This window comes from Wolbachia endosymbiont of Brugia pahangi (assembly GCF_012030695.1).
Lineage (GTDB): Bacteria > Pseudomonadota > Alphaproteobacteria > Rickettsiales > Anaplasmataceae > Wolbachia.
Window position 1 is genome coordinate 576,715 of sequence record NZ_CP050521.1, and the last position, 115,343, is coordinate 692,057.

A 115,343-nucleotide genomic window follows, 5' to 3' on the forward strand; every position below is an offset into this window, starting at 1 on the left:
ACCTAACCTGCTAAATTTTGTTTCTATATACGAATCGTTATACTTGTTACGTTCCATAATAAGTGGTAGACATCTTGTGACCTCTATACCATTATTTTTCAACTCTGATAGCTTTCTACCATTATTTGTAAGTAGCTGGATTTTTTTGATGCCTAATTTCTTGAGCATTTCAGCTGCAACAGCAAAACTCCTCTCATCATCTTCAAAACCCAATATTCTATTTGCATCCACAGTATCAAGGTTATATTTTCTTTGCATATCATATGCCCTTAACTTGTTAGTTAAACCAATGCCTCTACCATCTTGCATCAGGTATAGTATAATACCATTCCCAGAGTCAGTCATTATTTGAATTGCTTGATGTAACTGACTTCTGCAATCGCATGATAAGCTATCTAATAAGTCGCCTGTATAGCATGAAGAATGAACTCTTACTAATGGTTCACTATTTTTACCTGGATTGCCAATAATAATTGCGTAATGTTCTTTTCTGCCATTACAGGTCCTATAAGATATGATATTTACTTTTTGAGTCTGTTTTAAAAATAATGGTGTTTTGCATACTTCATATATATCCTGATTTTGTTGAAAGTTATTTATAAATAGCACGTCTAGTGCAATTACATCACTTTTTTCACACCAGCCTCGCATTTCATGTTCATCTTTGAAGTTCACGTCAACCACTAATGCGTATGGCAACAATTCTGAAGATTTTAGCAAAGTAATAGCGCATTCATCTATTGCCTTTGAACGTTGTAATTCCTTCGTATGATCTTCTTTTGAACAGTTTACTAAATGAAATAGTTCATCAAAATTGTTTATCAATAAGCGTTTGCTACTATGCTCCACGTTTTGAGATATGCACGTTACCTTACTTGAAGGTAGAATAACATATACCTTACCTGAAATAAGCTCGTACTGATTAAACAAGTCTTTTTCTAAAGTCTCGGCAGCAGCAACCAATAGATAATTACTTTTATCATATATTATAATTGGTAGGCCGCGCCTAATTTCGCTGATGGCCCTTTCTACTTTATTTTTATTTCGGTTTCCTATAAACATTTCACCTACATTAAACAACGACGAAAATATGGTGCGGCCGAGAAGACTTGAACTTCCAAGGCCTTATGAGCCACAGCGACCTCAACGCTGCGTGTCTACCAATTTCACCACGACCGCATTTTATTCTAGTTTTTATATAATCATTTTAAATTACTTAATCATTTTAGAATTTTTCATCTAAAGTGTCAATCTGATACTAGAATAATTTAAGAATTGCCTGTATAATTCAGTTTGTGAATTTTGTGATCATAAATTTCAATTATTTAAGATGATTTTATCACTAATTTTTAATTTGAGCTTCTATACAAATGAATATTAATATCTTTGTTTTTTTAGCTTTATCTTTTGTAACCAGCTTTAATTCTATCCAGGCACAAATATTATACACGTGGTCTCAGGTTATTCCAGACAATAAATTAAGCGTACGTGCAATCATAGACAGTAATACTTGTCCTGTTGCTTATGTTGATGGCAAAGGAGTAGAGATGTTAAATCGCAGCTCAATTAATAATGGTGATCATACTGAAACAATTTGTGAAATGATAGTAGAAACGGGTGCTCAAAACATTAGTATTGACGGTATACAAGTTCCTATATTACCAGAAAAGATTAGCAGAATTGCTTTTATTGGTGATACAGGCTGCAGAATAAATGCGTTATTTCAACAGGAATGTAATTCAGTAGATAGCTGGCCTTTTAAAAAAAATTTAGATTCTATTGCTCTTCATGAGCCAGACTTAATTGTCCACGTTGGCGATTATCATTATAGAAAAACGAAATGTAGAAATGCACAGAAGTGTGGCAATATTTATGGGTACAATAAAGAAGCTTGGTACGCCGATTGGTTTGAGCCTGCGAAAGACATTTTATTACAATCCTCCTTTCTTTTTGTTAGAGGAAACCATGAGAATTGTGATAGAGCTTATGAAGGATGGTTTAGGTACCTAGATTCACACCCTTTCTCGTCTGAAAAATGTGAAAACTTTGTTCCTGGCTGGTTTTTAGATATTGGACCGATGAAGTTTTTTATCTTTGACTCTTCGTCTGGTGAAGATATTTTTACAACTCAAAGTACAATTGATGCTTTTGAGAAACAATTTGATAAATTAACACAAGATAGTTCTGATAAGCCTACGTGGTTTTTAACTCACAGACCGCTTTGGAGATCTCCAAAAAAGGAATTTCTGACATTAAAAAGCCATGGCAATCTTACACAGATTGAAGCTTTTGGGGATAAATTTCCCAACAATGTCGCTACCATAGTTTCTGGACATATTCATATAGCTCAGATTTTATTAATGAACAATGTGCCAGACCAGATTATAGTTGGAAATGGTGGTGCGTTATTACACGCTCAAGATCAGGAACCTGTTTACCAAAACATAGAGTTTAGTTACTCAAATGGTAAAAACTACTTAGCACATGAAGTTAAAAACTTTTTTGGCTTCGGTTTTTCAATATTAAACTTAGATAATCATGAATTTACTTTCTATGATCAAAATAATGAGGAAATGTATTCTGCAAAGCTAACTGAAGACTTTAAGCTTGAGATAAATTGAGTGAAGCTACAACCTCAAGAACTCTACTTAAACATTTTTCTTAATTGATTGATTTCATCAGCGAATTCTGAGTCAGTTTTTATGAAATTTTCTATTTGTTTCACTGCATGTATAACAGTAGCGTGATCTCTGCCACCAAAGCTCCTTCCAATATCTGGCAGGCTTTTATGTGTAAATTTCTTAGCAAAGTACATAGCTATTTGCCTTGGTCTTACAAGACCGCGGAGTCTTCTATTGGAATGCATATCTGTAACCTTTATATTAAAAAACTCAGCTATTTTCTTTTGTATTTCTGCTATTGTAATTGACCTATGATTTGATCTAAGAAGGTCCATTAGAGTTTCACTAGCCGATTCTACTGTCATACTCCTTCCAATCAGTGAAGTATGAGCAACTTTATTTAATGCCCCTTCTAATTCTCTTATATTAGATCTTATGTTCCTTGCTAAGAATTCTAGGACATCCTGTGGAACATACATATTCATTTGCTCCACTTTGGCTTGCAGTATACCAAGTCTTAATTCGAAAGTTGTTTCATTAATGTCTGCTACTAATCCCCAACCTAGCCGTGATTTTATTCTTTCTTCTACTCCATCAAGATCACTAGGAGATCTATCAGCTGATATAACCAATTGTTTATTTTGATCTATCAATGCATTAAAAGTGTGAAAAAATTCTTCTTGTGTACTATCTTTACCACTGATAAATTGCACATCATCTACCATCAGTACATCTACCGATCTAAACTGTTCTTTAAATAACATAATGTCTTTGCTTCGTAGTGCTGTAATATATTGATACATGAATTTCTCTGCTGATAAATATACCACTTTTCTTTTTGCTGATGGAGAATTAACTATGTGCCAAGCTATAGCATGCATTAAATGTGTTTTACCAAGCCCCACTCCGCCATATAGAAACAGAGGATTGCTACCAGGTATTGGATCTATGGACTCTGCTACACGCTTTGCGGCTGTAAATGCTAATTCATTTGGCTTTCCCACTACGAAGTTATCAAAGGTAAATCTTGGATCTAGTGGCGAACCAAGATTATTAACACTTTCCTCTTTATTTTTTGATATGATGCTAGAACTTGAATTCTTTTCTTCGGTTACTTGAATATCAATAGAACATATACTTTTATCTTCATTCTGCCATAATAATAATATTTTTTCCATGTAGTGAACTGTAATCCACTCTTTTATAAATCTTGTTGGCACAGATAACAAAACTTCCCCATTGCTACTACTAACAAATTTAAGTGAACTTAACCAACTGTTATATGTTGCTTCCCCATAAAGGTTATAAAGGAGATTTTGGATTTTTTCCCAAGCAATATTATGATCTGTTGCTGTAACAATTTGATCGAAAAACATAGCAGAAACCTTAGGATTAATTAAGCTCATACATTACACCAAGACAAAAGCAATACTAGAAAAATATAAGATAATCAATAGTCTACTGCGAAAAGCTAATACTACTTAATACACACTAAAAATTATGGTGATTTTTAATGAGTTGTAAAGGGTATAAAAGCACTAAAATTGATCATTTTTATTTCAATAAATAAAACGTCGCTCGTGTCAAGAATTAGCAATATGTTAAAAAAAATATAATGTATTATGTATAAATGAGATATCAAATTTATTGATAAAAAAGTAAAGTATTCATATAAATATAGCTAACTTAATGCGAATTTACTGAAACAAATCTATGATTACATTAAATAATTTGAATTGTTGTACTAAATTTGGCATTGAATTAGAATTTTATACTGAAGGAATAGAGAGAGAGCATTTATTTCTTAATAGTGTTAAAAATAAAATAGCTTTGCTTGGTTTTTCCTGCAAGAAAGAGAGTTCTACACATCAATATGAGATAAAAAGTGGTTGTTATAATGATTCTAATAACTTAATCAAGCATTTTGACTTAGCAAAAGAATTACTTACTGAAACAGCACAAAAACTTGGCGGGAATACTTCTTTCAAAGCAAAGCCCTATTTAGATAGAGCAGGCAGTGCATTAAATGTGCATGTTAATTTAGTGGATTCAAACAACAGTAATTTATTTTACTGTAATGAACAAAAGTACAGTGATTACTTGATTTATGGTATTGGTGGGTTATGTGCTATGATGAAAGAACATATGTCATTCTTCGCTCCAAGTGACGATTCATATTTAAGGTTTCAATATCCAGATATTCACACACCAACTACAATTAGTTGGGGCGTGAACAATAGAACTGCCGCAATAAGGATTCCCTGTCTCGGCAGCAAGTGCCGTCTAGAACACCGTGTTCCCGGGGCAGATTGTAACCTTGAAAAAGTACTTATAGCAATAATTGAAGGTATTACTTTTGGTATAGAAAACAAAATTGCCCCACCAAATAGAGTATATGGTATCGCATCTGACCCTCAATATAAGATGGAGAATTTAGTATAAGCTCCAACCACCAGATATACATCTAACAACAACGGAAGTTGCACTGCTTACTTTTATCATACCCCTGGCTCACGTCCATTACAGCTATTATTAACTTGGTTGATATAATCAAGCTTATATTATTATTTGGTACGTAAGTGATGCCTCCAAATCTTTTATAACTTCACTTATTGAATTTGGTAATTCTTTATCCTGTAAAGTAGTTTCATCTCGTCGATTAACTTGAGCTGCAGCTTACTGTACCACACTGTCATTAGGTGTTGATGTACTACTATTCAATAGAAGAAAAGTGGTAGGGTTACTGTTAGTATTCCCTCTAGTAGGTATCATACCAGGCAATGATGCAGGATTGTGCTTCTTATCTATTAAACTTTTTCCACATTGAGATCCTAGGAATTTCCCTGCAGCGTAAAAAAGACCTTAAATGTACAACTCCTCATTTCGTTCTATTAATTCTTTATTTTTCTCTAGCGATAGTTCAGAATTTTCTCCATTAGGTTTCTCACCACCAAACTTTGCTATTTTAGTTATGCCTTCACTACTCACACCCATAACCATGGTAAAAATTAAAACCACCCTCCCAGACTCATCTTTTATGGACCACTTGCTTGTCATTTCATAGCACGCACCTTCTTCAAATTCATAATATCTTTTTTTATCTTCTTAACGAGCGCGTATGTCATACTTTTTATTGCAATAAATCTTCAACTCGCCAACATTTTTCTCTTACTGTAAAATATCACTGATTCTTATTGGCTCATTTCCATTATGGTTAATAAGATTAACGTTTAAGGCTCTACTAGCATTATCAGTTTCTTCACAGTAGACTTGAAAAGCTACTTCTTTTTCTTCAAAATACCTATTTGCAATACTTTTTCCCTCCTGTATTAATTTTATTTATACCTCTTCCAAAGTTTTCACTAAAAGGTTCACCTTCTTCATCCACTGCTTTTTCCATATGAGTTTGTTTAAAGTCTGTATCAGTTATTAGGCTATAAACACACCATCTAGAGCTTTTTCAAAAATTCGACAATACAACATCGAAGCTCGTTCTTTCTCTTAAAAATCCTAAAAAACATATTTTGTTTCCCAGATTTCATAGTCTAAAACTTGTCATTATTTTTTTAATTGAGAATGGACATAACCAGGTATGCTGCTAAAATTTTTAGCAAAATTATTTAATTTTTATGAAAGTTGTTATTTTCTATGATTAGGCAGCAAAGCTCTAGAGCGCAAGATTTTTACTGGAAGAACTTTCTTTTACTTTTTTGATCTTTTCTTCAAGACATGTAAATGTAGGCAGCACAATAGAATTGACGTATTCGCCTAGTTCTTTCTCATTATGAAAAACAAGATTCTTGCAATACATATAAATCGTCTACTAAAGAACAGACATCTGTAAAGATATATTCTTTTCTAATCCTACAGCTCGTCCAGTATCTATAGGCTGATTATTTATTTCTTCTGCTTTTGTTGCTTTATTTTCTTTAAAGAAACTCTTAAAATAACTATTAATTGCATTCAGCATATCACACTTCCTATCTATACATTACTCTAACAATATGTTTCCCCTTTAAAAACAACCAAGCTATTAAAGCCTTGCTTTACACTAACTTTGATGATGAAGTATTGAAAATAACTGCAAGTGTTGGACTTGAATTTAACTTCTTTGCTTTTCATTATACGCTGAATTTATCCTTACCATACATTCATAATACAATGCCGTTTTGTGTAATAAACTCACATTTAAAGTTATGCGAGTGTCTTTTTGTAAATTAAGTGTTTTTTATTAGGTAACAGTCAATAAGATACAAGAACGCTCTCAGAAAATTTAAAATCTTTAAGTTTAATGACATCCTCTCTTTTTGGACCGGCCGAAATCAGATGAATCGGTATACCTATTAATTCTTCTACTCTTTTTACATATTTTATCAAGTTAACAGGTAACTTCTCAGCTAACTTTTCACCCTGAGTATTTTCTTTCCAGCCAGGAAATTCTTCATATATTGGTTCTAATTCTTCTTGTATTGAACGTGATGCGGGTAAATAATCATATATTTTTCCACTGTACTGATAACCAGTACATATTTTAATTTTATCAAAAGAATCGAGGACATCTAATTTAGTTAATATAATACTTGAAACTCCAGAGAGTTGTACTGCCTGGCGTACTAAAACTGCATCAAACCACCCACAGCGTCTTTTTCTATTACTTACTGTTCCAAGCTCCTTGCCTATAGTGAATAAGCTATTTCCTACTTCATTTCTTTGCTCAGTAGGGAATGGGCCATTGCCTACTCTTGTTGTGTAAGCTTTTGCTACACCAATAACATAAGCATTGGAGGATAATCCTGAGCCTGTCATTACTTGTGATGCTATGGTATTACTTGAAGTAACGAAAGGGTACGTTCCATGGTCAATGTCTAAAAATGTCCCTTGGGCGCCTTCAAATATTATTTTCTTACCTTCTTTCACAAAGTCATCCAATATTTTCCACACTGGTTTTCTATATGGAATGATCTTTTCTGCAATCTCTTCAATTTCCCTTAACATTTCTTCTTTCTTTATCACCCGATAGCTTAGGCCTTTCCTGATAGCATTATGGTAATTCAAAAGAGTATCTAACCTTTTGTTGAGCTCATCTGCGTTTTCTAAGTCACAAAGGCGTATAGCCCTTCTTCCAACTTTATCTTCATAACATGGCCCTATTCCTTTGTTTGTCGTGCCAATTTTGTGATTTCCATTTAGATCTTCAAACAGCTTTTCTTTTTCCTTGTGCACGCTGAGTATTAATGGGCAGCTTTCCGATACCATCAAATTGTTAGGATTGATATCCATTCCTTTAACTCTCAATGACTCTATTTCTGAAATTAGAGCATATGGATCAAGGGCAACGCCGTTTCCTATTATAGATATTTTGCCTGTCCTTAAAACAGCGGAAGGTAGCAAATTTAACTTATAAACCTCATCATCTACTACTATAGTATGTCCTGCATTATTTCCTCCCTGGAATCTTACAACTGTGTCCGCATTTTCGGAAAGATAATCTACTATTTTACCTTTGCCTTCATCGCCCCATTGTAGACCAACAATTACAATATTATTCATAAATATCTTCTGAATTAACATATAAATATTAATGTAGTACTCTACAAATGACAAGGAGTAATGTTCTGAGCTTCTAGATTTTTGTAATTCTTTAAACAATTGTTTAAATAATTTTAGTGACACTTAGCCCACATCTGTATGAATATTGTGATTTTAGAAATTCAAGTAGCTCACAGAAACACAAAAAACTACCTGACAAACCTCGCTAGCCCCCTTATCCCGATACTGGGGGTGTTAAGTTACCTTCAATCTGTGCAGATTAAAATAATAAAGTGTTATATAGTTAGCATCTTATGTTTAATTTTTTGCACTATATGTACCTTATGTCTTCACAATATTTCTAATTTTTTACCTATATAAGTTGAAACTCGCTTATAAAGCGTTTAGGACAGTATAATATGCTAACTTGCAGGATTAGAGAGTAAATACTATCTACCACAATATATCTTTTGCCTTTTTTTTGCCTAGTAAATTTCTAAAACATTTATGACTAAAGGTTAGTTGCAATAAAAAACAACTAAGTCGCGATTATTAAGTATTTAAAACATAAAAAAACGCTAGTGTTTTTAAATAGATATTAACTAGGGCTTCTTTTGTCTTTTTCTTACTTGGTGGATTTCTTAAATATTTGTAGCTGAAGATTTACTGACAACAGCTGCTTGTTAGCGTAATCTAGAGATACCGCAAATGAATCGCAGTATGACGAGGGAGAGCAGACAAATTGTCATACCAGATTTACATGACACCATTGTAGGGCAAACCAGTGCCAGCTATTTGATAAGAAATTTGGGACAAGGGGCATTGAGAACTTTATAACCACTCTCCTATCCTTTCTAGTTGTTTATAGCTGTTAAACCTTAAGAATTTATCAAAATATGGAGATGCAATAAAAGGAGTAGTATTTTTTAAATAATTAGATAAAAAATCCGGTAAATCACTCTGAAATTCCTGTACTTTCTGTCTGTAATTTTTTAGAGAAATAACTTTTATTTTATCATAGTCAAGTTTCCAATAAGCAAGTTCTGAAACTTCTTTTCCGGTTGTGTATTCTACCGCTAAAGCTTGTAAAATTAATTGCGGAAAAAATCCTGACATAACTTCCTCATTGGATGGCGGCGAACCAAGCTTATAGTCTATAATTACCGCTTGTCCATTTGGCAGATACTCAACTCTATCGCATCTTGCTGTCAGAGAAACTTCTTGCAGCTCCCAAGTAGCTTTAGCATTATGCACAGGAACGCGATAGGAAAAGCTCTTCTCCAACTCAACATGATTGCTTCTAGCCTTATCAAATTCAACAAAAGATTGAATTATCCCTTGCAGCCTTACCCACCACATATTTGAAAAATTAAACCTACTAGTTGAGAACACCTCCTGTGCAATGCTCATTGGCGATTTTCTGTTGCGTAAATATCTTTCAAGAATGCTGTGCACCATATTGCCAAATTCTAATATCGACGGCTTGAAATTTAAGTCTTTTAATTGCTTAAGGTTTAGTATATATTCAATGTAAAATGAGTAAGGATCGCGGATTAGTTTCTCTACCGCACTACAAGGCATCACTTGCATTTTTTCTTCTCTGATTTTAGTTTGAGGTTTCGGCATAGGTTGAATACACGGAGTAACATATTCAGGCATATTTAATACTCTTAGCCAATCGCGATAAGGATATTTTGACTTCTGTAATAGAATTTCCAGACGACGCAATAGAATCGTCTTTCTATTGCTCAGCAAGTTTATAATATAAACTTTACTCGCACAAAACAAATTGCGTAAATTATACAAAAAATACCCCTGCTCCTCTCGCACGGAAGGAAGACTGAATCTTTTTCTTGTCAGTGCATTCAAAAATGGACTTTGAAAACTCGGTATATCATTGAATCCAGCAAGTATTACAACTTTATTGTGATATAAACTAAATTTACTTAAGTCACTTACTGCAAGAAAAAACTCTTTTCTTAAAAACAAGGTCAGAATCTGGCTATATAACTCCAAGGAGCATTCAATTGCAACGCCCTCACACGCATTTAAGAAATCATGGGTAAAATTACCCATTTCATTACTCAATTCTAAAAAATCCACACTAGACAGTATACTAACACACCGCAAATGAGCTGTTACTACATCAGAAATAGGACAATTCGTAGAATTGAGTAAAGGATTAAGTATAGTTTCTAACTTATTGATAATGATTAATATATCTTCTTTATATCTTAACTTTTTATGGATATTAATAACTTTTACAATGTCATCAAGGCCGCTTGTATTAAAGCTACGTAATATCTCTATTTCAAACTCAGATAAAATTTTACTGTACTCTTCTTGAGCGTAACCAAAAGTCACTAGCCTATGCTTAAGGAGCGAAAGCAATGCTACACTGTTCCAATTCGAAGTCAAAACTTCGATACTATAGAGCAAGAGCGTTACATAAGGGTAATTTTCTGATGCGGAACATGTTATGCGAGCTGCAAGCAATTTATCAAAGACAACTAAAGAAACGTTTTCATAACCTTCATTCTCTATAATTAATGACATCACTTGTGATTCTTCTTCCCTAGAATCACAAGTGATAACTTCAATATTTTCGATGTACCCATTACTAACCTTGCTTAGGTCAGCGGTGGTATCAAAGATGTAATCCAGATATTCTGCAGTCATCCCAGTCCTCTGGTCACAGATTCTAGCACCATGTGCTGGAGGGAGTGCTTCTGGTAGGAAACTTATATCCTCTCTGCTTACACTTAAATAATCCAGCAGATTTTTTAGGCAGTATTGATAGTGTCTTTTATCAAGCGATTTCCAATCTTTCTCTTTAATTTTCAAATTAAGATTAGGCAAAATTATCTTCCCAAACGGCAATTCATATATAGCCTTAATCAATAACTTATAGATTTCACCCTTTCCAATTCCAACAAAGATTATATGTTGATCTTCCTGCAAAGAGATTACCATATTGTTTATATAGTCACTCTTATATTTTAATATATCCATTACTCCTAGATTTTTTAAAGTTTTACTCCAAGCTTCAACGAGCAAGTTTATGAAATTCTCTATTTTCTTTGAATGGTCATTGAGTTGATAATCATCCGTTATTTGAATACATTGAACCTTATCAAGTAAGGATGGCAAGCTATAAGCTAAATCTATGGGAAAATAGTCGTTATTTTTTTTATTCCATTCCAATATGAATTGAATCAATAGTAGTATCCTTTTTGTTGGTTTGATAAATTTAATCCTATCAAGATTTAATATTAAATCTTTCTCATCAATATTCTCTAGTGAAACTATCTCTGGCAAAATTATACATTTTTTAGAATCATAATTCTTGAACGCACTCAGCATTGCTATCACATCGCTTCTGCAAGGAAGTATTATTTTTATCTTGGAAATTTTTTCTTTCTCATATTCAAAAAATATGTGCTGGACCAGCGTATCGAAAAAGGATTCATCCACACTAACAGTAAAAATTCTTCCCACGAAAGATAGCAATTAACACGATGCTTTATTGTATAGCAAAATATAAATGTGCTCACAATTTCTTATGTTATTATACGTTAAAATCTTTTAACATTATATGACAAACATCAGAATAGAAGTTTTAAATAAATGCGAACAAGTTGGTAACAGATGGTTAGTCAACGTTTATTCGATCTACATAAGTAAAGAATTACCATCAAAACTATATAAAGAAATTTGTAAGCTATTTTATAATGAAACCATACAGGACTGCCGTTATTACTCCTACAGTAAAAACTTCGAAGAAATTCGATATGATTTCATAGAACCACAAGCTGAGTGGGGCTTAGAAGTAAGCTTCTTACCTGGCATGACCGATAATATCGGTAACACAGCAAGGCAAATTGTTAGAGAGTACCTAATAAGTAAGGGCTATGTCGACCCATCTGTCATCCTAGTATCAAGCACTGGGATCCAGAAAGGGAGGGCACAGATTCCAGCGTCAAACGCTGGAATGATATCAATTGAGATAAAAGCAAGAAGTTCAAAATTGATTCTAGGGCAAGGAAATTTGCCAACTGAAGACAACATAGAATTCAACCCAATCACTGAGTATTGCACACTTATTTATAAAGAAAACGGCAATTGCTATTGTAGGCATTATGGTAAATTAAAAGATATCATCCTAGTGCCCAGACATTGGGATCCAGAAAACTTAACTGCAACCAAGCAATTGTATAATGAAAACTGGATTTCAGTGTCAAGCACTGGAATGACACCATCTTCTATACCAACTATCTGTAAATTACAAGATTCACATACTAAAGCACTTTGCACGGAAGTCGTAGCTAAGTCTATTGACCTCAATGTAAGTGATCAAGAGCTTGAAAAAATCAGTAGAGATGGAATCGATGGTAATGGCACCTTAGGACTTTCTCTCGCAGCAATGAAAGCCATAAAGGATTATTTCAACAAACTCGGTAGAAACCCATACGATATTGAACTTGAGTCTCTAGCACAGACCTGGTCTGAACACTGCAAGCACAACATTTTCTGCTCTCCCATTGATGAAATAAAAGACGGCTTATATGCGCATTATATTAAGCGTGCAACGCGTGAGATAAACTCCAACATATGCATGTCAGTCTTCTCTGATAATGCAGGAGGAATAATCTTTGATGACAATTACTTGATTGTAGATAAAGTTGAAACTCACAATAGCCCTTCAGCTCTTGATCCATTTGGTGGAGCAATGACTGGAGTGCTTGGAGTTAATCGTGATATAGTGGGTTTTGGCAAAGGTGCGGAGCCTATAATGAATACCTACTATTTTTGCTTTGCCAAAGAAGCAAAAGGTAAATTTTATAGGGACAAGGAGCGTACTGATGAGATTTTACTACCAAAATATATCATGAAAGAAGTGATTCACGGCGTCAATGTTGCTGGTAATTGCTCTGGCATTCCAACACAACTTGGATCGGTATATTTCGATAACAGATTTTGTGGAAAGCCATTAGTCTTTGTTGGAAGTGTAGGAATTATCCCACGCAATATAAACAACGCACCTTCACACATCAAAAAGCCCCAAAATGGCGATAAAATTGTAATTATCGGTGGAAGAGTTGGAAGAGATGGAATTCATGGTGCAACGTTTTCTTCAGAGGCATTATCAGGAAACAGCCCCTCAACAGTCGTGCAAATCGGAGATCCCATAACACAAAAAAAATTATCCAATGCCGTCATAGAAGCAAGAGACCTCGGTCTTTACAATGCAATAACAGACAACGGAGCAGGTGGCCTATCATCGTCCATTGGTGAAATGGGAAAGGATGGATTTGAGGTTGATTTAAGCAAGGTTCTACTCAAAAGTGATGGTATGGCTCCATGGGAAATATGGATATCAGAATCACAAGAGAGAATGACCTTAGCAGTGCCAGAAGAAAATCTGCCTATGTTTAAGCAAATCATGAAAAAACATGACGTGGAGGTCAGCGTAATCGGAGAGTTCAATAGTACAGGTATGTCAACAGTTCGAATCCCCTCTGCCTCACCAATAATGAATATCGAAACTGAGTTTCTGCATAATGGTAACCCTAAGATGCACTTAAAAACAAAACCATGGTTTAAGGAGACTACTGCTACCTTAGCGTCACGTGCTGGAATAACACTAAGCCAAGAAGTCGAACTAAAAGAAATGCTGAGCAGACCAAACATATGCAGCAAAGAGTTCATAGTGGTGCAATATGACCATGAAGTTCAAGGGTCGTCAGTGTTGAAACCATTGCAGGGCAAGGGAAGAGTGTGCAGCGAAGCTGTTGTCTTAAGGCCAATTCTTTCTTCAAATAAAGGCGTTGTGAAATCTCAAGGATTTGGCTCAAGTTATGGAGAAATCGACATTTATCATATGGCAGCATGTGCAATTGACACTGCTATACGTAATTATGTAGCTGCAGGAGGAAATATAGAACATCTAGCGTTGCTCGACAATTTTTGCTGGTGTGATGCTTACAATCCAGAAAGGCTGTGGCAACTAAAGAGAGCTGCAGAAGCTTGCTATGATTATGCAATCGCATTTAAAACACCATTCATATCAGGAAAAGATAGTATGTTTAATGACTTTAAGGGATATGATGAAAATGGCAAGAAAGTGATAATCTCTGCACCACCTTCATTACTCATCTCAGCAATTGGGATTATAGAAAATATTGAAAATGCAGTATCGCTTGACGTGAAAATGCCAGGAGACTTGATATATATGCTTGGTATAACCCATGATGAGCTTGGTAGATCTGAATATCAATTATATAGTGGAATGGACAATAACAATGTACCAAAAGTTGATGCAAAGAACGCCAGAAAGTTATACAAGTGTTTCAACCAGGCAATAAAAGAAAGCATCGTTGCTTCCGCAATTGCACTAAACCTGGGAGGGCTGGCTATTGCTTTAGTAAAATCGCTAATTGCAGGAGATCTCGGTGCCGAAATTGATTTTCCATTAGTGCCAGTAGGGAAAACACAAAACACAGATACAATAAACAAAATAATAATGTTTTCTGAATCACAAAGTAGAATTTTAGTTACTATCGCACCACAAAACCAGAAGAGGTTTGAAGAATTGTTTAAAGATACAGTTTATTCATGTATTGGTAGAGTAACAGAGGAGAAAGTTCTAAGTATCAGGGATATCTTAAAAGTAGATTTAAAAGACTTAAGATCATGGTATACTAATATAAATATTTTTGATTATGATAAATAATTCTTTCACTATGTGTAATATTTACTTAGAATAAATGTATATTGTTACATTTGGGTAGGTAATTATGTTTATTTTATCAATTCTTTTGTTTATTATTCTTTCTTTACTCAACAGTTCAAATAAATTGATAATATGTGCTGCCTTAGTCATAGGAGCTGCTTTAGTTGTAAATTCAATAGTTGAGTTTTATGGTAAGAGAAAAGCTATGTACAGCCTAATAACGTATACAGTGTTATGTTGTGTTCTTAAATGGCAAAATTTTAGCTTGATGATATTCATTTCATATATTGCAATTTTAGTATCCCTCTTCTCAAGTATAATCATTTTTGAAAAATTGAAATCCAAGTTCGGGTTCCATATAACAAATTTCATCACCTTAATTACAGTATCAGTAATTGATAGTACCGTTACGTATTTTGGGCTATTATACAAATTTTCTGCAGATAAGTGTCTATTAATATATATCAGAGACTTAACTCTTAAATTTTCCTACGCATCAATATTAAGCATCTGCTTATTTATAGCAGCACATTTATTTTATCTAGCAAAAAGAAAATATATTAAGCTTTATACCTAACCTGTTTCCTAACAGTAGCTTCATGTTCCTAAAGTTGATTAGTTCATACTAGCAAGGTGCAGCTACTGCAAGTTTAAATCAGCTATAATAATTTTACAATACCAGGGTCTTTTGTTTGCTTTGGTGGTAGGGTATTTCACAGCAAACTAACTGAAATATATTAACTTTATGCACAATATTAGCTTTAAACCAGTAAAGTAGATTTCAACATATGCGTTTTCTTTGTTCTAACTATGTTCCTTTTCTATCCTTATGTTGTGTTTTGCTTTTTTCATTACTTTCAGCAAAAGGCCATACAAATGATACGTCGATAACAGAATTTGTTCCTACAACCACAAAGAAAAAAAAGATAGTTGAGCAACTCAGTACTGCTACTATGAAACAAACAGTACAACTTAGGCAAATCATTGAAATGCAAGAAGAAGTCACTATTGACAAAAGTGAAGAATCTACTCAGGTTCCAAGAAGAAAAAAAGCGTAGATGAAAAATCGAGAGATATTGCAAAGCCTAGAGAAACAAAAAGTGAAATAAAAAGCGAAAAAAGCATCGACAATAAAAAGAATGAGTTAGTCATAGCAAAAATTTATTGACTCTATTAAGAAACAAGCTTACAAAATGCTGGAACTTTCCTGAAAGCATAGCTTACAAAGAGAATTTTAGTATAAAAATTAACTTATTATTATCCAATCAAGGCGAAATAATCATGGCTGATGTAGCAGACAGTAGTTCCTATAAAAATAATCCACTTTTTAGGTCAATAAGCGATAACGCAATGCGTGCAGCATATAAATGCAGCCCTATAACCGACTTGCCCATTGAATACTACCACATTTGGCATGAAGTAATACTAGACTTTATTTTAAACGGGTAAAATCTTGTAACACACATATCATCGAAGCAGTAACACTGTTTTCTTTTATAGCGTCACGCACTGGGCATAGTTCATCATACCGCGATTCATTCGCGGTATCTCTAGATCTTGCTGACAAGCAGCTGAATGATGGTAGCTACAAAATAGCTACTCCGCTGAATGGATACGTAATTCAGCACTTTCTTCCTGTCATGAAAATAGCTGACACATGACTACATAAATGTCGTGATTTAACCGTCTAAAGGGGAAGAGTGTAATTCTGTATCTCTTTATTTGTTACCTCAGTGCTTCCTTCTCCTGTCATTCCAGTACCCTCTTCTTGTCATACTAGTGCGTGACACTATTTTCGTTTGTTCTTAAATTGCTTCAGCTACAAATACTAAGAAATTTAACAAATAGAAAAGAAGGTAAAAGAAACCCCTGTGGTTGGCTAGTTATCCATATGTACCTCAAATATTGGCGTTTTCTATTCTAAACGCTCTGTGATTCGGCTATTTTTATCTAACCTAATGTTAAGAGACTTATCTAAGCAGGAAAAAAGGCAAAAAACTCTAAGATAGCTAGTATTCAAGTACTCCCTTATCAATTTGACATTTTCTACTATTTTAAACGCTATATAAGCATATTTCATGCTTATATAGGTAAAAACCCAGATTTACAAAGACATAAGGTACACATAGTACAAAAAATTAAATATAATACACCTAATACCCTAAATTTTTTGTCATTAACCTGCACAGATTATGAAGATAAATAAATAGCTTTAATACTATGATAAGAAGACTATTAAACCTGTCAAGCAAACTTTTGCATTTCTATGAGCTATCTGGTCTATATCAAATCACAATATTCGTACAGTTGTGTGTCATACACTGGAATAACATCAGTAGTGCACAGTAAAATTTCATTTTTTATAAAGAAACTCCACAGCAGCAAATTTTCAATCAACAACAGCCAAAGACCTCTCTAAAACGTCAATTTCTTCTACACTTGTAACTTTATCATCCTGATCGAATGAAATTTGCAGAGATTTACTACTATATTTTCTCTTTCCTAAGAAATTAATCTGTTTAATTTTATATGAGATATAGTACCAGATATGTTCATCGAATTTAGATATCAATGTCGGTGATCCTAAAGTGTGAATCACTTTTTCTTTATCATCACCTACTTTTATCTTGTTCCACAATTCAATACTAATGCCTGGAGCTCCGTGATTGTGAATAGTGTGACAGCTTACTAAAAACAACAAAACAAGAAATATTAGTACTCGCATCTCTATTAATAAATAGCTTAAAGTTACAATACACTAATAAATTATCTGTCGTCAAATTTTGTAAAAGTTAAATTGACTGATTTTTGATATCGCTTAATATAATTATTTACTTCAGAAAATAATAGGTGTTCTATGTCATTGTTAGAAGCAGATCCAATATATAAACCTTTTAATTACCCTTGGGCGTATGATGCTTGGTTACAGCAGCAAAGAATACATTGGATACCCGAAGAAGTTCCGCTTGCTGATGACGTGAAGGATTGGAAAATTAAACTTTTGAATGTGGAAAAAAATTTACTGACTCAGATTTTTAGGTTCTTCACTCAAGCAGACATTGAAGTAAACAACTGCTACATGAGGCATTATTCAAACATATTTAAACCAACAGAAATATGTATGATGCTCGCAAGCTTTTCCAACATGGAAACTATACACATTGCAGCTTATTCTTATCTTTTAGACACAATTGGTATGCCAGAAAGTGAATATCAAGCATTTTTAAAATATGATGCTATGAGAAAGAAGTATGAATATATGCTAGAATTTGAGGAAAGTAAAAAACACGATAAAAAGCATGTGGCCAAAACTCTGGCAGTATTTGGTGCATTCACCGAAGGATTGCAGTTATTTGCATCATTTGCAATTTTGCTCAATTTCCAACGCTTTGGAAAAATGAAAGGCATGGGACAAATAATCGCCTGGTCAGCACGTGATGAAACCTTGCATACCAACTCAATTATCAATTTATTCAATACGTTTATTAAAGAGAATAATGAAATTTGGAATGATGAGTTCAAAGAGGGACTATATTCTGCATGTCGCACTATCGTTGGACTTGAAGATGAATTCATAAAGCTTGCCTTTGACCTAGGAGACGTTGAAGGACTATCTGCAGAAGAAGTACGTAATTACATACGCTATATAGCAAACAGACGGTTAATGCAATTGGGCCTGAAGCCCATATATGATATTAATGACAACCCTCTTCCTTGGCTTGATGAAATACTAAATGGTGTTGAACATACGAATTTCTTTGAAAATAGAGTAACAGAATATAGCCGTGCAGCAACCCAAGGCACATGGGAGGAAGCTTTTACTGAAGACGATACCAATAATAAAGAGCGCTAATTAGTCTTTTTGCATTACCTACTATAATCTGATTAGCTTGACACTTGCACTTGGAACTTACGCAAATAGCACTAAACTGAGAACTAACAGTTCTATAAAATAAACTGATGAAATACTGTTTATAGCATGCAAAATACTTATATAAATTTTAGAATACAAGATAAACCTAAAAAACTGTAAATATAAAAAAGGAGCAAAGTGTTTAGTTCGAATTATTTAATGATAGTGGGAATAGCAGAAATAATAGAAGCTATAGTAAGCATCTTAATAGGTCTCTAAGTACCTTGATCAGTCTTTCACCTTTTGATAAAGGTGGATCGTTGATAGCATTTCTGTAGTAACGTTAATTGCAGCTCTCATAACAAACTCACTCACCCCAAGGTCCACATAATCGCAATTAAGCGAACCATAAAAGTCGTTATGTGCCTAGGTGGCTTATCTATTGGAAGTACCGTAACTGGAATTGGCCTTGTTGTGCTGCCCCAATAACTAAAATAGATTCCCTGTTATCTTTACCAATTACAGCAAATTCTTTATTAGCTATAGTGGTTACAGCACTATTATTCCTAATTGTAGCTGCAATTGGAATAGCTATTGCATCAAATAAAATTAAGAAATTAATGAAGTCATTAGAGAAAGAGCCTAGATCTTCCTAAAAAAACAAAAGAGGAATCACAAAATCTATCAAACACGTTAAAAGAGATTAGCATATGTGAAGCAACAACCAGCGGTGTTACTAATTCACCACAGTAACCGCACCGTGGCAGTGTTTGTACTTTTTTCCTGAGTTACAAGGGCATTTATCGTTTCTTGAGACCTTGGGAAGATTGTCTTTTCTAGTAGGGTGCAACCTACCACCTACTTCTTGGTTATCTACCAACTTAAAGTGCGCTAGACGATGAATGGTAAGCTCCTTCCCCTTTTCAAGCATACACTCAAATATCAAGAAAGCCTCGCGTTTAAATTCATTCAGTGGGTCCTTCTGCCCCATAGCGCGTAAACTTATGCTTTGCCTTAAGCTCTCCAGAATTGAAAGGTGTTCCCTCCATAAATGATCAAGTGTCATGATCATTACTTGCTTTACTATAGTATTCCACAAATCTGTAGTCTGCTGGCCATTGAAATATTTTTCTTTCTCAGTAAAGAATTCTTTTACCTTGCCATTTATATAATCCAAAGCTTCCTGTTTGTTCAAAAACTTCGCCAAGTCTTTTTTATCAAGTGTTATTCCATACCTTATATGAAATTCTTTGGCTATATCTTCAACATAATCTTCGTAATAACCACCTTGTACTATACTTTCCATCACACTCTTATTTACTTCACTATACACTTCAAACAGATCATTAATTTCATTGCCTAAAATGTGGTTTCTCTGTTCAAAAATAACTTTGCGTTGGTTATTGATTACATCATCAAACTTAAGTAGGGATTTTCGCACATCGTAGTTTCTAGCTTCAACTTTCTTCTGCGCTTTCTCCAGTGCTTTATTGATCCATGGGTGATGAATAGCTTCGTTGTTCTTTAGCCCCACTCTTTTTAAAAAGCTTCTCATTCTATCAGAGCCAAATATTCTCATTAAATCATCTTCAAGCGATAAAAAGAACTTAGAAAGTCCAGGATCACCTTGACGTCCAGAACGGCCACGTAATTGATCATCTATCCTCCTGCTTTCATGCCTTTCGGTTCCAATAACACATAAACCGCCAGCTTTCATAGCAATTTCTTTATCTCTTTTTACTCTTTCGATTATTTCTTGGTACTTTTTTTCTCTTTCATCAGCATTTTTGATCTTTTTCAGCTCCACTTTTGCTATCATTTCAGCATTTCCGCCAAGCTGAATATCAGTTCCACGTCCTGCCATGTTAGTTGCTATAGTAATATTACCTGGTACTCCAGCTTGTGCTATTATGTATGCTTCCTGTTCGTGATAACGAGCGTTCAATACTGAATGCCTAAGAAAATGATTTCGCAAAAGTGCAGAAAGTTTTTCAGAGTTTTCAATGCTTACCGTACCAACGAGGACCGGTTGAAGGCGTTTGTGGCATTCTTTTATAAACTTCAACACAGCATTAAATTTTTCTTTTTCTGTACCATAAATTTCATCATCAACATCTATTCTTTTTACAGTCACGTTAGTGGGAATTTTCACTACATTTAGTCTATATATATCGCGAAGCTCTTCTGCCTCTGTTGCCGCTGTTCCCGTCATACCAGAAAGCTTATTGTACATACGAAAGTAATTCTGAAACGTGACCGATGCTAAAGTTTGGTTTTCATACTGAATTTCAAGATTCTCCTTCGCTTCAAGTGCCTGGTGAAGACCATCAGAATATCTCCTGCCTTCCATCATACGCCCAGTAAACTCATCAATAATTACCACCTTGCCATCCTTTACTATATAATCTTTATCAGCAGTGAACAGCTTATGCGCACGCAATGCTTGGTCTATATAATGAGTCATTATCATGTTGCCAGCATCATAGAGCGAGGATTTTTCAGAAATGAGATTATATGACCTGAGTAGTTCCTCTACTTGTGAAATACCATCTTCAGTGAGGAATACTGCCCTACCCTTTTCGTCTACTTCATAATCAGAGTCAACTAATTTAGTAACTATTTTATCTATGTGCTTATATATTTGATTGTTTTCCTCAACCGGGCCAGAAATAATAAGTGGAGTACGCGCCTCATCAATTAATATGGAATCCACTTCATCTACTATCGCATAATTGAAGCCTCTCTGAACCATATCTTCTCGAGAAAATTTCATATTGTCCCGCAAGTAATCAAAGGCAAGTTCATTGTTTGTTGAATATACGATATCTGCACTATAAGCCTCTTTCCTTTCTTCATCCGTCAAATCATTCGTGATAAATGCAACAGAAACTCCAAGAGAGTTATACAATTTACTCATCCATTCTGTATCTCGTTTTGCAAGGTAGTCGTTAACAGTCACGACATGCACGCCTTTTCCTTCTAAGGAATTTAGGTATGCAGCTAAGGTTGCAACGAGTGTCTTTCCCTCTCCTGTTTTCATTTCTGATACCATGCCATTATGAAGGACCATCCCACCAATTAGTTGAACGTCGAAGTGTCTCATATTAAGAAACCTGCGAGAGGCTTCACGCACAACCGCAAATGCAGGTACAAGAAGATCATTTAATGTTTTTCCATTTTTCAATTCCCGTTTGAATTCCTCGGTTTTATCAGCAAGCTCCTCGTCGGATAAACTCTGCATTTTTGTCTCTAGTGCATTAATTTGTTCAACAATCTTTCTGAAGGATTTTATTATCTTTTTATTTATTGACCCAAACGTCCTTTTAAAAAAAAACGACAATACAAAAATGAAAAATATAAGAATAGTTGTTAAAATTACAGTAAAACCTGACATAAACTTAAGTAACGTCTATTTAATATGAGATTATATTACCAAACGTAGCCCGCAGCAATGATATATTAGATTTAGGTAGTGTCGATATTTATTTCAGCTAGAGATATATACTAGTGAGATGAACAAATGATAAAATGCCATAGCTAGTTTGTTATAACGAGTGGTAACTCTACGGAAATGCTTGATTTTGTTAAACATTCTCTCAATTAAATTCCTCTCTTTATATAACTCTTTATCATATTCTCTTGGTATTTTCTATTGGAACGTGATGGAGTAACAGATTCAACATTCACAGCTTTCGCTGCCTCAACCACGTAATTTGCATCGTAGCTTCTATCAGCAATAAGTGCTTCCATATATCTGTCATCTATCAGATCTAAAGCTTTTGAATAATTAGATCCCTGGCCAGCAGTAACGAAAAACTTCAGTAGATTACCAAGAGCATCACAAGCAGCGCGTAATTTACTTGAAAAGCCTCCTCTGTATCGCCCCAGCTTTTGTTCTTATCTACTAGTTTCCACATTTTTTCCTGTAACAGCAGCATATTGATGTGCTCTGATTACTGTTGAGCCTATCATGAGCCATTCCGGTCTTTATTAACAGCTAATGTATTGAAAATCATCTGCCAAATACCAGTTTTTCCCATCTTATAAAACATTTATGTATACTCGACCATTTTCCAACCCAGCTGGTAATGTTCTCCATGTTGCTCCTGTTCTACCTATCCACATTACCGCAATTATGAATTTCCTGTTATTTTTGTGTACTTCTTCCTTTACCCCCTTTCTTACCTAGCAGACTGTCTTTATATCTTCTTCTATTGCCTCATCCTTTAAATATTATAGTATTCTCTTTACCTCATAACTAAAGGTTCCATTATATCACTATTCTTAATGTCGACAAGACCTAAGAAATCTTTTCAAATTAAGAGTTACAAGCAATCCCTATTCTCAAAGGCCTTCTATCAAAACACTAAAGATTCTATTGCATTATTTTAGGTATCTGGTAATCTTTAATTTTTTATAGGACGGAGTTACTTGTAGGTTTAGTAGGATATCAACATAGAAAATAAACAGTTTGAAGTACTTGTTAATCCTACATTTAAGAAAAGAGCTGGCATGTCAAGAGGTGATAAAGGTCGTAAGTATGAAGTAAAATTATCAATGCTGTACCTACTCCACGGGCTAAGTGGTGAAATTGACTTTTGGTTAGCATAAAACATAGGAGGTTTTAGAGCCTTGATGATATTTCTTTTGAGTATAAAAATTAGGAAAATAAATTGAGAATTGTCCTGGTTCAAGCTAAGCACTGCAATAACACATAGTGCCCCAAAAAATATTACCTTTAAAGGTTTGTTTACTGATAGAAACGATAGAAAGCGGCAGAAAGAGGATTTCGGATTAAATAAATATTTTTTTGAATCTTACTTAAGACTAAGTAAAACACTGAATTTCAAGACAGTAATACTACACTTGTCATTCATACTAATGTCAACGTGAATTTAAAAAAAGGTCAAGCAAAGTAATATAGCATAGAGATATCAGAGAAGTATTTGGAAGAGTATAACAGATAATAATATTTTAAGCATCTATGAAGGTCAAAAAGGAACATGCTACAAAATAAAAAATCATACTAAAATGAAAAAATAATTCAGTTGTGATATTGATAATAAAATAGAAGATTTTCTACTTAGAATAAGGTTTGTAGTTAATCAACCTAACCACTCAAAATTAGATGATATCATTAAGAAAGAAATAGGGAATATATACAAAATATCAGACAAGAAAGACATTGATATGGTTTTTACTTTGCACGCGGGAAGATAGAAAATGGTGGGAATAATAGGATAGCTAAGTTTCTTATCTAACAAGAAAAGATGATTATTTTAAGGAAGCTATAAAACATCTTTATAGTCTCAAACCTAGAGAGAGTCTATTTGAACAGTGGAACATTCCACCTAAAATAGATAGTAGAAATTTCATTGAACGAGAATACCTCAATGAAAAAATATTAGATCATCTAAAAACGGAAAATGAGCCTGTCATATTAACTGCTCTGTACAGTCTAGGTGGAATAGGTAAAACACAGTCAGTGCTAAACTTTATTCAAAAACATGAAAAGAATACAAGAGAGTATGTTAGTTTAATACAAAAGACAAAAATCAGCTAACCAGTGAGTACGTTAAGTTGGAAGAACATTAAACATTATTAACGATGAGGACAAAGTTCCTACTACACAGCGAGCTTATTATGTGAAAAACTGGCTAGAAGATTCTAAACGTGAAGTCTAGTTGTTGATTTATGATAATGTACCAAATTATGAAGTCATTTCTAAATTAAGGCCTACAAAAGGCAGTAAAATAATAGTTACGTTCCGTAATACTGAATGGTCATAAGGAAGATAGGTGTAGACGTTTTTACTCCTCCAAATCAGAATCATACGTTAAGAAAATTCTAGGTCGTGTTTCAGAAAGTGCTAGGCCAAAAATAGGCACATTAAGCAGAAAAATTAAGTAGATTACCTTTGGCTTTGGCCCAGGCCTGCACTTACATCAAAGAAAATAAAATGACCATCTTACGTTACTTAGAAATTTATGCAGAAAGGAAGCTTTATTTATTATCTTATAAAACACTGCCTAAGGATTCTAGCCATAAGCCTGTGTTTATTACTTAAATATTACAATGAATTATTACAATGAATGCAATTTGTAATGAACCTAAACTAGTAAGCAAGTTGTTAGTAGCCTGTGCATATTTAGACAATGATATTCTCAAAAATTTGCCAAGAATATTTCCTGGAATTGTAGAGAGTAATTCTGAAAAAACCTTTTGAAAAGAAGTATTAGGTATATTATTGAGATATTCGATGCTAGTATCCAATGAACAGAGAGAGTATTTTTATTCGCTGTTTAGTACAAGATACAATTAGGCTAAAGTCAGAGGAAAGTAGAAAAATTAAAAGAGATATAAAAACTGTTTTTCAATTAAAGAAAGCTTCCCTGAAGACAGGATAAATTAGAAGATTATACTTAGAAACAACAATTATTGCCGCATTTAGAAACGTTCTTATCACATATAGATAATTGGCTAGAAGAAAATCTTTTAAAAAACAGACAATGGAGAAGGATTATCTTGTGTATTTGTTAATATTGATAAGTCATGGATATTTTAGCTTAGGTAACCCCAAAAAACAACAGGAGTTGCCTGAACGGGCTTTACCTATTTTTGAAAAACATTATGGAACTGATCATTTTAAAGTTGCTATTATACTTGCAAACCTAGGTATTGTTCATGGAGCTTTAGGTAAACACAAGAAAAGGAGTTACTTGAGTAGGCTTTATCTATCTTTAAGAAACATTATGACTCTGATCATTCAGAAGTTGTTAAATTGCTAGTAGAACTGGATGAAGTTTAGGGTTTTAGCAATACTAGGTGTAACCGTTCACGGAGATAAGGGATTTACAAAGTGATTGTAAAAGTGTAAAGACATGAGAAGCTAAGTATGGAGTGGGTATGATAACAGGGCTGCAGAAAAGATTGTGGCGTACAAATCAAAAAACGCTAATCTCAAAGAAGAAATAAAGGCTCTGATTATAGAAAATGATGGCTTAAAAGCAAAAATAATTGAGCTAGAAGATAAACTGGGCTGAACTCAAAAAGTTCATCTCTACCACCATCGCAAGATATATATCGCAAAAAAACAAAAAAGAAAAGTGATAAAAAACCAGGAGGTCAGCCAGGGCATAAGGTATATAAGTGAGATTTGATGGTAGCAAATATAGTAGTAGACTATACAATTTTATCAGGTTTGTGTGTGTGGAAATAAGGTTGTTTTAGAAGATGAAATTGTCCATTAAAAGGTAAGAATTACCAGAAATCAAACTAATCGTAACTGAGTACAGGTTGCAAAGAAACTATTACAGAGCTTGTGATAGGAAGGGTTCAGCTAGTTTAACCATGGGGGTTTCAAGATGTCTTCTAGGGTTCAATGCTAAAACAACAATTAGCAGCCTAAGTGGCTTTTTTATTAACTCGAAAAGAAAAGTACAACAAATTTTAAGCAGTATATTTAACCTCAATATAAGTCTTAGTTTAGTATCAAAGACTGAGCACAGAGTATCAAAAGATGCGCATCTGAATATGAGAAAATGAAGGAAGAATTGAAAGAAACCTGCATATAGATGAAACATAGCACAGAAATCAAGGAGAAAGAGGCTGGGTTGGGTAATAACAACAAAGCGCTCTGACACTTCTAAAGATGACCGAGTCTCGTGGCAAGAAGGTGTTGCAAAGTTTACTGCCAGAATACAATGGCATAGTTGTAAGTAACAATACGCTGTGTACAATTATTTTAGTCTTGAAAATAGATAGATATGTTGGACACATTTGACAAGAGATTTTGAAAGATTTGCGTATAGTAAAAATATTGAAGTGAGCAAAATTGGCCAGGCGCTCAAGTCACTCAACAACAGAGTATTTGTGGTACAAAAGCAAAAAAATAAAATTTGGTAGATGATTTAAGATTTTATCAACTAATGTAAAAATTTTGAAAAAGGGTAGAACATCTTTTGTGTAAAATGACTAGGGTTATAAATGGTACTCAAACTTTGAGGATGGCTGCCAAGATGTTAAGATCTGAGGATATGGAAGTTTTTACGAAAACTTGAAGTGATAGATACAACCAATAACCTTGCAGAACGGTAAATGAGGCGCTATGTAATCTATTGTAAGAACAGCTTTTTCACTTGGTCAGAACGTGGAGAAAGATTCATAAAAGATGTTGTCGATATTTTAACTTCGCGTCTAAATGGCCAAAATTCCTTTCAAAAGTTACAGAATCTAGTAACTGTTACTGCTTAATTCTTTATTCATTTCCACAATTTGTAAACGGTTACTTCTTTTTAAGACTTCTGATTATAACTTCTGAAACACTTTGCTCTTCTCATTGATCTCTACTTTTATTTCCTTTTCTGCTTTTCCATCTCCATCTTTTATCTCCGTACTGTTAGGGTATAAATGGACACCAATCATTCCTACTTTGGTAACAAAAAATATTTCAATACCACACCGTAGACTAATTTCTTTTTTCTCCTTTTAGTTTTTTTTCAACTCTTATTATACTCTCCTCAACATAAAATATATAGTGTTTTAAGCTTAACTCTTCTACTTTTGGGCTATTTCAACTTTTACAACCTTAATAATGACATCTTGTGGATATTTTATATAAAAATAGCAGTTATCTATGTCTACCACTAAACCATCTTCTTGAATTTGTGTATCCTTATTTACTATATCTTCATATGCTGGATTCTTTAAGTCGCTTTTAACCTTCTCACATTGTACAGAGAGACCATTAACAAAGTCTTTATCATAAGTTACATGCCCCAACTCACCACCATAGAAGTCATCTCTTTTCATTTTCCCACCTTTTGATAATAAACTACTAATAATGTTTTTCACAACTCCTAAACTTTTATCCTCTATTACCTTACCTGTATTGCTATTATCTTGATTTTCACCACTGTAGTAAATATCCTGATCTCTCAATGCACGTGCTTTACTGCTAGGGCATAGATTTTTACTATTAGTAACATCTATTAATACCTCAAATATTATAAGTCTGTTACAGTTCTACTATACCTATAACATAAATTAGCCTTATTCCTTAAGCATTCACATCTAATTATTGTGTACAACACCTGGCAGCAAGCCCCAATCTTCAAAATTGGAATCAGCACCTATCACCTAATCATTTCATCTGACTAACTAGTTATTTGATTAACGTACCTCCGGCCCTAGCTCTTAGAACCATCAAGTATATTTCCTCGAACACTCCCTTCAATTTTTGTACTGCATTCGCTCGTACTATCTGGCATTTCTTGACCATAACTTCTGTCTGTACAATTATTGCCTTCTGGCTGTCCTGAATAAGTACTACCGGAAGTATGTTGATTACTATTCTCACCTGAAAAGTGATTAAGTTCTAAGCCTGATTATTATTACCGGAAATACAATCTGAAACTATATATTCCTCACTATTTTGTGTTCCTACTTTCTTTCTCTTAGATGGCTCTTCAATTGATGGTGCTCGTTATTTCCTTAAAAGCAAGTTTCCCGGAATTCGATTGTCATTTGCTGGCAACTTTAAGCTTGGCAAGCAGCTACATAATTAGCCCGCTCCTTATTCATTAGTTCACCTCCACCATTCATACTATATAACCATTACTCACTAGCTTCCAAGTATTCACCATAATATGGGCAGGCCAACAAAAAAACCATGTTCCTCTACCACAGATATTTATTTCCTCATCCTACATACCTTAGTTACTATAATAGCTTTACACCTTGATTAACTTTGACAGATATGGCTTAAGATATTTACCAGTAATACTTTCTGGTATATCTATTATTTCTTCTGGAGTTCCAGTGGCAACTACTTTCCCGCCTTTCATTCCACCTTCTGGACCGATGTCTATTATATAATCCGCAGTTTTTATAACGTGCAAGTTGTGCTCGATAACTATAACAGTATTTCCTAAATCAACTAACTTATGGAGTATCTTTAGTAAATTATTCACATCCTCAAAATGCAATCCTGTCGTTGGTTCATCAAGAATGTATAATGTCCTCCCAGTAGACCGTTTCGATAGCTCTCTGGATAGTTTTATCCGTTGTGCTTCACCTCCAGACAGTGTTGTCGACGGCTGCCCAAGTTTTATATAGCCAAGTCCCACTTCCTGCAAAGAGACCAATTTTTCTTTCACCATTGGAAGGTTGTCAAAAAAATCACACGCTTGATCTATTGTCATATCAAGCACATCAGAAACTGATTTTCCTTTGTAAGTAACTTCTAGTGTTTCTCGGTTATACCGCCGACCTTTACACTGCTCACATTTTACATAAACGTCCGGCAAAAAATGCATTTCTACCCTTAAATGCCCATCACCTTTACACGCTTCGCACCTTCCTCCCTTGGTGTTAAACGAAAATCGGCCTATGTTGTAACCTCGTGCTTTTGACTCTGGGAGACCCGCAAACCAATTTCTCACATGAGTGAAAATGCCGACATATGTTGCTGGATTCGATGCCGGAGTTCTACCAATTGGCGATTGGTCTATTTCTATAATTTTATCTATATATTCAAGGCCTTCTATCTTATCGCATTGGCCATACTTCGCGGATGAATCATACATTTTGCGCGCTAAATATTTATATAATGTTTCTACAACTAAACTTGATTTCCCCCCCCCTGATATCCCAGTTACACAAATAAGATTCCCTATAGGAAACTCAACATCTATATTTTTTAAGTTATTCTCACATGCGTTTACCACTTTTATGTACTGAGTTGCTCGCTTTCTTCTTTTTGGAATTGAGATTGTTTTCTTTCCACTTAAATATTGCCCTGTTATGCTTTTCGAGCTTCTTTGCACCTGATCTGGTGTTCCTTCTGCAACAATTTTCCCTCCATTCACGCCAGCTCCAGGACCAATATCAATTGCATAATCAGCAGCCATTATTGTATCTTCATCATGCTCAACAACGATCACGGTGTTTCCCATATCTCTCAGGTTTTTAAGTGTGGCAATTAATCGATCATTATCACATTGATGAAGGCCTATTGATGGTTCGTCAAGCACATATAGAACACCTGTTAACCCTGAACCAATTTGTGAAGCAAGCCTGATTCTTTGACTCTCACCACCAGAAAGAGTACTAGACTCACGATCAAGTGTAAGATAATTCAACCCTACATTCTTTAAAAAAGTTAGTCTCTTAATTATTTCATTTAATATTTTATTTGAGATTTGCTTCTGTTGTTCTGTAAGCTTGCTCGGCAAATTCTCAAACCATTTAAGGAATTCATCGATGCTAAGCCTAGATATCTCACCTATATGTCTACCATCAATCTTCACTGTTAGTGCTTCTTTTCTTATTCTAAAACCAACACATTCCTTACAGTTAGCAACAGAGCAATATCGTTCAATAAGCGTTTCATCATAATCTATCTGGTTTTCCAAGATACCTACCAAACCTCGAAACTTCGTTTCTTTAGAACCAAAAAGTATTACATTCTTCACTTTTTGATCTATGTTCTTCCAAGGAATATCAAGGCTAAATTTGCGGGTTTCAGCCAGTGATAGGATCGCACTTTTTAGAAATCCATAGCTTGCATGCACTTGACGAGACATTGATCCCACTGGCCTTAAAGCGCCTTCAGATATTGAAAGTGTTTCATCTGGCACTATCAACTTTATATCAATATCCAGCTTTTTACCAAGCCCATTACATGAATAACATGCACCGTAGGGACTGTTAAAGGAGAATAATCTTGGTTCTAATTCCTCAAGAGTAAAACCAGATTCCGGACATGCAAAATTTTCTGAGAAAGTTAAAATTTGACCATCTTTATACTCAGAATTATGATTATCAGGCAAGCTCATTATTTCCGCATACATTAAGCCATGGCCAAGCCTCAATGCTGATTCTATACTACTTGGCAGCCGGTTCCCTATATTGTCTGATACCAATATCCTGTCTGCAACAACGAAAATATTGTGTTTCTTGTTTTCATCGAGCTTAGGTAAATCATCTATATTATGTACTTCACCGTCTATTTTTAATCTCACATAGCCTTGCTTTTTTATTTCCAATATCTCTTTAAGATGCTCTCCCTTTCTGCCACGTACAATGGGAGCAAGTATATATATTTTAGTTTCCAAAGGCAGCGCCATTATAGTATCTACAATTTGAGATACAGTTTGCTTTGCTATTGGTAATCCTGTTGCAGGTGAATAAGGTATTCCTATTCGAGCATACATTAAGCGCAAGTAATCGTAAATTTCAGTAACAGTTCCAACTGTTGATCTTGGATTTTTTGAAATTGACTTCTGATTAATAGATATTGCAGGAGAGAGGCCTGTAATCGATTCAACATCTGGTTTATCTTGAATGTTAAGAAATTGACGTGCGTAAGCCGACAGGCTTTCAACATACCTACGCTGGCCTTCTGCATAAATTGTGTCAAACGCAAGGCTAGATTTACCAGAGCCACTTAGCCCAGTTACAACAACTAGCTTATTTTTTGGTATATTGACATCTACACCTTGTAGATTATGCTCTCTTGCACCCTTAATTCTTATAAAATCGTCCATACATCGCATACCTTCAATTATTATAGCCTATAAATACATGAACTTGCAGTAACTTTCTACTAATTTTTAACTATTATGGAAAATAATAAGAACACAAGCTTACAAGAAGGACATCATTCAAATAGCTCTAAAAATAAGGAATCGTTTGACAAACTTTGCCAACCCCCTTATCAAGTGCTGAAGCTGATTATTTATCCTCTCTGTACAAATTAAACGACAAAAAAGCTTAGCGTATTTAGTGTTTTATGTTTAGTTTTTCGTACTATGTACACCTCGTATTTTTTACATTTTTGTCTACATTACCAACTAGTGCTGTAAATCGCGCTTGCTGAGCGCTTAAACATAAAAAAACCACCAGCTGATAATAAGGTCATTTAGCGTAATTCTTACTGAGGTTAATCTTACCTTTCTTTCTACTTTCTTTGAATCCAACACATTCTACAGTATTATCTTTTATACTTTTACTAATCTAGTTTGCAATTTGCTCAGCAATTTTATCTATAATATTTTTAGAATCATACTTATGCTCATGCCTATGTTCATATCTATTATTAAACTTATGCCTATACCTTATTGTTCTTCTTCATTAGCAACTACAGTAGAAAAGTGTTTGTACTATGCCTCATTATTGTCAATATTGATATATTTATTTATATTCTCAGTACCTATAAATAGCTCATTATCTGGTGTTAACTTATCCAGATTTTTATAAAATTCGTCTGTTGTATGTGTATAAAAACTGCTACTTACATTTTGATTAGGGGAAGGTTAAGTTGAAAGCAAACCTTTAAGATCATTTGGCATATGGCATATTTAACTTAATAGCGTAATAAAGTATAAAAGGGTATTCCAATTGGTCAATAGGAAATCATTTATGGAAGCGAAATCACGGTACCTGCTCAGCAGAGCAGCAAAAAGTGGTTGAACAAGCGAATTGTTAGAATAAAATGGGCTAAATAAGGTGTAATGTGGTTAAATTTTCACACTTTACATAATTTGAGGCGAAAAATCGATCATTTGAAGTCTTTTCTCTTTCCTCCTCAATCATACCACTGAACAGACATATTTATTTAGTATAAGATTAGCCACTTTCTATAATTACCGAGTTAGTTTAGCAAGCAAACCTTTCTAGATACCAGTGTTACGTACTAGCATGACACCCTACTGGTCGAGATTGCCTTAAAACTACAATGTTTATACAGCTGTGGGTTTATGGCAAGTTCACTGTCTATAATCAGCTCCTTGCCCTATTGTACTAGCATTATAAAACTAATAAAAAGGAAAGTACTGACTCCCATAAGGAGAAGCACTCGGAAAAGAATTCCCAACATCAGGATTTTGAAAGTAAGAAGGTGGTGTATTATAGCTGTTTACAGCTTCCTTAGCCTTCTCAATATTATCTGACTTCTTTTCATGTTTCATATGAAAAGCCAAGCTACCAACAAAACATACAAGAAAATTAACGCCAAGGGTAACTAATCCAAATTCTGGTAAAACTGGGCAAAATACACAAGCTATTAAAGCCGCTAAAGAAATTGCACTAACTATAAACTCAATATTTCTGAACATTTTAAGTTTGTTATCTAGGTAATCTATTTTTTCTTCTTTTCTTGCCGCTTTTTTGCTACTGTGGTACCAAAAGCACATACTAACATGGAAAGCCACTACTGCAGCTACTATACCTAAAGCTAACAACTTTCTACTGTCTTCCGAGTCTTTTTTCTTATTTTCTCTGCTTTGGTTAGTGGTATTGCCATAGATAACTATAGTGTGACCACGCCTAACAAGTAAAGAATCGATACAACATCGCAATAGTAAATAACCCAAGAAATCTAAACTTCTATTGTATACATGTATATGTGTAGCAGATTGCCCGTTACTCTCTTCATTACATTGATCACTTTCCCGTTCCACCACTGCTTAAATCCGAGCACACAAATCCTTTATATAATCTTTCAAAATTCTCCTCATTTCAATCTGTTGCGTTTCATACATCACAAAATTGTAAAAACCCTTTAACGTTACTGTACCACCAAAATTTTAATAGGCCAATGCATACCCTTCTAAAACACTCCTGCTCGCTGGCATAGACACTTTTCCAAACTAAAATTAAATTAATAAATACTTACTATAATAAAGCAATGCTTCCTTATCAACTCAAACATAACTTAATATCCTGTCAATATTCTTTCCACCAGCTCTTTTACTGTCGGTATGTAGCCATTCTCATAAAACGGATCTTGCTTGAATCTGTAAACACTGTGCCCAGAAAACATGAGCTCATTTTCAATATTGCCGTCATGTATAATGTTTTGCAGTGTCTTTTGTATACAAAAACTCCGCGGATCTGGCTTTCGCCCTGTTGAATAGTCACCATGATCTTTCCAATTACTAAATAAACAATGGCTTAAACACCCCATGCAATTGATTTGATCTCGCCTGATCTCTGCAAATTTGTCTGGTGTTACAAAAATAACAGTTGTATCTGGAGTTCTCATTGCTTCTGTATATCCTGCTTTATTCCATGTATCTGCCAGTTCCTTGTCTTTTGAAGTAAGGTAAATATTTCTACCTCTTGCACCAATCGCAAATTCACTATCGAACTCTTCGCTGGCATTTTCTGAGAATTTTATTTGACGTGAATTCCGTTCCTGTAACTCACGTATGAAGTTATTTCTTACTGCAGATGAGTAAAACCCTGTTGGACTGAATTTATTTAAAAACACATCACCTTCTTCCAAAGTCAACAGCTTCTTTTTCCACTCTGCAGAAATTGGGCTTTCTTTCGTTAAAAGCAGACGAGTGCCAAACTGAAAAGCTATTGGTCCGATTTGCAGATTGTCAAACCAATGTTCCCAATCTTTTAAACGCCACACTCCCCCCGCCATAACAATTGGTGTTTCTGAAAGACCGATCTCGTTCATAAAAGACCTAAGTTCCACAACTCTCTCAAATGGAGCTTGTGGTAACTCCGGGTTCTCACTATTACTTAATCCATTATGCCCTCCAGCAAGCCACGGATCCTCATATACTACTCCACCGAGCAAAAAAGAAGATATTTTTTGATAAGCACGTTTCCACAATGCTTTAAAAGCACGTACCGATGAGATAATAGGGTAATAATAAACCTGATATTTGGCTGCAATTTCTCCAAGCCTGTAAGGCATACCAGCACCACAGGTAATACCATGGACTAAGCCCTTTGCTTTTTCTAATATACCATGAAGTACACGTTCTGCCGCTCCCATCTCCCAAAGCACATTCATATGTACTCTTCCACGACCTTTTGATATTTCATTTGCTATTCTTGCCTGACTAACTCCAGCCCCAATACTATACTCAATCAATTCTTCATGTTTTTCATTTCTTGTTTTACCTTTGTAAACCAATGGCACTAACTCACCGTTATCATCAATAAGCTTGGCATTTGCACCAGAAAACGTTCCAACAGCATCTGCTGCAGCAAATGCTCCGCTCGATCCCCCATCACTAACTGCAATACCTTTACCGCCCTCGATGATTGGCCACACTTCCTTTCCTGAAATTATCATTTTTTTTATCTTATTTTTCAAAGCTTCCTCGTAATCTTTTATTCTATTTTATTTAATTACTAAAAAAATAATAGCTGTTTATTTTCTTTCGATACTATCAGAACTACGCAGCAAATTTGGGTTTTAAGTAGACACACAAAAAAAAGCAGCTACTGTAGGTATAGCTTCATAATGTGTTTTTTGTTATATGATTATAGGTCTAACAGGAGGAATTGGAGTAGGGAAGAGTTTTATAGCCAATTGCTTTAAAGAATTCGGTGCTGCTGTGTTTGATGCTGATTTTATTGTACACCAGCTTTACAGAGTGGACAAAAACATAATAAACTACGCAGAGAAAAATTTCCCTGGAGCGATAGTAAATGGTGAAATAGATAAAACAGTATTGTCCAAATATTTCTTAGATTATGATGAAAATTGGAAGCAATTCCAATCCTTAGTCCATTCAGCTGTGCAAAATGAACTAGAAATTTTTATTGCTCAGGATAAAGAGATCAATAGGAAGCTCTTAGTTCTAGACGTTCCACTTTTACTGGAAACGAGATTTCATTTATATTGCGACTTTATTATTTTCATCTATGCAGATAGTGCCGCACAAGCTCAAAGGCTCAGTGAACGTAATATAGATAAAGAAAAGCTAGATCTAATTTCCAGTATTCAACTACCTGTCAAAGAAAAAAGGCAGATGAGTGACTTTACCATTGATACCAGTGCAAGTAAAGAACATGTTCTCTCTCAAGTAAAAGATATAGTAGACTCGTTAAGCCTCAGCAGTTGATTTCAATCCACAACTTGCTTTTATTAAATCACTCTGAATTTTGACTGTATTATTTGTAGATTTTACCACTGAAATTTCAAACTTTGAATTTGCATTCAAAAATGACTTAACTGACCTGCCAAAAAAATCATACCTCCATCCCTTAAATAGTTTGTCTACCTGCCCAGACATTGACCCAACTAATTCATCTTTTGATGAAACCAATTTTCTTGATATATTATTTTCTTTACATTTGCTTTCTAAAATAATTGAGAGCATATCGAATACAGATCTATCATAACTATTTGATAGAGTATAATCTTGCTGCACAAAATTTTTCTCATTCTCATTAAAAACATCTATAAATTCTAATAAATCCTCCTCTCTTATATTTTTTGTGTTCCTCCTAAGATCATCCAAAATTTCATCAACGTGTTCCACTTTTTTTTCAATAAAACCAGCTACTACGGCATTGTTCACTATCTTATTACGATTTATATTATAACGCTGTGCTAAGGTCTCTTGCCATTCACTAACCGCTTTAATAATTATCATCAATTTTGGATTTGCCTCATAATTAAACTTAATCCTCTTCCATGCATCTTTTGGACTATGTAAATATTTATTTATATCAACCACTGATTCCATCTCCTCGTGAAACCAGCCCATTCTACCACTTTCTTCAAGTCTATCGCACAATATTTGGTGTAAGTCATATAGGTGTACCACGTCACTTATTGCGTAGTCTAACTGATCCTTAGACAATGGCCTTCTTAACCAGTCTGAATTTTTAGCTTTAATTTTATCTAATACTACCCCTTGATATTGCTCTACTACTTTTGAGTAACCAATAAAGTCGTGATAATAATGACAAAACATAGCAGCAACTTGGGTATCAAAAATGGGAGCAGGAATACACTTAAACACAGTGAATAAGGATTCTATATCCTGCCGACAACTATGAAATACTTTAGTTATTTCCCGATTGAGCATGATTTTCTTAATAAATGATAAATCAACCTCTGGCGCTAATGCATCTACAATAAAACTTTTCTCTCCATAAGAAATCTGAATTAACGACAATCTTGGATAGTAAGTTAAGTGATTTCTAATGAACTCCGTGTCAGCTGCTATAAACTTCGGCTTTTTTGCTATTAACTCTTCACATATATCTTCCAGCTCTGATGTTGTATTAATTAACATATATTTTTTATTAAGTAGTTCTATTTTACTACTTATATTAAATTTTGCAATTAACGACTTTCTTAATTAAGCTTTTAGTTCTTTAAACACTTCACTTGCTCTATTTAAAATAGAATCAGGAAAACCAGCAAGTTTTGCCACATGTATTCCATATGACTCATCTGCAACGCCCTCAACTACTTCATGTAGAAAGATCACCTCCTCTTTCCATTCTTTTATTCTCACACAAAAACACTTGACACTTTTCAAGTATTTGCTTACTTTAGTTAACTCATGATAATGAGTTGCAAAGATAGCGCGGCACTTATTTACATTGTGAATATGTTCAATTACCGCCTGAGCAATAGATAAGCCATCATACACTCCTGTTCCTCTACCAATTTCATCAAGTATTACCAAGGAACGGTCTGTTGCTTGGTTGACTATGGTTGCTGTTTCAATCATCTCCACCATGAAGGTGGAATAACCAGCCGTTATATTATCCGTTGCGCCAACCCTGCTGAATATCTTATCAATCACTCCAATATGTGCACTATCTGCTGGCACAAATGAACCCATGTGAGCTAAAATTGCAATGAGAGCGTTTTGCCTCAAGAAAGTGCTTTTTCCAGCCATATTAGGGCCAGTAATTAGATGTATACCAGACAAATTGATGCTATTTGCAATGAACTTATCGTTAACTTCAACAACTGGGTGTCTTCCATTGCAAATATTGAATTCCTTGCTATCGTTAATGATGGGTTTCGTGTAATCATTTTGCACTGCAAGCTCTGCAAACGCGGTTCTGATATCAAGTTTTGCCAAAGCATTTGCAGTAAGAGCAATCCTTTCAGATTCTTTAGCAATTTCACTACACAGTTCACCAAAGATTTTTATCTCTAAGCTGATTACAGCATCACGCGCCGTAAGAATTTTATTTTCTAATTCTTTCAATTCATTAGTAGTATAGCGCATGCTGTTTGCTAAGCTTTGCCTGTGAATAAATATGTCCGAAGTTATTTTATGATTCGCTGACACTTCAATGTAATAACCTAGTATATTGTTGTGCAATATTTTCAGCGCAGCAATACCAGTCAGATCACGGTAAGATTCACGAAGTCTGGTTATTAGCTTGTTGCTATTACTTAACACATATGATAACTCAGATAGCTCTTGATTATATTTTGGATTAATAAATCCTCCTTCTTTCACGGAATTGAGATTATTATCGAGTATAGCACTGTTTAGAAGCTCGAATAGGTCTTTATGGTTGCCAAGGCTTTTATATATTGTGCTAAGTTCATTTTCATCTGATTTTACTGTTATTTCAGCGTGCAACGCTGGCTGGATCCCAGTGTCAAGCACTGGGATAACATATTGTTGTAAGAGAGATTCATTTTTACCAGATTCAATTTTATACAAGAACTCAGATAATTCTAAAGTTTTCCCAAGGCCCACTTTCAATAAATTAATGTCTTTTGGTGAACCACGCTCCAGCATTAAACGTGACAAAGACCTCTCAATATCTGGAATGTTAGATAGTATTTCCCGTATTCTCTTGCGTGATTCATAGTTATTTACAAAAAATTCAACGGTGCTGAGCCTCAAATTAATTGCCTTAGAACAAGCGAGCGGTGATGCAAGCATTTGTTTTAGCAAACGCCCACCAGAAGCTGTTACTGTGTGATCGATAACTGAGATTAGCGAGCCTTTTTTTTCACCAAACTGAGTTAAAAATAACTCAAGATTTCTTCTTGCTGAAGCATCTACAAGCATGAAATTTTGCTGCTTATAGGGTTCTGGTAACTCAAGTCTTGGAACAGAGCCTCTTTGCGTTACTTTTACATATTCAAGCAGTGCACCACACGCCATAATCTCCACTTTGCTGAAACTTCCTATAACCCCAAGTTCTCTAACCTTATAAAATTCGCACAGCGTTCTATTAGATTTATTATACTCAAAAAAGCTCTGTGCATGCTGCGTAATCGATATTTTATAATTTTTTAAAATTGATCTGATTTTTTCATCCTCAGCTAGTTCATCAGAAATTAGTAATTCTTTTGGTGATATACGCAATAAATCACTATCCAGAGCTTTTAAATTCGTTAAGGTATGAAAAAATTTTCCTGTTGATAATTCAAGCCAGCCAATAGCATACTCCCCATTTTGTTTAACTATGGACGCAAGATAATTGTTGTTTTTATCCTCTAATAGCGAATCTTCAACAATTGTTCCTGGAGTTACAATTCGCACTACATCACGTTTTACTATAGATTTATAGCCCCTCCTTTTTGCTTCATCAGCAGTTTCTAACTGATCGCAGATTGCTACTTTGAATCCTAAATCTATTAACTTATGAAGGTAAGATTCACTACTATGAGCTGGCACTCCACACATTGGTACCTCTTGCCCATACGAATTACCTCTCTTAGTTAGTACTATATTCAGCAACTTCGCAGCTTTAATAGCATCATCAAAAAACAACTCATAAAAATCTCCCAGCCTATAAAATAACAGATGATCCTGATATTGAGCTTTTAGGTTCAAATATTGCTCCATCACAGGAGTATTTTTTTCTCTTACGAAGTTCATAACATTTTTAAATACGTTGCGTTAGCAATAGCTTCAACTTTATTATATGGACAACATAGAATTTACATAGGAATACTTTATACTATGCAAAGGCAATACTACTATTTTTTTAGAAAATTGTGCATATGCAATGGATCTGTGGTAGCCTCTTCTATAAGCCACAACTTATAACTAAAATTATATAGAATTTTGGCTTTTTGAAAAGCCCAAACTGCCATTTGCGGAAGGTATACATGTAATCTTTTTGCCAAAATTGAATCACAGCGTAAAAATAGCAACCAGAGAAAAAAAACAGAAACCCTTGCCTATTTCTATCTTTGGGCAAAATTGAAAATAAAGAGGTTTTTTATTTTCATACACACAAATAAAATTAAGCCTTATTTTCATTTTTGACTTTTTGAAAATAACATAGACTATAAAAACATTCTGCTAGGTTGGCGAATGAATATCAAAGAATTACATCAGGTAAAGTTATCAATGCATTAGCTGGCTACCGAGCATTTGTATCTAACCCCTTGCTATCAAATTTTGAATGGGATAATGCCTTAGTCAACAGCCTTTCCAGAGCAGACCATATTTTGGGTATGTCATCCAGGAAAGGAGCTAAATTGCCTAATCCTCATCTTCTCATGTGACCTTTTTATAGCACGTGAAGCAGTTATTTCAAGTAGAATTGAGGGAGCTTAAGTAACTCTGGGTGAAATTTTAGTTCAAGAAGCAGACACTAATGTAGATTGTAATCCCTATAATCTACAAGAAGTGCACAACTATATATTAGCACCAGTATGGATTGAAACGTTCACAATCTCTTCCACTGCTGCTTTAGCCGATTAAAGAAATTCATGAAAAACTTATGCAAGGTATAAGAGGTTTTTATGCAACCCCAGGGGAATTTTGCCAGGTATAAAATTGGATTGGAAGTCTAGGGTGTATAATAAACACAGCAAAACATGTGCTACCAATATCAAATGAATTTATAGGTTGTTTGGATTCCTTTGAAAAGTTTCTGTACGATAGGACACTATCCCACTCATATACATAGCTTTATACCATTATCAATTTTAAGCGATTCATTCATTCTTAGACGGTAACGGGGACATTGGACGTCTATTGATAACATTACTCCTCATCGAAAGAAAATTATCATCATCGCCTTTGTTATATTTAAGTGCATCTTTCGAAGCAACAAGAAGTGAGTACTATAAACAGCTTTACAATATAAGCAGCAAAGGCACGTGGCACGATTAGCTTTCTTATCAAATGGTGTGGCATTGCAATCATTGGACGTATTATCAAGAGCAGAGCGAATTAACAATCTAATTACAGATTGGCAAAATCATAAAACAGAAGGAGTTACTAGTGATATTGTAAGATACCTAGCTGTAAACCCTTATTTTACTATAAAGAAAGTAGTTGAAAACTTAGGTGTTGCATTTACAATAGCCTAAAGAGCAACAATGAAACTTGAGGATTTAGGTATTGTTTCACAAACTTCTAAGGGAAAGAGAGATTAGGTTTATTATGTAACTGATATTTTAAATATTTTAGAAGAGTTAATTTAGGATTATAGGAAATTTTGACAGTACATACCCCTATGCCTAACACACATCTCAGTGATTATAATATCCAATTTTTGATCATGTTCTTCTACTAGTAAATCTTTACAATATTGTTCTTCGTAAGCTACGCCTATAAATACTTTCCCAAGTGGTCGTAACTCTTTTATCACAGCATCATACCAACCACCACCAAAACCCAATCTATTGAGGTGATCATCAAAAGCAACAACAGGAGTGATAATCGTATCAGGGATTATGTCTTCACTTGTTTTATTCCATTCCTTAAATCTCAGTAGCTTATTTTTATCAGAAACTGCCACTTTATAACCTAGACCGAGCAAATTATACATCAAAGGTATAACATTTATTTCCCCGTCAATTGGAATGTAAGCAGCAACTGTTTTGCCTTTAACGTAACTTAAGTTCTGATTAAAGAAATTAATAAGGGAATTCGTTGCATAACTGGAATAACCCTCATCAATATTTTTTCTTATAGCTCTATATTGCTCTCTTATCTCTTTTTTTTGTTGTTTAATATCTTTGAGCATAATCTATCCATTTTGTAGTGAGTTTTTCTTGTAAATTGTTTTGTTTCAAGCGCTCACTTAAAAAATCAAAATCAATAAACTCCATAGCCTGGTCTTGGTTATTGCAACTATACACATAACTCTCTTCTCCTGTTTTTATATTTACATGTCGCTGCACACACTGAGCGCAGATTTCCTTCATCATACATTGCATAGGAGAATTGATCGATGATATTGCTAAGTGGCCTGATTTCAGATATGGCTTTAAAATTGTTTTTCTCGCTTTATTTACAGCCTTCATCATTTTATCTGAACCGATAGTGATAATTTTATCTATGACATTTAAATTAATCGCAGCATCACTTAATATTTCCTGTTGGTAAGAGATTATCGCATCAACTACATTACCATGAAAGGATTTGTCCTGATCTCTGCTTGTTTCTATCAAACCTTCTTCACATGCCCAAACTACCGCACTTGATGCATGTTCTATTAGTGTCCGTTTAAATACGTCATTTAATTTCCTATAGCCAGCAAAGTACAAAACCTTATTATTATTTTCAATACATGCTTTCCCTATTGAAAATAACACTGCATTTCCAACTCCACCACCAATTAGCATTACATTCTTCATGTACTATTCTAACCACAGAAGCTTATTCTGTTCAAATTTTCTGAAGTTTTATAGAAAAACTGATTTTGAAGGGGGATGGTAAATAAAATGCTTGTGCTTTACCCATGCTAAAGTAAAATTAAACTTTACTCAGTAGTTTTTATGCTCGATAAAATGTACGAAGAGTGCGGAGTATTTGGTATAAGCTGCAATAAAGATTCTGCCTTTGACTCTATACTAGGTCTTCATGCTTTGCAGCACAGGGGTCAAGAATCTTTTGGCGTAGTAACAAGTAACAACGATAAGCTGCATTCTTATCATTTTCAAGGTCAGGTGAGTAGTGTACTTGACAATATAGATGAAATAAAAAAATCCTTGCCTGGAAATTATGCAATAGGTCACGTTCGATACTCAACAAGTGGCAATAAATCTGGAGTGCAGCCTATCCTTGGCAAAAGTAACAAGTTTGGAGATTTTGCCATAGCACATAATGGTAACTTAATTAATATTTCTCCAATACGCGAGCAGTTGATTAAACAGGGACGCGTTTTTCAATCAGATATTGATACAGAGGTGGTAGCTCGTTTGGTAGAAGCCAATACGAAAAATAGCTTTCTAGAGAGTTTCATATATGCATTAAAGCAAATACAAGGCGCTTATTCTTTTGTAGCAATCAACCGAGAAGTAGTTGTTGGAATACGTGATTCAGCAGGAATCAGACCTCTTGTTTTAGGAAAACTGAACAGTTCTTACGTGCTCGCATCTGAGACTTGCGCCCTTGATATAGTAAATGCAGAGTTTATTAGAGAAATAGAACCAGGTGAATTAGTTACTATCGATCAAAATGGTAATCTAGCTTCAGCATTTCCTCTTTCTCAGCAAAAGTCAAGTTTCTGTATCTTTGAATACATTTATTTTTCAAGGCCAGACAGCATAATAGAAGATAGGTCCATATATGATATAAGAAAAGAGATAGGAAGAACACTTGCAGAAGAGAGTCCACCGAAAAACAATGTGGATATGGTTGTACCAATACCTGATTCTGGAATACCTGCAGCCATCGGATACACAAAATATTCAGGATTACCTATAGAACTCGGAATAATCCGTAATCATTACATTGGAAGAACTTTTATACAACCAACCGCTGAAGTACGTAAAGTTAGAATAAAATTAAAATTTAATGCTAATAAAGACATTTTAAAGGGTAAGAACATAATTTTAATAGACGATAGTATAGTACGTGGTAGTACACTAAAAAGCATAATAGTTATGCTAAAAGATGCAGGAGTAAAAGAAATTCACCTAAAAATCTCAAGTCCACCAATTAAGTATTCTTGTTTTTACGGAATTGACACACCAGAGTGCAAGGATCTAATTGCCGCAAGTAAGTCTGTAAGGGAAATAGAAGCAATTATAGGGGTAAATAGTTTAACCTTCTTAAGCATTGATGGATTATATCAGGCTGTTAACGGAGAGAAACGTAATAACACAGCACCGCAATACTGCGATGCCTGTTTCACTGGTGATTATCCGATTGGTAAGTAATCTAAGCAAGGTCACTGGAACTTGGTTTAGAAAATTTTAAACCGCCAAAACTTTTCTTTGCCTTTACTGATCCCAATTCTTGGAGTGCAAACATAATCCAGGTTGATGTGGGATTCGTAAACACAAAACTCGTGGCTTATAGTGAGATCTAGTTTGTTATGTTCTCTTGTAATATTTAATCTTTTGCACAATATTCCCGGCCCGCTTAAATTTGCTTTAAGCGGTTCAATAAGCTTTAACCCTCGTATTAGAACTGCTGCTGGGAACCCTTCTGTTTCTGTTACAATGTTTAAGCAATAGTACATCCCATATATAAAGTACACATATGAAAACCCCGGTATACCAAACATTACTGAGGTTCGATCAGTATAACCTCGTGCTGCATGACAAGCTGGGTCATCCATTCCTATATATGCTTCAACTTCAGTTATCACTCCACTGAAATTGGAAAATTTTAGTATTTTTCCTAACAACTCCCCAGCTACAACCAAAGTTGGCCGCTCGTAGAAGTTTCTTGGTAGTATTTCATTGTTCATTATAAAAGTATAAGTCACTTGCATCTACAAGCAACTTATACTATTTTTGCTTTTTCTTACTTACTTACTTGAGCAGAGAGAACTTGTTGTGCTTGCGATGTGCTCACATCTGCCAGTCGCGACAAAATTTCTGTTGTTTCAGAACCTTTTTGTTGTAACTGTGGCAATTGTAGTGCTAACGCTTCGTGTAAAGATTTTGCCTCATATTGTCTTCCTACCCTTATCTCTTTATGCGCTTTTAACTGCTCTTCAGTTATTCCATTACCCTCGATAAGTCTTATAGAGCCGTCATCTTTCATGAGGATTTTAATTTTACATTCCTTGCCTTCACAATACCATCTCAAATCCATCTCATATGACCCATTAGCCACTTCATAAATCCTTGTCCCATGTTCATCGATCCGGCAACGAATTCCTCTTGTATTACTTTTATCAGGAAAGCAAAATGTAATTGCTTTTACGTTATATTCTTTGCATACACTACCACTTAGAAGATCTGCCATGTTTATTTCTTTTACATTATCATTCAGCACTATTCTTATAGCAGGCTTAACACTATTATCTTCATTTTTACTTTCTTTGAGCTTTACAAGTTTCATAGTATCACTTTTTATTTTTTGAGATATCTCTTCTTTAATTTGTTCAGCAACTTTGCCTATAATCTCCTTACCATTGTACTTGTTCTCCTCAGCAGTATATCTATACATACCATTACTATTCTTACGAACATGAGGTTTTGTTCTTACTTTATTAGTAATATTAGTAGAAGGGTTGTTTTGTAATTTAAAGAACTTATCCCATTCTTCCTTACTATTAAGAGTAACATATTTGTCTTTATCCGGTGTTGACCCAGATAAGTCTTGAGTATTCAAAGCTGGATTATTACTAGCAGAGCTGTTGTAAATATTTTGATCAGCAACTAATATAGTTTCAGTACTATTACTAGCTAACATATATGCCTCCATTATTGTTAACACATGACACCAGCATATAATTACTATATCAATTAGTCAACACTTAATTATGGTAGAAAAGTTATTTAATATTGAAGGCTCAAATATTCCTTCCCCTGATCAGTTAAAACACGTCCTCTTGGTGTGCGCTTTACAAAGCTAATTTTGATTAAATAAGGTTCTACTGTTTCCTCAATATTGCCAGAGTCCTCAGATAGCGCAATAGATATGGTATCAACTCCAACAGATCCTGAAGTATTGAATAAAAATCTTAGATAATCCACATCTAATTTATTTAATCCCATTTTATCTATGCCCAATTTTGACAGCGCAGAGTCAGCAATTTTGTGAGTAATTTTTTTATTATCTTTCACTTCAACAAAGTCCCTTATTCTTCTGAGCAACCTCAAAGCAATTCTTGGAGTGCCACGTGCACGGCAGGCAATTTCCTGTATGGCATCCTCTTCGATTTCTGCAGAAAAAACTTTTGTGCCTCTCTTTATAATGTCAACCAGCTCCTCAAAAGAATAAAACTCAAGACGCAAAGGAATACCAAAACGATCCCTCAGCGGTGCAGAAAGTAGTCCAAGTCGTGTTGTTGCACCGACCAACGTAAATGGTGGTAGATCTATCCTTAAAGTACGGGTAGATGGACCTTCACCTACTAATAGGTCTAGGCAAAAATCTTCCATAGCAGTATATAAAACTTCTTCAATGCTGCGATTTAATCTGTGGATTTCGTCAATGAATAAGACATCTTTTGCATTTAAAGTAGTGAGCACTGCAGCTAAATCTCCAGCTTTATTTAATAGTGGACCAGAAGTTGCGCGGAAGCTAACCCTTAACTCTTTAGAGATAATTTGCGCTAAAGTTGTTTTGCCAAGTCCTGGAGGACCATGCAGTAAAACATGATCTAAAGCTTCAGTTCTCGTCTTCGCAGCGTTTATAAACACTTTTAGATTTTGTATTAAGTCTTTTTGCCCGAAAAAATCATCAAGTTGCTCAGGTCTAATGTTTAAATTACGTACATCTTCAGCATATTCTTTACTGCATGATATCGATTTCATAATTTGAAAGCTCCTTAAGCGCTGTGCGAATAATATCCTTAGTATCCAGATTCGGTTTGTACTTTTTTATGGTATCATAAACTTTCGTTTTTTCATATCCAAGATTGATCAATGCTGAAACGGCATCCTCGTTAATTGGATAGAAATTATTGTTATTTATTTCTAATTTGCTCACTTTGCCACTCAATTCAGTGATAATTCGATTTATGAGTTTTGGACCAAGCCCGCTTATCTTGAGTGCTATTTTATCTTCATTCATAATTGCTAAAAATAGCTGTTCTGGGGTTAATTTGCTCAGGATCGACATTGCAGTTTTATAGCTAACGCCGCTCACCTTAACAAGCAAACGCAAGCATGATTGTTCTTCCTTATTTATAAAACCATATAGCTGCGTGGTGTTTTCTCTGTTGTTTGCACAAGTTTCGATAAGTAACTTGATTTTACTTCCTATATAACATACATTTAAAGCTTTGGCTGAAAGGTATATTATATAGCCAACATCATTTACATTCAGGATTATGTGATCGCCGTAAACTTCATCTACTGTCCCGCTTAAATTTCCTATCATTTTTAGCACTGTATAGAGTTCAGTTTAAAAATTCCTGGATCACAGGTCAAGTGTTAGGATCATAGAGATTAAATTTACTCATATTCCTTATACTCCAATTCACTAACAATTTCTAGATAATAAACACTCAAATTTAGGATCATCTCAATAAGTTTCTCCTTTGCCTTTTTAGTAGCAACTTTTCGAAGTGATCTTGCTATTAATACGATCAAGGCATCTTCTGGATGCTTTATATCCTCGTTAATAATCATATTGAATCAAAGCGAAGTCTGTTGCAGCTATGTGCTTGCATGGGCCAAAATCGAATGCTGGACAAAAACATTCTCCATCAAGAGAGTTGCCATCATGCCTTAGTGTTATTTTATATACTCCTGAGCCAACAACTTTTAACTTAACGTCAAAATTGCTAACAGATACAATATGTACCATTTTGTGATTAAAGTAAAATTCCTCTCTAGAGAAATAAGGTTTACCGATAAAATCCTTTTTCTTACTTCAAAAGTAAACCCTTTACAACCCTAATACAACGTTTTTTTCCTGTAGATAATTTTATAGTGCTGTACATCTGAATTTATCATCCTTTCATCTTGTTATCAGTTCCGTTTTTGCTTGCTTTAATTAGTTTATCAAAGTCAGACTTATACAGCTGATCTTGAATAATCCGGTACTTTTGTAAACTCTTCTTCAGCAAGAACTTAGCAACTTCAGCACCAACTCTTTTAGCATCTTCAAGCAACTTATAATCATTAAATAGCAAAAATAAGTTTAACTTGGCAATCCAATCTTGCATTCACACTAAGCGCTGTCTTCTCACCTGGAGCTCAGCATAGTCCAAATATATTGAAACAATATGATTTAATTTACTTAATTCTGCTTCAGTCAAATAATTTTTTGCAACGTTTGCGTCACTCTTTAAAATCTCGCCACCTGGATATTTCTCCATGTAGTAAGACCCATGAATGGTCTTTTGTGACTAACTCTGGAATGTATCAACTCTCCTGCAGTTAACCTGTGAACTGTCTAATATAATTTATTTTGCACTTTTGAACAAAACTGTTTTGTTACTTCTGAAGTGGGATCATAATCAGCAGAGTATTCAGCATAAATATCTGTAATTTTTGATAGAATCTACGTTCTGAAGTTTGTATTGCTCTGATCTTTTCGAGCAACTTATCGGAAATAATTTTCATCAAATTTGTTACCATACTTCAGTCGTTTGTTATCCAATGCAAACCATTTGATGATGAACTCTTTAGAATTTTTATGCCCACACCCTAAATGCGGTTGCCTTTTGAGAACTTACTCTATAACCAACAGCTAAAATTGCATCTAGGTTATAAAATTGTGTAGGATACTTCTTACAATCAGAAGCAGTTACTTCCAAAATGGAAACAACTCTGCTATTTTTTTTGCGTGAGCTGAATGCTCTCATCCTGGTACAAAAGGTTGATTTTATATCTCCATCTGGAGTTGTATATAATAGGATTTCGCTTTCTACTATCTTTCCAGTTGTTTTATGCATAGTTCTCAAATTTTGAAAATTTGTTCCATACCGTAGGGTTGCTTGGGTTGTTAATCAGCCAGTCCCCAGTAGATTGTTTGTGCTTTTCTATTTTATAATTTCCAAGGTGTCTAGGCTTAATTCTCTCTTCCTCTACCAGTTCTAATAATGCGCTGTTTTCTAGACAAATTATATCAATAATTTGACCTACTATAATAAAAATAGCAATCCATTTCTGGAATGTGTGACAAGTTATACTCATTTAGAACTGCAGAAATTTTTGGAATGTTTATTTTGCTCATCATAAAAACTGCCATGTGCAGTGTAATATTGATCTCACCCCGTGGCTTAACTTATAAATCAGTGCATGTTTTGTACCACACATTTCTCGTTTTTCATTGAGTACTGATAGATAATCACTACGATCAAGATTACGTCCCTAAGGCAATTCATGTGCATATTCTAGTGCCTTGTAAAAGGTAGTAATATCCAAAGTTAAAAAGAGATTTGATATAGGCTTATGATGAGATAAATATATTGAATTTAAGTCATTAACATCATAATTGCTCATTTGTATGAAATTTGCCTTCTCGCTTCAAAAGCTAACTCACCATAACTTTTATGTGGCGTTTTTTCCCTGCAGACAGTTTTATAAATGACTGATCTTTAAAGCTTTTAGAATTTATTATGTAATTGATATCATTTATAGTATGATCATTAACTTTGCATCCATTGCCCTGTATTAAACGCTTTGCAGCGCCTTTTGAAGGTTCAAGACCTATATCGTGCAGTAGGTCTATTAAGGGTATACCATTTGCAACTTGTTTTTTTGTTATAGTGTAATCAGGAAGTAGTGAGCTGTCTCCATTTTCAAAAACGGAGACTGCAGAAGATTGTGCAAGTTCTGCTTCTTTATCACCATGACATATTTTTGTTACCTCTGTTGCCAAAGCTTTTTTTGCTTCGTTTATTTCTTGATTCTTTAAAGATTCCAGTTTTTTAATTTCATCAATTGGCAAATCAGTGAAAAATCTCAAAAAACGCCCAATTTCTTGGTCATCGATATTGCGAAAGTACTGCCAGTAGTCATAAGGCTTTAGCATATCACCATCAAGCCACACAGTTCCACTTTCAGTTTTGCCCATTTTTTTTCCTTGAGCACTCAACAAAAGAGGCGTAGTAAGGCCAAACAACTCGGGTAAATTCAACTTTTTGCCAAGTTCAATTCCGTTTACTATATTTCCCCACTGGTCCGATCCTCCTATCTGCAAACGGCAGCCATACTTTTTGTTCAATTCAGCAAAATCGTAAGCCTGCAATAGCATGTAATTAAATTCCAGAAAGCTTAGATTTTGTTCCCTATCAAGTCTAGTTTTTACACTATCGAAACTTAGCATGCGATTTACAGAAAAATGCGCCCCTATATCACGCAAAAAATCTATGTATTTTATACTATCTAGCCAATCTGCGTTATTTACTATAATTGCACCAGCCTTTCCATCATTAAAGTATACCATTTTCTTAAGTGCTTTTTTTATACCAGATATATTTTGGTTAATATCTTCAATAGGCAAAACACTTCTTGCTTTGTCTTTACCAGATGGATCGCCAATCTTTGTTGTGCTACCTCCAAGTAAAACTATTGGCTTATAACCAAATTTCTGCAGGTGACGAAGCATCATAATCTGGATTAAGCTACCAACATGAAGACTTGATGCTGTACAATCAAACCCAATATATGCAACTACGTAGTTATTCTGCAATAGTAGTTGGTCTAACCCTTCAATGTTTGTACACTGATATAGGTATCCTCTTTCCTGAATGAAATTTAAAAATTCAGACTTGTGTTTCACGACTTGTTTTCATCAATTAAAGTAATTTAAATCCACAAATCTTACAAGTGGAAGAAAGTTAATTCCATAGTTCTTCTATTTTATAATACTCCCTTACTTCCGGCCTGAATATGTGAACCATTATGCCTTGAAAATTCAAAATCACCCAATTACCTTCATCCATACCTTCCACATCCATTTTATAATATTGCTTGAGACTTTTCATTACGTGTTCAGCTAATGCCTTCACATGTCGGCTTGAATCACCAGATGCAATAATCATATATTTTGCAATAATGGTTTTATTCTGCACATCAAAAGTGACTATATCACGACCTTTATTTTGATCTATTATACTCATAATTGTGCTTTTTATCGATTCTGTATCACTGGATACATTAGCCATTATTCTAGATTATATAATTTATTTATAATAATACACTCAAAATCTCTAAACATGAACTATTTTCGATATAACTATTTGCTAAGCAAGAAGTTTGAACTTTTAGTGTAACAGCATGTACAGCACATATCCTTATTATATATAATGAAAGACAGTTTCTCTATACTTATTTATTGTGAGCAAGACTTTCATTCACTTAATCGGCCTTCTAGGTAGCAGCAAACTTACTTACTGCAAAAGAACTATGTAAGATCATTGATGCGGTTATAGTAAGCAATAACCTGTTTAATAATATTATACTCAAAATCGTTAAATTAAGAAACGCTGAAATTACAGGTGACTTACGGGAAAAATTTTTGCAGTCAGAGAAAATTGTTAGCAATGCTAGAATAGTATTACATAAAATCAAAGCATTACATATTTACAAATGAATTGATAGATGGTGATCCCCACGACCAAAAGTTATACAACTTAGTAGTAAACTTAAGTAAAAAAATGGGTTTGAAAATTCTTCCTGTGGTAATACACTGTAATAGAGTAAAGAACTAGTGGAGCATATCCAATCAGATTAGGTATCAGGAGAATAAAATTACCAATCCGGATTTTGCTATAAGAAAATTAAAGGAAAAAGGTTATTTGTACCTAAAGGCGCTTTCGAAATTAAATAACTTAGAATTAAGCACAAAGGGAGTTGTAAAAAGAACCGCTAACAAGATAAAAGACAGAAAAAGATTAGTTGAAGCTTCTGTAACAAATAATTAATAACAGGACGTACTCATGGTTGAGCAGAAAGATAAATATCGTCCTTGCGTTGGCATAATGCTATTTAACAAACAAGGACATGTGTTCATTGGAAAACGCTTTGATAGCGACTCTTACTGGCAGATGCCACAAGGGGGAATTGATGATGGTGAAAAGCTAGAGCAAGCAGCACTACGTGAATTGCTAGAGGAAGTTGGTACTGATAAAGCAAAGATTATAGCTAAAAATAAGGATTGGATATATTATAACTTACCTGAGGAAGTTATACCAACATGCTGGAATGGAAGATATTCTGGCCAAAAGCAAAGGTGGTTCTTAATGAAATTTTATGGAGAAGGTAAGGATATTAATATCAACTATACTGATCATCCAGAATTCAAGGAGTGGCGTTGGCAGAGTGTAGATAATTTGGTAGCAGGTGCCATACCATTTAAAAAGGAAGTTTATAAAACAGTGATAGAAGAGTTTTCTTCTCAAATCAAAGTCTCTATTATTAAGTAAAATTTACAATAAGTTTGTGATAGTAGATTCTCATTGCCATTTGATTTATTTCTCTGATGATGAAATACCGGAAGTGATTTCAAGAGCAGAGCAAAATGGTGTAAAAATTTTACATAACATATGCGTAAACGCTGATGATGTTTCTAAATTATTGAAAATTGCTTCATCCTATAATCAAGTCTATTCCTCTATTGGTATACACCCACTTGATGCTTCTATAGAGAACGGCAAGTGTATACATGCTGATGAATTGGTTGAACTCATTAAGAATCAAAAGGTAGTTAGTATAGGTGAAACCGGGTTAGATTTTTATAAATCTAATAATAAAAGCAATCAGAAAAAAAGTTTTGCATCACACATAGAAGCAGCAAGAATAACAGGGTTGCCTTTAGTCATCCACACTAGAGGTGTTGACAGTGAAGTGATCGATATGCTAAAGTCAGAAATGAAAAATGGCCCTTTTAATGGAGTAATGCATTGTTTTACTTCCTCCAAGGAGCTTGCTCATCAATTTATAGATTTAGGGTTATACATTTCATTTTCTGGAATTATTACTTTTAAAAATGCAAGCTTACTCAGAAGAATTGCACAAGATGTACCACGTGAGCGTGTTTTAGTTGAAACTGATGCACCGTATCTATCACCTGAACCTCACAGAGGAAAAAAGAACGAGCCAGCAATGGTAAAATATGTTGTAGATTGTCTAGCGGAATTGTGGAGTGAATCACCGGATAAGGTAGCAGAAGTAACCACAAACAACTTTTTCAGGCTGTTTACAAAACTTAAGCTTAAAGAAATCCTATAAAACCATTAACTTGTTTATAAGCTTAAAGATTTTACCAATTCTTTTACTGCATTTACGGATTTGTTGAACATCTCTTGTTCACTATCATCCATTTTAACCTCCAGAACCTTTTCAATTCCGTTTTTACCAATAATTACAGGGACACCAATGAACAAATCTTTTACACCATATTCACCATTAAGATAAGTAGCGCACGGTAATATACGCTTTTCATCACGTAAATATGATTCCAACATATATATACTAGAAGATGCAGGAGCATAGTATGCAGACCCAGACTTAAGTAAATCAATTATTTCTTTACCGCCATTACGAGTGCGCTTGACTATTTCATCAACTTTTTCCTGTGTGATGAGACCCATATCAATGATTTGGGTAAGTGGAATGCCAGCGATGGAAGCACAACGAATCAGCGGCACCATAGTGTCACCATGTCCTCCAAGCACAAAAGCAGATACATCCTCAACAGAAATATTGAGTTCTCTTGCAAGAAAATAACGAAAGCGGGAAGAATCAAGCACTCCAGCCATTCCAACAATCATATTGGCTGGGAGGTTTGAAAACTTATGCACTACTGAAACCATGGCATCTAAAGGATTGGTAACCACTATCACAAACGCATTTGGAGAATATTTTCTAATATTTTCTCCAACCTCCTTCATTACTTTAGCATTAGTTTGAAGGAGATCGTCTCTGCTCATTCCCGGTTTTCTCGCAATGCCAGCGGTTATTATAATTGCATCAGAGTTTTTTATATCTCCATACCTATTTGTGCCAGTAATATTAACACTAAACCCACCAATAGGGGATGATTCTGCTATATCGAGTGCTTTACCTTGTGGTATTCCATCGTTAACGTCAAACAAAACAACATCACCAAGCTCTCTTAATGTAACCATATGTGCGAGAGCCCCACCGATATTTCCTGCACCAATCAAAGATATTTTTTTTCTTTGTACTGTCATTTCTACTCCTTTGTATTTGCTTTTGCGGTTTCACCTTCCCAAGGGGATAGGCTGTCAAACATACGAAAATCTTGCGGTAAATCTATAGGATTATACACAACCTTTTTTGCCTCTATGTCATATCTAACTTCTTCATAACCAGTAAGAGGAAAATCTTTTAACATTGGATGACCTTTGAATCCATAATCCGTTAGAATCCTACGCAAATCAGGATGATTAGAGAATTCTATTCCATACATATCAAAAACTTCGCGCTCAAACCACGAAGCTGTGTTAAATATCCTTACTACGCTTGGAGGCATATCACCTTCATATAATTGAAGTTTTATATGTACCCTAATATTATGCACAATGCTGAGCAAATTATACATTAGCTCAAAACGTTTCTCCCTACCTGGATAATCAACCCCAAAAATATCAACTAATAATTCAAACCTACATTTTTCATCATCGCGTAGAAAGAGTAAGTGATCCTCAATATTATCTAAAGTTGAATATATTACAATAGTACCATCACCTTGCTGAATAAATTCACATTTGGTCTTTTTTTGTATGTACTTTGCAGTTTTATCCATACTATATATTCTGAGTTCTTTTTATTTTATTTTGTAGGCACAGCATTCCATATAGCAATGCCTCTGCAGTTGGCGGGCATCCAGGAACATATATATCAACTGGTACAATTCTATCACAACCACGAACTACCGAGTAGGAGTAATGATAATAACCACCGCCATTTGCACAACTTCCCATAGAAACAACGTACTTGGGGTCTGCCATTTGGTCATAAACCTTACGCAAGGCTGCTGCCATTTTGTTGGTTAGTGTACCAGCAACAATCATAACATCCGCCTGTCTTGGACTCGCACGAAACATTATACCATATCTATCAAGATCATAACGACTGGATGCAGTGTGCATCATTTCTACTGCACAACATGCAAGACCAAATGTCATTGGCCATAATGAGCCAGATCTTGCCCAATTGATTACATAATCTATTAAATTACCGAATTTAGTAACAAGAAACCCTTCTTTCTTATAACGATTCCAGTCATCGTTAGATAGAACTTGACCTATCATAAACTTATTCCCATTCTAATGCACCTTTACACCACTCATAGATAAAGCCTACAGTAAGTATTGCAAGAAATATCATCATAGACCAAAATCCACAATAGCTTATTTTAGATAAAGAAATAGCCCAAGGAAAAAGAAAAGCAATTTCTAAGTCAAATATCATAAATAATATTGAAACTAAATAAAACTTAATGTCAAAATTTTTTCTTGCTCTTGATAAAGGGTTAAAACCGCACTCATATGTAGAAAGTTTTTCACTATCTGGTTTGCTTATTGCAAGAAACATAGGCAATACACCCAAAGCAAGAGATAGTATAATTGATACGCAGATAAAAATTGCTATAGCTAAATATTCACTCATTTAATAAAACTTGTAGAAAGCAACACTACAAATTTACATGCTTTCCTAATCTTTTACCACCTAAAATATGCATATGAAAGTGCGGCACAACTTGTTCCCCGTTTTCACCGCAGTTAGTAACTAATCTATATCCTGTTTTTTCTAGGTTATATTTATACGTTATCTCTCTTACAGTTTTAAAGAAGCCTACTATTTCCTCCGCAGAAGCTTTAAAAATAAAATCATCATATGAAATATATTGACTTTTCGGTACAACTAAAATGTGAACTGGTGCATCAGGATACTTATCGTAAAATGCCAAGACATCCTCATCCTCATAAACCTTCTTGCAAGGCAACTCACCCCTTAATATTTGAGCAAAGATGTTATTGCTATCATAGTATTTATTGCTCATGCTTTAGAGGCACGACCACCTTTTTCTCTTCCTGGGTTCAGAACAGGTGTAGATGAAGGGCTCTCCATTTTACTGTTAGAGACATCTCCTTCAAAGCGTAGATTAGATTCGTTACCAATAGCTTCCCTCAACTTATCTTCTAATTCTATACCTTTAGAAGTAGTTTTTCCAGCTTTTACATGATACATTCCCAAAGGATCAGTCATATTGCTTTGAGTGATAAATTCATTAGATTCTGGTGACTTCTCTATAGGCTTTACAACTTCTGATGGCTGTTCGCGATACCCCCGGTACAATTTTTCAGCAATACCATATAGCAATTTCTGGTCTGTGTGAACTTTAAACTCTCCACCAGTAATTTCTGCCAGGCCTTTAAGGTTTTCATTCACTTTATCGTAAATTTTGCCAATAATAAGTTGTTTTACCTCCTCCGGACTCTTTCCTTTGTATTCAGGACCAGCTTTAATGCCATTGGTAATTTCCTTAACATCAACTTCGATTATAGCTTCGTTTTTTTTCCTGAAAATAGTCACACTTGGCAAATTGTTTTTTATTTGATCTAATTGCTCCTGGCTCAAATAAGGTATGTCTCCTACCAAAGTCCTTGATGCTTTAAATATAACCCTTCCCTTTCCTTTCTCTTGTTCTGTTATGTGTACACCAAGATCTTCACTAGCTTGTGTAGTCTTTATAGGCAGGTAGTATTCTTTAGGTATTTTGCCAATAACATAACGCCAACCATTTTTTATATCGTGCCACATTTCATCCCAAGACTTTAACTGACTTTTTAGTTGGAAAGGATATATTATTGTACCTTTAAATAAGACAAATAAACCCCTAACTACACCCTTAAATAAGATTTTTCCACCTTCAATGAGAAACCCTCGCACTCCCAAAGCTGCATTTTTAGCTTTACCTAATATAGAAGTAGACTCTTTGCTTGAAATATCTCCTTTTTTATCTTGTTCCATATATACCCCCGAAGTATTCTAACACTAAATACTATAGTGTATTCTAAATTATAGATAAAAACATTTAAATTCCTATATCTATTATAAGATGAAATTACAGAGATTGCAACTATTATTTATATACTGTCTAAAACGTGAGGTATTTCGCTACTTTTATTATTAATCTTGCTTTAAAGTTAAACTATGTTCGAATGGAATACTAATAATATTATTGATGCTACTGGCGGAAGAGGGAAGAGTGGTTGCCATAACTTAAATATTTCAACAGACACAAGAAATATAAAAAAAGGTGACTTATTTATCGCACTTAAAGGAAAGAATTTTGATGGACATGATTTTTTACATGAAGCCTTTTTGAAAGGGGCAGCAGCTGCGGTAGTGAGCGAAGACAAATATAGGAATCTTCCTGTAATTGTTGTGCAAGATACTCTAAAAGCTTTGCATGATATGGCATCGTATTACATCAGAAATGTTCTTGTTAATGCTGAAGTTATTGCAATTACAGGCAGTGTAGGAAAAACCACCACAAAAGATATGCTCCATACTGTTCTATCACAGTATGGAGTGTCTCATGTGAATGATGGTAATTTGAATAATAACATAGGGCTACCTTTAACGATTCTAAAAGCTCCAGAAAACTGCCGGTACTTAATTCTTGAAATGGGGATGAATAAAGCTGGTGAGATAAAAGAATTATCAAAGATAAGTAACCCAAATATTGCGGTTATCACCAATATCGAACCTGTGCACGTTGAAAATTTTTCGTCGCTATTTGATATTGCTCAAGCAAAATTAGAAGTTTTGTACGGTGTGAAAAATAACGGTACTTTGATCCTAAACAAAGACAATAAATATTATGATTATCTCTTATCGCACGTCGATAGAGATGTAGTAAGCTTTGGTAGGAGTGAAAGCGCTACAGTTTGCTTGTTGAATGTAATAAAAAATGACAAAGGGCTAAATTTAAAAATTAGACTGAATAATAATCAGATTCTGAACTGTAATTTATGTGTGCAAGGCAAACATTTTGTATACTCTGTACTGGCTGTTGTTGCAGTCATACAAAATCTTGGACTTGATTTATCAAAATTACCACTTGCACTTGAGAATTTTAATATAACGAAAGGCAGAGGTAGTGTTCACAAGGCTAAATACAATGGAAAGTGTATACATTTGATTGATGACTCCTATAATGCCAGTCCTGCTTCAATGAAAGCTGCAATAAGAACTTTAGGTATATATTCTAATCGGAGGAAAGTAGCATTACTTGGCGATATGCTAGAACTTGGTAACAAAAGCATAACATTTCATATGAAATTACTTGATTCTATCGTAAAATATGACGTGGATAAAGTTTATACGGTTGGTAAATTTATGTTAAAGTTGCATAGGCTTTTACCAGGCAATATAAAAGGCACGCATTTTAATGATTCTAATCAATTGAAAAGCAACTTAGCTAACATTGTTCAAAATAATGATGTAGTTCTGGTCAAGGGTTCACGTGGAGTGAAAATGGATTTCATAGTGCAAGGATTCATAATAGAATATTAAATAAAACTATTGTATTAATTTAAGGTTAAGTTATTAGAAGTTTTAATCGTGATAAAACGTGTAGTTATTTTTGGTGGAACAGGGTTTATAGGGAAACACATCGTAAGACGTTTGGCAACAGCAGGGTATTTAATAAGGGTATTTGTCCGTAACCAAGAAAAAGCTGCTTGTTTAAAGTTATGCGGCAATTTAGGACAAATATCTATATTTAAAGGCGATTTTTTTGACGAGAAGTTAATTCTGGAAAGTGTAGAGGAATGTAATGTAGTCATAAACTTAGTGGGAATATTATATGAAGTAAAAGAGCACAGTTTCTACGCTGTTCATGTTGGGATAGCTGAAAAAATAGCAAGAGCTGCAAAAATAAAAAATGTATCTATGATGATACATTTTTCTGCTATGGGAATAGAAAACAGTAAGCTGTCAGAATATGCTCAAAGTAAACTGAAAGGTGAAAAAGCTGTAACCGCAGCATTCCCAGAAGCAATAATAATTAAGCCGAGTCTTGTATTTGGCAAAGAAGATAACTTCTTTACCAAATTTGCAAGACTAGCAACTATTCTTCCTTTCTTGCCGCTAATTGGCAGTGGTACAACTAAATTTCAGCCGATATGTGTAACCGATTTAGCTGAGATGGTATACCGCATTATCAATCTTAATAAGCAAGATAAGAAGATTTATAATATAGGTGGACCGAAAATCTACTCTTTTAAAAGCTTACTAAGGTTTATTCTGAATGTTACCAACAGAAAATGCTTATTAGTCAATGTATCTTTTCCAATGGCAAAGTTAATAGCCTTCTTCTTAGAAAGAAGGATCATTTCTATATTGTTAAAACCCATAACCGGGGATATAAGCCCTATGCTTACTCGAGATCAGGTAAGAGTTATGATGAGTAGCTCAATTGAAAAATCAACTGATTTTGAAGCAATAAAAATCCGGCCATTATCAATTGAAAACGTAGTACCAGAGTATTTGAAGGTTTATAAAAAGTATTGACATAAAGAGTGCGCCCAGTAGGATTCGAACCTACGACCCACAGCTTAGAAGGCTGTTGCTCTATCCAGCTGAGCTACGGGCGCACAGCATATATAAAATGCTTCTTAACACGTATAAAGTCAAGGCATTTCATGTAAATACAATGCTTATAGCAAATTCTTGCAAGACCTTATCATTCTAGTATGCGGTGCTAACTTTTTCTGATTTAAGTACCAAGATGACAGAGTTTTAAAAATAAGTTATTTTTTTATTTTTTAGTAAAAAGACAGCCCATGGGTATCAAAATTGCACCTTCTATACTTTCAGCAAATTTCGCAAAATTAGGAGAAGAGGTAAAAAGAATTAACAACTTAGGTGTAGATTATATACACATAGACGTTATGGATGGAAATTTTGTTCCAAACATTACAATTGGTCCAGGCGTTATCTCTACAATACGTAAATATACTAACCTTTTTTTTGATGTACACTTAATGATTAAGTCTCCTGGTGACCATGTTGAAAGCTTTATAAATGCTGGTGCTGATATCATTACTATACACGCAGAAGCAGAGGTACACCTTGAAAGGCTGATAAGAAAGATAAAGTCATACAAAAATGTAAACGATGCGAAAAAAAAGGTTCAAGTTGGAGTGTCAATTGTTCCTTCAACTTCCCCAGGTATATTTGAGTATATAATACATGAGTTGGATATTGTATTAATTATGACAGTCAACCCTGGATTTGGAGGACAGGAGTTTATTTATTCACAACTGGGCAAGATATCTGTTGTGAAGAAAATGATACGAGAGCGCGGCCTTAAAACACAAATTTCAGTAGATGGCGGAGTGAGTCTTTCAAACGCAGCTGATATAATAAAAGCAGGTGCAGATATCTTAGTCGCTGGATCAGCAATATTTAGAGCTAAAAATATGAAGAAAGCTGTAAATGATTTTAAAAACCTATCATTGTAACCCCATAGCCCAACACAAATCACTTCTGTCATTCTATAAGTAAAAAAATTTCTGGATGCAAGTGTCATCTACTTAAGGACACCCATCTCAGCAAATCAAGTCAAAAATGTCCATAAAATTGTGATAATATATATTTTTAACTATACTTAGCTTATTCTATAAACTAAAAAGAGAAGAGATTGAACATGGTAGAGTGGCTAATATCTGATCAGCTTATTAATTATAACTACGCTGTAAAATTCATGGAAAAAAAAATTCAACAAATCCATAATAACTCATCTGATGAATTGGTATGGCTACTCCAGCATCCTCCATTATACACAGCAGGAATTAGTGCAACAGATGATGACGTTGTTGAAAAATTATTTCCTATATATAAAACAGGTAGGGGAGGTAAATACACATATCATGGACCAGGGCAACGCATTATATATCTAATGCTGAATCTTAAAAAAAGAAATAAATGTGATATAAAACTATATATTAGAGAGCTTGGTAGTTGGATAATAAATGTTTTAAAGTACCTTAACATATTTGGAGAATTCAAAGAAGATAGAATAGGTGTTTGGGTGAATAACAATGGAGTAGAAGAAAAAATAGCAGCTTTTGGCATACGTTTAAGAAAATGGATAACTTACCATGGCATAGCGCTTAATGTCTCCCCAGATCTTTCCCATTACAAGGGTATTATTCCTTGCGGATTGAAAGGTTACGGTGTTACATCAATAAAAGAACTAGGTGTTAAAGCTCCACTCTTTAAATTAGATAATATACTAAAAAAAGAGTTTTATAAGATATTTTAATGTACTCTGTTGTCATCTACTTCTTATATTTTATTCTCACTTTATGTGCTAATACAGGTATTTATGCAATCAATCAAGTCGATATTATTGCTCCTTCTTCCAAGGGAAAAGAGCCAGATCTAACTACTATAAAAGAATATATAGAAGCTTTGGATTTTAACTTTCATATTTTAGAGAAAATATATAGCAATAATAATCCATTCTACCCTAACTCCGATGAATTTAGAGCAAGCGATTTGATTAGTGTTTTAATTAACGATAGCGAAATAATTTGGTGTATCAGAGGAGGAACAGGAGCTTCTCGTTAATTCCCTGTCTAGAAAAATTACTCAACGATAAAAAAGCAAGAATCGTTCAAAATAAAAACAAAAAAAACTCTTATAGACTACAGCGATATAGCCGCCTTGCACATTTATTTACAAGTCAAATACGATTGGCAAATTCTTCACGGTCCATGTTGGAAATGATAGTAAATAATTTCGTTTCTGAAAATTTTGTTAAAAAATTAAAAAGGCTAATCCTAAGTCAGCAGAGCCCTATTAGGTTTAATAACCTAAAAATAATTAATGATGACATCAAACTAAAAAATGGTAGATTAGAGTCCAAAATCGTTGTGGAAACATGATTTTGGTTAAAAATAGTATAGGAACAGCTTGGCAAATAAATGCAAAAGGAAAAATTCTATTTCTAAAAGATACAAGAGTTTATTCATATGCAATGGGGGGCAGTTTAGATCACCTAAAACAAGCTTGTATTTTTGATGAAGTATACGCAGTAATTTTTAGAAACTTTATTAACTTCGGTAACGACAATCTTGTTAAAGTCGTAAAAGAGAGATCTGCAAAGAGTGTTAATTTCCCAGTGTTCAAAGTCCAAGAGATAGGCCACGAATATATAAATGACCCTTTAACCTCTCAACACCCACACTACTATTAGCGTTCAAGACGAAAAAGAAGGTTATTTTATGGATGTGCAGAATATTGGCTTTACGGATTGATCTATATTGTACTAGCCTTCTGTGTCACAGTAGAATGAATGCACGACGTTAAGCTAAAATAATTTAGATTTACCGATGATTTTATAGGAAATATTTGTTCAACTTTGACTACAAATCCCTACCAACAAATTTCAACAAAAATATCTTAATGCATTTTCAAATATAAGCATTCCGTCTCCATATTTTGGCATAGCAATCTTTAAGCGCTTGCACTTTTCTTTTTCAAGTGGCCAGTTATCCTGCTGAGTAAAAAATATTCCCCTTTCTGGATGAGGCATTAAAGCCAACACTCTACCACTTTTATCCGATAAAGCCGCTAGGTCATATGTAGATCCGTTCGGATTATAAGGAAATTGCAAGTTGGCGTAGTCACCACTTTCATTAATGTAACGTAGTGCAACGGAATTATTTTCAATCAATTGATCTAAAACACCTTGATTCATAAAGAACTTGCCTTCTCCGTGAGCAATAGGAAGATACAACTCATTCAGATCCTGCAACCAAACAGAACTACTTTGTGGGCTAACTTTTACTTTAATCCAACGGCATTGATAATTACCTATATCATTACGTATTAAAGCCAGGTTAGAAAACTCTGGGATTAACTTCGCTAATATCTGACAACCGTTACATATTCCTATGACAAGCTTATCCTGAGATAAAAACTCTTGAAACTTATCTAACAAGTTGTTCTTAACGCGCAAAGCAAAAGCATTACCAGCACCAGTGTCATCACCATAGGAAAAACCCCCTGGGATTGCAAGTATATTACTCAACCTCAGTTCACCTGGATTCTTTATGATCTCATTAATGTGAACGATTCTTACTTCTATATTGTTGACACCAAGTTTTCTACCACATTCTACAAATGCAAATGCAGTTTCCTTTTCACAATTTAAGCCATAACCAGATAAAACGATAATTTTCATGAGTTAAAAATTAAAAAATTCGAATTTTCTTTTTACAAAATTTGCTACTAAATTCAGAGCAAATAACACTATCAACAAGGCTATAATTGCGATAGCAGCAAGTTCAACAAATGCAATTTCAGGACTACTTGACCATATGTATATTTGTACAGGTAGAACAGTTGCCGGATCAAAAAAGGACCTGGGTGTATCAGTGATAAATGCTACCATACCTATCATAAGCAAAGGAGAAGACTCACCTAAAACTCTTGCAACTGCAAGCATAGTACCATGTATTATCCTTGGCAATGCAATCGGTAAAGAGTGGTCTAATATCACCCTGATGTGAGGCGCTCCAAGAGCAAAAGCTGCATCTTTTATTGTAATAGAAACATTAGCAAAGGCATTTTTTGTTGCAATTATAATATTAGGTAACATCATAAATGAAAGAGTCATTCCACCAACAAGTGGCGAAGAACGGGGTAGCTCAAATATGCCAAGATATAGAGTCAAGCCTACTACACCAAATATTATTGAAGGCACTGCAGCAAGATTATTTATGCTAACCTCTATAACATTAGTTATCATACTATTTCTAGGCATAAATTCGTGAAGACAGATACCCGACATAATCCCCGCTGGTAACGCCAAAGCCAGGCATACCATTATCGTCATTAATGAGCCAATAAATGCTCCTAAGATTCCCGCGTTTTCAGGTTCACGAGAGTCAGACTTAAGAAATAGAGATCTATTGAAAAATTTTCCTACTCTCCCCTGTTTTTTTAGCCAACTAAGCAATTCAACATAATGACTGTTAAAATACTTACCCTTATTTATTGAATTTATTATACTTGACGCGGTAAACCAGATTTCATATTCACCATTATGTTTTACTTTTCTACGAACAAAATTCTCTAGCTCTTTGTAAGAATTACGACTTAAAATCTCTTCACCACTCTTAAAATCAGTTCCCTTAAATATCTTTCGCAGAGAATCATTTAGTGAATTAATAGATTTATACCGCAAATTGCTAGGATTATCTGCTAAAACAAAATCAGTGTTTATTTCAATCGGTAATAGAATTTTTGTTACTGTTAAGGCGCTATAAGAGTTAATCAATATACTGAGCAATATACATACAGGGCAACTAAGTGAAATAACTAGCGTCATAAAAGAACAGGAATATAACGCTTTATCTTTTTTATTCTTCCTTTTTATGCGAGCATGCATACGCCTGGACTGAAGCAGTTTAAGAAATTTTGTCTTTATACTCATTTACTTTCAGTTCCTTTTTGTTGCTCAAGTGTGTAATGATGTCATGCAAGCTAATACTGAAGTCTCTTCTTTCTTCCCAAATCTTAGGTCAAACCCACAACTGTGTGAACTTTCTGCATTGTAGTTTTGTAAATACAAGACATAACTGTTGGTGGTATCATCCCAGTGCGCGACACTAAGATCCAGGAAAGTTTGCTTGTAAATAAGCAAACTGATTTGTTGAACATAGAAAGCAGTTGATCTTATATTAAATAAATATCTTTGATGGGATTGCATAAAAAGCTGGATTCCAGTGTCAGCCACTTTCATGACATCGTTTACTATGTAACGCCTTATCATATCAAAATGCTTATATAGTTGTATATCATGCACTGGGAATGACACCATTAACATGACTCTCCATTGTACCTAATTAGACTTATTGTTTTTGTAAGTAGCGCGCTCTTTTATTCTTGCAGCTTTTCCAAATAGTTTACATAGGTAGTACAACTTTGCCCTACGAACCTTTCCTCTTCTTGTTACTTGCACTGAAACTAATGCAGGAGAGTAAATAAAAAATTGAGATACTATACTTTCTCCATGACTTACTTTTCTAACCGCAAAAGAAGAATGTAACCCTCGATTTCTTTTTGATATACATACACCTTCAAATATCTGTATACGCTCACTTGTACTGTCAACTACTTTAAAAGTAACTTTCAAATCATCACCAGAACGAAATTCCGGTACTTCCTTAGCTAATACTTGCATTTGTTGCTCATTGAACTTTTTAAGTAAATTTGTCATTTATCTCTCCATCTAATAATTCAGGCCTACGTCTTTTTGTTATAACTTGAGACTGTTTCTGTCTCCAATCACTTATTTTTTTGTGATTACCAGATAACAAAATTTTAGGTACTCTATGTTTTCTCCACTGCTTAGGTCTGGTATACTGAGGATACTCAAGCACACCACCGCTATAACTAAAACTCTCCTCAGTAATACTACCGGAATTATTTACCACACCAGGAAGAAGTCTAACGCACACATCAAGAACTACCATCGCAGCTGGTTCACCTCCTGAAAGAATATAATCTCCAATGCTTAACTCATAAGGAGTATATTCATCTATCACCCTTTGGTCAATACCCTCAAATCGACCACATAATATCGTTATATGAGGAAATCCTACCAATTCCCTTGCAATACTCTGATCAAATTTTGTGCCAGACGGAGTCATATAAATAAATTTAGTATCTTTATGAGTAGAAAGTACACTATCAACTGCATCACCAACTACATCAGGGCGCATAACCATTCCTGCTCCACCCCCATATGGAATATGGTCTACCGTCAAATGCCTATCTTTAGCAAAAAAACGAATATTCATCACTTCAAGGTTCCATATCTTCTTCTCTAATGCTTTTCCAGCAAGGGAATAGTTCAAAAATCCAGGAAACATTTCTGGAAATATGGTTAATATTGTAACATCGAACATCTTTATAAATTTGTAGTAAACTTAAGTGTGATTTGATATAATGCTTATAATATATACTTAAATCACACATGTTGCCAGACAAAATAATATATGAAGGTAAAGCAAAGTTCATTATTGAAACTAAAGATCCATTAACCGTCATACAATACTTCAAAGATGAAGTTACAGCTTTCAATAAAGAAAAATATAAAATTATTGAGGGCAAAGGAACAATTAACAATCGCATTAGCACTTTTATTATGGAAACACTTGAGAAAGCAGGAATTAACACACACTTTATAAAAACTCTAAGCGAAAGAGAACAGCTAGTTAAAAAATTAAAAATTATACCTCTTGAAATAGTAGTAAGAAATATCGCAGCTGGTAGTTTTTGTAAGCGTTTCAATATAAAAGAAGGTGAGAAACTCGCATTTCCTATAATCGAGTTTTTTTATAAAAACGATGGCCTAGCTGATCCAATGGTAAACGAAAATCACGTGCTATATTTTGGCTGGCTATCTTACGAAGAAATGGAAGAAATTAAAACTATAACCATCAAAATCAACACAGTTCTAATCGATTTATTTTTAAATGCAGGGATAGATTTAGTCGACCTTAAATTGGAATTTGGCAGACCAATAAACGATAATACAAAGATTACTTTAGCAGATGAGATCAGCCCTGACAACTGTAGGCTGTGGGATAAAAATACGCACAAAAAATTAGATAAAGACGTTTTCCGCTTGAACTTAGGAAACTTGAAGGAAGCATACTTAGAGGTCGCGAAAAGATTGTCAGTAAAGTTATGCTAATTAAGATACTACTCCATTAAATGACGGGTTGTATTTCTCATCAAGTTTTCCAATGATCTCAATTTTTTCCCCAAGTTTTTGGAAATGATTTTTTACGCCTTGCATATTTTCAGGATCTATGATCAATATCATACCAATACCACAATTAAATGTTCTTAACATTTCTCTCTTCTCCACTTTACCCTCTTTCGTCAGCCACAAAAATATATCTGGCCATTCCAAAGAACTGATATCTACATCTGCAAATAAATTTTTTGGAAGAATTCGTGGAACATTATCTATTAAGCCACCACCTGTGATGTGTGCAATACCTTTTACCTGCGACATAATAGGCAGTAAAGAATCAACATATATTTTTGTTGGCTTGAGTAGCACCTCCCCCCAAAGTTGATTATCCCACGGAGATAGATCATTGTAACTTATGCCTAAATCTTCAAAGATATGACGCACCAAAGAAAACCCATTTGAATGAATTCCACTTGATTCTAAGCCAACTATATAATCACCTGCTTTCATCACACCGTAATTTGGAAGAATCTTGCTCTTATCAACCACTCCAACCACAAATCCTGCAAGGTCATAGTGATTATTACCATACATTCCAGGCATCTCTGCGGTTTCTCCACCAACCAATGTTATCTTGGCCTGCTTACACCCCTCTGTAATACCCTGAACTACAGACAATAGAACATCTTTGTTCAAAGCACCTGTTGCAAAATAATCGAGGAAAAATAAAGGTGTTGCTCCCTGTGCAAGTAAATCATTTACGCACATTGCAACTAAATCTATACCTATAGTATCATGTTTATCCACTTCTTGGGCTATCAACAGCTTTGTGCCTACCCCATCAGTTGAAGAAACCAGTACAGGATGGTCATATTTCTTACTTAACGCAGCAAAATCAAATAATGCAGAAAATGAACCCACTTCGCTAATTACTTCTTCTCTTTTATTTTCATCAACAACAAGTTTAACTTCTTTCATCAGCTTATTATACAGTTTAAGATCTACTCCAGATTTGGCGTAAGTATTCATGACCATTTTATAAATTCTATGACTATTAACACTATATTAATGAATCGACACAAAAAGTACAACGAAACTTTCTCTCAAATTGACTATCATATGTTTACTAATATAGAGTAACTTAAATCATTTATAATTATTCAATGAGCAAGAACATCAAAAACATACTGTCAATAACAGAGTTATTATCAGGGTGGTTGCTTCATGACTTTGCTAACTCTATGAATGGAATAATGTTTGGCCTAGAAGAGCTTGAAGCAGGCAACCAGAAAGATGCTAGTACACATAGGGAAGCATTATTGCTGCTTAAGGAAAGCTCCGATGATTTGATATATAAACACAAAGTTATGAAACAAGCATACTCTTCTTCAGCGGACAATCGTAGCTTTAGTCAGACCAAATTGAACATTGAAAATTATTTACTAAAAAAAAAATAAAATTCACGTGGAAAACGAATGAATACTTTGCGAAGTGTAAAGTAAGTTTAACTGAAAAGATAAATAAAATAATCTCTAATATGGTAATAACTATAGCCAGTGCAGTAGCAGAGGTTGAACGAATGTCTATTTTTTTGAGCCAAGTAAAGCATGAAACTCTACTAACAATGCAAGTTCTAAACGAGCATAAGTCCCTGAGCAGATCATTAGTAGAAAAGTTAAACAAGAAAGAAGATGACAATTTAAGTACAAAAGATATTAGTATTTACATGACCCACCTGTTATTAGAGTATTATAACGTTAAAATGCACTGTATTTGTGAAAACAACTTGCTGGAAATAGGTTTGACCTTAACTTAAAACAATCCCATAGCTCATGAAAAGTGTTTGTAAGTTTAAGTGCCAGTGTGGGAAACATAATTTCTTTATTGTGGCATTAGACTTTCTGTACAACCTAAACCAAATGAGAACAGGGCAAATTAGTACTTTAAAAGTTTTAAACGCTGGATACTTTTAAATTGCCTTAGCTAAAATGCTTAAGGAACTCATCAAGCAGGAAAAAAAGCAAAAGAAACCTTAGTGATATCTCTTGTAGGAACTTGACATTAATGTCTTATATGCTTGGTAAGTAGTCAACCTTGGAATTATAAATATCCATAACGTCACGATAAGGGTAATGCAGAAGTTTTTCAAATAATTTCTTTATAAAAAAAAGAAGGTTAGTTGATTTTTGAACTAATTCTTAAATAAAGAACAATGCAATGTGAGTTGTTTACTGTTCTCTCAAAAACTTGGCGCTTATTACATTACCTAATAAGCGAGATTCAGCTAACGTAGATAAAAATTTATAAAGACATGGAGTGTCTATATAAGAAAAATTAAACATAACACACCTAGTTTAATAATGTGCTTTTGTCACTTAAATAAAGATTAAGGATAAATTTTAGGTCTAAAACATCCCCATATAAGGGTTCTTAAGGCCTGTAAAATGGGTTTCCGCTCCAGCTCTCTGTTTTTTAAATCATGATTTCGTGCAGTTGTTTGTTGAAGCACTGGCATGACAATAAAAGAGTGGATTACTCAACCGTAACAGATTTGGCCAGGTTTCTTGGACAATCGGCATCTAGCCCTTTTTCTATTGCAACAGAATGGGCAAGAAATTGCATAGCAACACTATAAATTATTGGAGAGATAAAATTATCAATGTCTGGAAGTTGAATTACTTCTTTACAAATCTCTCTTAAGAATGGCACTCCTTGCTTGTCACTAAAAGCAATCACTTTGCCTTTTCTTGCGATGACTTCTTGTATATTAGACAATGTTTTAAAAAATAAATTGTCGTATGGAATAATTGCTATAACAAGTACAGATGAATCTATCAAGGCAATCGAACCATGCTTCATCTCCCCTGCTGCAATACCAATAGTATTAATGTATGAAAGTTCTTTTATCTTCAATGCACCTTCCATTGCAACTCCATATGAGCTTCCTCTACCAATTAAAATAATGCTATTGTGTTCTAATATAATGTCTGGTATGTGTTGTATTTTTATTACATTTAAAACGTATTCAACGTATTTTGGAATAGAATTGATAGCATTACTCAGCTGCTTTGTTCTTTTTTCATCTATTGTATCTTTTATTTTTGCAAGCTCTAAGGTAAAGCATGCTAAAATAGCAAGCTGCGTGGAAAAGGTTTTTGTTGAAGCAACACCAATTTCTGGCCCAGCAAGAGTATGTAACACAACATCTGAGATTTTTTCAATGCCGCTGTTAAACGTGTTAGTTATACTAATGATTGTTTGCTTTTGTGATTTCGCATAGCGTAATGCTTCCATGGTATCGGCAGTTTCTCCGGATTGTGAGATGAATAACCCAATGCTCCCTTCTTCTAGTCTTATGTTGCTATACCTAAATTCTGACGAGATTTCCAAGTATACCCGCACTTGAGCAACACTTTCCAACCAATATTTCGCTATTAGCCCAGCAAAGTAAGATGACCCACACCCAACTATAGTAATGTAACTAAGTTTGGAAAATAATTTTTTACTAGTAGATATTACCTCTGTATATTTTTTATAAAATTGATTTATTGTTTTGTTTAATACACAGGGCTGCTCAAAAATCTCCTTTAGCATGAAGCTAGAGTAACCGTTTTTGCTGATTAGAAAGCTACTTGAACTATTGTTTTCTATGCTGCGTTTTATTTGTGCACCGTTGTTATATATACTCACTCCGCTAGATTTTATTACTGCAACGTCATTATCCTCGAGGTACGATATTCTTTCCACCAGTGTATTTAAAGTGTTAGAATCAGATGCAGCAAACACAGTATTATAATTATAGCCTATTGCTAAAGGTAAACTTCTTTTCGCAACAAATAGAACATCTGGATATCCCGCAAATAATAGGACTAAAGCGAATGAGCCGTGTAGGTTGCTTAAACACTTAAATAAAGAATCAATAGGTGACAATCCTTCATTAAGATATAGGGTTAACATATTTGGTATAACCTCTGTGTCGGTGTCAGTATGAAACGGTATTCCCCTTTCTTCTAAACCCTTTTTTAGCAGATTGTAATTCTCGATTACGCCGTTGTGAGCAACAACAACATTATTTGTACGAATGAGCATTTTTAAGGTCAGGGATTCCATGTGTAGCCCAGCGAGTATGTGCTATGCCAACCGTACTGCTAGACATCCTGCTGTTACCGACAACTTCACATAACCTCTCGACTTTGCCTTCTGATTTTTGAACTTCTATTTTGCCCTCATTGTTTATGATTGCTATACCTGAAGAGTCATACCCCCTATACTCCAATTTCCGCAACCCAGCCAGCAAAGTTGGTATTACTGAATCACCATCACTTACTGCACCAAATATCCCACACACAACTAATTGAACCTTTTTTTAGAGTTATGAAGTATTTTTACCTTTACTATCTTTCCCCTTTTTATTTTTCTCTGATTGATTTTGGCTCTTTTTGCTGTCCTTCTCGGTTTGACCCTTTTCAATTGATTTGGTTTGAGTTTCTTTGTTTGAAACTTCGGATATAGCGGTCTTTAGGACTTTTATCTCAACTTTCGGGGCTATTTCTATTATAAGTTGTGCATTTGCTTCATCAACCTTGTTAACCTCACCCATTATCCCACCAGAGGTAACAACTATATCACCACGCTTTATTTGATCTATCATCTTTCTATGTTCTTTTAGTTTCTTGTGGTTTGGGCGAACGATAAAGAAATAAAATACTATACATATTAAAATCAATGGAATAAAATTAGCAAAAGGTGCACCAATGCTTGACACATTACTAGCTGCATCTGCCGCAAAAACTTCAGAAATGAACATATTTAACCCTAATTGTTAACGATAAAATTAAATGAACTGCTTAAGTATTAATTACAATACCATTTCATGTCAAGTTTGGTGAAAGAAAATAATGCTTTCTACAAAAGATTACAAGTTAGTGATTATCGTATTATTTATACGGTAGACGCTGCAGCGTGTGAATTAATCATTACTTCGATAAAACACAGAAGAGAATCTTATAGAAAGAAAAAATAACTAGACTTGTTACAATAGTACGTACAATAATAAAATTTGATAAAGCATAGGATAAACTCAAGAATTAACGTATTGCACATATGCGCTACATTTTTTAATCTTCCTAAAAATTTGACAATACACGACAATACTGATATATTGAAAGTATTATTTTGTGAGGTATTCATGGCTAGCAATAAGGAAAAATATCAAATAGCGTTCTGTATTTCAGTCATCACATCCCTAATTGATTATTGTTAATGCAACTTGCAGTTGCAGTAGGTACCGTACTTCCTATAGCTGCTTGCCTAAGTTATAGAAGGAATTTTAACTGTCTTGTCCTGGCATACAAGCAACAGAAAGCCTTCATTTTTACAAAATAGTGAGACTGATGTCTTAAACAAAAGATATCTTATTTTGTGAACAAGAAAGCAAGCTTTTCATGGAAAGGGTTTTTCAACCATTTTGCAACATCTTTGACAAAGGATCTGGTAAAGACGTACAGAACAAACTAAGCCCTAAGCATAGAAACCACTTTATCGTAGCCAGGCAATGATTTAATTTCTCCAATTGCAGCTAAAGTAGTTTTTTCGTGCTTAGATAGCAATTCTTCCACTGCTCTTTTTACATCAGCGGTGGTAACCGCGCTAGTTTTTTCTATCAGTTCATCTTTGCTGATGTACCTATTATAGTTACCATAGTAGTGTTCCAAAGCTTCAGCACAAGAACTGACACTTTCACGCGACATTAAAATTTGGGATTTAATTCGCTCTTTCACTCTATTTACTTCTTCTTCCCTCAGATCATTTGTAGATAATTTTTTCAACTCCGTCGTTATGGATTTTAAAAGCTTATCTAAGTTACTACTGTCTGTGCCAGCAAAAATGGAAAGCATTCCCGTATCAGTATAACTGGAATTAAATGAATAGACAGAGTAAGCTAGCCCTTGCTTTTCTCTTACTTCCTGGAATAGACGTGATGACATTCCGCTTCCTAGTATAGAATCAAGCACTTGAAACGTATGATACCTATCATCATGGCAAGAAACACTAGGAAAACCTATTAGCAAGTGCACTTGATCTAATTTACGGTGCTCCAAATACTCACCACCAGTGCAGTTTGCATTTTGGCTTTCTTTTAGTTTTTGAGAAGAAATCTTTGAGAGAAAATCTTTGGTTAACTGAGCAATTTCCTCGTGCTCAACGTTGCCAGCAACAGCAAATATTATATTCTCGCCAAAGTAATGTTCGTTTATGTAGTTATTTAGGTCCCCTTGAGCAAACGATTTTACAGTATCTTGCGTACCTAAAATCGATCTACCAAATGGTTGATCTTTGTAAGCTGCCTCAAAATATTTATCGAAAATGATGTCACTAGGTGAATCATTGATTTGAAAAATCTCTTGTATTACAACACCCTTTTCACGTTCTAACTCATCCTTTGGAAATGTAGAATTCATTAATATATCTATTAATATATCGACACCAATTTTTACGTCTTTCTTGAGAACTTTTGCATAGTAACTTGTGCGCTCTCTACCGGTGCTAGCATTGAACACTCCACCTATATCGTCAAAAGCTTTTGCAATTTCAAATGCAGTTCTTGTCTTTGTTCCTTTGAAAGCCATGTGTTCTAGAAAATGGGATATTCCATTTTGATTTGCACTTTCAGCTCTACTGCCAACACCAACTCGTATATTCAAAGCTACAGAATCAATATCACGCATCTGCTCAGTTATTATACGCAGACCATTATCTAGTTTTGTTACCTCTGGCACATTTATCCTATGTATTCTTCTTTAAATTCTCTTCTGCAAAATCCCAATTAATTAAGTGGTCAAGAAAGATCTTTATGTAGTCAATTCTACGATTTTGACAATCTAAGTAATAGGCATGCTCCCATACATCCATAGTAAGTAGTGGTACTTGATCATAAATTAATGGTAAATCCGCATTTGGAGTTTTGGTGATCTTGAGTTTCCCTCTTTCAAGCACTAACCATACCCATCCACTACCAAACTGGCCTATTCCATGATTGAAAAATTCCTCATGGAACTTATCAAAGCCACCAATATCATCTTGAATTTTTTTTGCTAAAAGACCATCTTCTTTGGGCTTATCACCACCACTTTTTTTCATTGAATTCCAATAAAAAGTGTGGTTCCAAACTTGTGCAGCATTGTTGAACACAGGAACTTCGTCACTATTGCCGTGAACTTTCATTATTAATTCCTCAATTTTCACATTTTGATAATCTGTATTCTCAATTAGTTCGTTGAGCTTATTTAAATATCCCTTATGATGCTTATCATAATGAAAATCTAAGGTTTTCGCAGATATGTAAGGTTCTAAAGCTGTTTTATCATATGGTAACTCAGGTAAAGTAAAATTCATGCTAAACTCTTCATTTTTGACCTACTTCTATAGTAGGATAATATGTGCTCTTGTGCAATATATAATTTAGTTAAAATATTGAGCATCCATTGCAATTACTTAAAAAAAGGTTATACTAATATAGTAATGTAAATAATAATTACATTTTTCATTATATAATTTTTTAGGAGATTAATGTGTTGATTACATTAACATATAACAATTTTAAGCAATATGCTCAACAAGGAACTGTTCCTGCTGTAGAACAAAATAATAGCAGCAAAGTTCCACAAAATAGTTTTTATAAATCCGTTTACTATATCGATAGCGTTTTAGGGCCAATTAAGGACATGCTCGTAGGAGTAAAGCATGATCTTAACACTTCAGAAATAACTATGGGAAGAAGAGAGAAAGTAGTTTGGGGCACGGAACGCAATGATTGCTATTCTGGCTTTGCAAATTTATTACTTGTACTCTATACAGGAGTTGCATATCTTATGTACTTGCCAAAAAAATTATTTTTCATATTTCAAAGGAACAGAAGGCCCGAAATCTCTTGTAGAATATTCAAATGATTGGCAGCACACAGCTGAACGATATGGTGGAAAATGTGCCGATTTCTTTGGTTCACTCCTCTCTTACATTGTTTCAGCTGTCATCTGAACTGCTGCGTTAATTATGACACCACTGACTTGGACTGTTGATAAAGTGTCAAGTAAATTGAGTGGAGTAAAAGAACCTGAGCCTACTAAAGGCCTTCTTGACGAGAATGCTATTGCATAGCTAATCTGCACAATATAATGTACATGACTTTGATGTTTAGTCATGGGCATTTTAGAAAAGGTGTTACCCAAGTAAATGGAAAGCATTTTATACCTCCCCAATTCTTGAATATAAAAAATATTCCCTTAATAATATAAGGTATGATAATCAGAAATTTAATAAAACGGGCAACTCAGGTAGAGAACAGTGAAAATGTAGTACAATATATTGAATATCTCTATCAATTTGAGAAGTTTGGAAGCACATTGAACCTTACTTTGTCGCTAATAAAGCAAAATAGGCTTTCGTTAAAAATATATCAAAAGGGATTAGTGGACATCGAGGAAGGGGTATGTAAGACAATTAGGTCTATCTGTGTGGTGTAAAGTAGGTATGTTCTTGTACTAAGAAGGTTAAACCCGTACGTTATAGTGCATGAACTTTCACATATGGTTGAAAATGAGCTTAACTTGAGTCTAGAGCAGGAGTTTCTCTATAAAGTTTATCAAGATATTGAGCGGAACTTAAAGCAGGCAAATATTTTTGTACAGAAAATTATTGGTCAAGTTATCTTTAAAGAAATACAAGCTCATCAAGCTGCAAAATCACGCACATCTGAGTTATTTGCACTATTTTGAGCTATTTGCTTAGGTGCAAGAGGTTTATCTTAAAGGCAAAGAGTACTTAATTCGCACCCGAGATTTAACAAAGTGTTTTTTGCTACTGACCAGTGGAAAAAAAGCTGCTTAGATCCACAAATAATGGACGCAGTGGATAAGGAAATCAAGGAATACAGCAATAAAACTGCTTTTAAAGACGTAACCAAAGTGCAAAGCAGCTGGATTAACAAATTTTCTCCTAGAGGCAAAAAGATTAGCTCTATATTTGGAAATGATGATTAACTCAGCAGAATACAATTAACTTTCACAATGTTTTAAAGTATAGTTTCAGTAATACATAACTGGATATAAATGAAAACCATTTTGGCCGTTGAAACAAGCTGCGATGAAACTGCAGTGGCGATTGTAAATAGTGAAAAGCAAGTCCTTGCTCAAGAAATTCTTTCTCAAACAGAACACAAAAAACGTGGTGGTGTGATTCCTGAGATAGCGTCACGTGCTCATATGGAGCATCTAAGCAGTCTAATAAAAAACTCTATAGAAAAATCTAACCTCAATTTTTGTAATCTGGACGCGACTGCAGCAACATCAGGACCAGGACTCATAGGTGGATTAATAGTTGGCACAATGATGGCAAAAGCAATTGCACATGTAACACAAAAACCATTCATTGCCGTTAATCACCTAGAAGCGCATGCGTTGGTTATTAGGTTACTATATGAAGTCAAATTTCCATTTCTAGTCCTTCTAATATCAGGTGGTCACTGCCAATTTTTAATTGCACAGAATGTAGGTAAATATATTAAACTTGGAGAAACACTTGACGACTCGTTAGGTGAAGCATTTGACAAAGTTGCTAGGATGTTGGGGTTAAGCTATCCAGGAGGTCCATTAATTGAAAAGCTAGCTAAAAAAGGCAATGGCACAAGATTTAAGCTTCCAAGGGCAATGAGAAAACATCCTGGGTGTAATTTTTCATTTTCTGGAATCAAAACTGCAGTAAAAAACTTAGTACAAGAACTTGAAATGAGTGAACAAGATGTGTGTGATGTATGCGCTTCATTTCAAGAGTGTATTAGTGAAATATTATTGGATAGAGTCAAAAATGCGGTTATTATGGCCGAATCTTTAAATATCAAGATCAATGACTTTGTAGTTACTGGTGGAGTTGCAGCAAATAATTTCCTAAGAAAAAAATTAAAAAAACACATAAATTTAAACATACTTTTTCCCCCAATTAATCTATGTACAGACAATGCAGTAATGGTTGGGTGGACAGGAATTGAAATATTACAGAAGGATTACATAGACTCCCTCAATTTTGCACCAAGACCAAGGTGGGAATTGGGAAGTTATTAAAAATTTCCAACTCTGAATTAGGTAATGAAGAAAATATCAATTTTATTTCTTTCTTATTGTCGTTTATATTTTCTATTTACATATGTTAATATTTTATTATATTAACTTAAAGTAAAATAACTACCTTTATTAATATTTTTGTAATAAAAATTGTATACGGTGCATTAATCAGATTAAGAGAGAAATTGTGGAAATTACTCCATCAATAAAAAAAGAATTGAAGCAAAGCACACTGTATGTCTGCTTAGGAAAATGTAAAAGTGCATTTTGGTTTATTTTTTGGTTCAGTTCAGGAATCAATTTATTAATGTTATTTCTGCCACTTTACACCTCTCAAGTGCTTGACCGAGTGATATCAAGCGAAAGCGTATCAACACTAACTATGCTAACAATCATCACCTTATCCGCGTTTGCGTGCTCTGCAATGCTTGAAACTTGCCGATATTTAGCCATGGCAAAAATTGGTGATTGGATTGATAAAGCTGTAACACCAGACCTGATAGTAAGGTCAATTAGGCTAACATCAGTACAAAGCTCAACTTCTAGTGGTGAAGCAATACGGGATCTTGGAGTGATAAAAAATTTTATTACAGGAAATAGTATATTCTCACTGTTCGACACTCCATGGTCGTTAATTTACCTTGTTGTGATCTTTATGATACATACTTCCACAGGGTTCATAGCTACTATCGGAATTATTATATTAGTCTCTATGGCAGTGTGGAATGAGCTTGCCACCAAACGCATATTACAAGAAACCAATGAAGAAACTATACGTAACATCAATGCCATAGATGTTGCAACAAGAAATGCAGAAGTAGTTGAAGCTATGGGTATGTCAGAATTCATAGTCTCTGATTGGTGTAAACGAAACGACCAAAACCGAGCAATGCAAATTAAAGCACAAAATCGTTCTAACGTGATTACTGGTATCACTAAGTTTTTGCGCTCAACTCTGCAAATATCGGTAATTGGAACAGGTGCATTACTTGCAATTACAGCTCATAAGACTGCTGGTAGTATCATTGCCGCTTCGATTTTAATGGGTAGAGTATTAGCTCCATTTGATGCAGCAGTTCACACTTGGAAATTTTTAAATCAGGCAAGGATGTCATATGAAAGACTGCAAAGGCTTATATTAACGTCACCAAAGAGAGAGCAAACCATGGCTCTACCAGAACCTGCAGGAAAATTGGAATTTGATAGAGTATTTTTTACTCCTTATGGAAGCAACAAATCAACAATAAAGGGCGTATCATTTGTAATAGAACCAGGTGATGTAGTTGGTGTCATTGGTCCAAGTGCCTCTGGCAAGTCAACCATAGCAAAGCTAACTGTTGGTGTATGGAAACCCATATCTGGCGTAGTGAGACTGGACGGAGCTGATGTATACACTTGGAATCGAGAAATTTTTGGTAATTATGTTGGTTACTTACCTCAAGATATTGAGTTATTTAACACCAGTGTTAAAGCTAACATTGCTCGTATGAGACCAGATCCAAACACTGAAGAAATAATCAAAGCAGCAAAAATCGCAGGAATACATGAATTAATACTAAGTCTACCAAATGGGTATGATACAACGATAGGGAATTTTGGAGTGACGCTCTCTGGTGGGCAGAAACAGCTACTCGGTCTTGCAAGAGCTTTTTATGGGAATACAAAACTTTTGGTGCTCGATGAACCAAATGCTAACTTAGATAGTAATGGAGAGGCATGCTTAATTAACGCAATCAATGTTGCAAGGAAGCAAAATACAACTACCATCATCATAACTCACAAATTACCGTTATTATCTTTGGCTGATAAAGTAATACTCATGTCAGACGGTGTTATTTACACTATGGGACCAAGGGATGAGATTTTGAGTAAATTAGTTGCTTCATCATCAAATACCACAGAAGATGAACATTCTTCAGTAAGTGGTTAATAAAAGTAGTGTTTGTTACTTCCCTTTCAGTCCATTTATTTACTAATGCGTTCAGATGTTTTTTGTTCTTCTTGCCTTCTTGTGTCTCTTAAAAACCTTAGTCAAGAGGGATGGGCTTTTTACTTTACTATCCACTAGGTAACAGTCCATTTTTACTTCGACTAGCAGAGGAGGTGAAGGTGGTGCAGCTATAGGAGATGACAATGGAGGAGGAGTTGGTACCAGCAGTGCTTAAGAGTTATTGTTTCCGTTTTTGTGCTGACATCATTATCCAAAGCTATTGCACTGCTGTCTACGGCATTAAGATCTATTTCTTCTTATCATTTATTGCAGAAACAGTTAACTTGAAAAGATATACTGCTGAACTTAATGCAACTACTATAGGAAAAGAAGCAATTACCTTAAAAAGCATTGGCACCCAGTAGCATTAAAAATTGCCAAAAATATAGGATAAGCAAACACCTTAGCTACAAGGTTAAATGCACATAGTGAAAAATAGTAATTGAATATCTTAATAGAAATAGTACCTTAGAATTGCCTAATTTTCTACCTCATATATTAATACAATGTTGATAATAACCGTGCTAATAATTTATGTCAATCAAAATTGTAGAATAAATTTTGTTATATGAGTAGATTAACATTGATAATAAATTTATTAAAAATAATAATGTAAATGATGTTGCCGTGGAAATCTATAACAATATTTCTTGATAACGTCTAACGAATTTCAATAAATTGTTTTTTTGAATTCTAGGTAGATATACGCTTTGTTAACATGTTTAGTTCAAAACCCAAAAGTAAGTTCATGCTTTCTATTGGAGAAGAAGGCACAATATTGCTGTATTTCAAAAATAATACCTTAAATAAAAGGTATTTTGTCAAGGACAAAAACGACAAAGCAGTGTTCGACTTAAATTCATGTCTTTCATCCAACAAAAAAGCACCTTTATACTTGGTGTTAAACCATGCAGATCAAAATTACTCGCTACAGCTCATTCCAAGAGTAAATAGAATTAGCGCCTATCTATCGGCAAAAACGAAGATGGAACACTTCACTCGCAATAATGATATAAGCTCAGTTCTTCTGGTTGAAAAGCCAAACAAACTCAACCAAAATTGGTATTACCTTCTTGTTTCATCAAAAGCAAAGCGTTTAGTAGAATATTGGCTAAATGTATTTATTGGAATAGGCTCTAACTTTAAGGGAATATTAATGTTTCCTATAGAAATAAACAACATAGCAAAAAAGGTTTTTTATAATGATCTCAATAATTGGAAAATTATAGTAGTTGCAACCAAAACTGGAGGCTATAGACAAGTAGTTTTTAAAGAAAACAAAATGATATTTACGCGCTTAGTTCCATTTACCAATGATAATTTACCAGGAATTATTGCGGGTGGAATATATCAGGAAGTGCAAAATACCATTCGGTCCTTAACTAAGTTTGGTTTCAAAAGAAACGACCCAATCGATCTTTGCATGGTAGTACAAGAAGATATTAAGACTAGCTTATCAGTTATAAATTTTTCAGAGAATAGCGTGAACATATTAACCCCACATGAGTTAGGCAGATTATTAGGGTCAGAATTAGCTGTCAGTGAAAAAGATAGCTTCTGTGATACCATAATCTTATTTCACAGTTTTAAGAATAAGCCAATAGCTGTTTTTTACACAAAAGAAACTAAAGAATTTTATTTATTAAATTACTTCCATCTGAACTCTCCTCGAATTTTTCTATATTTCACTTCAATTTTAATTACAATCAACATTCTTTGTTTGCTAAATTTGCATTCAAATTTTAATGTTGCCGATAATCTATCAGCAAAAAAGGAAGCTTTAGATAATCAATTAGCAAAGCTAAGCCAGAGCTACAACGTAAAAAAAATAGATGAAGTTTACGATTTCATTAATATCAATAATATTCTACTGAAGATGGAATATTCCCCCCTTACACAGGTTAAATATGTAGAAAAATTGAAAGTACCAGATGTAGAGCTTCAATCGTTTGAGTGGAATTATAATGAGGCGAAAAATTACATTACCACAACTTTAAGGTTTAATTTTCAGCCTGGTAAAAATGTTTCCTACCAGTATAAGGAATTACAAAAAAAATTGAACAATAATTTTCGCACCTATGATATTAGTATTTCTAGCTTGCCTGCTACTGAAGAGGAAAATATACCTATTAATGTTAAAATAGGAGAGGCTATGTAAGCTAGTGAACGTTTCTCAGTTAAAAAGAAGAGTTGCAATTCAGCTTATATTATATCTGTTATTATCTATTGGACTAATAGGATTACTAATGTACGCTGTTATTTATAACAGAAAGGTCTATAATAAAAATCAGAGTGCTATTAATGAAATACACTCTATTAATTTACAAATTACTGATGTTCAAAAAAAGGAAGTTGTTTTAGATAAAAACCTAGATTTATGGCAAAAAATTTCCTCTTCAAATTTACACAGCAGCAGATACATTACAAATTTAAATTTTGAGCTTGGCAAGTTATATAAAAAGTACTGCATATTAGAACCTGAAATATCAATTTCCATACCTGAAGAAATTGAACTATACAACAAAAGTGAACACACAAAAGTGATAAAAAGTGAAGTAATCCTAAATTTAAGTTCAATTAGTGATAAGCACATTTTTTTATTTCTACAATCCGTTCCAAGTCTGCCTGGTTATGTTATGATCAAATCTCTTATCTTGAACAAAGAGAGAAATATTGATACTGCAACTATGAATCAGATTTTAAATGGTAATATGATAGAAACAGTAAGAGCTAACATAGTCTTTGACTGGTATACTATACTAAGTAGATGAAATAATGAAAATAAAGCTGTTTTTTATTTTCACTCTACTGTTCTTCGACGCTAGTACATATTGCAGTTGTGAAGATATTATAGAAAGTATAGAAATCTGTAAAGAATATACTTGTCAACAATATATTGGTAATGAAGACTTTATCGAGCATAAAATACTAGGACTAAGCAGCAAAGATTTATGTGTATATATAGAAAAACAAGATAATGATGAGATGGTTTGCCACCATTCTAAGTATGGGATGATGATGGAGAAAAAATATCTTGAAAGCATTTTCAAAGTTGGCAATCAAGAAATCAATGATTTTATTGATATAGCAAACCTGCGCGCAAAGGAATGTTTTTTTATAAGTAATCAAAAGACAAGCTACACAAATCGTGACTATATAATAAAGGAAGCAGTGGAAAGTGACTTTGACGCCTTATCACAATACAATGATATAAAAAGCATTTTCTTTGACAAGGAATCAGTCAATAAAATGGTCAGTGAAATGAAAAAATTTAACCTACGATCTTCAAGAGCTGCAAAAGAGGAGATATTAGATAATTTTAACAGTAAGGTAGTAAGCTTAGATTCAATTTTATACCTTTCCCCCGACACATGGAAAATATGGGTAAATAGAAAATTATTTACGAACACTAAGAATCTAAAAGTCTATTCAGTAACTGAAAATTATGTAACTTTTGTGTGGACTGTAAATCAAAAAATGACAAAAAAACAACCTAATGATTCCAAAAATGTATACTTTGGACATGAGAGTATTATGTTTACACTTTATCCGAAGCAAAAATTTGACTTAGATAGCTTATCTATTAAATAATTTAACAGATGTGCGCTTGTAGCTCAGCTGGATAGAGCGTTGCCCTCCGGAGGCAAAGGACGCGGGTTCAAATCCCTCCAAGCGCATTAACGACTTGATCAAGAAAAAAGTCTATCTTCATAAAACGCTTGAGCCACTTATGAGGCATAGTTTACACATATCATACCTGCAGCACACTACCATACGTTTTTTACTTTTTAATATCCAGTCTCTACATAACAGGTGACTATGCAGCAAAACTGCCAGATTAATGGTCTAGTAACCCTGCACTATCGTCAGAACATGAAGGGCTCAGTGACTGGTTACGTGATATTAGCTGTATCTCACCCAACTTACTACCTGGATGGTTTTCTTCTCTTAATCTAGTTGCTCCGGTATGCCTCTCTTCTGTTTCTCTTTACTTTATTACGTTTTTTCCCAATGAAGTAAGGATAGCTTTACTAGCTAACTTGTCACCAATATTGTTATACCGTAAATCAAGTGAAATAAGATGTGTGAGATTACTATTAGCTAAAGCCTCTATTCCTTTTGTAACCAATTCTGTTCATACTTAGATCAAGTGCAGTAAGATGTGTTAGCTTAGCTAACTCTTTTGCATCTTCATCATCAATTCTTACATATTTTAAACTAAGTTTTACAATGTGCTTGTTACTTTGTAAAAAACTTACTAGCTTGCTTATATTGACTGTAGTATCTAATACTTTTAAAGCATTAGCTTCCACATGTTGGTTAAAATCCACTTTATCTGCCCATGATATATTATGCCAATATTTCAATTTGCATTTCAGTAGCTGTCGACCACTTTATATAATGCTAAAAATTATACAAGGGTTACATGTAAAAATAAGACTTAGCCTCACATACCTCTTCTCTAAGCAGCTTTTTCTGTCGATCCATAAAACTTTTCCAATTACTCGCTCCATAGTAGCGGTATCTCGTTCCTCCTGAAGTCTATCACTTTTAGATGATCTAGTTGGATCTCATTTAAAATATCTTATTTTACCTTCAGTGCTAGATAATTTAGATGTAAAATGTGTAATGCACTTTCTATTAAATTTGACAATACTATTTTTGCATAAGATAATGTAAAGAGTTTATTCAAAGCACAATTATGTCAAATGGTACTGTAAATAAAGTCATATTAGTTGGTAATTTAGGGAGGAATCCTGAAATTAGAACTATGCAAAATGGAAAAGAAATGGCGAATTTTTCAATAGCTACATCTGAAGGCTGGACTGATAAATTTTCCGGTGTGCGCTCTGAAAAGACAGAATGGCATAATATCATAATTTTTAGTGAAGGATTAGTAAAAGTTGTAAAAGATTTTGTACGCAAAGGCAGTAAAGTCTATATTGAAGGCTCTTTGAAAACTAGAAAGTGGACTGACCAAAATGGTAGTGAAAGATATACAACAGAAGTAGTGCTACAGAATTTTAATGGTACCCTTACACTTTTGGACTCACGAAATAACGCAGCAAGCTCTGACTACAAATCAAATGAATACAAGCAAGACGAAACAGGGCAAAAAGATCAGTATGAAAATTTTGATAGTGAGGTAAAAGAAGAGCTAATCGATGATGAAATACCATTTTAATAATTGCAATTGAAATCATCATCTACATTTTTATGGACTGCTTGCGTCACTCCCTTTAATTACAACGGAAGTAGTATAGATTATTGCAGTTTGCAGCACTTACTGACAATGCAAGCCAAAGCTAAAAATGGCGTAGTGTTGCTAGGTAGTACAGGTGAAAGTCTATCGCTTACTGATTCTGAAAAACGTACGTTAGTTGAATTTGCATGTAAGCTGAAATTAAACATGGAAATTATAATTGGTGTGCCGGGAGTAAATTTATATCAAACTCTTGAGTGGCTTAACTTTTGCAAGGATATACCTATTCATGGCTATCTAATGACAACTCCCATTTACACAAAGCCTGGTGTTATAGGGCAAACTTTATGGTTCGAAAAGCTACTTGAAAAAGCTCATGTGCCGGCTATGTTTTATAACATTCCGTCAAGAGCAGGAGTAAGCCTTCATGTTGAAACTGTATACAACTTATCTAGCCATGAAAGATTTTGGGCTATTAAAGATTCAAGTGGAACCATTGATACTTTAATTGAGTATAAAAAAGTTGCACCAAATGTCGAGGTTTTTTGTGGAGATGACAATATGATACATGACATGGCTGCCTACGGTACAGCAGGCCTAGTTTCTGTTGCTTCTAATGCCTGGCCACACGTAGCGCATGAATATGTTAAGCAGTGCCTCAATGGCAAGAGCTTTCACGCAGATGTCTGGCAACAAGCTTGTAAAGCTCTATTTATTGCTAGCAATCCAATACCTACTAAAGCACTGCTACATGGCATTGGACTTATAGAACACAGAACTGTCCGCTTACCACTCAGTACACAAGACTTGCCTTCTGTTGATGAGATAAAAAAAGCAACCGAAATAATTTTAAATTTGGAAAAAGTTAATTATTTTTATCATCCTATGGTTTGATCATGGAATTCAGTCTGGATTACAGCGTTACACGCTGGAGTGACACCGTTTTCGTTTGCCCCTAAATTGCTCCAGCTATAAATATTTAAGAAAAAGTAACCGTTTACAAATTGTGGAAATGAATAAAGAATTAAGCAGTAACAGTTACTAGATTCTGTAACTTTTGAAAGGAATTTTGGCCATTTAGACGCGAAGTTAAAATATCGACAACATCTTTTATGAATCTTTCTCCACGTTCTGACCAAGTGAAAAAGCTGTTCTTACAATAGATTACATAGCGCCTCATTTACCGTTCTGCAAGGTTATTGGTTGTATCTATCACTTCAAGTTTTCGTAAAAACTTCCATATCCTCAGATCTTAACATCTTGGCAGCCATCCTCAAAGTTTGAGTACCATTTATAACCCTAGTCATTTTACACAAAAGATGTTCTACCCTTTTTCAAAATTTTTACATTAGTTGATAAAATCTTAAATCATCTACCAAATTTTATTTTTTTGCTTTTGTACCACAAATACTCTGTTGTTGAGTGACTTGAGCGCCTGGCCAATTTTGCTCACTTCAATATTTTTACTATACGCAAATCTTTCAAAATCTCTTGTCAAATGTGTCCAACATATCTATCTATTTTCAAGACTAAAATAATTGTACACAGCGTATTGTTACTTACAACTATGCCATTGTATTCTGGCAGTAAACTTTGCAACACCTTCTTGCCACGAGACTCGGTCATCTTTAGAAGTGTCAGAGCGCTTTGTTGTTATTACCCAACCCAGCCTCTTTCTCCTTGATTTCTGTGCTATGTTTCATCTATATGCAGGTTTCTTTCAATTCTTCCTTCATTTTCTCATATTCAGATGCGCATCTTTTGATACTCTGTGCTCAGTCTTTGATACTAAACTAAGACTTATATTGAGGTTAAATATACTGCTTAAAATTTGTTGTACTTTTCTTTTCGAGTTAATAAAAAAGCCACTTAGGCTGCTAATTGTTGTTTTAGCATTGAACCCTAGAAGACATCTTGAAACCCCCATGGTTAAACTAGCTGAACCCTTCCTATCACAAGCTCTGTAATAGTTTCTTTGCAACCTGTACTCAGTTACGATTAGTTTGATTTCTGGTAATTCTTACCTTTTAATGGACAATTTCATCTTCTAAAACAACCTTATTTCCACACACACAAACCTGATAAAATTGTATAGTCTACTACTATATTTGCTACCATCAAATCTCACTTATATACCTTATGCCCTGGCTGACCTCCTGGTTTTTTATCACTTTTCTTTTTTGTTTTTTTGCGATATATATCTTGCGATGGTGGTAGAGATGAACTTTTTGAGTTCAGCCCAGTTTATCTTCTAGCTCAATTATTTTTGCTTTTAAGCCATCATTTTCTATAATCAGAGCCTTTATTTCTTCTTTGAGATTAGCGTTTTTTGATTTGTACGCCACAATCTTTTCTGCAGCCCTGTTATCATACCCACTCCATACTTAGCTTCTCATGTCTTTACACTTTTACAATCACTTTGTAAATCCCTTATCTCCGTGAACGGTTATAAGAAAAATGGTGATGTGCCCGCAAGGTTTTTAAAAGCATTAGGCGCCCCTTTTACTTCTATGAACCAACCTTTCTTAGTTCAACCAAAAGAAGTAGATGTAAGGAATGTTAGAGCGTTTATTTTAGCCCATGAAAACATCGTACCGCAAGTATTCTAACACTATGAATCTTTAGTTAAGAACATATCCATCCACCGCCGATAACTTGTTCATCTTTGTATGCTACGCAGGCTTGGCCAGGGCTGATGCTAAAATAATCATCATTCAAAATGACATAAGCTTTATTTTGTTCTTTGGCTGGGTATATTTTTGCTAAACTTCCCGAGTGTAATGATCGGAGCTTCACAGTTACTTCCATACCTTTCTTTGGCTGTTCTAACCAATTTAACTCCTTGACCAATATTTTCCTTTGCATTAGTGCGTTAACCGGGCCTACTACTATTTCATTGTTTTTTGTGTTGATTCTCACAACATAAAGAGGTTCACTGTGTGCGATACCCAAACCTTTTCTTTGTCCTACTGTGAAATTTACTATACCATTATGCTCGCCCAGTATTTTTCCATTTACATCCACAATTTTGCCTTTCTGTATAGATTGTGGAGCTAGCTTAGCTATTGTTTTGCTATAGTTTTCGGAAACAAAGCATATATCTTGACTATCTGGCTTCTCAGAAATTGGCAAACTAAAGTACCTTGCTAATTTCCTTACATTGCACTTATAGAACCCACCAAGTGGAAACCTCAAAAGCTTCAACTGCTCCTTTGTTGTGGCAAACAGAAAATAGCTTTGGTCTTTACTTTTATCCATGCCTCTACACAACTTTACCTCGCCATTTTTTTCTAATCTTCTCACGTAGTGTCCTGTAATTAGCACGTCTGCACCAAGATTTCTTGTAACTTGTAATAAATCACGGAACTTTACTGTTTGGTTACATTTTATGCATGGTATAGGAGTTTTTCCCTGGATATAGGTTTGTGCAAAGCTCTCTATCACTTCCTTTTTGAATATTTCTTCATAATTTAAGATATAATGAGGAAATCCAGTACCTTCAGCTACGCGCTTAGCATCATAAATATCTTGCCCAGCGCAGCATGCACCTTTTTTTCTTGTATTAGAGTTGCCATCGGCACCATATAGCTGAAGAGTCACACCAATTACTTGATATCCAAGGTGATGTAGCAACACTGCAGCAACGGAGCTATCAACCCCACCGGACATTGCGACCACAGCCTTGGTTTGGTGTGGAACTTTATCTTTCAACAGAGGTTCAATTTCAAATTCTTTTAGCATATGACTTATAAGTAAATGTAGTAAATAGGTGAGATTTGCCACCTCTTTATCCTATAGTAGGATTCAGTGTAAAAAAGTCTAAATCCCAGTGTTAGCTGCTTGGATGATTGCAACTTTCTATTGTCATCAGAGTAACTGACACTGGTATGGCTTTGTTGCATAGCAACCAAGAAACTTAGTGTGGTTACTGACAAAATTCATTGTAAAATGGCCATTTATAACTACTTAAGAAAAAATATGCTATTAAAAATGAAAGCCAGTAGCCACAGCTAATATAACAAATTTCTCAAAGACAGGAGAAATATTTTTTATTTTATTAATTGGGGTGGCGGTAGCTAAAAATATTTAAGAAATTTACTAAATAAAAAAAAGGCAAAAAAGTCCAAAGTAGCTAGTTACTAACTCTTCATTTTAAAAATTTGACGTTGGGTGATATCTTAAACGCTTTACAAGCGAGCTTCAACTTTTATAGGCAAGAAGGCTAAAAATTTTATTAAAGACTTACGGTAACATAGTACACCAAATAAAAGATCTTCTTGTCATTTTAATCTGCGCGACTGGAAAATTATATAAAATAGCTCCAGTTTTGTGGTAAGAAGGCTAGCGAAGCTTGTCAAGTAGTTTTTTTTGTGTTTAATCTATCCTGTAAGCTACTTGAATGACAGCTATAATAGTTGTGTGCTTGATATTGTAATCTAATTTATATTGTACAATTCATCGAAAAGATTCGATAAACTACCTCCAAAACAGTTGCCATACTTAATCTTGCTTAAATAAAACATGGCTAAAATAATCCATATTTTCGAGCACCTTACCACTGCCCAGGGCAACGCAACAAAGTGGATCATCTGCAACATGTACTGGTAGTTTTGTTGTTTCACTGATGACTTTACCTAAATTGCGTAACAACCCACCGCCGCCAGATAAAACTATTCCTTTATCGACTATGTCAGAAGAAAGTTCAGGAGGAGTACTCTCTAGTGCTGTTTTAATAGCAGAAATTATTTGATGCACAGGCTCTATTAAACTCTCTGCGACTTGATATTCTGATAAAAGCATTTCTTTTGGCATGCCGCTCACTAGATCCCTGCCTTTGACCATCATCCATTCTTTATTATTTTCATCCGGCAGGCTTGCTGAACCTAAGCTTTTCTTGATTTTTTCAGCTGTTGTCTCACCAATTAACAACTTATGATTTTCACGAATATATGACCTTATTGCTTCATCCATAATGTCGCCACCTACCCTAGCAGAACGTGAATAAACAATTCCACCTAAAGAAATAATTGCGACTTCAGTTGTACCTCCCCCTATGTCAACAACCATGGAACCTTCAGGTTCAGTAACCGGAAGTCCAGCTCCAATTGCTGCGGCCATTGGTTCTTCAATTAAAAATACTTCATTTGCACCAGCACTTTCTGCCGCATCTTGTATAGCACGTCTTTCAACCGGGGTGGATCCAGATGGAACGCATATGATAATGTTAGGTTTATTGACAGTGAGCTTTGTATTTGCACTGCGTATAAAATATTTTAGCATCTCTTCCGCGCTTTTAAAATCGGCAATGACACCATCTTTTAGTGGTCTAATCGCCTCTATTTCTCCTGGCGTTTTTCCTAGCATCATTTTAGCTTTTTTACCAAAAGCATAAGGAATATAACTTCCTTTCTCCTTTATTCTTGCTACAACCGAAGGCTCATCAAGCACTATTCCTTGATTTTTTTGATAGACTAAAGTATTTGCAGTGCCAAGGTCTATAGCAATATCACTAGCAAATAAACCTTTGAAAGTGAAAAGGTTACAAAACTTTCCGGTTAATTTTTGAAAAAAATTCATGCACAACTCAAGAAAACCATTTTATTGAGATAAATCATACTTTTCAGACAAGTAGCTACTACAGCATTCAACATCTAAACCTTTGCCTGTTACTTTTTTCAGCAGATCCAAAAAACCACACTTTGCACTACATACATTTTGAGATAACCAACCAATGAGTAACCCAAAATCTCCTTTTATTATAGCACCCAAAAATTCGTAATGATTTTTTTTTATGAAAGAAAAAATCTGTACAGCAATAATTAAAGCTATAATTTTAATGGGAAAATAGCCCATAGTTCCGCTCACCCAATACTCATCTTGAAAGTAAGTGTCTAGTTCATTTTTAGCTTTTACCGGAATTTTATAATGTTCCATGCCTTCTAGCCATGCATCATGCAAGTCTTTAACCTCTAGCGTACCATTTATTATATCCTGTTCTAACTTGGTTCTCAACATAATGTGGGCTAATAGACTAAATTCATCTGCCTTCTTTAAAGGAGAGGAAAGATTCACTTTATTGAAAATCAAGTACAGATTCTCAACACTGTTGATCTTTGCATTAACTTTGCCTTTTATAGTGAGCTTCTCTTTTATATATGGTTGAATAAACTCAATAAATTCCCTAGATGTTCCAATCATTCTTTCCATAAATAACCCTTGAGTTTCACACATGATGTATCTTGTAAATGAGCTACTTATAGAATTTTGTGCTAAACATCTTTGATAAATTTCATGACCACTGTACCGTAAAAGTAAAAATAAACCATAACAGAAATCAGATTCATCATAATCTATAGGGTGGTGATAAAAAGTATGGTGTGACGTAACACCTATTTGCTGCAAGCATAATGAGCCAAGTTCAATCTGCTTTTGAGTAGCAATCTTCTGTGTGTTAGTAATCTTGTCTTTCTTCTGTTTTTCAATTATTCTATCTATATTGTCGCTGAAAAATTTGCCTAACTTAGGAAATATTTCTTTTACATCTTTTTCTGTGATATCAGAGTCATAGTCAGCAAGCAGTGAATCATATTTTGAACATTTTAATTGCTGCGATTTTATAGAAACTACTCCACGAATGAGTTTAACTAAGTCGGCAAAGCGTTCTTTTAGTTTTTCTAAGCTACTGGGTTCAGATTGAGATAGCTTCCGTAAATTTTGGCACTCAATTTTAACTTTGGACAAGGATTTTACTAGGTCAATGGGAATAGCACTGTTGCTTTTATGCATCCTCTCTATTAACTTTAGCTGCCAACTATCACCTTTCTTTTTGTTACTGGGAGTACCTGCTTCTGCTAATGATTCTTTTATTATGTTGTGAGAGATAATCTCATGTCTAATTTCTTCTAGAAGACCCATTTGCTCAACTTTATCTTCTACGTTTAGTTGACTCTGATCTAGTACTTTTAGCGTATTCTCAATATTCTTCAACCTATGTAATACTTCTTTTAGAAACTTGTAAGATTTCATATTTGTTCATTTTTTTTAGAAAACATCTGTTTAATATCGTAATAGATTAATAATAAAGTTAAAAGTATATTTACTTAAAGCACAATAAAAAATTGTGCCTTTACCGGATTTTTCTACTGAAAATCTAGCATTTTATTAGAAAATTAACTGTAAGACTGTAGAAAAGGTGTTTAGTGTTTTATTTTTCTTGACTATATTGCAATATAGAGAGATTATTAACTACTAAAATTAAAGTTACGCACTATTTTAAAATTTATGGAGGTTTAGTAATGTGGAGTAGATTGGTTGCAATGTGCTGTTTTTGTTTACTGCTTACTGGTGTAAGTTCTTGCTCAAAAAGAGGAGTGAATGCAATAAATAAAATGAACTTTGTTGTTAAACAGATGAAAGAAAAAAGGGTTTTTTTTGATTATGATAAATCTGATATCAGCGAAGCAGGTGCAGATACATTACTTGATGTAATGGAAGTGTTGCAAGATGATCCTAATGTGAAAGTTACTTTGATTGGTCATACTGACAATCGTGGTTCTTATGAATATAATGTTGCGCTGGGTGCTAGAAGGGCAGATGCAGCTAAAAATTTTATGGTTAGTTGTACACCTTACTTAGAAAATAGAATAAAAACTGCTTCTAAGGGTGAAACTGAACCTTTGGTTTATGTAGCAGATGATTCTAAGAACTCCAAATATGAAAAAGAGCATGCTAAAAACCGTAGGGTAGAGTTTTCATTTTCTGGAATGAAAAAATAGTTTTTCAACTATAGCTAGTGTAGTTCCACATCATACCGCGATTTATTCGCGGTATCTCAGTATGAAATCTAGCTTACAAGTAGTGGAACAACGGTAATTTTGAGTTACTTATAGCTATGGCGTTCAGTTGTTAAGAAAGTTCTGGATCTCAGTGTTTAAACACTGAGATAAGAAATGGAATTAGAGTCGTTATTTCAAGATATAATGGACGGTTTTGCTGTCTATAACAATAAAGTTGCAGTTGCAGTATCAGGTGGTATAGACAGTATAGTTTTATTGCATTTAATAACCAGTTGGGCGGAAAAAAGACAATATCCATCCCCTATAGCATTAGCAGTAAATCACGGATTGCGTCCAGAATCTCAGGAGGAAGTTGAGTTTGTTGTAAGTTATGCAAAAGAACTTGGAGTAAAGAAATCGTTCATATTAAACTGGAAAAGGCAAAATATCAAAGGTAATGTCCAATCACAAGCACGAAAGGCACGGTACAAGCTGCTAACAGAATGGTGCAAAAATAACGATGTTAAGCATCTATTTATTGCACATCACAAAGATGATCAAGCAGAAACGTTTCTACTGAGACTTGAGCGCGGTAGTGGTCTAGATGGGTTGTCATCTATGGACTACAAATCCTCTTTAAATGGAGTTTGCATGCTGAGACCATTATTAAGTTTTAGCCGTAGTAGAATAAAAAAATATGCCGACTTTTATCGGTTGAAGTGGGTTGAAGATAGAAGTAATCAAAGTTTAAAATATAAGCGCACGTTATACCGCAACTTACTTAAAGCAAGTGGTAATCAAGAGATTTTAACAGAGCGAATATATCTCACAACTCTTCATATAAAAAGAGCCACGAAAGCGTTAATGCACTACACACGCCTCGCATTCAATGATTGCGTTAATGTTCATGATCTTGGTTATATCGAAATTAAACTAAGTGAATTTTATAAATTACCAGAGGAAATAGCTTTGAGGCTTCTTCTTTACTCTATAATGGTGATCAGCAGTAAACACTATAAACCAAGATATAACAGTCTTATTGCAATATTTAATAAAGTACTGCAAAAGGATAATGATGTTCATTACACACTTTCTGGATGTAAAATAAGAAAATATGGAGAGAGTATTTTAATAATTAGAGAATCGTCAAAAATACAGGAAATATCTGTAAGTTTGCCATTAAATGCTCCTATTGAATGGGATAACAGATTTAGCTGTACAATACTTGGAAATCAGGAGTGTTCAGTAACTATTGCTCCGCTAAAAAAAACACAGAAGATTCCTAAATTTTTAAAAGATTATGATTGCTGCCCTGAAGTTTTTTATTCTTTACCTGTAGTGTTAAAAGATGGAAAAGTGTTAGCTTATCTTCACCTGAATCATGATAGAAAAAATATCAATGGTGATGAGGTTCAATGCATTATTAATAGCACAATAAAACAAAATTTGGTAATATTAGCTGGTATTTAGTTAGAAGTAACAATGAAAAAGTTTTTAGAAGGCTTATTGATTTGGTTAGTAATTATTGTGCTTATTTCTGTTGCTTATATTCAGTTTAGTGGAAATATAGGTAAAAGTAAAACAACCATACCTTTTTCAGAATTTTTAACTAAACTAGAAGACAATGATATAGAAAACATTGTTATAAAAAACCAGAGCATTGAAGGCAAGTTTAGGGATGGATCAAACTTTAACTCAAGTGGTATTATATATAGTGACTTGATAAAGGGCTTGCATGATAAAAAAGTGAAGTTCTCCTTTTCGACTGGAGATTCTGCAATGAGCATAATTGGTAGATTACTTATCCAATGGATTCCAACATTTATCTTCATTGGCTTGTTGCTGTTCCTTTTAAAACAAACACAAACAGGAGGTAACAGAACTATAAGCTTTGGCAAATCAAAAGCTAGGCTTATGACTAGTGGAAAAAAAGTGACATTTGATGATGTTGCTGGGATTGATGAAGCAAAAGAAGAGTTAGTAGAAATCGTTGACTTTCTAAAACAGAGACAAAAATTTCAAGTATTAGGCGGGAAAATACCAAAAGGATGCCTTTTGATTGGCTCTCCTGGGACTGGTAAAACCCTGCTTGCTCGTGCAATTGCAGGTGAAGCTAATGTGCCGTTTTTTAGTATTTCTGGATCTGATTTTGTCGAAATGTTCGTTGGCGTTGGTGCAAGTCGTGTTCGTGATATGTTTGATCAAGGCAAGAAAAACGCTCCTTGTATAATTTTTATAGATGAAATAGATGCGGTGGGTAGGCATCGTGGTATTGGTCTTGGCGGTGGTAATGACGAGCGAGAGCAAACATTAAATCAGTTATTAGTTGAAATGGATGGCTTTGAGTCTAATGAAGGTGTGATAATAGTTGCTGCGACTAACCGTCCGGATGTTTTAGACCCAGCACTGCTTAGACCTGGTCGTTTTGACCGACAGATTACTATTTCTTTGCCCGATATAAATGGGCGTGAGAGGATATTAAATACACATATAAAGAAAATATCAATAGCACCAGATGTAAATGTGAAAACGGTTGCAAGAGGAACACCTGGTTTTTCGGGGGCTGACCTAGCAAATTTAGTGAATGAATCTGCACTCATTGCTGCGAGAAGAAATAAGAAGATTGTTACTATGGATGATTTTGAATATGCACGTGATAAAGTGATGATGGGTGTGGAAAGACGGTCTCTAATGATGACAGAGGAGGAAAAAAAACTTACTGCGTACCATGAAGCCGGTCATGCAATAGTTGCTGTTAACATGTCTGCCTCGGATCCAATACACAAGGCAACTATTATTCCAAGAGGTAGAGCTCTAGGCTTAGTTATGAGGTTGCCAGAAACAGATAGAGTATCCCATACAAGAGAAAAGATGATAGCAGATATAACTGTTGCCATGGGTGGAAGAGTAGCAGAAGAGCTAATTTTTGGTTATGATAAAATTACAAGCGGTGCATCTTCGGATATAAAACAAGCGTCTGATTTATCACGTGCTATGGTAACAAAATGGGGCATGAGTGACAAAATAGGACCGGTATATCACAATCGTGAACAAAATGTACATAGTTCTGACATAATTTCTGAGGACACTCTGAAACTTATAGATGAAGAAGTAAAACGAGTTGTATCTTCATGTTATGAAAAGGCAAAGGATATCTTAACTAAACGCTGCAAAGATCTGGAACTTATTGCTGAAAACCTGCTGGAGTTTGAGACTTTAACAGGAGATGAAATCAAAGATATACTAAGCGGAAAAAAGATTGTTAGAAATGACAACGAAAGCAAAGAAAAAGTAAGAAAATCCTCTCTCTAAATGTGCTCTCTACAGCATACCTTCCATTTTTTTACTCTTTTCCATATAGGTTATATTAAACAATTTTCAGTTAATTAATGTTAAACTAATACTAATTCTCAAAAGTAGAAAAACAAATTGCTTTGTTGCCTATAGCTGCAGCTTTGAGTAATCTTGCAAGTTCTTTATTTGTCTAGCTAATAATAAGATTAGCATAATTTATTTAATAGTGAAATGATAATAATTGATAAAAAACATTGTTAATAACAACTCTTGCTTTGTTGTTGTCACGACAGTCTGGTGCAAGTGAAACAAAAGGATTTTACCTGAGTGGCAGATATTATAGTCGATTTTTTGCCAGCATGGGTAAATTAAAACTAAGATCTGAAGATGCTAATTATAGAATTACAACAGATTTTTGGAATGATGGTAGAGATACACCAGAAGAATTGTATCACCTGGATAAACATAGCTGAACTATAGTCCACCTTTTGCTGCAAGTATGGCATTTAGCTACTTAATGCAACCACAAAACTGAATTAGAAGAAATATATTCTTCTAATAAAAGTGAGCAATATTGATCCTAGAACCGAAGGGGTGACTGTATATTGCATGAAAAAACTTCAAGAACCAGTAGGTGGTTTAAGAGCAGCTCTTTATTATGTTCCTATTGACTACAATCTAGTTGAAAGCAAATCTGTAATAGCAAACATTTATCGTCATTGGAAAAGTGATGATTTTTCTTTTTCTTCATTATGTTGGACTAGAATTGGTGCAACAAAGATGAAAATATTTAGAAAAGCATCAGTAGAGCTTGCATATCAATTAAAAGTGGGCATTGATTATTGCATAAACAAACATATAAATATATGTATCAGGTATAGATGTTTTAGTGCGGTTGTTAACAATTTAAAATTTGAAACAGCATTATTTGAAAAAGATAAAAAAGAAAAGGCAAATTAGGAAAAGTTTAAGTGTAGAGAATGACTTAAGTGTAGACAGATGGTTATTTTCTATAAACGGTGTTGAAGTTGGCCTTACTCTTCATTTTCTTAGCAAAACCGGCTTTGTTGCAGTGACTTTGCTGACAATTTCAACATGAACTTGATTGTTATCTTTAGCTTCAATTTCAGTTATAATACTACACCTATCAGGCTCATTTATAGCTATTTCTTGAAATCCTTTTCGAACCTTATTGTAAAAACTAATGTTCATCTCTTCATATTTGTTTTTATCCATTGCTCTGCTCAGCCCAATTTGAACATCAATATCTAGGATAAATGTGGTATCTGGGTATTTAATTTTTACTAACTTGTGTAGGTCTCGTATTAGCTCTAGGTCAACACCAAGTCCGTATCCTTGATATGCAATAGTTGAATCGATAAACCGGTCACAAATCACTATCTTTCCTTTTTTTAGAGCTGGCATTATTACTTTTTTAATATGCTCATATCTCATTGAGATGAGTAGCAAGAGTTCAGAGACGGGATCGATGCTGTCCTTAAGCAGTATCCCTCTTACCTTTTCTGCAAAGTCAGTGCCACCTGGTTCTCGAGTCAATACCATATTGTTTTCACCGTGAATTTGCTTAAAATAATTTGCAAGCAACTCAGACTGTATTGTTTTACCAGAGCCGTCTATTCCTTCAAAAGTTATGAACATAAGTTTTAATTGTAATACTAAAAAAGGAGATGCAAATATTATACACAGGAACTGTTTGACATTTAAGTAATAAGATCGTAAATTATAGATTGTAATATTCTCTAAGCTATGGTTACTCTGAATACTCCTAAGGTAGATTTTAACTTCACTGCAAAGAATTTCAATCTTCTGGGGGTGGATAACAAATACTATACATTAAGTGATTGTTGTGGAAAAAATGGTTTTATTGTAATGTTTATATGCAACCACTGTCCCTACGTTCAATCAATTATTAGTAACTTGATAAGTGATGTTGATTTGTTAAAAAAGGATTATCAGGTGAATACTATTGCAATAATGCCAAATGATGTAAATGAATACCCGGAAGATTCCTTTGAAAATATGATTAATTTTGCCAAGGAAAATAAGTTTACATTTCCATATCTGATTGACAGTAAACAGGAAGTAGCTAAAGAGTATGGTGCTGTTTGTACTCCTGACTTTTTTGGCTTTAATGCTAATTTAAATCTCTGCTATCGTGGACGTTTTAACGATGCAAAAAAAGAAAAAATCCAGAACTATGAGATAGGAAGTAGTAATTTATTTCAAGCTATGAAATTTATTGCAGAAACTGGTAATTCTCCCATTAACCAAAAATCAAGTATTGGTTGCTCAATTAAATGGTCTAATTCTACAGGTTAAATATCATGCACAGCGGTTCTCAGCATTTGTTTGATATTATAATTTTACTCTCCGCTGCTGTCTTTATAGTCATAGCATTTTGGAAAATGAATATCAGCCCAGTGCTTGGTTACTTTGTTGCAGGCGCATTGATTGGATCTCATGGTTTTAATCTAATACATTCAGCCAAGGCAATGGATAACTTTGCAGAATTCGGCGTAGTGTTTCTGTTGTTCATTATAGGTCTTGAATTGACGTTTGAACGCCTTATTGCCATGCGCATTCATGTATTTGGGTTCGGTTCTCTTCAAGTTATAGTCACTATGGTAGCAATATGGTGCATTGCTCTTGCTTTTGGAGTGAATACAAACATGGCAGCAGTTATTGGTGGCGGACTTGCATTATCCTCAACAGCAATAGTATTACAGGTTCTGCAGGAAAAAGGTTCTCAAGCAAGTCAAGTTGGTAGGTTATCAATAGCAGTGCTATTAATGCAAGATTTTGCAGTGGTACCGTTAATAGTATTAGTGCCTCTACTTACTGGTAACTCTGAAAATAGCCTGATAAGTTCATTAACAGGTTCATTATTACAAGCAGCTATTGCATTAGTAATGATATTTATAACTGGTAGGTTATTACTTAGGCCTTTATTTTCGATTATTGCTAGAATGGAAAGTAATGAGGTCTTTATATCAACTACGCTTTTAATAATATTAGGGGCAGCATTTATTACTGAGCAATTTCGTTTATCGATGGCGTTAGGGGCATTTGTTGCTGGATTATTAGTTGCGGAAACAGAGCATAGGCACTCAGTAGAACATGCAGTATTGCCGTTTAAAGATTTGCTACTCGGCTTATTTTTCATGACTGTTGGCATGTCTATCAATATAGATCTTTTGCTCAATAAGTTGCCACTAATTACTTTGTTGTCGATTATCCTGATAGTTTTAAAAACATCTATCATATATATGTTGTGTAGATTCTTTGGGTTTAAGCGCGCCCCTGCTATACAAGCTGGGTTGCTGCTTGCACAAGGGGGTGAGTTTGCATTTATTCTATTTCGTTTAGCAGATGAATTAAATGTGTTACCAAGCGAAATCGCTCAAGTGCTTATGATGGTGACTACGGTAACTATGGCTTTCACTCCTCTTTTGTCAGGACTTGGAGACTGGATAGTAAATTCATTTAGCACTGAAAAAGTAATACTAGATGATGAAGCTGTTGAGACAGATACACAAGATCTTTATAACCATGTAATAGTTGCTGGGTTTGGTAGGGTAGGATATATGGTAACAAAAATGCTTACTGCGGAGCATTTAAGTTACGTTGTTGTGGATATTCAATCAAAAATAGTTAAGGAAGGAAAGAGTGACAGCTTTCCTATATATCTTGGAGATGCTACAAGATATGAAATTTTAAAATCAGTAGGAATAGGAAGAGCCCAGGCTCTTGTGATCTCAATAAAGAACGAAGTTACTATAAAGAAGATTGTTTCTTTGGTTGCAACAAATTTTCCACATGTAAATATTATAATACGTTTACCGGATCTAAGTAATGCAGAGGTGTATAAAGATCTGGGAGCTAGCAAGATTATTCCTGAGACATCCGAGATGGGGTTGCAATTAGGTGGAGCAGCATTGAGCTTAAGTGGAATTAGTGAAAGTGGAGTTGCATCTTTAAAGAGTAAGTTTAGGAAAGGTAATTATAGTATGATAAAGGACATTAGCAGTGATATGGATGAATGACACTTCTTTAATTCTTCTCTGTTATCTCAGTTTATAACCAAGTGAGATCAGCTACTTAGATGGCATTTATTTTGTCTATAATAAGCTATACACATAATTAACCAAATCAAGGAAAGCGCAAACCAAGTTATCGCGTACTCCAGATGCTTCATTGGCTGTATAGCTAATTTTCCGCTGAAACCTTTCTGCCATAGTATACACTTCTCTAGCTCAATACCTAATTCGTTAGAGATTTCTTCTGTACTTAGAGTAAACCATGTATTCAAAGCAATATCATTCTTAATTAACCAACTTTTGCTTTTACTGCTATCACAGTATAAAACTCCATCAGCGACTACTTTTGCAATTTTTGCTTTTTTCTCTTCTTTTTCTCTGACTATTCCTTTGTTCACTAGCATATAACGTCCAGTAGTGAGTAGCATGGGAGACAGTGCATGATAGCCGCTCTGCCCTGCAAAGACATATAGTTCTATGTCACTTAGAATCCCGTCAATTTTGACATGCCTGTAGTTAAATTGTGCAAGGTCATTATTAGGCAATAAATGAACAACTGGAAGACTCATATTTTGGATAATATTATTCTTCCAGTTCAACCTAAACAACTGCCACAACCCTAATAAAAAAAGAAGTAAGCAAGGTATAATTAAAATAAATATTATTTTTTTTAACACTCTATATTTGTTTGCATTCTCAGGTAATTCTCAACACCTATAAGCTCAATGAGGTTAATCTGCTCTTCAATCCAATGGGAAGTGCTCTTCTTCATTTTCAATGGCTCTTCTAATAAGATTGCACTGACAAAATCCCTTTCCTTTTCAGCTACAGAGATTGCCTCCTTGTAATCTTTTATTCCTTCTCTTTCTAATTTTAAGTTATCTTCTAAGATTTTCCGTATTGTATCTTTTATGAATTTCCTATCATACTTTGAGATCTCATTTGTGTCTTGAAAGTTTAGTACACCTTTAAGCAATAAAATTCTTTCTGCCAGCTTATTTGCGTGCTCAAGTTCTTCATTAAGTTCGTTTTTCATCTTTTCTGCAAGTTTATTAATCCCATGATCTTTGAGAACTAAAGAATGCGGGAGATACTGGCGCACAGAAGAAGTCAACTCACCGGTTAGTAATTTGTTCAAATGCTTTACTATCTCCTTTATTGATAATCTTCTATAATTAATCTATCAGTATAATCTATATAATAATGAGGGTGATATCAATTCATTTGATGGCTCCTTTCACAACAATCGTATCAAATAGCATATCGTGATATGTCTGTTTTTCCTGAGAGAAGCAAGCAACCAAATACCAGCAGATAGTGAGTAGCAACATAATTACTCCCAGTATGATTAAAGCACTTACTAACTCGTTTTGTTCTTGGAAAAGCTCGATGAGGATAGCTATTACGTTGTTTAATAGATGAAGAAAAAATTGAGAAATGCTTCTATCGAATGCTAAACTCAAGTTTATTTTAGAACCGTCTAGGCTTATGGTATGTATGTTCATTAATTGCTGACCGGGAGTTGCCTGAGCTGCTGAAGATATAAAATATGTGAAGTAACTGCAATTTACACACATATATAATAGATCTAAAATTAATGGAAAATTCTTTAACAATATTATAATCAATAAGTTTGGAATTAATAAAACTGCCATATCTATTAAATATGCACAAAAGCGCCTTTTTATACTGGTAATCTCTATAACAGTGTTCATTATCTATCTTTCAAATACTTTATTATGAAATCTGTAAGTTTATCAAAATGTTGAAAACATAACAAATCTTCATAACCACTTATTGGTTGGCCATATATAATAGGTAAACAATTGGCGTTTTGTGCACACAGAATATCCGTGATGCTGTCGCCAACGAAAAACACGTTTTCTCTATCTATAGGCAATCTACTCTCTTCTAGTGCAAACAACAATGGGATTGCAGATGGTTTATCTTCTGCAGTATCGCATGAACCAACTACTCTTTTAAAGTAAGAATCTAGTTTAAAATAGGTAACTTCTTCACGTAAATTAATATTTTTTTTATTACTTACTATTGCTAGATAAATATTGTGGCTTTTTAACGTCTGCAACATTTTCTCTACTCCTTGATTTAGAGTAATGTTTTGCAATAGTGCATTATCTAAGTATTGTTGGTATATTTGATTTGCTTTTTTCCACTGATCGCCAAATAAATTGACCATATAGCTTTTTCTTGACTCATGGGAGTTTCTATCAGCAGCTTTATTACTATGCCCCATTGAGTCTAAAGTATGCTGGATGGCATTAAAAATATTGTCTTGGGTGTCAACTAAGGTGTTGTCCCAATCGAATACTACTGCTAATGGGCTGTTTTTCATTTCTACATTGTTACGTATTTTAAGTTAATAAGTAAATAACATTTTAATGAAAAAAATGTAAATATGATGCCCTTGGTGGTTTGAAAGAAACACTCTTTATTGCAAGTTGTGTTAACCATTTTGCATAATGGGCTATTATACTAGTTATTATATGTTTTATTAGTAGGTAGATATGGTTAAGGTTAAAAACACGTCTCAAAAGGGTATAGAAAAATTTTAAAGATATTTTAAAGTGTTCTCCAGGTCCTTTTTTCCAGAAGGAGCTTCATTAGAAGGTAAAGTAAAGACCATTGCTGAATTGAATCAGAAGCTTGAAAGTCGAAAGAGCCATTCAGCTGAAAAAGTACATCAAGGTTTTGAAAGGATTGTTGAGCTTGACCACCAGTGTAAAGGCAAGGGTATTTTCAGAAGTGGAAAAGTTGCATGACCAAAAAGTAACAGAGAATCTCCAAGACACTCCGAAGAAGGCCACAATAGAAGGTAAAGATTTTGAGCAAAGTAGACAAAAAGAGACTTCTGTGCAAACAGAGACACAGTCATCGGTAAATACGGGAGTTCGAACCTCACAAAAGCCTAAATCACAAGCTGTTAGTTTTTCAATAGGTAAAGGTTCTACAGAAAAGAAATCCAGCAATAAACCTAAGTCGAGTGAGAAGGGGATAGTGTGCCTCAGCCACAAGAAAATCAAAAAGAAGAAGGGTTTTTAGTCTTCTGAAGCGCTTTGTTAAGAGAGTATTAAAAAACACTTTTAGGCGAAGATGAAAGGAGTGTAGAGAATGCTCGTGGCATGAAAGAAGGTATTCAAAGAGATATGTCAAATAATGAAAGTGCAACAAAAGAGTATGGATCAGAGTTATTTCATAAGTATAAAAGGAAAGGAATTCAATTTAGGACCAGGAGAGGCTTTTTATTAATCAAGATAAAGCTCTTAACATTAATGTTGCATACAATAACCTTGAGATAAAATAAAACCTGCAGCAAAGTATAACCTCTCTTTAATATTGTCAATGTGGTCAACTTAAATATCAATAGTAAAAAATATAATGTCCGACCTGGTGAATCTTTAGTTACGGAAGTCCTGGTTTAAAAATTGATGTAGTAAATGGCTATCAGCGGAGCAAGCACTTCAATAAAATTTGAAGTCAAGATTAAAGCATAAGTAAAGGATTAGAGCAGGTAACAAAACTTGAGAATCCGGTGATAACTTCTATTAACACTCCTAAAGTAAACGAATTAGATACAAGCCATATAAAGATGGCTTACCTTTACAATTTAAAAAAGTACTTAATTATACAATAGATTTCTTGCATAATTTGAACTAAAGGCTTGACATTACGTTGCGTGCTCTTGAATTGCTTCAGCTACAAATATTTAAGAAATCCACCAAGTAAGAAAAAGACAAAAGAAGCCCTAGTTAATATCTATTTAAAAACACTAGCGTTTTTTTATGTTTTAAATACTTAATAATCGCGACTTAGTTGTTTTTTATTGCAACTAACCTTTAGTCATAAATGTTTTAGAAATTTACTAGGCAAAAAAAAGGCAAAAGATATATTGTGGTAGATAGTATTTACTCTCTAATCCTGCAAGTTAGCATATTATACTGTCCTAAACGCTTTATAAGCGAGTTTCAACTTATATAGGTAAAAAATTAGAAATATTGTGAAGACATAAGGTACATATAGTGCAAAAAATTAAACATAAGATGCTAACTATATAACACTTTATTATTTTAATCTGCACAGATTGAAGGTAACTTAACACCCCCAGTATCGGGATAAGGGGGCTAGCGAGGTTTGTCAGGTAGTTTTTTTAACGTGCTGCCGCAAGTTTGTTATGCAAGGAAATTCTATAGATTGGGTATCATAATAATTATAGCTGCATTAATTTTGGTGTATGTGACCTTGAAAGGTCATAGTTCAATACTTAAATCATTAGGGTAGCAGGTAAATGATGGAGCTCAAAATGCATAATGTAAAAGGAACTGAAAATTTAAAATTTGATGCTGAGGTAGGAAAAGTACTGAATATAGTAATTCATTCACTTTATACTAATAAAGATATTTTTCTGCGTGAGTTAGTATCAAATGCATCAGATGCATGCGATAAATTGCGCTATGAATCTCAACTAAACCCTAATTTGCTAGATTCAAGTGGTGAGTTAAAAATCACTATTAGCTCTAACAAAGATGAGAATGAGCTGTATGTAACCGATAATGGAATAGGGATGAGCAGACAGGATTTAATAGGTAATCTCGGTACAATTGCGAGCTCTGGTACGCAAAAGTTCTTGGATGCAATTAAGAATAGCAAAGATTCAAGCCAAGCTGTAGAACTGATCGGAAAATTTGGTGTCGGGTTTTACTCAAGCTTCATGGTTGCCTCAGAGGTGATAGTTGAATCTCGAAAGGCAGGGGAAGAGGAATCTTGGGTCTGGAGATCTACAGGAGATGGAGAATATTCAATCAGTAAGTTGGATAATCAAATCCCTTGTGGAACGAAAATTACCTTGGTTATGCGTCCTGAAGAGAATGAGTTTTTAGACAAATTTCGCATTGAAAACATTGTTACTACCTATTCGAATCACATAAATTTTCCTGTTGAATTTATAGATGAAGAAGGAAAAAGTGAAAAACTAAACAGCAAGGCTGCAATTTGGACTAAGCTAAAAAATGACGTTACTCAAGAGGAGCATAATGATTTTTTCCGTGGTGTTGCACATGTTGGCGGAGAGCCTTGGATGATATTGCATAATAAAAATGAAGGGGCGATAGAATATACAAATTTGCTTTATGTTCCCTCTATTAAACCCTTCGATTTGTTTCACCCAGATAGACGTTGCTCTGTAAAATTATATGTAAATAAGGTGTTTATTACTGAAGATAATGTACAAATCATACCACAATACTTACGTTTCTTGAAAGGTGTTGTCGATTCACCAGATTTGCCCCTTAATATCAGCAGAGAAACACTGCAGAATAATCGTGTTGTTGAGCAAATCAGAAAATCCCTCACTAAGCGTGTGATATCAGAGCTCGGTAAGAAGGCAAAAGAGAATTTAGAGGAATACACGAAATTCTGGACCAATTTTGGTGCGGTATTAAAAGAGGGTCTCTGTGAAGCTATGCCAACTGAGGAAAGAGAAGCGCTGCTCTCAATTTGCAGGTTCCATAGCACTGGTGATAAAAAATTAGTCAGCATTGACGACTATATAAGCAGAATGAAGCCTGAGCAGGGCCATATCTATTATCTAACTGGAAACAGCCTTGATTCAGTAAAAAATAGTCCACAACTTGAAGGATTTATCAGCAAAGGACTGGAGGTTCTTCTGTTTGTTGATCCAGTAGATGATTTCTGGACTAGTGTGATTCATGAATATAAAGGTCAAAAATTTAAGTCTGTGACTCGTGCTGATGTTGATCTGGAAAAATTCTCTCCGGAGGAAAAGGATAAAGAGAATAAATCAGATGAAGAAAGGGCTGAGGGAAATACGGATTCTATATTGCAGTATTTCACCAAAGTTCTTGGTAATGCAGTGAAAAGCGTGAAAATTTCTAAAAAATTGACTGATAGTCCTGTATGTCTAGCAGTTGATGAGGGTGCTATGGATCTTAGAATGGAGCGTTTTTTACGCGAACAAAATCAGCTAAATTACCGCACACCAAAGGTGCTTGAGGTCAACACTAAGCATTCTGTAATAAAAAGCATAATAAAATCTTACGCTGAGAACGGTGAAAACCCGACATTGGAAGATATGGTCCACCTATTGTTTTATCAAGCTTGCATAGTGGAGGGCGAAGAGATGGACGACGCAAGCCTGTTTGCTAAGAAGTTAAATAATTTGCTTGACAAAGTTATAATTTAGTGCTATTCTAAATTAGGCTAATTTATAGTGAGTGGTAAATATGACTGATCAAACAGATTCTCTGGATTCAAGCTGGGAGAAAGTAGGTATAAATCAAGGAACAGCTGAAATTAAAGAACATTACCATTACAAAGATTAACCTGATCAAGGTTCTAGTACAGCAATTACGTTAGAATTTCAACTAACACAATCTTTGCTCAGTAGAGTAAAGGTAAATAAGGATAATAAAAATGCAAATTCTGGCAAGCAAGCACGATTTGACTTGAACAGAATGAATTTTATGATTAATGGAAAAATAGTAGATAAAGAGTACATTATCAGATTATATGGTGAGAACAATTACTTAATTCCAAGTGGAAGCGAAGATTACCGCCTGTTTGCTAAGAGAGTTTTTACAGGAATGTTTGAATATGCTAAAGCAGAAGTTCCAAATAACCGTATACTGGAAAAATTAGTTATCAATTGCAATCAAGCGGGATATGAATTTGCAATATATGAATAAATTTAGCTTATACTTGCTCAATATTATTTAATAATGACAATTCCTGAAAAAATGATAAATCTTTGTTGTAATAGTGCAGATTCTGTAAGTGTTGAATATAGTGATGTTATAGTTGTAAAAAATTTAGATCCAGAACAATTGGAACAATACAAATCTAGTAGTAAGCTAGAATTCACACTTAAATTTCAAAATGGTAAAGTAGAGTATAAAAACAGTAAAGTAACACTCACTATTCCTGAGCAATTAAAGAATTGCAAAGCCAATGGCAAAAGTTTACTAGGTGATATCAATGAACATTTTAAAGATACTGATAATGAAGTTGTTGAATGCCTTGTGGACAAAATTGCTGATGGCCTTAAGTCATTTATTATAAATCTGGAAGATTTAAATGTTGATGGTTCATCTATTATCAATGAAGATGATGATGCTCCAGTACAAATACTTGATAGCACAGAGTATGGTGGTACAACAGAAGAGCAGTTGCTGATCCAGGGTATTGTTAACAATGTTGTAGGCACATTAGCAGGTATTGTAGAAGTTCCTATAGGGATGGCAACTGATTGGGTGTGGCCCCAAGACCAAAAGTAATGTAGAACTAAGACATGATATTGAGGAGTTTTCTATCATCGCTGAAAGTTTTACCTTTGATGAGTTAGTAGATGTCATAAATAAAGCAAAAAATCATAATAATTACACGGATTTAGATAAAGTTATAAATAGTATAAGAGAAGGTAAGAAAGATGATAGAACTGTCACTGATTTTGATCGTGATAATTTGAGGAATTTTTGCTCTGAATAACTTAATTTAACAGCACGAACAGATCATCATAGATCTATGCATGAAATGCTGGTAAGCAAAATTTTTAACGAGGAAAATGGTAGAAGTTATTATTCAGTGAAAAAACTTGTACTATTAGCAATTGCAGCTGATGATTCACTTGTAGAAAAGTATGCAAATGCAAATAAGGATATATTACTCATGCAAAGATGAAGATTTAGGTAGGCTACTTATTAGTGTTAGTGGACAAGTATATATATTGATATTTTATTAAAAGATTTAAGAAATAAGTTAGGTAATGCAAAGGAATACTTTGAAGTGTTCTCTATATTAGAGAGAGCGTTGTCTATTAAAAATATGGAATGTATGATTAAAGTACTGGAATTACTTCAAAATATTAAACTTTGATTATATTTACCCAGGCTATAGCTCGATCCCTTTACATTTTGTGATTCACTGTGGTAAATTTAATGTAACAAAGATTATTATTAATCATGAAGTTGTTTATATTAATAGTATAGACAATTTAGAACATACACTTTTGCATTATGCTGTAACACGCGACAATTTAGTAAGCTTGCTTATTAAGAATGGTGTTGAGGTTGATATAAAGATAGGGAATATGGTAAAACAGCTTTACGTTGGGCTGCCTACAATGGTAAGTTTGAAATAATGAAACTGCTTGTGAAAGAGGGAGCTGATTGGAATATTAAAGATCAAAATGGTAAGACAGCTTTAGATTTGATAGGAACAAGGCCAAAATCAAGTCGTGAAAGTGACACACTGCCTACTAATGAGTCAGAGATTACAAAATCCTTAAAGCTTTAAATAGTAAAACACCTTGTATTATGCTATTGAAAATAGAAATTATGACACAGCTAAAAAGCTTCTTGTAAAAGGTGTTGATATTAATACTAAGAATAGCTATAAGACACCTTTAAGCAGGGCTATTACAAATAGTGATTTGAACTTTCTAATACTTCTGTTCAATCATGATATTAGTGCTAATATTGAAATCCAGAACGGTTATAATACTCACTTATCCTCGGCTATCCAAAGAGATAGAGTATACAAGAACGGTAGACATGGGAAGTAGCTAAAGATTACTTCTTGAGGGGAGCTATTGTGAGGAGGAACTTAAAGAAGCTATTGCAACAACTAGTTTTGAAATAGTAAAATTTTTTGTGAGTAAAGATACTGTTATAACTGAAGAAATTATAGAATATGCAAAATACTACGTGAAACGTAAAAGTCATATAAGTGAATATCCAGGTGGATTGGAAAGTGAGAAGCAAGTTCTTACTAAAATATTAGGCTTTCTTGAGGGTAAATTTAATAATATGCAACTTGATAGTGACTTAGTAGGTAAACCTGCAACCCTAAACCAGGCAGTGGATGAGGCGGATGATGAACAATTGCAAAGCCCAGAGCCCAAAAGTGCTGACGGCTGCTAGCAGAAAAAATATTGTGAACAATGAAGGGGCTTCAAAAGGAGAAGCCTATAGGCAATAACCATGAGGGAAGCAAAATGCATAGTGATGATTAAAATACGAAAAGCATAAAAGAAAGACTGTCTGATGCTATCTAGAATACCAATTTCAAAAAAGTGAAACGTTTAGTGAAACAAGGGGTGATGATATAATACAACTTATTTTAAGTAAAGCTTTAGAAGAAGCTGCATCAGGTAGAGGTTGATAAGAAAGATAAGAAATCTAAAAGGAGCTTATAAGATTAGAGAATTTCTTGAAGAAAAGCTTAAGAACATAGGTGATAATGTTGCTGCATCATCAGTGGATGATGAAGATGTTGGTGCTACTACAAGTAGTAAAAAGAAAAAACCAGCTACTGGTAAGCCTACTGAACAGGTGATATTGCAAATAGATGATAAGTTAGAGCTTGGAGTAAACCCGATCTGCGGGGTTCACCACGACTTTCATAAAAGCGTTCTGCGAATGATGCTGGGAGCAATGGCAGTTCTTCAAGTTTCGTCAAATTACCTAAAAGTGATACTGAAAATAGCAATAGTGACTGTGTTGAAATTTCTTCTGAGGATATAGTTAAGGAGGATTCCGCACTCGAAAGTAACAGCAGTATGCAAAATATATAGCCGGGAAATTCAGTGCCATTATCTAGTATTTCTTCAAATATTGACAATGTACATACAACTGAAGGGCCTGTGGTAACTACAGCAAATATGTGGGATAGTAATTGGTCAATTTGAAAGTAAAGATGTAAATAAAGTTTACTACCGCCTTCATCACTATTTAAATCCTTTTCATTGCTAATTTTATCACAGAGTTTTATAATAGATGATGGTGAGCTTAGTGATGACTCTTCAGATCTTATCACTTAGAGATGTTGGCAGTGAAAATATTAGTTGCAGCTTGTTGTGTCTAATTGCTGCTGTAATTATATACTATTATAATGAGTCTTTAAGTTTGCTTTAAAAAGAAGGTAAAGTCGATCTCTTTGTTAAAGAGGGAGTTGCTGTACAACAGTAAACTAGGGAATAAATATAGTAGTCTACCATTGAATAACTTATTATAATTGTATTGATTATTAATAGATAAAAACTTGGTAGACTACGAAGAAATATTCTTAAATAAAATCAAAGATATAAAAGAAGAAGGGCGCTATCGTGAATTCACGCATTTTGCGTCGTTGCCTGGCAGGCTTCCCTATATTATGGATTGTGAAAGAAATAGGGAAGTCATCGTTTGGTGCAGTAATAACTATTTGGGGATGTCACAAAATGAGAGTGTTGTTGCCGCTATTCAAAATTCGTCAGTTGGTGCAGGGGGAACAAGAAATATATCTGGTACAACGAAAGAAGTTGTCGAACTAGAACAATCACTAGCTTGTTTGCATAACAAGGAGGCTGCTTTAACTTTTGCTTGTGGCTACCTTGCTAATCAAACTACACTTAGCACTTTATCGTCTGTTATTCCTGATGTAGTAATTTTTTCAGATGAGAAAAACCATTCTTCGATGATAGAAGGCATAAAATCAGGAAAAAGACCGAAACATATATTTAAGCATAATAATGTTGACCACTTAGAACAATTGTTAAAGTCTGTAGACAGAAAAACGCCAAAAATAATAGCGTTTGAGTCCATATATTCAATGGATGGCGATATAGCACCGCTAAGAGAAATATGTAACCTGGCAGATCAATATAATGCAATTACCTACTTGGATGAGGTACACGCAATTGGCATGTATGGTCTACGCGGTGGTGGAATTGCGGAAAGAGAAGGTCTAATGGACAGAGTGACCGTTATTCAAGGTACATTATCAAAAGCGTTTGGAGTAATGGGTGGATATATAGCGTCTTCAAAGAGCTTGGTGGATGTAATAAGAAGTTCTGCTCCAGGATTCATTTTCACTACTGCTATGTCGCCTGTTTTAGCAGCAGCGGCAAAGGCAAGCGTTGAGCATCTAAAATCAAGCAATGTTGAAAGGGAAAAGCAAAGACAAGTTGTTGAAAAAGTAAAAAACTCGCTGAGCAGTGTGGGAATTAATTTTATTCCAACAGAAACTCATATAATTCCAATAATAATTGGCGATCCAGAGTTATCCAAAAGGGCATCAAAATTATTATTTGATGAGTATGGAGTATATGTTCAACATATAAATTACCCGACGGTTCCAAGAGGAACTGAGCGTTTTCGCATTACTCCTACACCTTATCATACCGATGAAATGATAGAACATTTAACAGAGTCGCTTATAAAAGTTTTTGTGAAATTGTCTGTTTCTGTAGCTTGTTTATGTTAGCTTAACATCTCCAGCAATGATAAATCCATTGCCTTCCGTTAGTCTGCCAGCGCTTTCTTGGAGAAGAAGTCTACCTAGCAAAGCCTTATATTTGTTAACTCCAGAGTAGACTATTCCACTGTATCTTCCTGCAGCAAGGTATGTAAAACCTAAAACTGTTGAGCCGACAGAACGTATATTACTGTTACCTGGAAGTAATTTATTTAACAAATTACCACTTACATCTATTAAATTCCCTTCATGACTTTTCATTCTCATTTTTATATGACGAGATCTAAAGTCTTCAAGAAAAGCCCCTTTCTTTTCTTCTGCCCAAAAAGTTTCTCTAAGAGCAGGAGTATTAACTACAGCTGCCACAACTTTATTTTTGTGAACAAGACAAACTGATACTGCAAAATAAACCATGCGACTAGAAAAATTTTCCCTGCCCTCTATAGGCATGATAAACCAAGTATAATCCTTCTCTTTTGCTTCTTGATCAATATCGTCTTCAAAGATGAACCCATAGTCTTGTTTGTAATCATGCAAGCAATTGTATATAGTTTGCTTAGATCTTGAGTAAGTTTTATTGATAAAGTCTGCTGACTTAACATTGGAAATTTGCAATTCATTGAAATCACGCATAAGCTGCTTAGAAGCACTGCGCACAGAATCAAGCATCACGTTAATCCTTGGTGATGAAATGGACATTCTTCCTTTTACTCTTTCACTCTTTCGTAATAGCTATTATCTGGAGTATATACTACAATTTTGTCCTCTTCTTTTATAAATTGAGGAACATTAATGCGCATTCCATTTTCCAAAACTGCTGGTTTATAAGAGGAAGTAATAGTCTGCCCCTTAATAAAAGACTCTGTTTCTTTTACAGTCAATCTTACATAATCTGGCACATGCGCAAAGATTATTTTATCTTGGTAGGTTACTACCTTAATTTTCATATTATCCTGTAAATAAATCTTTTTTTCTTCCAATAAGTCCAAATTTATAGTGATCTGCTCGTAGTTACTTGGATGCATAAGATTCACAATATTTCCTTCAGTAAAGAGATAAATATATTCTTCCTCATCTAAAATTGCCCTTCTAATTGTTGCATCAGAACGGAACCTTTCGTAGAGTTTTGCTCCGGTTTTGATGTTTTTCATTTCGGCTTGTATGTATGCACCACCTTTACCGGGTTGAGTATGCATGATACTTACAACCAAAAATAATCCACCATTATGTTCCAACACTTGACCTGGCCGGATATCATTAGCTCTTTCTGCCATAATTACATTTTCAGTTTGATCTTACGATTATAAATGGCTTTTATATAAATATCAAAGCCTTTATTAACCAATAAACTCCGGCATATTGAGCGTAATATACCTTTCCTTTATGTTTACATATGGAAATATCTCTTTAGTAAATGGTAGCATAATGTTCTTTTTTGTACTGATAACTGAAATTTCCAATATGTCTCCTGAACCGAAATTATATATAGATTTTATGTAGCCATATAATTCGTCATTTTCCAGCCTTATTTCCATGTTTACAAGATCACTTTGGTAGAATTCATTCTCATCATTTAACTTTAGTAGCTTGTTTCTTTCTATGTATAGTTTCTTATTTCTTAAAAACTCTGCTTCGTTGCGAGAATTTACTCCATTTATTGTAGCGATTACTAAATTTTCACCTATGACAGACACTGAGTCTATGTCATAATTCTTACTACCACTTATTAGCTTACCATACAATGAGATATTTTCAGGTTTTTCAGTGAAAATTTTGACTTTAACAGCTCCTTTAATTCCATGAGGAGAAGTAATGATTCCCATGCATACTAAATTATCTTTCATATTGATATGGGTCGGAAGATTTCTCAGACAAATATTGAGTCAGAATCTCAATGCCTTCATCAATTTCTTTTTCAGTGATAATGAGTGGAGGAAAAATCCTTACAACATTATCTGATGTTGCTCCAACAGTAAGCAAGCCACGATGACTTAGCTCGCCTGCAAACTTTTGATTATCCATTTTCACTTTTATTCCAAGCATCAACCCCTTTCCTCTTACTTCTTCTATTATTGGGAATTTACTTGCCAGGTCTTCTAGTTTATTTTTTAAATGCCTACCCCTGATCTCAACATTTCCTAGAAAGCCAGGGCTGAGTAATTTATCAAGTACAGCATTGCCTACTGAAGTTGCGAGTGGATTACCACCAAAAGTGGAACCGTGCATACCAACTGTTATATATTGTGCAGCCTTCTCAGTTGCAAGACAAACTCCTAATGGAAAACCGCCTCCTATTCCTTTTGCAAGAGCACATATATCAGGTTTCACTCCTATATGTTCGTATGCAAATAATTTTCCTGTTCTACCAGTACCACATTGTATGCAATCAAAAAATAGCAATATGTCATTCTCATCACACAGCTTTCTTAGTTCTTTCATAAAGGCATCGTTCATTACTTTAATACCGCCTTGCCCTTGTATTGGTTCTATTAGCATTACTCCTATATCATTAGAAATTGCTTTCTTTACGCTTTCGATATTGGGCTCGATGTTATCACACCAGTCAATGTAGGGATTCAGTAATTCAGAAAATTTCCGTTTATCGTTTGTAGCACAAGTTAAGAAGGTTCTTCCATGAAATGCACCATGAAATGTTAAAATTCTATGGCGGTTTTTATTACCTTTTCCATTTTGGTAAACCCTAGCAATCTTTAGCCCGCACTCTACTGCCTCTGATCCAGAATTTGCGAAAAATACAGTATCAGCAAAACTGTTGTTTATTAATTTTTCTGCAAAGTTATTAGCAGTAGGTATATTATAGGTATTCGATATATGCCATAGCCTTTCTCCTTGCAAATTAAGAACGCTAGTTAATTGCAAATTAGTGTGACCTAAGCTACTGACAGCTATCCCAGAATGAAAATCTATGTAGCGCTTACCATCAATATTATATAAGTAAATGCCTTTTCCATAAGAAAAATTTATATTAATAGGAGAATAAACTGGCAAGATAGGAGAAATTGTCATAAAAGTATGATACGCTGAATTCTAAATTAATAACATAAAAGCCGTTATTTCACAATGAGAAGGATATGTATAAGATAAGTAAATTAATACTTTCTGCACTAAAGGCGAATAAATATACAAAAGTTATTGTATTATTCTCATCAATTTTTGTGATTTTATTTAGCGTGATATATTGTAATTATTCGCTAAGGGATAATTTTCTTTCTTCTTACTGTGATTCAAGTGTAAGCTTAAAAAGTGTACTGGAAAATAGCATAATAAAAAAGTACCATTACCTACTGATAGAAAAACATCACATTAAATACAAAAGTTTTGATTATATAAACCAACTGATAAAACTGCGTGCTGAACTGTTACAATCAGTTGGTGAAGTGAAGGACTTGGGCTTAATACTATATGATCAAAATAGTAGAATAATATTCAGTCACTTTAACACTCAAGAGCATGATTATGAGCAGTTACTTACAAACGATGAAATTGATAAATTACTAAATAATCAAGAGATATTTTACACTATAGGACATACACTAATTTCTATTTTTCCCATATTTCATGAAAATGACACTAAGCCATCATTTTTTTTGAAGATTATTCAAAACCACGACAACTTTTACGTTATGGTATATAGCCTGTTTTTAACATTTTTAGGATTATTATTAATAATTTTAATATTAGTAATGCTTTACTTGCACTTTTCTAATACCCAAATGCTAGTCAAGCAACATAAAACTAATATTGAATTACAACAAATGAAAGAAGCATTAGAGCAAGAGAATACGAATAAGCTAAAGTTTTTCGCAAGTGTCACACATGAGCTGCGCACACCTCTTAACGCTATTATTGGATTTGCAGAATTGATCAAAAATGAAACCTTGGGTTCAATGGATAACTATCAATACAAGGAGTATGTGGACGATATATATAACGCAGGAACACACTTGCTTGCTTTAATTAATGATGTATTAGATTTTTCAAAGGCTGAATCAAGTAGTTTAACAGTAGAAAAAGTGAAGTTTAACCTGAACAAGATAATAGATTCGTGCTTAAATATGCTGTCACCTAAATTAAAAGAAACCGGGATTAGTTTAGAGAAGGAGATACCTAATAGACAATTACTAGTTATCGCAGATCCCAAGAGGATGAAACAAGTTATAATAAATTTATTATCAAATTCAATCAAGTTTACTCCTAAGGATGGTTTAATAAGAATGGTGATTAAGGAAAACATAGAAAAAAACTCATTGACTATTGAATTTCATGACAATGGGATAGGGATAATGCAGCAAGACATATATAAAGTTATGTCTGTTTTTGGCCAAGCAGATTCAGGATATAGAAATGAAGGTACTGGTATTGGATTACCACTTAGTAAAAAATTAGTAGAATTAATGGGTGGCACTTTCAACATCAAAAGCGAAGCAAAACTTGGTACTACAATAACGTTAAACTTCTTTTATGAAGAGCAGACATGTGAAGATTTGATTGATTTTTAACTAGAATTCTTGAAAACTCTGACTACAATTTATTATAAGTATTATTAACGGAGGGAGATGTGGAATTGGCAGTAGGAAATAATGCACCGGATTTTAGTTTACCAACAGATTCTGGTGAAAATTTATCACTGAGTGATTTTTTTGATAAAAAAAATATAGTTCTTTATTTTTACCCTAAAGACGATACACCAGGTTGTACGCTGGAAGCAAAAGGCTTTAGAGATAAAATAAATGATTTTTCTTCCCTTGATACAGTGATAATTGGTGCATCAAGAGATAGTATTAAGTGCCACGCTAGCTTCAAGGCAAAATATTCTCTACCATTTTATTTAATTTCTGATGAAAACGCTGAAATGTTGGAAAAATATGGTGTTTGGGTAGAAAAGAGTATGTTTGGCAAAAAGTATATGGGAATAGAACGCACTACTTTTTTAATAGATAAAAAAGATAAGATAGTGAGAATCTGGGAGAACGTAAAAGTTAGTGGACATGTTAATGAGGTTCTGGAAGCAGTAAAGAAAATATAAATTAAAGAATAGGCTAATGGCTGCCCATTGCTACATAAAAAAGTTGAAATTAAGTAATTTTCGTAACCATTTAAATTTTGAACTGGACTCAGATGACAGTTCAGTTGTGATAATTGGCAAAAATGGTATCGGTAAAACTAATATACTTGAAGCAATCTCGTTGCTTGCTAAAAGCAATGGGATGAAAAAAGCAAAAGCCAGTGAGATGCAAAATAGATTCAGTAATAAAGATTGGGCAGTGCACTATGATTTTTTTAATGGAGCAGACCTTAACTCAATCGGTATTGCAAAAAGTTTCAATAAGAAGCTGATACAAATTGGTGGAAAAATGCAATCAAGTTACTCATCTCTATATAGAATATCCAATGTAATATGGCTAATTCCACAAATGGATTATATTCTTCTTAATTCTCCAAGTGATAGGTTGAAATTCTTAGACCGTATAGTTTCACTATTTGAAGAAAATTACGCTTGCTACTACATGAGATATAGAAAAGCTAAATGCGAGCGAGGTAGACTGTTAAGGG

General features: G+C 34.3%; 107 protein-coding genes, 3 tRNA genes and 4 pseudogenes (2 of these 114 only partly in view). 52 read left to right on the forward strand and 62 right to left on the reverse strand.

Going from position 1 to position 115,343, the window contains the following annotated elements; translation table 11 throughout:
• Positions 1-1,062, reverse strand: the 5' portion of a protein-coding gene (locus tag WBP_RS02755; protein ID WP_167895986.1) for a GTP cyclohydrolase II. Its footprint begins 21 nt before the window's first position; the window shows 1,062 of its 1,083 coding nt (coding positions 1-1,062); it begins with the start codon at positions 1,060-1,062; its stop codon lies beyond the left edge, outside the window.
• A 29-nt stretch (positions 1,063-1,091) separates the two neighbouring features.
• Positions 1,092-1,179 (reverse strand) — tRNA-Leu (locus WBP_RS02760).
• Positions 1,180-1,370: 191 nt separating this feature from the next.
• Here WBP_RS02760 and WBP_RS02765 point away from each other — a divergent pair.
• On the forward strand, positions 1,371-2,621 hold the full coding sequence (locus WBP_RS02765) for a metallophosphoesterase family protein (RefSeq protein ID WP_167895987.1): 1,251 nt from the start codon (positions 1,371-1,373) through the stop codon (positions 2,619-2,621).
• 23 nt (positions 2,622-2,644) lie between these two features.
• Here the strand turns inward: WBP_RS02765 and dnaA are convergent, their stop codons facing one another.
• The gene (dnaA, locus tag WBP_RS02770) at positions 2,645-4,027 is read right to left on the reverse strand and encodes a chromosomal replication initiator protein DnaA (protein ID WP_167895988.1); all 1,383 of its coding nucleotides are present in this window, start codon (positions 4,025-4,027) and stop codon (positions 2,645-2,647) included.
• A 307-nt stretch (positions 4,028-4,334) separates the two neighbouring features.
• Between dnaA and WBP_RS02775 the strand changes: the two genes are divergently transcribed.
• Positions 4,335-5,063: a type I glutamate--ammonia ligase gene (locus WBP_RS02775; protein ID WP_011256474.1), complete on the forward strand. Its 729-nt coding sequence runs from the start codon at positions 4,335-4,337 to the stop codon at positions 5,061-5,063.
• A gap of 420 nt (positions 5,064-5,483) precedes the next feature.
• On the opposite strand, the gene WBP_RS02780 is transcribed toward WBP_RS02775, so the two are convergent.
• The 4 genes from WBP_RS02780 to WBP_RS02795 all read right to left on the reverse strand — a co-directional run bounded on the left by WBP_RS02780 (position 5,484) and on the right by WBP_RS02795 (position 11,648).
• On the reverse strand, positions 5,484-5,678 hold the full coding sequence (locus WBP_RS02780; protein ID WP_011256473.1) for a hypothetical protein: 195 nt from the start codon (positions 5,676-5,678) through the stop codon (positions 5,484-5,486).
• 766 nt (positions 5,679-6,444) lie between these two features.
• The gene (locus WBP_RS02785; protein WP_167895989.1) at positions 6,445-6,591 is read right to left on the reverse strand and encodes a hypothetical protein; all 147 of its coding nucleotides are present in this window, start codon (positions 6,589-6,591) and stop codon (positions 6,445-6,447) included.
• Positions 6,592-6,863: 272 nt separating this feature from the next.
• Positions 6,864-8,171 (reverse strand): adenylosuccinate synthase, encoded by a 1,308-nt coding sequence (locus tag WBP_RS02790; protein ID WP_167895990.1) that lies wholly within the window; start codon positions 8,169-8,171, stop codon positions 6,864-6,866.
• A gap of 810 nt (positions 8,172-8,981) precedes the next feature.
• Entirely contained in the window at positions 8,982-11,648 is a 2,667-nt protein-coding gene (locus tag WBP_RS02795) for a PD-(D/E)XK nuclease family protein (protein WP_179958972.1), read from the reverse strand.
• Between the two features lie 97 nt (positions 11,649-11,745).
• Here WBP_RS02795 and WBP_RS02800 point away from each other — a divergent pair, with 97 nt between their 5' ends.
• The 3 genes from WBP_RS02800 to WBP_RS06230 all read left to right on the forward strand — a co-directional run bounded on the left by WBP_RS02800 (position 11,746) and on the right by WBP_RS06230 (position 16,332).
• Positions 11,746-14,883 (forward strand): AIR synthase-related protein, encoded by a 3,138-nt coding sequence (locus WBP_RS02800; protein WP_167895992.1) that lies wholly within the window; start codon positions 11,746-11,748, stop codon positions 14,881-14,883.
• A gap of 788 nt (positions 14,884-15,671) precedes the next feature.
• On the forward strand, positions 15,672-15,941 hold the full coding sequence (locus tag WBP_RS06225) for a hypothetical protein (protein WP_369799958.1): 270 nt from the start codon (positions 15,672-15,674) through the stop codon (positions 15,939-15,941).
• Positions 15,942-16,047: 106 nt separating this feature from the next.
• A complete protein-coding gene (locus WBP_RS06230) occupies positions 16,048-16,332 on the forward strand; it encodes a hypothetical protein (protein WP_369799959.1) in 285 nt (94 codons plus the stop codon).
• A 940-nt stretch (positions 16,333-17,272) separates the two neighbouring features.
• On the opposite strand, the gene WBP_RS02815 is transcribed toward WBP_RS06230, so the two are convergent.
• Positions 17,273-17,608 (reverse strand): outer membrane protein assembly factor BamE, encoded by a 336-nt coding sequence (locus tag WBP_RS02815; protein ID WP_011256467.1) that lies wholly within the window; start codon positions 17,606-17,608, stop codon positions 17,273-17,275.
• 132 nt (positions 17,609-17,740) lie between these two features.
• Between WBP_RS02815 and WBP_RS02820 the strand changes: the two genes are divergently transcribed.
• Entirely contained in the window at positions 17,741-18,736 is a 996-nt protein-coding gene (locus WBP_RS02820) for a ribonucleotide-diphosphate reductase subunit beta (protein WP_011256466.1), read from the forward strand.
• A 736-nt stretch (positions 18,737-19,472) separates the two neighbouring features.
• Here WBP_RS02820 and secA read toward each other — a convergent pair.
• Both secA and WBP_RS05265 read right to left on the reverse strand, forming a co-directional pair.
• On the reverse strand, positions 19,473-22,130 hold the full coding sequence (secA, locus tag WBP_RS02825; protein WP_167895993.1) for a preprotein translocase subunit SecA: 2,658 nt from the start codon (positions 22,128-22,130) through the stop codon (positions 19,473-19,475).
• 206 nt (positions 22,131-22,336) lie between these two features.
• The gene (locus WBP_RS05265; RefSeq protein ID WP_218938829.1) at positions 22,337-22,486 is read right to left on the reverse strand and encodes a hypothetical protein; all 150 of its coding nucleotides are present in this window, start codon (positions 22,484-22,486) and stop codon (positions 22,337-22,339) included.
• A 2,759-nt stretch (positions 22,487-25,245) separates the two neighbouring features.
• On the opposite strand from WBP_RS05265, the gene WBP_RS05695 reads away from it, so the two are divergent.
• The gene (locus WBP_RS05695; RefSeq protein ID WP_246165851.1) at positions 25,246-25,524 is read left to right on the forward strand and encodes a tetratricopeptide repeat protein; all 279 of its coding nucleotides are present in this window, start codon (positions 25,246-25,248) and stop codon (positions 25,522-25,524) included.
• Between the two features lie 1,768 nt (positions 25,525-27,292).
• On the opposite strand, the gene WBP_RS02845 is transcribed toward WBP_RS05695, so the two are convergent.
• The 4 genes from WBP_RS02845 to WBP_RS02860 all read right to left on the reverse strand — a co-directional run bounded on the left by WBP_RS02845 (position 27,293) and on the right by WBP_RS02860 (position 34,856).
• A complete protein-coding gene (locus WBP_RS02845; protein ID WP_167895994.1) occupies positions 27,293-27,676 on the reverse strand; it encodes a hypothetical protein in 384 nt (127 codons plus the stop codon).
• Positions 27,677-28,467: 791 nt separating this feature from the next.
• Positions 28,468-31,284, reverse strand: a complete 2,817-nt coding sequence (uvrA, locus tag WBP_RS02850) for an excinuclease ABC subunit UvrA (protein WP_167895995.1) — start codon at positions 31,282-31,284, stop codon at positions 28,468-28,470.
• 1,269 nt (positions 31,285-32,553) lie between these two features.
• Positions 32,554-33,201, reverse strand: a complete 648-nt coding sequence (locus WBP_RS02855; RefSeq protein ID WP_179958973.1) for a hypothetical protein — start codon at positions 33,199-33,201, stop codon at positions 32,554-32,556.
• Positions 33,202-33,452: 251 nt separating this feature from the next.
• Positions 33,453-34,856 (reverse strand): NAD(P)H-dependent flavin oxidoreductase, encoded by a 1,404-nt coding sequence (locus WBP_RS02860; protein ID WP_167895996.1) that lies wholly within the window; start codon positions 34,854-34,856, stop codon positions 33,453-33,455.
• Positions 34,857-35,022: 166 nt separating this feature from the next.
• On the opposite strand from WBP_RS02860, the gene coaE reads away from it, so the two are divergent.
• Complete coding sequence (gene coaE, locus WBP_RS02865) at positions 35,023-35,610, forward strand: dephospho-CoA kinase (protein WP_167895997.1); 588 nt, start codon at positions 35,023-35,025, stop codon at positions 35,608-35,610.
• Here coaE and WBP_RS02870 read toward each other — a convergent pair.
• Positions 35,593-36,792, reverse strand: coding sequence for a ribonuclease D (locus tag WBP_RS02870; protein WP_167895998.1), 1,200 nt, complete (start codon positions 36,790-36,792; stop codon positions 35,593-35,595). The two genes, coaE and WBP_RS02870, sit on opposite strands and share 18 nt — an antisense overlap.
• A gap of 66 nt (positions 36,793-36,858) precedes the next feature.
• Entirely contained in the window at positions 36,859-39,363 is a 2,505-nt protein-coding gene (mutS, locus tag WBP_RS02875) for a DNA mismatch repair protein MutS (protein ID WP_167895999.1), read from the reverse strand.
• 1,235 nt (positions 39,364-40,598) lie between these two features.
• Here mutS and WBP_RS02880 point away from each other — a divergent pair.
• A complete protein-coding gene (locus WBP_RS02880; RefSeq protein ID WP_167896000.1) occupies positions 40,599-40,811 on the forward strand; it encodes a hypothetical protein in 213 nt (70 codons plus the stop codon).
• Between the two features lie 116 nt (positions 40,812-40,927).
• Here the strand turns inward: WBP_RS02880 and WBP_RS02885 are convergent, their stop codons facing one another.
• A complete protein-coding gene (locus WBP_RS02885; RefSeq protein WP_167896001.1) occupies positions 40,928-41,470 on the reverse strand; it encodes a 5-formyltetrahydrofolate cyclo-ligase in 543 nt (180 codons plus the stop codon).
• Complete coding sequence (locus WBP_RS02890; RefSeq protein WP_167896002.1) at positions 41,454-42,083, reverse strand: ferredoxin reductase domain-containing protein; 630 nt, start codon at positions 42,081-42,083, stop codon at positions 41,454-41,456. Before WBP_RS02890 ends, WBP_RS02885 begins: the two co-directional genes overlap by 17 nt.
• Positions 42,084-42,224: 141 nt before the next feature.
• Between WBP_RS02890 and purF the strand changes: the two genes are divergently transcribed.
• Positions 42,225-43,610 (forward strand): amidophosphoribosyltransferase, encoded by a 1,386-nt coding sequence (purF, locus tag WBP_RS02895; RefSeq protein ID WP_167896003.1) that lies wholly within the window; start codon positions 42,225-42,227, stop codon positions 43,608-43,610.
• Between the two features lie 26 nt (positions 43,611-43,636).
• On the opposite strand, the gene WBP_RS02900 is transcribed toward purF, so the two are convergent.
• From WBP_RS02900 to rsfS, 14 genes are all read right to left on the reverse strand, one after another.
• Positions 43,637-44,146: a DNA-3-methyladenine glycosylase gene (locus tag WBP_RS02900; RefSeq protein ID WP_041571549.1), complete on the reverse strand. Its 510-nt coding sequence runs from the start codon at positions 44,144-44,146 to the stop codon at positions 43,637-43,639.
• Between the two features lie 56 nt (positions 44,147-44,202).
• Positions 44,203-45,099 carry a hypothetical protein gene (locus WBP_RS02905; RefSeq protein ID WP_246165855.1) on the reverse strand — a complete coding sequence of 299 codons (897 nt, stop codon included), beginning with the start codon at positions 45,097-45,099 and terminating at the stop codon, positions 44,203-44,205.
• 86 nt (positions 45,100-45,185) lie between these two features.
• Positions 45,186-46,166 carry a Holliday junction branch migration DNA helicase RuvB gene (gene ruvB / locus WBP_RS02910; RefSeq protein WP_167896005.1) on the reverse strand — a complete coding sequence of 327 codons (981 nt, stop codon included), beginning with the start codon at positions 46,164-46,166 and terminating at the stop codon, positions 45,186-45,188.
• Positions 46,144-46,734 carry a Holliday junction branch migration protein RuvA gene (gene ruvA, locus WBP_RS02915; protein WP_167896006.1) on the reverse strand — a complete coding sequence of 197 codons (591 nt, stop codon included), beginning with the start codon at positions 46,732-46,734 and terminating at the stop codon, positions 46,144-46,146. Before ruvA ends, ruvB begins: the two co-directional genes overlap by 23 nt.
• Positions 46,735-46,808: 74 nt before the next feature.
• Positions 46,809-46,985, reverse strand: a complete 177-nt coding sequence (locus WBP_RS02920; protein WP_167896007.1) for a hypothetical protein — start codon at positions 46,983-46,985, stop codon at positions 46,809-46,811.
• The gene (locus WBP_RS02925) at positions 46,975-47,163 is read right to left on the reverse strand and encodes an SWIM zinc finger family protein (RefSeq protein WP_246165858.1); all 189 of its coding nucleotides are present in this window, start codon (positions 47,161-47,163) and stop codon (positions 46,975-46,977) included. Before WBP_RS02925 ends, WBP_RS02920 begins: the two co-directional genes overlap by 11 nt.
• A gap of 145 nt (positions 47,164-47,308) precedes the next feature.
• On the reverse strand, positions 47,309-47,524 hold the full coding sequence (locus WBP_RS05705; RefSeq protein WP_246165861.1) for a hypothetical protein: 216 nt from the start codon (positions 47,522-47,524) through the stop codon (positions 47,309-47,311).
• Positions 47,525-47,677 (reverse strand): RhuM family protein, encoded by a 153-nt coding sequence (rhuM, locus tag WBP_RS05710; protein WP_246165864.1) that lies wholly within the window; start codon positions 47,675-47,677, stop codon positions 47,525-47,527.
• A 77-nt stretch (positions 47,678-47,754) separates the two neighbouring features.
• On the reverse strand, positions 47,755-47,862 hold the full coding sequence (rhuM, locus tag WBP_RS06105; protein ID WP_369799987.1) for a RhuM family protein: 108 nt from the start codon (positions 47,860-47,862) through the stop codon (positions 47,755-47,757).
• Positions 47,863-47,995: 133 nt separating this feature from the next.
• Positions 47,996-48,256, reverse strand: a complete 261-nt coding sequence (rhuM, locus tag WBP_RS05715) for a RhuM family protein (protein ID WP_246165866.1) — start codon at positions 48,254-48,256, stop codon at positions 47,996-47,998.
• On the reverse strand, positions 48,249-48,497 hold the full coding sequence (locus WBP_RS02935; protein WP_167896008.1) for a hypothetical protein: 249 nt from the start codon (positions 48,495-48,497) through the stop codon (positions 48,249-48,251). Before WBP_RS02935 ends, rhuM (WBP_RS05715) begins: the two co-directional genes overlap by 8 nt.
• A gap of 177 nt (positions 48,498-48,674) precedes the next feature.
• Positions 48,675-48,806 carry a hypothetical protein gene (locus WBP_RS06040; protein WP_256366180.1) on the reverse strand — a complete coding sequence of 44 codons (132 nt, stop codon included), beginning with the start codon at positions 48,804-48,806 and terminating at the stop codon, positions 48,675-48,677.
• A 31-nt stretch (positions 48,807-48,837) separates the two neighbouring features.
• Positions 48,838-50,088 (reverse strand): tyrosine--tRNA ligase, encoded by a 1,251-nt coding sequence (gene tyrS, locus WBP_RS02940; protein WP_167896009.1) that lies wholly within the window; start codon positions 50,086-50,088, stop codon positions 48,838-48,840.
• Positions 50,089-50,146: 58 nt separating this feature from the next.
• Positions 50,147-50,473 (reverse strand): ribosome silencing factor, encoded by a 327-nt coding sequence (gene rsfS / locus WBP_RS02945; RefSeq protein WP_167896010.1) that lies wholly within the window; start codon positions 50,471-50,473, stop codon positions 50,147-50,149.
• 774 nt (positions 50,474-51,247) lie between these two features.
• On the opposite strand from rsfS, the gene WBP_RS02950 reads away from it, so the two are divergent.
• Both WBP_RS02950 and WBP_RS02955 read left to right on the forward strand, forming a co-directional pair.
• Positions 51,248-51,733 (forward strand): RNA pyrophosphohydrolase, encoded by a 486-nt coding sequence (locus WBP_RS02950; RefSeq protein ID WP_011256445.1) that lies wholly within the window; start codon positions 51,248-51,250, stop codon positions 51,731-51,733.
• A gap of 16 nt (positions 51,734-51,749) precedes the next feature.
• Complete coding sequence (locus tag WBP_RS02955; protein WP_167896011.1) at positions 51,750-52,538, forward strand: TatD family hydrolase; 789 nt, start codon at positions 51,750-51,752, stop codon at positions 52,536-52,538.
• A 14-nt stretch (positions 52,539-52,552) separates the two neighbouring features.
• Here WBP_RS02955 and mdh read toward each other — a convergent pair whose 3' ends face one another.
• The 6 genes from mdh to WBP_RS02985 are packed head-to-tail and all read right to left on the reverse strand — an operon-like array spanning position 52,553 to position 56,309.
• A complete protein-coding gene (gene mdh, locus WBP_RS02960) occupies positions 52,553-53,503 on the reverse strand; it encodes a malate dehydrogenase (protein ID WP_167896012.1) in 951 nt (316 codons plus the stop codon).
• A 2-nt stretch (positions 53,504-53,505) separates the two neighbouring features.
• Positions 53,506-54,078 carry an NADH-quinone oxidoreductase subunit C gene (locus WBP_RS02965; protein ID WP_167896013.1) on the reverse strand — a complete coding sequence of 191 codons (573 nt, stop codon included), beginning with the start codon at positions 54,076-54,078 and terminating at the stop codon, positions 53,506-53,508.
• Position 54,079: 1 nt separating this feature from the next.
• The gene (locus WBP_RS02970) at positions 54,080-54,586 is read right to left on the reverse strand and encodes a NuoB/complex I 20 kDa subunit family protein (protein WP_167896014.1); all 507 of its coding nucleotides are present in this window, start codon (positions 54,584-54,586) and stop codon (positions 54,080-54,082) included.
• 4 nt (positions 54,587-54,590) lie between these two features.
• The gene (gene ndhC / locus WBP_RS02975) at positions 54,591-54,944 is read right to left on the reverse strand and encodes an NADH-quinone oxidoreductase subunit A (RefSeq protein ID WP_167896015.1); all 354 of its coding nucleotides are present in this window, start codon (positions 54,942-54,944) and stop codon (positions 54,591-54,593) included.
• Positions 54,945-54,969: 25 nt separating this feature from the next.
• Positions 54,970-55,338: an HIT domain-containing protein gene (locus WBP_RS02980; protein ID WP_011256439.1), complete on the reverse strand. Its 369-nt coding sequence runs from the start codon at positions 55,336-55,338 to the stop codon at positions 54,970-54,972.
• Positions 55,335-56,309 carry a hypothetical protein gene (locus WBP_RS02985; protein ID WP_167896016.1) on the reverse strand — a complete coding sequence of 325 codons (975 nt, stop codon included), beginning with the start codon at positions 56,307-56,309 and terminating at the stop codon, positions 55,335-55,337. The genes WBP_RS02980 and WBP_RS02985 overlap by 4 nt, the downstream gene beginning before the upstream one ends.
• Positions 56,310-56,492: 183 nt before the next feature.
• Here WBP_RS02985 and WBP_RS02990 point away from each other — a divergent pair, with 183 nt between their 5' ends.
• Both WBP_RS02990 and WBP_RS02995 read left to right on the forward strand, forming a co-directional pair.
• Positions 56,493-57,860 (forward strand): UDP-N-acetylmuramoyl-tripeptide--D-alanyl-D-alanine ligase, encoded by a 1,368-nt coding sequence (locus WBP_RS02990; RefSeq protein ID WP_167896017.1) that lies wholly within the window; start codon positions 56,493-56,495, stop codon positions 57,858-57,860.
• Between the two features lie 48 nt (positions 57,861-57,908).
• Positions 57,909-58,859, forward strand: a complete 951-nt coding sequence (locus WBP_RS02995; protein ID WP_167896018.1) for a complex I NDUFA9 subunit family protein — start codon at positions 57,909-57,911, stop codon at positions 58,857-58,859.
• Positions 58,860-58,868: 9 nt separating this feature from the next.
• Here WBP_RS02995 and WBP_RS03000 read toward each other — a convergent pair.
• Positions 58,869-58,942 (reverse strand) — tRNA-Arg (locus tag WBP_RS03000).
• 189 nt (positions 58,943-59,131) lie between these two features.
• Between WBP_RS03000 and rpe the strand changes: the two genes are divergently transcribed.
• The 3 genes and pseudogenes from rpe (at position 59,132) to WBP_RS06240 (ending at position 61,612) form a co-directional block, all read left to right on the forward strand.
• Positions 59,132-59,812, forward strand: a complete 681-nt coding sequence (rpe, locus tag WBP_RS03005) for a ribulose-phosphate 3-epimerase (RefSeq protein WP_011256435.1) — start codon at positions 59,132-59,134, stop codon at positions 59,810-59,812.
• A gap of 185 nt (positions 59,813-59,997) precedes the next feature.
• Positions 59,998-60,615 carry a lipoyl(octanoyl) transferase LipB gene (lipB, locus tag WBP_RS03010; protein WP_167896019.1) on the forward strand — a complete coding sequence of 206 codons (618 nt, stop codon included), beginning with the start codon at positions 59,998-60,000 and terminating at the stop codon, positions 60,613-60,615.
• Positions 60,615-61,612, forward strand: a pseudogene (locus WBP_RS06240) (LD-carboxypeptidase). The gene lipB and the pseudogene WBP_RS06240 overlap by 1 nt, the downstream one beginning before the upstream one ends.
• A gap of 131 nt (positions 61,613-61,743) precedes the next feature.
• On the opposite strand, the gene WBP_RS03020 reads toward WBP_RS06240, so the two are convergent.
• From WBP_RS03020 to trmD, 5 genes are read right to left on the reverse strand one after another with little or no spacing between them, the layout of a single operon-like run.
• Positions 61,744-62,541 carry a phosphoribosylformylglycinamidine synthase subunit PurQ gene (locus WBP_RS03020; protein ID WP_167896020.1) on the reverse strand — a complete coding sequence of 266 codons (798 nt, stop codon included), beginning with the start codon at positions 62,539-62,541 and terminating at the stop codon, positions 61,744-61,746.
• A gap of 3 nt (positions 62,542-62,544) precedes the next feature.
• Entirely contained in the window at positions 62,545-63,795 is a 1,251-nt protein-coding gene (locus WBP_RS03025; protein ID WP_167896021.1) for a PstA family ABC transporter permease, read from the reverse strand.
• A gap of 24 nt (positions 63,796-63,819) precedes the next feature.
• Positions 63,820-64,182 carry a hypothetical protein gene (locus WBP_RS03030; RefSeq protein WP_167896022.1) on the reverse strand — a complete coding sequence of 121 codons (363 nt, stop codon included), beginning with the start codon at positions 64,180-64,182 and terminating at the stop codon, positions 63,820-63,822.
• A 21-nt stretch (positions 64,183-64,203) separates the two neighbouring features.
• On the reverse strand, positions 64,204-64,581 hold the full coding sequence (rplS, locus tag WBP_RS03035; protein ID WP_167896023.1) for a 50S ribosomal protein L19: 378 nt from the start codon (positions 64,579-64,581) through the stop codon (positions 64,204-64,206).
• On the reverse strand, positions 64,565-65,272 hold the full coding sequence (trmD, locus tag WBP_RS03040) for a tRNA (guanosine(37)-N1)-methyltransferase TrmD (protein ID WP_167896024.1): 708 nt from the start codon (positions 65,270-65,272) through the stop codon (positions 64,565-64,567). Before trmD ends, rplS begins: the two co-directional genes overlap by 17 nt.
• A 68-nt stretch (positions 65,273-65,340) precedes the next feature.
• On the opposite strand from trmD, the gene purC reads away from it, so the two are divergent.
• Entirely contained in the window at positions 65,341-66,063 is a 723-nt protein-coding gene (gene purC, locus WBP_RS03045; RefSeq protein ID WP_011256428.1) for a phosphoribosylaminoimidazolesuccinocarboxamide synthase, read from the forward strand.
• Here purC and purM read toward each other — a convergent pair whose 3' ends face one another.
• Positions 66,064-67,098 carry a phosphoribosylformylglycinamidine cyclo-ligase gene (gene purM / locus WBP_RS03050; RefSeq protein WP_167896025.1) on the reverse strand — a complete coding sequence of 345 codons (1,035 nt, stop codon included), beginning with the start codon at positions 67,096-67,098 and terminating at the stop codon, positions 66,064-66,066.
• Positions 67,099-67,232: 134 nt separating this feature from the next.
• Between purM and WBP_RS03055 the strand changes: the two genes are divergently transcribed.
• On the forward strand, positions 67,233-67,526 hold the full coding sequence (locus tag WBP_RS03055; RefSeq protein ID WP_167896026.1) for a hypothetical protein: 294 nt from the start codon (positions 67,233-67,235) through the stop codon (positions 67,524-67,526).
• Positions 67,527-68,601: 1,075 nt separating this feature from the next.
• Here the strand turns inward: WBP_RS03055 and glmS are convergent.
• Both glmS and yajC read right to left on the reverse strand, forming a co-directional pair.
• A pseudogene (gene glmS, locus WBP_RS03065) lies at positions 68,602-70,417 on the reverse strand (glutamine--fructose-6-phosphate transaminase (isomerizing)).
• A 24-nt stretch (positions 70,418-70,441) separates the two neighbouring features.
• Positions 70,442-70,876 carry a preprotein translocase subunit YajC gene (gene yajC, locus WBP_RS03070; RefSeq protein ID WP_167896027.1) on the reverse strand — a complete coding sequence of 145 codons (435 nt, stop codon included), beginning with the start codon at positions 70,874-70,876 and terminating at the stop codon, positions 70,442-70,444.
• Positions 70,877-70,942: 66 nt separating this feature from the next.
• Here yajC and WBP_RS03075 point away from each other — a divergent pair, with 66 nt between their 5' ends.
• On the forward strand, positions 70,943-71,092 hold the full coding sequence (locus tag WBP_RS03075; protein ID WP_167896028.1) for a type II toxin-antitoxin system RelE family toxin: 150 nt from the start codon (positions 70,943-70,945) through the stop codon (positions 71,090-71,092).
• Between the two features lie 490 nt (positions 71,093-71,582).
• On the opposite strand, the gene WBP_RS03080 is transcribed toward WBP_RS03075, so the two are convergent.
• Both WBP_RS03080 and WBP_RS03085 read right to left on the reverse strand, forming a co-directional pair.
• Entirely contained in the window at positions 71,583-72,854 is a 1,272-nt protein-coding gene (locus WBP_RS03080; protein WP_167896318.1) for a M16 family metallopeptidase, read from the reverse strand.
• A gap of 1 nt (position 72,855) precedes the next feature.
• Positions 72,856-73,464, reverse strand: coding sequence for a superoxide dismutase (locus WBP_RS03085; protein WP_011256421.1), 609 nt, complete (start codon positions 73,462-73,464; stop codon positions 72,856-72,858).
• Between the two features lie 176 nt (positions 73,465-73,640).
• Between WBP_RS03085 and WBP_RS03090 the strand changes: the two genes are divergently transcribed.
• The 9 genes and pseudogenes from WBP_RS03090 to WBP_RS03130 all read left to right on the forward strand — a co-directional run bounded on the left by WBP_RS03090 (position 73,641) and on the right by WBP_RS03130 (position 81,851).
• A complete protein-coding gene (locus WBP_RS03090) occupies positions 73,641-74,018 on the forward strand; it encodes a hypothetical protein (RefSeq protein WP_167896029.1) in 378 nt (125 codons plus the stop codon).
• Between the two features lie 348 nt (positions 74,019-74,366).
• A pseudogene (locus WBP_RS06410) lies at positions 74,367-75,107 on the forward strand (WD_0702 family putative metalloprotease).
• Between the two features lie 69 nt (positions 75,108-75,176).
• Positions 75,177-76,184 carry a tRNA (adenosine(37)-N6)-threonylcarbamoyltransferase complex transferase subunit TsaD gene (gene tsaD / locus WBP_RS03100; RefSeq protein ID WP_167896030.1) on the forward strand — a complete coding sequence of 336 codons (1,008 nt, stop codon included), beginning with the start codon at positions 75,177-75,179 and terminating at the stop codon, positions 76,182-76,184.
• A gap of 187 nt (positions 76,185-76,371) precedes the next feature.
• Positions 76,372-78,114 (forward strand): type I secretion system permease/ATPase, encoded by a 1,743-nt coding sequence (locus tag WBP_RS03105; protein WP_167896031.1) that lies wholly within the window; start codon positions 76,372-76,374, stop codon positions 78,112-78,114.
• Between the two features lie 203 nt (positions 78,115-78,317).
• The gene (locus tag WBP_RS03110) at positions 78,318-78,539 is read left to right on the forward strand and encodes a hypothetical protein (protein ID WP_167896032.1); all 222 of its coding nucleotides are present in this window, start codon (positions 78,318-78,320) and stop codon (positions 78,537-78,539) included.
• Positions 78,540-78,892: 353 nt separating this feature from the next.
• A complete protein-coding gene (locus WBP_RS03115) occupies positions 78,893-80,332 on the forward strand; it encodes a hypothetical protein (RefSeq protein WP_167896033.1) in 1,440 nt (479 codons plus the stop codon).
• 4 nt (positions 80,333-80,336) lie between these two features.
• Positions 80,337-80,945: a hypothetical protein gene (locus WBP_RS03120; protein WP_167896034.1), complete on the forward strand. Its 609-nt coding sequence runs from the start codon at positions 80,337-80,339 to the stop codon at positions 80,943-80,945.
• A gap of 4 nt (positions 80,946-80,949) precedes the next feature.
• Positions 80,950-81,765: a hypothetical protein gene (locus WBP_RS03125; RefSeq protein ID WP_167896035.1), complete on the forward strand. Its 816-nt coding sequence runs from the start codon at positions 80,950-80,952 to the stop codon at positions 81,763-81,765.
• Positions 81,766-81,777: 12 nt separating this feature from the next.
• Positions 81,778-81,851 (forward strand) — tRNA-Arg (locus WBP_RS03130).
• 420 nt (positions 81,852-82,271) lie between these two features.
• On the opposite strand, the gene WBP_RS03135 is transcribed toward WBP_RS03130, so the two are convergent.
• Positions 82,272-82,541 carry a hypothetical protein gene (locus tag WBP_RS03135; RefSeq protein WP_167896036.1) on the reverse strand — a complete coding sequence of 90 codons (270 nt, stop codon included), beginning with the start codon at positions 82,539-82,541 and terminating at the stop codon, positions 82,272-82,274.
• Between the two features lie 335 nt (positions 82,542-82,876).
• On the opposite strand from WBP_RS03135, the gene ssb reads away from it, so the two are divergent.
• Both ssb and dapA read left to right on the forward strand, forming a co-directional pair.
• Positions 82,877-83,359 carry a single-stranded DNA-binding protein gene (ssb, locus tag WBP_RS03140; protein WP_167896037.1) on the forward strand — a complete coding sequence of 161 codons (483 nt, stop codon included), beginning with the start codon at positions 82,877-82,879 and terminating at the stop codon, positions 83,357-83,359.
• A 9-nt stretch (positions 83,360-83,368) separates the two neighbouring features.
• Positions 83,369-84,271, forward strand: coding sequence for a 4-hydroxy-tetrahydrodipicolinate synthase (gene dapA / locus WBP_RS03145; RefSeq protein WP_167896319.1), 903 nt, complete (start codon positions 83,369-83,371; stop codon positions 84,269-84,271).
• Positions 84,272-86,002: 1,731 nt separating this feature from the next.
• On the opposite strand, the gene mnmA is transcribed toward dapA, so the two are convergent.
• The 3 genes from mnmA to WBP_RS03165 all read right to left on the reverse strand — a co-directional run bounded on the left by mnmA (position 86,003) and on the right by WBP_RS03165 (position 90,403).
• Positions 86,003-87,118, reverse strand: a complete 1,116-nt coding sequence (gene mnmA / locus WBP_RS03155) for a tRNA 2-thiouridine(34) synthase MnmA (protein ID WP_167896038.1) — start codon at positions 87,116-87,118, stop codon at positions 86,003-86,005.
• 759 nt (positions 87,119-87,877) lie between these two features.
• Positions 87,878-88,954 carry a rod shape-determining protein gene (locus WBP_RS03160; protein WP_167896039.1) on the reverse strand — a complete coding sequence of 359 codons (1,077 nt, stop codon included), beginning with the start codon at positions 88,952-88,954 and terminating at the stop codon, positions 87,878-87,880.
• 21 nt (positions 88,955-88,975) lie between these two features.
• Positions 88,976-90,403: a carboxypeptidase M32 gene (locus tag WBP_RS03165; RefSeq protein WP_167896040.1), complete on the reverse strand. Its 1,428-nt coding sequence runs from the start codon at positions 90,401-90,403 to the stop codon at positions 88,976-88,978.
• A 269-nt stretch (positions 90,404-90,672) separates the two neighbouring features.
• Here WBP_RS03165 and WBP_RS03170 point away from each other — a divergent pair, with 269 nt between their 5' ends.
• From WBP_RS03170 to WBP_RS03190, 5 genes are all read left to right on the forward strand, one after another.
• Positions 90,673-91,152 carry an OmpA family protein gene (locus WBP_RS03170; protein ID WP_011256353.1) on the forward strand — a complete coding sequence of 160 codons (480 nt, stop codon included), beginning with the start codon at positions 90,673-90,675 and terminating at the stop codon, positions 91,150-91,152.
• A 174-nt stretch (positions 91,153-91,326) separates the two neighbouring features.
• Complete coding sequence (tilS, locus tag WBP_RS03175) at positions 91,327-92,622, forward strand: tRNA lysidine(34) synthetase TilS (RefSeq protein ID WP_167896041.1); 1,296 nt, start codon at positions 91,327-91,329, stop codon at positions 92,620-92,622.
• A 12-nt stretch (positions 92,623-92,634) separates the two neighbouring features.
• Positions 92,635-94,464 (forward strand): ATP-dependent zinc metalloprotease FtsH, encoded by a 1,830-nt coding sequence (gene ftsH / locus WBP_RS03180; RefSeq protein WP_011256351.1) that lies wholly within the window; start codon positions 92,635-92,637, stop codon positions 94,462-94,464.
• 236 nt (positions 94,465-94,700) lie between these two features.
• Positions 94,701-94,919 carry a hypothetical protein gene (locus WBP_RS03185; protein WP_167896042.1) on the forward strand — a complete coding sequence of 73 codons (219 nt, stop codon included), beginning with the start codon at positions 94,701-94,703 and terminating at the stop codon, positions 94,917-94,919.
• A gap of 136 nt (positions 94,920-95,055) precedes the next feature.
• On the forward strand, positions 95,056-95,406 hold the full coding sequence (locus WBP_RS03190; RefSeq protein ID WP_167896043.1) for a P44/Msp2 family outer membrane protein: 351 nt from the start codon (positions 95,056-95,058) through the stop codon (positions 95,404-95,406).
• 81 nt (positions 95,407-95,487) lie between these two features.
• Here the strand turns inward: WBP_RS03190 and tmk are convergent, their stop codons facing one another.
• A complete protein-coding gene (gene tmk, locus WBP_RS03195) occupies positions 95,488-96,105 on the reverse strand; it encodes a dTMP kinase (protein WP_167896044.1) in 618 nt (205 codons plus the stop codon).
• Positions 96,106-96,213: 108 nt separating this feature from the next.
• Between tmk and WBP_RS03200 the strand changes: the two genes are divergently transcribed.
• Together WBP_RS03200 and WBP_RS03205 are read left to right on the forward strand one after the other, a co-directional pair.
• Positions 96,214-96,786 (forward strand): thioredoxin family protein, encoded by a 573-nt coding sequence (locus WBP_RS03200; RefSeq protein ID WP_011256348.1) that lies wholly within the window; start codon positions 96,214-96,216, stop codon positions 96,784-96,786.
• Between the two features lie 5 nt (positions 96,787-96,791).
• Positions 96,792-98,510 (forward strand): cation:proton antiporter domain-containing protein, encoded by a 1,719-nt coding sequence (locus WBP_RS03205; RefSeq protein ID WP_011256347.1) that lies wholly within the window; start codon positions 96,792-96,794, stop codon positions 98,508-98,510.
• A 47-nt stretch (positions 98,511-98,557) separates the two neighbouring features.
• Here WBP_RS03205 and WBP_RS03210 read toward each other — a convergent pair whose 3' ends face one another.
• From WBP_RS03210 to WBP_RS03225, 4 genes are all read right to left on the reverse strand, one after another.
• Positions 98,558-99,181, reverse strand: coding sequence for an SURF1 family protein (locus WBP_RS03210; RefSeq protein WP_041571384.1), 624 nt, complete (start codon positions 99,179-99,181; stop codon positions 98,558-98,560).
• Positions 99,175-99,642, reverse strand: coding sequence for a ferritin-like domain-containing protein (locus WBP_RS03215; RefSeq protein ID WP_246165884.1), 468 nt, complete (start codon positions 99,640-99,642; stop codon positions 99,175-99,177). The genes WBP_RS03210 and WBP_RS03215 overlap by 7 nt, the downstream gene beginning before the upstream one ends.
• Before the next feature lie 82 nt (positions 99,643-99,724).
• Positions 99,725-100,219: an RDD family protein gene (locus WBP_RS03220; protein ID WP_167896045.1), complete on the reverse strand. Its 495-nt coding sequence runs from the start codon at positions 100,217-100,219 to the stop codon at positions 99,725-99,727.
• The gene (locus tag WBP_RS03225) at positions 100,219-100,857 is read right to left on the reverse strand and encodes an HAD family hydrolase (protein ID WP_167896046.1); all 639 of its coding nucleotides are present in this window, start codon (positions 100,855-100,857) and stop codon (positions 100,219-100,221) included. The genes WBP_RS03220 and WBP_RS03225 overlap by 1 nt, the downstream gene beginning before the upstream one ends.
• A gap of 311 nt (positions 100,858-101,168) precedes the next feature.
• Between WBP_RS03225 and WBP_RS03230 the strand changes: the two genes are divergently transcribed.
• The 11 genes and pseudogenes from WBP_RS03230 (at position 101,169) to hemA (ending at position 109,778) form a co-directional block, all read left to right on the forward strand.
• Positions 101,169-101,564, forward strand: coding sequence for a hypothetical protein (locus tag WBP_RS03230; protein WP_167896047.1), 396 nt, complete (start codon positions 101,169-101,171; stop codon positions 101,562-101,564).
• A 1,258-nt stretch (positions 101,565-102,822) separates the two neighbouring features.
• Complete coding sequence (gene htpG, locus WBP_RS03235; RefSeq protein ID WP_167896048.1) at positions 102,823-104,721, forward strand: molecular chaperone HtpG; 1,899 nt, start codon at positions 102,823-102,825, stop codon at positions 104,719-104,721.
• Between the two features lie 193 nt (positions 104,722-104,914).
• Complete coding sequence (locus WBP_RS03240; protein WP_167896049.1) at positions 104,915-105,223, forward strand: hypothetical protein; 309 nt, start codon at positions 104,915-104,917, stop codon at positions 105,221-105,223.
• Positions 105,224-105,274: 51 nt separating this feature from the next.
• Entirely contained in the window at positions 105,275-105,811 is a 537-nt protein-coding gene (locus WBP_RS03245; protein WP_167896050.1) for a hypothetical protein, read from the forward strand.
• A 247-nt stretch (positions 105,812-106,058) separates the two neighbouring features.
• Positions 106,059-106,214, forward strand: coding sequence for a hypothetical protein (locus tag WBP_RS03250; protein WP_167896051.1), 156 nt, complete (start codon positions 106,059-106,061; stop codon positions 106,212-106,214).
• 235 nt (positions 106,215-106,449) lie between these two features.
• Positions 106,450-106,578, forward strand: a pseudogene (locus WBP_RS06250) (hypothetical protein); the annotation flags it as partial.
• Between the two features lie 95 nt (positions 106,579-106,673).
• Positions 106,674-106,829, forward strand: a complete 156-nt coding sequence (locus WBP_RS03260; RefSeq protein ID WP_083750409.1) for a hypothetical protein — start codon at positions 106,674-106,676, stop codon at positions 106,827-106,829.
• Between the two features lie 13 nt (positions 106,830-106,842).
• Complete coding sequence (locus WBP_RS06255) at positions 106,843-107,097, forward strand: ankyrin repeat domain-containing protein (RefSeq protein ID WP_167896053.1); 255 nt, start codon at positions 106,843-106,845, stop codon at positions 107,095-107,097.
• Between the two features lie 88 nt (positions 107,098-107,185).
• Positions 107,186-107,455, forward strand: coding sequence for a hypothetical protein (locus tag WBP_RS03270; RefSeq protein ID WP_167896054.1), 270 nt, complete (start codon positions 107,186-107,188; stop codon positions 107,453-107,455).
• A gap of 237 nt (positions 107,456-107,692) precedes the next feature.
• Positions 107,693-108,058 carry a hypothetical protein gene (locus WBP_RS03275; protein WP_167896055.1) on the forward strand — a complete coding sequence of 122 codons (366 nt, stop codon included), beginning with the start codon at positions 107,693-107,695 and terminating at the stop codon, positions 108,056-108,058.
• Between the two features lie 517 nt (positions 108,059-108,575).
• On the forward strand, positions 108,576-109,778 hold the full coding sequence (gene hemA, locus WBP_RS03280; RefSeq protein WP_011256334.1) for a 5-aminolevulinate synthase: 1,203 nt from the start codon (positions 108,576-108,578) through the stop codon (positions 109,776-109,778).
• Here the strand turns inward: hemA and WBP_RS03285 are convergent.
• The 4 genes from WBP_RS03285 to WBP_RS03300 form a co-directional block, all read right to left on the reverse strand.
• A complete protein-coding gene (locus tag WBP_RS03285; RefSeq protein ID WP_167896056.1) occupies positions 109,770-110,468 on the reverse strand; it encodes an inositol monophosphatase family protein in 699 nt (232 codons plus the stop codon). The two genes, hemA and WBP_RS03285, sit on opposite strands and share 9 nt — an antisense overlap.
• Positions 110,469-110,476: 8 nt before the next feature.
• On the reverse strand, positions 110,477-111,043 hold the full coding sequence (efp, locus tag WBP_RS03290) for an elongation factor P (RefSeq protein WP_167896057.1): 567 nt from the start codon (positions 111,041-111,043) through the stop codon (positions 110,477-110,479).
• 63 nt (positions 111,044-111,106) lie between these two features.
• On the reverse strand, positions 111,107-111,613 hold the full coding sequence (gene rimM, locus WBP_RS03295; RefSeq protein WP_167896058.1) for a ribosome maturation factor RimM: 507 nt from the start codon (positions 111,611-111,613) through the stop codon (positions 111,107-111,109).
• Positions 111,603-112,796, reverse strand: a complete 1,194-nt coding sequence (locus tag WBP_RS03300; protein ID WP_167896059.1) for an aspartate aminotransferase family protein — start codon at positions 112,794-112,796, stop codon at positions 111,603-111,605. The genes rimM and WBP_RS03300 overlap by 11 nt, the downstream gene beginning before the upstream one ends.
• Positions 112,797-112,861: 65 nt before the next feature.
• On the opposite strand from WBP_RS03300, the gene WBP_RS03305 reads away from it, so the two are divergent.
• The 3 genes in view from WBP_RS03305 to recF are tightly spaced (at most 59 nt apart) and all read left to right on the forward strand, a layout consistent with a single transcriptional unit that may run on beyond the window.
• Complete coding sequence (locus WBP_RS03305; RefSeq protein WP_167896060.1) at positions 112,862-114,289, forward strand: sensor histidine kinase; 1,428 nt, start codon at positions 112,862-112,864, stop codon at positions 114,287-114,289.
• A 59-nt stretch (positions 114,290-114,348) separates the two neighbouring features.
• Complete coding sequence (bcp, locus tag WBP_RS03310; RefSeq protein WP_167896061.1) at positions 114,349-114,816, forward strand: thioredoxin-dependent thiol peroxidase; 468 nt, start codon at positions 114,349-114,351, stop codon at positions 114,814-114,816.
• Between the two features lie 16 nt (positions 114,817-114,832).
• Positions 114,833-115,343 carry the beginning of a DNA replication/repair protein RecF gene (gene recF / locus WBP_RS03315; protein ID WP_167896062.1) on the forward strand. 560 nt of this gene lie beyond the right edge of the window, so only the first 511 of its 1,071 coding nucleotides appear in the window; the start codon lies at positions 114,833-114,835; its stop codon lies beyond the right edge, outside the window.

Coding starts and splice junctions, on each gene's coding strand:
- ruvB (WP_167896005.1), bottom strand. CDS start 46,166: ATGAAATCGATATCATGCAGTAAAGAATATGCTGAAGATGTACGTAAT.
- tilS (WP_167896041.1), top strand. CDS start 91,327: ATGGAATTAGAGTCGTTATTTCAAGATATAATGGACGGTTTTGCTGTC.
- WBP_RS02990 (WP_167896017.1), top strand. CDS start 56,493: ATGTTCGAATGGAATACTAATAATATTATTGATGCTACTGGCGGAAGA.
- rhuM (WP_246165864.1), bottom strand. CDS start 47,677: ATGGAGAAATATCCAGGTGGCGAGATTTTAAAGAGTGACGCAAACGTT.
- mnmA (WP_167896038.1), bottom strand. CDS start 87,118: ATGCTAAAAGAATTTGAAATTGAACCTCTGTTGAAAGATAAAGTTCCA.
- mdh (WP_167896012.1), bottom strand. CDS start 53,503: ATGACAGTACAAAGAAAAAAAATATCTTTGATTGGTGCAGGAAATATC.
- WBP_RS03165 (WP_167896040.1), bottom strand. CDS start 90,403: ATGAAATCTTACAAGTTTCTAAAAGAAGTATTACATAGGTTGAAGAAT.
- tmk (WP_167896044.1), bottom strand. CDS start 96,105: ATGTTCATAACTTTTGAAGGAATAGACGGCTCTGGTAAAACAATACAG.
- WBP_RS03110 (WP_167896032.1), top strand. CDS start 78,318: ATGGAGGAGGAGTTGGTACCAGCAGTGCTTAAGAGTTATTGTTTCCGT.
- WBP_RS03125 (WP_167896035.1), top strand. CDS start 80,950: ATGAAAATAAAGCTGTTTTTTATTTTCACTCTACTGTTCTTCGACGCT.
- WBP_RS06040 (WP_256366180.1), bottom strand. CDS start 48,806: ATGAGCAATTATGATGTTAATGACTTAAATTCAATATATTTATCTCAT.
- WBP_RS03200 (WP_011256348.1), top strand. CDS start 96,214: ATGGTTACTCTGAATACTCCTAAGGTAGATTTTAACTTCACTGCAAAG.
- WBP_RS03020 (WP_167896020.1), bottom strand. CDS start 62,541: ATGAAAATTATCGTTTTATCTGGTTATGGCTTAAATTGTGAAAAGGAA.
- WBP_RS03055 (WP_167896026.1), top strand. CDS start 67,233: ATGAGCAAGAACATCAAAAACATACTGTCAATAACAGAGTTATTATCA.
- WBP_RS03030 (WP_167896022.1), bottom strand. CDS start 64,182: ATGGTGTCATTCCCAGTGCATGATATACAACTATATAAGCATTTTGAT.
- rpe (WP_011256435.1), top strand. CDS start 59,132: ATGGGTATCAAAATTGCACCTTCTATACTTTCAGCAAATTTCGCAAAA.
- WBP_RS02920 (WP_167896007.1), bottom strand. CDS start 46,985: ATGATTATTAACGAGGATATAAAGCATCCAGAAGATGCCTTGATCGTA.
- WBP_RS02790 (WP_167895990.1), bottom strand. CDS start 8,171: ATGAATAATATTGTAATTGTTGGTCTACAATGGGGCGATGAAGGCAAA.
- secA (WP_167895993.1), bottom strand. CDS start 22,130: ATGTCAGGTTTTACTGTAATTTTAACAACTATTCTTATATTTTTCATT.
- WBP_RS02925 (WP_246165858.1), bottom strand. CDS start 47,163: ATGGTACATATTGTATCTGTTAGCAATTTTGACGTTAAGTTAAAAGTT.
- WBP_RS05695 (WP_246165851.1), top strand. CDS start 25,246: ATGGAGAAGGATTATCTTGTGTATTTGTTAATATTGATAAGTCATGGA.
- WBP_RS05705 (WP_246165861.1), bottom strand. CDS start 47,524: ATGCAAGATTGGATTGCCAAGTTAAACTTATTTTTGCTATTTAATGAT.
- WBP_RS06225 (WP_369799958.1), top strand. CDS start 15,672: ATGCGTTTTCTTTGTTCTAACTATGTTCCTTTTCTATCCTTATGTTGT.
- WBP_RS02815 (WP_011256467.1), bottom strand. CDS start 17,608: ATGCGAGTACTAATATTTCTTGTTTTGTTGTTTTTAGTAAGCTGTCAC.
- WBP_RS02820 (WP_011256466.1), top strand. CDS start 17,741: ATGTCATTGTTAGAAGCAGATCCAATATATAAACCTTTTAATTACCCT.
- purM (WP_167896025.1), bottom strand. CDS start 67,098: ATGAATACTTACGCCAAATCTGGAGTAGATCTTAAACTGTATAATAAG.
- WBP_RS03250 (WP_167896051.1), top strand. CDS start 106,059: ATGCATGAAATGCTGGTAAGCAAAATTTTTAACGAGGAAAATGGTAGA.
- WBP_RS02800 (WP_167895992.1), top strand. CDS start 11,746: ATGACAAACATCAGAATAGAAGTTTTAAATAAATGCGAACAAGTTGGT.
- purF (WP_167896003.1), top strand. CDS start 42,225: ATGCTCGATAAAATGTACGAAGAGTGCGGAGTATTTGGTATAAGCTGC.
- mutS (WP_167895999.1), bottom strand. CDS start 39,363: ATGAACTTCGTAAGAGAAAAAAATACTCCTGTGATGGAGCAATATTTG.
- coaE (WP_167895997.1), top strand. CDS start 35,023: ATGATTATAGGTCTAACAGGAGGAATTGGAGTAGGGAAGAGTTTTATA.
- ndhC (WP_167896015.1), bottom strand. CDS start 54,944: ATGAGTGAATATTTAGCTATAGCAATTTTTATCTGCGTATCAATTATA.
- uvrA (WP_167895995.1), bottom strand. CDS start 31,284: ATGGACGATTTTATAAGAATTAAGGGTGCAAGAGAGCATAATCTACAA.
- WBP_RS03085 (WP_011256421.1), bottom strand. CDS start 73,464: ATGAATTTTACTTTACCTGAGTTACCATATGATAAAACAGCTTTAGAA.
- tsaD (WP_167896030.1), top strand. CDS start 75,177: ATGAAAACCATTTTGGCCGTTGAAACAAGCTGCGATGAAACTGCAGTG.
- WBP_RS03245 (WP_167896050.1), top strand. CDS start 105,275: ATGATAAATCTTTGTTGTAATAGTGCAGATTCTGTAAGTGTTGAATAT.
- WBP_RS03025 (WP_167896021.1), bottom strand. CDS start 63,795: ATGAGTATAAAGACAAAATTTCTTAAACTGCTTCAGTCCAGGCGTATG.
- WBP_RS02935 (WP_167896008.1), bottom strand. CDS start 48,497: ATGAGTATAACTTGTCACACATTCCAGAAATGGATTGCTATTTTTATT.
- rsfS (WP_167896010.1), bottom strand. CDS start 50,473: ATGGCTAATGTATCCAGTGATACAGAATCGATAAAAAGCACAATTATG.
- WBP_RS03305 (WP_167896060.1), top strand. CDS start 112,862: ATGTATAAGATAAGTAAATTAATACTTTCTGCACTAAAGGCGAATAAA.
- WBP_RS02980 (WP_011256439.1), bottom strand. CDS start 55,338: ATGAGCAATAAATACTATGATAGCAATAACATCTTTGCTCAAATATTA.
- trmD (WP_167896024.1), bottom strand. CDS start 65,272: ATGTTCGATGTTACAATATTAACCATATTTCCAGAAATGTTTCCTGGA.
- WBP_RS03075 (WP_167896028.1), top strand. CDS start 70,943: ATGTCAAGTTTGGTGAAAGAAAATAATGCTTTCTACAAAAGATTACAA.
- rhuM (WP_246165866.1), bottom strand. CDS start 48,256: ATGCATAAAACAACTGGAAAGATAGTAGAAAGCGAAATCCTATTATAT.
- WBP_RS05265 (WP_218938829.1), bottom strand. CDS start 22,486: ATGGAAGCACTTATTGCTGATAGAAGCTACGATGCAAATTACGTGGTT.
- WBP_RS02890 (WP_167896002.1), bottom strand. CDS start 42,083: ATGAAGAATGTAATGCTAATTGGTGGTGGAGTTGGAAATGCAGTGTTA.
- lipB (WP_167896019.1), top strand. CDS start 59,998: ATGGTAGAGTGGCTAATATCTGATCAGCTTATTAATTATAACTACGCT.
- purC (WP_011256428.1), top strand. CDS start 65,341: ATGTTGCCAGACAAAATAATATATGAAGGTAAAGCAAAGTTCATTATT.
- WBP_RS02885 (WP_167896001.1), bottom strand. CDS start 41,470: ATGCTCAAAGATATTAAACAACAAAAAAAAGAGATAAGAGAGCAATAT.
- WBP_RS02765 (WP_167895987.1), top strand. CDS start 1,371: ATGAATATTAATATCTTTGTTTTTTTAGCTTTATCTTTTGTAACCAGC.
- WBP_RS02780 (WP_011256473.1), bottom strand. CDS start 5,678: ATGACAAGCAAGTGGTCCATAAAAGATGAGTCTGGGAGGGTGGTTTTA.
- WBP_RS03170 (WP_011256353.1), top strand. CDS start 90,673: ATGTGGAGTAGATTGGTTGCAATGTGCTGTTTTTGTTTACTGCTTACT.
- WBP_RS03220 (WP_167896045.1), bottom strand. CDS start 100,219: ATGAACACTGTTATAGAGATTACCAGTATAAAAAGGCGCTTTTGTGCA.
- WBP_RS02900 (WP_041571549.1), bottom strand. CDS start 44,146: ATGAACAATGAAATACTACCAAGAAACTTCTACGAGCGGCCAACTTTG.
- dnaA (WP_167895988.1), bottom strand. CDS start 4,027: ATGAGCTTAATTAATCCTAAGGTTTCTGCTATGTTTTTCGATCAAATT.
- htpG (WP_167896048.1), top strand. CDS start 102,823: ATGCATAATGTAAAAGGAACTGAAAATTTAAAATTTGATGCTGAGGTA.
- WBP_RS02905 (WP_246165855.1), bottom strand. CDS start 45,099: ATGTTAGCTAGTAATAGTACTGAAACTATATTAGTTGCTGATCAAAAT.
- rplS (WP_167896023.1), bottom strand. CDS start 64,581: ATGACAAATTTACTTAAAAAGTTCAATGAGCAACAAATGCAAGTATTA.
- efp (WP_167896057.1), bottom strand. CDS start 111,043: ATGGCAGAAAGAGCTAATGATATCCGGCCAGGTCAAGTGTTGGAACAT.
- WBP_RS03190 (WP_167896043.1), top strand. CDS start 95,056: ATGAAAAAACTTCAAGAACCAGTAGGTGGTTTAAGAGCAGCTCTTTAT.
- WBP_RS02985 (WP_167896016.1), bottom strand. CDS start 56,309: ATGGAACAAGATAAAAAAGGAGATATTTCAAGCAAAGAGTCTACTTCT.
- WBP_RS03300 (WP_167896059.1), bottom strand. CDS start 112,796: ATGACAATTTCTCCTATCTTGCCAGTTTATTCTCCTATTAATATAAAT.
- ssb (WP_167896037.1), top strand. CDS start 82,877: ATGTCAAATGGTACTGTAAATAAAGTCATATTAGTTGGTAATTTAGGG.
- yajC (WP_167896027.1), bottom strand. CDS start 70,876: ATGTTCATTTCTGAAGTTTTTGCGGCAGATGCAGCTAGTAATGTGTCA.
- WBP_RS02775 (WP_011256474.1), top strand. CDS start 4,335: ATGATTACATTAAATAATTTGAATTGTTGTACTAAATTTGGCATTGAA.
- WBP_RS02785 (WP_167895989.1), bottom strand. CDS start 6,591: ATGCTGAATGCAATTAATAGTTATTTTAAGAGTTTCTTTAAAGAAAAT.
- rimM (WP_167896058.1), bottom strand. CDS start 111,613: ATGAAAGATAATTTAGTATGCATGGGAATCATTACTTCTCCTCATGGA.
- WBP_RS02870 (WP_167895998.1), bottom strand. CDS start 36,792: ATGTTAATTAATACAACATCAGAGCTGGAAGATATATGTGAAGAGTTA.
- WBP_RS03160 (WP_167896039.1), bottom strand. CDS start 88,954: ATGAATTTTTTTCAAAAATTAACCGGAAAGTTTTGTAACCTTTTCACT.
- WBP_RS03285 (WP_167896056.1), bottom strand. CDS start 110,468: ATGTCCATTTCATCACCAAGGATTAACGTGATGCTTGATTCTGTGCGC.
- WBP_RS02970 (WP_167896014.1), bottom strand. CDS start 54,586: ATGATAGGTCAAGTTCTATCTAACGATGACTGGAATCGTTATAAGAAA.
- ruvA (WP_167896006.1), bottom strand. CDS start 46,734: ATGATAGGAAATTTAAGCGGGACAGTAGATGAAGTTTACGGCGATCAC.
- WBP_RS03205 (WP_011256347.1), top strand. CDS start 96,792: ATGCACAGCGGTTCTCAGCATTTGTTTGATATTATAATTTTACTCTCC.
- WBP_RS02965 (WP_167896013.1), bottom strand. CDS start 54,078: ATGGATAAAACTGCAAAGTACATACAAAAAAAGACCAAATGTGAATTT.
- WBP_RS03225 (WP_167896046.1), bottom strand. CDS start 100,857: ATGAAAAACAGCCCATTAGCAGTAGTATTCGATTGGGACAACACCTTA.
- WBP_RS02950 (WP_011256445.1), top strand. CDS start 51,248: ATGGTTGAGCAGAAAGATAAATATCGTCCTTGCGTTGGCATAATGCTA.
- WBP_RS03115 (WP_167896033.1), top strand. CDS start 78,893: ATGTTTAGTTCAAAACCCAAAAGTAAGTTCATGCTTTCTATTGGAGAA.
- ftsH (WP_011256351.1), top strand. CDS start 92,635: ATGAAAAAGTTTTTAGAAGGCTTATTGATTTGGTTAGTAATTATTGTG.
- WBP_RS03260 (WP_083750409.1), top strand. CDS start 106,674: ATGAAACTGCTTGTGAAAGAGGGAGCTGATTGGAATATTAAAGATCAA.